This window comes from Rothia aerolata, assembly GCF_014635585.1.
Taxonomy (GTDB): Bacteria; Actinomycetota; Actinomycetes; order Actinomycetales; family Micrococcaceae; genus Rothia; species Rothia aerolata.
In genome coordinates this window covers 649,482-764,824 of sequence record NZ_BMDC01000001.1, presented here as the reverse complement: position 1 = coordinate 764,824, position 115,343 = coordinate 649,482, and the positions used below count along the sequence as shown (strand labels likewise).

Genomic DNA, 115,343 nt, shown 5'->3' with positions numbered 1-115,343 from the left:
ACTGGTTTCCCGCGTTATCGCCAATGCCCAGGGCCAGGTTGAGGCGCGGAACGCGGAACAGCGTAAGAACATTCTCAAGTATGACGACGTGCTCAACCGCCAGCGTGAGGCCATGTACAAGGACCGCAACGCGATTCTGCACGGAGACGACCTGAAGGAAAACATTCAGAAGTTCACCTCCGAGGTGCTTACCTCTATTGTGGATGCGCATGTGGCTGAGGGGCACCCCGAGGATTGGGACTTCGAGAAGCTGTGGTCAGCTCTGAAGACCGTCTACCCCATTGGTATCACCGTGGACGACGTGGCTGAGCTGGCCGGGGGAGAGAACAAGATTACCCGTGACCTGCTGGTCACCGAGGTGCTGGCTGATGCCCACGTGATTTACGAAGAGCGTGAGGAAGAGGTGGGCGAGGAAGCCATGCGCGAGATCGAGCGCCGCGTGGTGCTGTCGGTGATCGGTAAGCGCTGGCCTGAGCACCTCTATGAGATGGACTACCTCAAAGACGGTATTGGTCTGCGCGCTATGGCTCAGCGCGACCCCCTGGTGGAGTACCAGCGCGAAGGCTATGCCATGTACCAGGACATGATGGGTGCCGTGCGAGAAGAGACGGTCACCTACCTCTTCAACCTTGATCTTTCCAAGCAGCGCACCCGTTCCTCCAAGGTTAAGCTGGATATTCCGGCCCAGCCCAAGTTCCTACAGTACTCGGCACCGAGCGAAAGCGGTGGCACCGAAACCGAGACCCGTGAGTCTGAGGTCAGCGACGGTACCGGTGAGATTGAGATTGTTCCCGAAAAGAAGGCTAAGAAGGGGCTGGGCCTCAAGCGCGGTTCCCAGAAAGCCTAGCTTTCTTAGGCGATTTCAAGTGCCGTGATCTTCCAGGCGGTGAAGATTTTTTCTACCCGCAGGGCCATGGCGCGCACTCGCGAAAAGTCTTCCACAATGAGGGTGACTTCAAACTGGTTCTCTCCAACCCGCTGCGCCCTGGTGCGGCGGGTTTTGGGCAGTTGCAGCTGCTTGCGAAAGGGCGAGTGGTTGAGCGGAGTGTTGGCGTAGGTTCGGCGGAGGCTCTGCTTGGTGATACGGGAACGGTTGACCACCTTTTGATAGCAGTCTTGGCTGAGCCACTTTGCAAGGTGGGCTGCGGGGCGTCGTCCTGCAAAAACCTCGAGCAGAGCAACGCTGAGGCCGGCACACATCACCTCGATAGACCTGCATTCGGTATCGGTGGGAGCCAGCGCGATACCGGCTGAGCGAGTGCTGGTTTCACGGTCTAGGACTTTTTGCCTAAATTTTGCGTATTCTTCGGCTGAAACAGCCATGAAACGGTTGAATTCACGGGAGGGCTGAGGCTCTATCACGGTGGTCTCCTGGCGGGTCTCTTGTTGTCAATGTGCGAGGGTGGTTCTTTACTCAGCAGAAGGGAGCATGAGAATCTGCCCCGGATAAATCGTGGCGTCGGGGGACTCCAGTGTTGCTCGATTAGCCTGAAAGATGGCCGATACCGTTTCAAGAATTTGGGCGTCTGTGGCGTCGGGTTTTATCTCTTGGGCAATAGACCAGAGGGAGTCACCGGCAAGGACTACCCGCTGCCGCGGTGGGTCTTGCGAGCCCGGAGTATCGCAGGAAAGCGGGGCAGCAGCTGAGGCCGGTTCTGCCGGTGAGGCAAGTTGGAAAAAGGGAGTCAGCGGGGTGTGCTGACGGGGAACTTCTTCCTGCGAAACCACCAGGGTCATTGTCTCTGTGCCTGTCTGTGGTGCGGCCTCTTGCTCCTGGCTTTCGTTGAGATTGAAGAAGGGAGCAATGTCTTCTGAAACCTGAGTCTGCACCACAGCGGCAGGAGCTGTTGCGGCGTAGGCGGGGCTGGAGAGCGCTCCCAGACCCACCGCTGCAAAGACAGCATTGCGCATAAAACGGGGAATCCAGGGTGGCAGAGCCAGTGTGAAGCCTTGCTTTTTGGCTCGGGTTGCGGCGGTGAACAGATAGGCGACCGAGAGAAGCCACCAGAGTAGAATCGCTGCGCAGATTAGAAAGAGCGTTGCAAGCACGATGGTCTCGAAGCTCTTACCGCTCGAGGCAGAGGTGAGGAGCCTCCACCCCAAAGCGAGGCCGCAAGCGGATAAAAGCGGTATAGCTAGGGTGGATACGCTATCTCTTAGCTTATGAAGGGTCAATCCTGCCATGACTGAGTCCTAAAGGTTCAATTTGATGTGGTTTGGTTATCTACTATGAGTATTACCCCATTTTCTGGGCTTGTAAAGACTTCTATTGAAATCATTTCCATATTTATGACATCGGGCGGAATGAAACGAGGGGTTCTCAATCCTCTGGCTAGATTAGAGCTATGAACATGGAGAAGCTGTTTAGGGATTTTGAGGTTCAGATTAAAGCTGAACGGCAAAAAGAGATAGAGCTGGACGCGCGCGAGCTACAGCGGGCAGAGTATGCCCGGATTCAGCACCTTGACCGTCTGGCGGCTCAGCTGGGTCAGGAGCTGACGGTGGCCGTTGAGGGTGCGCAGGTTTATACCGGAGAGCTCCAAGCCCTGGGATCGGGTTGGATTCAGATGAGGTCTCAGACCGAGAACGTTTTGATTCCCCAGCACGCGCTGGTGTGGTGGGAGGGTGGAAGCCGTTTCTCTTCTGTGGATGCCGGTTCTGTTAAGCGCCAGCTGACTCTGGGCTATGCTTTGAGGGCTTTGAGTTCAGCCCGGCTGCCGGTGAGAATCTTTCACACCTCTGATTCGCTGACCACCGAGGGTACTATCGAGCGGGTGGGGCTGGATTTTATCGAGGTGGCGGTGCACGGTATTGAGGGGAATTTTAGGTCTAAACACATACTGGGATACCGAATGCTTTCGGTATCCCAGATAGGGGCGGTCTGTTCCGCCCTCTAGTGCTTCCTTGCGGGGACTTAGGCGTTTTCTTCTACATCGATGTGCTGAATGTTCTCAGCAGTGCGTTTGTAAGCGTTGGCGATGTATTCTTCAAGTTTGGTGATTTCAACGCGCCATTGGTTGCGGCCGCCGATTTGAATTGCTGCGAGATCTCCAGAGCGAACCAGGGCGCGGGTCTGGCTCAGGGAAATATTGAGGACTTCGCTCACCTCGGGGAGGGTGAGGAAACGCTGCTCGACCATTGCTAACTCCTTTGTGGTCAAAAATGGGGAGGGGAGCCCCGGTGCTGATTTCTACTACTAGCATAATGCCTAGTGAGAAAGTTATCCATAGAAAATGCTATCAGAAGGTAATAAACAGCTCCTTCTGCTGATAGTACCAGTCATATTGGGTCAAGAGACTAAAAACAGTTTCCCTTGCTGGTTTTGATGGGTACTATGTTGCACAGCACACACCACATATCACTCTTGAAACCACACGGAGAAACAAGTTGACACGCAAAACCACCACCACTGAACCGCTTGCCCAGCGTATGAGAAAACCGGGGATGAGGGATCCGAAGCTACTCATCGGACTTCTTCTGATTGCTGTTTCGGTTTTTGCAGTGGTGACTATCGTTCGGGTGGCCAACCGTACCGAAACCTTCTATGTTGCGGCCCACGATATTTCGGTGGGGGATCGGCTCACCGCAGCAGATCTGAAACCTGTTGACGTGAGACTGGCTGAATCGTCTAACCAGTATCTTGCAACAGATTCTGTGGACGCACAGTTTGCCATCGACAATATTGCCGCCGGGGAGCTGGTGAGTAAAAACGACCTGGCTAGCAGCGATCAGAGCGGCCGCCGCCTAGCCAGCATTGTTTTGGATTCAGCTATAGCTCAGGGTTTTTCAAGCGGCGATCGGGTAGATATCTGGGTCTCGAAAAAGGCGCAGAACGGTTCCGGCTATGAAGATCCAGAGACCATCGCGGCCGGGGCAGAGGTCTCCCGCATCGAATCTGAGGAGTCCGTGATCGGCGGCACCGGCAAGTCTGCCGTGCAGGTTTTGGTCGAGGAGGGCAACCTTGCTGACGTTCTCGCCGCGGTCAATAACGAAGACAAGATTAACCTGGTGCCCACCAACTTTGCCGGATCGGAGCGCTAGCAATGAGCATACCGGTGATTGTTTTTGGTGATGCAGCCGGCCGCTATATCTCTGCCATTGAGTCCCAGCGCGGACAGGTGAGCGTGGCCCGCCACGCCCAGGATTTTTCTGAGGTGCTGGGCTTTGCCCACACCGGTATCGCCCGGGCTGTGCTGATTGTCGGTGAGCACGAGGAGATCTCGCGCTCGCTTCTGGGCCAGCTGGCCGAGCAGGAGCTGGGCATCGTGATGGTGAGCGACCCAGGCTCTGAGGTTCGTTCCCTGCCCTATGCCCTGCACATCTCCACCCTGGATGAAGACTCCGCGGTGCTAGAGAGTATTGTGCGCTCGGTGGAGCAGGGGCAGGACGCCGCTGAGACAGCTGGCCCCGGTGGGCAGGTTAGCGCGGGGGAAGAGGTTCCAGCACAAAGCCTGCCTGGCCTCGCTGAGGGGCAGACCCACCCACAGGAAGACTTGGACTACCTCGTAGACAGTACCGACCAGAGTCCAACGGGGGAGGGAAGTCCCGAAAAGAAGCCGGGGCAGGCAGGTCGGGCCCCGGGGAAAATTGTGACGGTCTGGGGTGGAGCTGGCTCACCCGGTAGAAGCACCGTGGCGGTTAATTTGGCCGCCTTTGCCCTGGAGAAGAACCTTCGGGTCTGCCTGGTGGATGCTGACACCTACGCCCCCTCGGTTAGCGCCCTGCTGGGTATGCTCGAAGACTATTCGGGGCTGGCGCAAATGTGCCATGTGGCAGAACGGCAGACCGTTACAGCAGAGAATATTTCCGAGGCAGTCAGCACCATTAAGGTGGCGGGTTTCTTTCTCGATATTCTCACCGGTATTACCCGAACCAATCGCTGGGCGGAGTTGCGCAGTCGGGCGCTGGCCCAGGTTCTCGATGCGCTCCGGAGCCACTATGACCTGGTGGTGGTTGATACCGGTGCGCTGATTGAAGCAGACGAGGAACTGAGCTTTGACGGCCTCGCTCCCCAGCGCAATGCTGCCACCATCACTGCCCTAGAGAAGGCAGATGAGATTATCTTCCTGGGCAGCGGGGATGTTCTGGGGATTCCGCGGGCTATCCGCAGCTTTGAAGATCTCAGGAGCTTGCTAGCTACCGCAGAAGTCGCACCGGTTATTTCTGTCTGGATTAACAGGCTGCGGAAACAGGCGGTAGGTTCCTCTCCCGAAGAGAGCATCCGGGCAGCCTGGCAGCGCTTCGGCCCCCACCAGGAGATTCGGGGCTTTTTGCCCTACGCCAGAGAAACCATCGACCAGTCCTGGCTGGGTGGCAAAACCCTGCTGGAGTCGGCGCCGAAGTCCGAGCTATCCACCGCGCTGAGAGAGCTCCTGACCACCGCGCTGGAAGACTCGCCCCGCAATCAGGACCCAAGCCCGCGGCGTCCTTTCTCTGCCCTGGTGGTGCGCAGAACCGGAAGCAGTATCGAGAATCCCGAGAGCGCAGGCTCCAAGGGGCTGGCCCAGAAGCTAGCTCGGGGATTTTCGCGCAAATCCTAGAAGCGGGTAGGATTTTCCTGTATCCGGTGAAGGAGAAAAGAGTGCTTGGAGAATCCGTGCTAATCGATGAAAATCTTGGCCCCGGCGATACTGAATGGTTGCACCTGCTCATGGGTGACTGGCAGATTATTGCCGATACCGCCCACGGCGATTTAGTGCTCTGGCTGCCGGTTTTCGATTCTGCCGAGGCCATTGATTTTGGCCCGGTGGGCATTACTGAAAACACGGAATTCCGCAGCGTTGCCCAGGTGCGCCCCTCCACCGTGCACACCCTCTTCCACCGAGACATGGTGGAGCGGGGCATGGGTCGTAAAATGCAGACTCGTGCCTGGCTCGCCTGGTCGGGCCGCGAGATTGTGCGCTTCAAAGACGACGAGACAGACTCCGAGCTCACCATGAACACCGCGGTGATACCCCTGGTGCGCAATGGCCGAACCATCGCCCTGCTGACCCTGCATACCGAGCCCTTTGGCGAGCGCACCCCTCCTCGCATTGAGCTGGTCTACCGCAAGATTGCCGATGACCTGCTTCAGATGGTTACCCGCGGAGCCTGGCCGGAATTCTCCGCCCCCGTGGGCACCGCCCGCGGTAATCCGCGCGTGAGCGACGGCATTATGACCCTGGACGCCGAGGGGAAGGTGCTCTTCGCTTCGCCCAACGCCACCTCAATCTACAAGCGTTTGGGCTTTACCGGCGATCTTGAATCGCAGGTTCTCTCTGAAATTACGCGCTCGCTCCTGCCCAAGGACGATAAGGCAGATGAGACCTTGCCCCTGGTTCTGACCGGGCGCATGCCCTGGCGCGGCGAGGTGCGGGCTCGGCGCTACAGCGTTACTTTTCGTTCTATTCCCCTGCGCCGTATCACTACCCTGGGGGAGGAGCGCTACGGCGCTGTGCTGCTGTGCCGCGATGTGACGGAGCTGCGCCGCCGGGAGCTGGAACTGATGACCAAGGACGCCACGATTCGTGAAATCCACCACCGGGTCAAGAATAATTTGCAAACGGTCTCTGCCCTGCTGCGGCTCCAGTCCCGCCGAATGCAGACCGATGAGGCTAAGCAGGGCCTAGAACAGGCGATGCGGCGGGTTGCCACTATCGCTATGGTGCATGAGGCCCTCTCGCAGGGGCTGTCGCAGAACGTCGATTTTGACGATCTGATTCACCGCCAGTTTCATCTGGCGGCTGAGCTCGCTTCGCCGGGTCAGGAGGTGCGCACCGTACTGCGGGGTGAGTTTGGAAGCATGCCCAGCCAGTTTGCCACCCCGCTCGCTCTGGTTATCAATGAAATTGTGGCCAATGCCGTGGAGCACGGGCTCGACGGCGAAGCCGGTACCGTGACCATGACCGGCGAGCGCAGCCTTAGCTCCGAGGGTGAGCCGATGCTGACCGTGACGATTGAGGACGACGGCAAGGGGCTGGGCGACCGGGTGATAGAGGAGTCCGGGGTGGCTGCTTTCAGGCCCTCGCAGGGCTCTGAAGGTTTGGGCATGCAGATTGTGCGCACCCTGGTGGCCAGTGAGCTGGGTGGTTCGATTAAGTGGGGTCCCGCCGAGGGGCAGGGAACCCGGGTGGTGATTACCGCCCTGCTGGCTAGTCCTAAGAATTAGGGAAGATAATAAAGAGGTCGGTTTCAAAAGAAAACCGACCTCTTGTGCGAAACCAATTCGAGGGGGAATTAGGAAGCGCGACGTGCGCGGGCTGCGCGGCGCTTCATGGCGCGACGCTCGTCCTCACTCATACCGCCCCAAACACCTGAATCTTGACCGGTCTCAATAGCCCACTGCAAGCATGTGTCCATGACCGTGCAGCTACGGCATACGGCTTTTGCTTCTTCAATCTGAAGCAGGGCCGGCCCTGTGTTGCCTACGGGAAAAAACAGTTCCGGATCTTTCTCCAGGCAAGCAGCTCGGCTACGCCAATCCATCAGCACGTTCTCCTCTGTGAGGGGGTATTTCTACACTCGGCGCGCACTTGACTTAGAAGATAAGTGAAGGCGCTCTAACAAGAAATCAGGTCCCTTCATCAGGGACCTGAAACAACTTCAATAACTTTCCCACGTTACGAAAAAGTAAACAAGGGGTTGTGAGCCAATAATCACTAATCGTTCCTGAGTTATATATCACAGCCCTCTAGGATGGTGCTATGTTCAAAAATTCTTTACCTCCTCGTCCTGTGAAGCTGGCAGGGGTGCTGGGAACGGTGGAAGCTGTTCTCATTGCACTCTATGGCGTGATGCTCATGGTGGTGGGCGTGCTTCAGGAGCACCTGCCGGTGGCTAACTCTCTGATGCTCGGCGGGTTTTTTATCGTGATTGCGGCAACCTTGGTCTGGGCGGTGAGAATGCTGGTGCAGGGAAAGAGCTCGGGTCGTTCTTTGCTGCTGGTGTGGCAGCTCATGATTGTGATTGTGGGTGTTCAGGTGGTTGTGGGCGGCCGCTGGTTGATTGGCCTGGTGGCGCTGTTGCTGGCCGCCCCCACCCTCCTGCTGCTGTTCTCCCGGGACGCTTCTCAGTTCATTGTCGAGGAAACGGAACGGCGGCACGCTCAGCAGTAGCTTGGGGTATCTGCAGGGCGCGGGTGCGGGAATGTTCAATGATGACGCCGCGGCCGGCAGGTAGTTGCCCGCGGGTGAGTAGGTCTGCGGGAAGGTCATCGATCACGCTAAAGAAGTCCAGGTCCAGGGAGCTCGAGGGAGCCAGCACCACCCCCCGGCTGGTTCCGGTCAGTGCCGCCAGCAGGGGTGACTGCATCCAGCGGGCCCAGGGCGTATAGGTGGCGAAGGTATGCCGGAACCGGGGCAGCTGGGGCAGAAGAAAATTCTGCAGCTCGGCGGTCAGCAGGTGAAGGTTATCAATCTGAAGCACCGTGTTCTCGGGCTTCTCGACTTTCTTCAGGGCGGTTTTGAGGTTTTCAACCGTGTGGTTGCCCTCGCCGCGGATTACCAGGTAACCCCAGCCGGGATTGAGCTGGCGCATGGCTGTCAGAAGATTGGTTTTACCGGTGCCTGCCTGACCCCGAACCACGGTGGTTTGCCCGGCGGGGGCTTTGAGCCTGGCGGAAACACCCGCAGAGGTGATGCCGAGAAGAAAGTCGAGAGGGTCTTGCCCGGTGGCGGAAGAGGTGGCTTGGCCCGCCGCTAAGACCTCTTGGACAGAGATGGTCAGCGGCAGGGGCTCGATAGCGGGCACACCGTCCAGCCTGTCAGCGGTGAAGCCCTTAACCGGGTCTACCGGGGCCAGTACCAGGGCCTCGGGTAGGGGCAGGTCAAAAAGACCCTCAAGTATCATTCCCTCCGCTGCCCAGTGGCCCTTGTCAGGTACCGGGTAGGTGGAAGAAAGTTTCCGCAGCGGATCCTGGCTGACCGCTGAGGCAGAAAAGAGAAAGCTGTTGAAGACCTGAAGAAAGCGCCCGCGCAGGTTCTGCTCAGCCGTGGCAATCACTCTGAGGTTGGCCTGGTCTGCCTCGGTGAGGAAGGTAAAGAGTTCCTGCTCAGCCTGGGCCTGCCGCGCATTGGTCTCGAGCCAGCTATCCAGAGCATCGAAAATCAGAAGGGTTGGCCGGGTGCGGTGCAAGAAAGCCGGGCTGCGCAACTCTTTCAAGACGTGTCTGCTGAAGCTCTGGTCAAAGGGGCCCACCAGGCTGGCCAGAGCAGGGCGCAGGTGGTGCCGCTCAGCCCACCGATAGGCAGTCTGCGCCCCGGTGATGAGGCAGACCGTGTATCCCTGAGCCAGCGCCTGTTGGAGGAGTCCCTCCAGCAGGGTCCGCCGCTGCCACCAGGTTCCCACCGCCAGAATTTTCTCCTGGTCTTCTGACCAAATACAGTCCTTTTGCAGGCCGGCCTCGGGAAATTCAAGCCGACCCAGAAAGAGACCTGCTTCCGGCTGCCGCTGCTGCTTCCAGCCCAGGGCAGAGGGAAGCCGGGGCGGCACCGGCCGGTAGGTGGGAGCTGCCCAGCCGCGGTGGCGCCGTCCTAGTAAATCGAGATAGGCGGCAACGGTAGTGTTTTCCTGCTGGCCTTCGGCGGAGACATCGCCGAAGGTTTCTTCAAACTTCCTCCCGGTGCCCACCAGCTGCAAGCAAAAATAGCCGCTCTCTCCACCGCTGGGGTCGTCCAAGAGGGGAGCCTGGAAGGTCGAAAGGTCGCCCTCACCCCAGCGAATTACGCCGCGCCCGGGCGTCTGAGCGCTGATTTCTGCGGCATCGGTGACGCCCAGAACGTTGATGGAATCCTGGGCAGAGGCAACCCGCAGGCAGAGGGTAGTGGCGATATTGGCGCGAATGTCGGAGGAGACCGCGCCCTGGGGCCGCTGGGTAGCCAAAAGCAGGTGCAGCCCCAGGGACCGACCCACCGTAGCAATTTTCATCAGCTCGTTCATGGCCTCGGGCATAGACTCCACCAGCATTTTGAACTCGTCGACCACGATGACGAGTTCGGGAAAGTCGGGGCTCTGCCCCAGCTGTTTCTTGAGGGCGAGGAAGTCCCGATAGGAACTCACCCCGGCCTGTTTGAAGGTTTGTTCGCGACGGTTCAGGTCCGCCCGCAGAAAACGCAGGTTTCTCTGGACGTCGGCGGGTTCGAGGTTATCGAGCATCGAGACTGTGTGGGGGAGACCTTCCAGGGGCCCGAGCCCGGCCCCGCCCTTAAAATCAACCATCAGAAAGCTCAGCCGCTGGGGAGGGTAACCAAAGGCCAGCGAGAGAAGCAGGGAACGCAACAGGTGGGATTTGCCGGAACCGGTGGTGCCAGCTACCAGAAAATGGGGGCCGTGGGCCGAAAGCGAGAGACTGATCGGTCGCGCACTATCGCCTGCCAGCCCGCAGAGCATTCGAGCATCCTCGGCATAGAGGGTCTGGTTCCAGTCGTTTGAATCAGACTCTTTCGCCAGAGCATAGAGTCGGGAGAAGCGGTTGGTGGCACCGCGAGAATCTCGGGCCGAGGAGCTGTGGCGCAGCTGCCTCAGCAGAATCTCTTCAAACGCATCCTGCCCCATCGAGTCTTTGCGAAAAGTCAGGCTTCGTTGGCGCAGAGTACCCGGTACTTCGGTACAGCCCTCTTCAACGGTTAGTCTGCTCAGCCCCTCTTGCGCCGGGCTGATGCTACGCCAGGGGCCCGCCTGCGGTTCTGTCTCTGCCACCATTACCTCAAAGACCTCGCCAGCTTGGACACCCGGCAGGGTACCCTCGGTTGAACCGGCTTCCTGAGCCAGCATAAGGCGAATCGTCTTGAGAGCGGGCTGCCGTTGCGATGAATTATCTGTTGCAATAACCCCGGGTAGCGCCAGTAGCGGGGTAGCGATTCGGGGAAACCTCCGGCAAAAACCGGGGCTGAGCTCAAGGGCAAAGTCGGTGTGGCGGGCCAGCTGGAGCAGGGCGAGCCGCAGGGTGTCTTCCTCCGCCGGAAGGTAGAGGGGAAACTGCGCAGATAGCGGCAGCAGCAGGGGAAGATCCTCGAGGAGAGATAACTTTCGTTTCTTCAGATGGGTTCCGGTCACGTGCTGGGGCCTGTCGCCCAGACCGAGCACCAGACAGGGAATCTCCGCGGCGCCCGCGGGCTGAAACTTAGCCGCGTCGAGGGCAAAAGCCAGCGAACGCTCGTCCTCACCTGCCGCCGCGATTGCCCGGCGATCAGTGGCGGACTCACCGCGGTTGCTGAACCAGTGCAGGCCCATCAGCAGAGAGGTGGCGGATGACATAAGCAGGAAGAACCACATGCCGGTGGCCCAGGCGATAACACCGCCGATGAGTAGGGGCAGCACCAGCATGAGGAGCAGGTGCCACTGCTGCCGGGGCGTAGAGAGGTCTAGCTCGGCGGGGCTGAACTGCTGGCGGGTGAGCGGTGGGGCTAATGGGGCCGGGTACTCGGCGGAGGTAGTTAGCTCCAGCAGAGAGCGACCCAGCCGAAAGTGTTCACCCGGTACCAGCTCTACCCGCTGGGCGCCGTCGCTGAGCTGAACACCGGAGGGACTAACGGTGAGGGTTCCCCAGCGGCTAGCGAGGGCGGGGTCGTCGATACTCAGTCCCGCGCCGTCCCGACCCAACTCAAAGCTGCCACGAGAGAGGGGAAGCCGCCTGCCGGTATCGGGCCCGTGGAGCACCTCCAACTGAAGCGGAAAGGACGCCGCTGTCTTAGCTGAGGTGCTCAGATGGGCTAGGTCAGCCGTTGAGTTCTGGTCCAGGCTGGCAAGCTCTCTTCCATCGGCGTAAAGCTTCCCCAGGCGGGGGAGCAAACGATCAAAGGCAGACTGCAGGTAGGCGCCTGAGTACCCGCCTTCGGTAGTGAGCTCACACTGAAAACGGGTACCGTTGGCGCAGTCGTCAACGAAGATGTGGTTTTTCATGGCTCCCATTCAAGATCAGCCTCTCAGCCGGGGCAAGAAAAATTTTTTTACCCCTGTGGATAACTTCTATCTGAGGGTAAGAATCTAAGAAGTCTCCAAGAATCACAGCGTTAACTTGGTCTTTCAGTGTCGATTTCGGGTAGGTTTGTTGTTGAATATGTCTGCATATGAACTAGTCCTGAGAAACCTCTGAACGGTAGCAGCAGGGGATAGAGCATACCGGCATTCGATAGGCAACCAGTTTCCATCCGTGGAAACCGAAACGTAGGAGTTTATTGTGAACGCTGATCTAGTAATCGTAGGTTCGGGCTTGACCGGCCTGACTATCGCGGAGCGAGCCGCCGATGAGCTCGGTCTCAAGGTTGCTATCATCGACCGCCGTAGCCATATTGGTGGCAACGCATACAGCGAAAACGAAGAGCAGACCGGTATTGAGGTGCACCGCTACGGTGCCCACCTCTTCCACACCTCCAATGAGCGCGTGTGGGAATACGTTAACCGCTTTACCGAGTTCACCAACTACGTGCACCGGGTCTACACCCGCCACAACGAGATTGTCTACCCCATGCCCATCAACCTGGGCACCATCAACCAGTTCTTCAACGCCGCCTACACCCCCGCTGAGGCCAAGGCACTGATTCAGGAACAGGCTGGAGAGCTGGCAGGCACCAACCCCCAGAACCTCAACGACAAGGGTATCTCTCTGATTGGCCGCCCTCTCTACGAGGCTTTCATCAAGCACTACACCGCCAAGCAGTGGCAGACCGATCCTTCCGAGCTGCCGGCGTCCATCATCTCCCGCCTGCCCGTGCGCTACACCTACGACAACCGCTACTTCAACGACACCCACGAGGGTCTGCCCGTCAACGGCTACACCGCCTGGCTGGAGAACATGGTGGCTAACCCCAACATTGAGGTTCACCTCAACACCGACTTCTTTGAAGAGGGCCACGAGTTCTCCAAGTCCAAGGTGGTTGGTCAGGTGCCCGTGGTCTACACCGGCCCCATCGACCGCTACTTCGACTACGCAGAGGGCGACCTCTCCTGGCGCACCATCGACCTGGAAGAAGAAGTTCTGCCCATTGAGGATTTCCAGGGCACCTCGGTGATGAACTACGCCGATGAGAAGTACCCCTTCACTCGCATCCACGAGTTCCGCCACTTCCACCCCGAGCGCGATTACACCAAGGATGCCACCGTGATTCACCGCGAGTACTCGCGTTTTGCTGAGCGCGGCGATGAACCCTACTACCCGATTAACACCGCTGTTGACCGCGAGAAGATTCTCAAGTACCGCGAGCTGGCCAAGGGCGAGCCTGAAATGATTTTTGCCGGCCGCCTGGGCACCTACAAGTACTTTGACATGCATATGGCAATCGGCCAGGCCCTGTCTATCTTTGACAACAAGATCAAGCCTCACTTCTCCGGTGAAGAAAAGCTTGTATCGGGTGGAGACGAAGACTAAAGAATGGCAGTAGAAACTAATACTTTGAAGACCCTCCAGCGCGTTATTCTGCCGGATGCTGTGCAGACCGACGTCATTCCCCTCTACGTGGACGCCGGCGCTGCAACCGGCGTGCAGCTGCCCACCCGCGTGGACGGCGACGCCGCAGAGACCTTTGCCAAGGCAGCTGCCAACCAGGAACGCACCGTTTCTACCTCATCATCGGCAGATGCAGGCAACCTGCTGGGCCGCCGCTCTACCGTGGTTTCCCAGGGCAAGTCCCTGTCGTTTGGCACCTACTTCAACGCCTTCCCCGCCTCTTACTGGCGCCGCTGGACTGACCTGCGCAGCGTGACCCTGAGCGTCAAGACCGAGGGCGAGGGCATGGTGATTGTCTACAAGTCCAACGCCCGCGGCGTGATTCAGCGCGTTGATTCTGCGGTGGTCTCCGGTAGCCAGGAGGCAGTTTTTGAGCTGTCGCTCAAGCCCTTTGGCGACGGGGGCTGGTACTGGTTCGACCTCGATGCTAACCGCTCTGACCTGACCCTGGTTGAGGCCAACTGGCTGACCGATGCCGCCCCTCGTACCGAAAACGGTCAGGCAACCGTGCAGATTACCACCATGAACAAGGTGGACTACTGCATCGACAATATCCGCCTGCTCAGCCAGAACCTCGACATCTTCGATTCCGTCAAGGAACTGCTGATTGTTGACCAGGGTACCGACAAGGTGCAGGACCACCCCGATTTTGAAGAGGTTGTAGCCCCCTTGGCGGGCAAGTTCCGCATCATTAACCAGGGCAACCTGGGCGGTTCGGGCGGCTTTGCCCGCGGCATGTATGAGTCAGTTAAGACCGGCTCCGACTACGTGCTTTTGCTGGACGACGACGTGGTGGTAGAGCCCGAGTCGATTCTGCGCCTGGTAACCTTTGCCGACTACTGCAAGAACCCCACCATTGTGGGCGGCCACATGTTCGATATGTACGACCGCACGGTTCTGCACGCTTTCGGCGAGGTAGTCAACCCCTGGCGTACCTTCTACGACCGTCCGCACGAGGACATGAGCCTGGGCCACAACCTGGGTCACCAGAACCTGCGCAACACCCACTGGTTGCACCGCCGCGTGGATGTCGACTACAACGGCTGGTGGATGTGCCTGATTCCCACCGAGGTTATCAAGCAGATTGGCCTCTCCCTGCCCCTCTTCTTGAAGTGGGACGACGCCGAGTACGGTCTGCGCGCGAAGGAAGCCGGTATTCCCACCGTCTCCTTCCCCGGTGCTGGCCTCTGGCATGTGTCCTGGGTTGATAAGGACGACTCTGTGGGCTGGCAGGCCTACTTCCACGAGCGTAACCGCCTGATTACCGCGCTAATCCACTCACCCTTTGAAAAGGGTGGTTCGGTGATGCGCGAGTCCCTCTTCCTCGACGTCAAGCACGCTTTGAGCATGCAGTACTACACCGAAGAGGGCCGACTGATGGCTCTGGAAGATTTGCTCTCCGGCCCCGAGCACCTGCACGATTCCCTGAGCGAGCGTCTGCCGGTGATTCGTTCCCGCGCTGCCGACTACATCGATGCCCAGCTCAAGAGCGATATCGATGACTACCCGCAGCCCAAGACCAAGAAGCCTCCCTTCAAGGGTCGCAGGAACTTTACCCCGCCCAACTACAAGCAGCTCATTCCCTGGGCTGTGAAGACCGTTGGCCGGCAGGCTCTGGTACCCGTGAACGAGCAGGCTAAGGAGAATCCCCAGATTCAGCTGGCCTACCAGGAGAACCGCTGGTGGACCGTCTCCCGCTTTGACTCACTACTGGTGACCAACGCCGAGGGTACCGGTGTCTTCTGGTACAAGCGCGACCCCCAGCAGCTGCGCTCGAAACTGGCCAAAGCGGCGTCCTTACACGCCAAGCTCTTCAAGAACTGGGCGAGCCTGCGCGAGCGTTACCGCTCGGCAGCCGCTGACGTTGCCTCCTTTGAGGCATGGGAAAAGACTTTCAAAAAACATACGGAGTCAGAACTTACTCGATGAGTGATTTAGCAAATCGAGAGTTTTCAGCCCCCGGTCGCGGCCGGGGGCTGAAAGAAGCTCTCAAATATAGATACCTTCTAAAACTGCTGGTCGATAAAGAGATTCAGGTGCGCTACCGCGGCTCTGTGCTGGGTATCGTCTGGTCTTACATCAAGCCTGCGGTTCAGTTCCTGGTGTTTTACCTGGCACTGGGTATTTTCCTGGGCCTGGAGAAGGGCCTACAGAACTACTCTGTTTACCTTTTCTCGGGCATTATCGTGATCAACTTCTTCTCGGAGTGTTTCAGCAACGGCGCCCGAGCTTTCGTGGTCAACGGGGCGCTGATTAAAAAGATTTACCTGCCCCGCCAGCTCTTTTCGCTGTCTACTATCTGGGTGGGTATCATCCATTTTCTGCCGCAGATTCTGGTGCTGATTGTTGCCTGTTTTGCGGTGGGCTGGCACCCGGATCTCAAGCAGATTGCCGCCGCGATTGCCGGCATTGTGCTGATTATGCTCTTTGGCCTGGCGGCGGGCATGATTTTCGGTGTGGCCAACGTGTTCTTCCGCGACTCGGAGAACCTGGTGGATATGTTCTTGATGATGGCCACCTGGCTCTCGCCGGTTATGTACTCCTGGACTATGGTGGCCAGGGAGGTGCAGATTGCCAATATCGAAAAGATCTACATGACCAACCCGATTTCCGTGGCGGTAGAACTTTTCCACTACGCTTTCTGGCAGCCGACCCTGAGCATTGAACAGCAGCAGATGCTGGCGGAGCAGGGAAACTGGTACATGTTCCCCCACCTGCTCACGGTGTGGGTTCCCATTGCTCTGGTGATCTCTCTGCTTCTTTTGATGATTGCTAACTCCCTCTTCCGCAGGTTTGAGGGTAATTTCGCCCAGGAGCTCTAACTATGGAACTGGATATTTTTGATTTACCTCCGGTCTCACCCGATGCTCCCGACGTGATTCGAGTGGACCACCTGGTCAAGCGTTTCGTGCTGCGCCATACCCGCTCGATGAAAGAGGCTTTCATCTGGCTGATCAAGGGCCGCAAGGGGGACTTGAGCGAGAAGTTCAACGCCCTCAACGGGGTTTCTATGAACATCCGTGAGGGGGAGCGGGTGGCGTTACTGGGCTACAACGGATCGGGTAAGTCCACCATGCTTAAGTTGATTTCGGGCGTGATGCAGCCGGACGACGGCTCGGTGCTCACGCGCGGGCGTATCGCGGGTCTGATTGAGGTGGGAGCGGGCTTCCACCCGGATCTGACCGGCCGAGATAACGTCTACCTCAACGCCGCGATTTTGGGTATGTCTAAGGAGCAGACCGACGCTCTCTTTGACGAGATTGTAGCTTTCTCGGAGATTGGCGACTTCATCGACACCGAGGTGAAGTTCTATTCGTCGGGTATGTACCTGCGCCTGGCCTTTGCGGTGGCAATCCATACCGACCCCGAGATTTTCTTGGTAGACGAGATTCTGGCGGTGGGCGATGAGCCCTTCCAGAAGAAGTGTCTGAAGAAGATTAAGGAGCTGTGCGCTTCGGGCAAGACTCTGGTGGTGGTCAGTCACGACCTCGACCTAGTCTCGCAGATTTGCGACCGCGGCATTGTGCTGGAGAAGGGCAACGTGCGTTTTGATGGCGATGCTATGGAGGCGGTGGACGTGATGCGTGACCAGCCCCTGGGCACCACCAAGAAGCACCGGAATGAGGGTGACCTACTGGCCGCCCACCAGAAGCTAGAGACCCTGGCGAATAACAAGCGGGATCTTGAGGCCGCTATTTCTGCTGGCTCTTCGGAGCCGGTGGCGGTGGCGCTGCTGGGCATTGCCGAGGAAACCCAGGCGGAGCTGGATGCGCTGTCGAATCCAGAGAAGCTGGAGATTGTGAACTCTGAGATTGACCGTTTGACCAAGAAGAAGGCTCGTCTGGAGAAAGAGATAGCTCACTACCAGTAGTCAGTTTTTGTACTAGGGCAGGGCGTGAAACCGACCGTTCGGTTTCGCGCCCTGTTTTGTTTTATGACCGAATTATTACAGCTCCAACGGGGTTTGGGGCTATGTGCCAACGATAGAGGGGACAATCTGTCTGTTGTGGCTAGTCAGGTGTTCGTTACTGCCGGGTAAGTTTTGGGGTGGTTTGCCGAAACTTGTTGGTTATCCACAGGTTTTGGTGGCAGAGCCTTGATGTTCTTCTGTGGGACGTATTACATTTTTCTCTGAATTCAGAACGATCCACACGAACCATAGCTCTGAAGGTACAGCACATGACAACAACGGCAGTGTCTCGCACGGGGTTTGCCATTTTGATGGATGATGCGAGGGAAAATATCCGGCTTTCGGGTATTGACCCTCTGGTTGACCGTGCTCAGGCGGAGTCCATTATCGATGAGACTATCTTGAACTACGAGGCCCGCATGTTCCGCGGTACCCTGCCCCTGCTTGAAGATTCTGAACAGGCGCGGGACTACCTGGTGAATATGATCTGTGGCTTCGGTGAGCTCCAGCCCTTACTCGATGATCCAACCATTGAGGAGATTTGGCTCAACTCGCCCACCGAGGTTTTCGTGGCTCGTTCCGGAGAGTCTGAGCTGACCGGTATTTCTCTTGACCAGGATCAGGTGCGGCTTTTAGTCGAGCGGATGCTGAAAATTTCAGGCCGCCGTCTGGATTTGAGCAGCCCCTTTGTCGATGCCTCCCTACCCGATGGCTCGCGTCTCCACGTCGTCATTCCCGATGTCACCCGGCAGTTCTGGTCGGTGAATATCCGAAAGTTTGTTGCCCGTGCCCGTAGACTTCCCGATTTGGTCAAGCTGGGTTCGCTCACCCAGGAGGCTGCAATCTTTCTTGACGCCGCTGTTGCCTCCGGCCTCAATGTGCTGGTGAGTGGGGCTACCCAGGCGGGTAAAACCACCCTGCTGAACTGTCTTTCCGCCAGTATCGGCCCCCGCGAGCGCGTGATTACCTGCGAAGAAATTTTTGAACTCAAGGTACCCCTGCGCGATGTGGTGGGCATGCAGTGCAGGCAGGCCAACCTGGAGGGCGCGGGTGAGATTCCCCTGCGCAAGCTGGTCAAAGAAGCTTTGCGCATGAGACCCGACCGCCTGCTGATTGGAGAGGTGCGCGAGGCAGAGTCTCTCGATATGCTCATCGCCCTCAACTCAGGTTTGCCGGGGCTGTGCACCGTGCACGCTAACTCAGCCCGGGATGCTATTACCAAGATGTGCACGCTGCCGCTCCTGGCGGGCGAGAATATATCTTCTGCCTTCGTGGTACCAACCGTTGCATCCTGCTTTGATCTGGTAGTTCACTGTTCCCGCGATTTACGAGGACGCCGCCGGGTGAGTGAGATTGTTGCTTTGGGTAATCGCGTGGAGAACGGTGTGATTGAAACCAGCACGCTGTTTCGTAGGGACTCCGCCGGGGAGCTGCGTTGCCTGGCCGCAGAGGTTCCAGCCGCAGATAAGTTTCTTCGGGCGGGTTTTAAGCCGGAGACTCTGTTAAGCCCCTATACTGCCGAGGAACTGTCATGACTTTGGTTCCGGCTCTTCTGTGTGCTGCGGGCGTTTATCTGGTCTGGCTCTCTTTCTGGCCGTCGGAGAAGAAAGCGAGAAAACCCCGCGAGAATAAAACAGTAGCGATGCTCCGCCAGGCTGAGATTCAGAAGGTGAGCCCGCGGCTTTTTTACCTGCTTTCGGTTGTGATTGCCGGAGTAGGCGGGCTTCTGGTGCTTGCGCTGACCGGTCTGACTAATCTTGCCCTGATTCTTGCTGTATTCGGTTTCTTTCTGCCCCGGTTTCTGGTGGGGCAGAGGGCCAAGAAGCGCCAGGCTCAGGTCAGGGAACTCTGGCCCGATGCCGTGGACCACCTGAGATCAGCAATTCGGGCGGGTCTGTCTCTACCAGAAGCGTTAATGCAGCTACAGTATCGCGGCCCCGAGCAGCTCCGCCCTGCTTTTGAACAGTTCTCTGCCGATTATCGCTCTACCGGTGAGTTCGTTGCCTCTTTGAACAGGCTGAAGGCCCGCCTGGCTGACCCCACGGCAGATAACATTGTTGAAGCCCTTAAGGTGACCCGTGAGGTAGGCGGTACCGACCTGGGCCGTCTGTTGGGAACCCTCAGCGAATTCCTGCGAGAGAATGCCCGAACCCGCTCTGAGCTTGAAGCTCGCCAGTCTTGGACAGTCAATGCGGCAAAACTGGCAGTGGTAGCCCCCTGGGTGGTGCTGTGCCTCATGGCTTCCCAGCCTGGAACCGTTACCGCCTATAACAGCTTTGCCGGCCTCATGGTGATGGTGGGCGGGCTGGCCGTCTCTTTCATTGCCTACCGCATTATGCTCAGGGTGGGTGCCCTACCAGAAGAAAAGCGGGTGCTGGTATGAGCACTATCATTTTGGTGGGCCTGGTGTTGGCCAGCGGTCTGTGGCTGGTGGGGCTTTCCTGCTGGGAAAACCAGCACGTAGATTTTGCCGAACGCATTTCCCCTCAGATGAAGTCCCAGGAGATTCGACGCCGCGAATCTCCCGTAGAAGCAACCGACCTCTCCATGCTGGGCGGTTTTAAAGAACTGCTTGCTCCCTTCGCCAGCTCGGCCGCGGGAAAGGTCTTGCAAAAGACCGATACAAAATCTTTGGAGAAGCGCCTGGTGCAGAGCGGCACCGGCCTGACCGTCACCGACTTCCGTAGCGAGCAGGTTCTCTGGGCAATAGCGGCCCTGCTGGTCAGCGCATGTGTCTTGGGCCTGGGAGTAGTTCAGGGAAACGTTTCTCTGGCGGGAGCCCTGCTTTTGGTGCTTGCCGGCACCTGCTTCGGCTTCTTCGCCAGAGACTGGTGGCTGGGGCAGACCATTGCCAAGCGTGAAAAAGCCATGCTCATGGAGTTTCCTGCCCTGGCCGAACTCATGGCTTTATCGGTTACAGCGGGGGAGTCTGCGGTGGGTGCCCTCGAGAGGGTGTGCCGCTGCTCCGAGGGGGAGCTGGCCCAGGAGTTCCAGAAAATCCTTGCCCAGACTCGCTCGGGTGACAGCCTGGTGGCAGCTCTTCAGAGCTTTTCTCACAGGACGTCGGTGCCCTCACTGTCGCGCTTTGTCGATGGAATCGTGGTTGCCATTGAAAGGGGCACCCCGCTCTCCGACGTTCTCAGGGCCCAGGCCCAGGACGTACGCGATAACGCCAAACGCAACCTCATGGAAACCGCCGGCAAGAAAGAGATTGCCATGATGGCTCCCATTATTTTCTGCATCCTTCCCCTCACCGTGGTCTTCGCAATCTTCCCCGGCATTTCCCTCATCAACATGAATTTCTAGAAACAAGTGAAAGGTAATCCCATGAAACCACTTCTCCGCCTCCATCTGCTCTTCCTGGCGGCTATCACCTCTCTGCTGAGCTCCCAGGCCCCTTCCAAGGACGCCTCAGACCGTGGCGACGTGCCCGGTTGGGTCATGATTACCATGATGACCGCGATTCTGGTGGCGGCTCTGCTGGTGGTAGCCCAGGATGCCCTGGTCAACATGTTCAATCAGGCAATGTCGATGGTGAGTGGCTAATGAAGACCGAGCGGGGTTCTGAGAAAAAATTAGCTGGCAGGGACAGGCAGGACGACGGCAACGCCACTGCCGAGTTCGTGATGACCTCTGCGCTGGTTTTGCTGCTCTTTCTGGGCGTGCTTCAGTTGGCCTTCGCTATTTACGTGCGGAATATTATGACCGACGCCGCCTCCTCGGGAGCCCGCTACGGAACCCTGCTCGATCGCACCTACGCTGACGGTGTAGACCGCACCAGCGACATCATCGACCAATCACTCCCGCTGCCCTACGCCCACTCTGTTCAGGCACACGAGACCGTGGTGGATGGCGCTGCCGCACTAGAAATTACGGTGGAGGGAGACCTCCCGGTGGTCGGAACCTTCGGCTTCGACCGGGGCTTTTCGGTCTCGGGCCACGCACTGATTCAAAACCGAAGCGGTGAGTAAAGAGTGACCACGCGAGAAAACCAAGCCGAATCCTCTGAAACCGGCAGTGCCATGATCGAGTTTCTGGGGCTGGGACTCATGCTGATGATTCCCACCGTCTACTTTCTGCTGGCTATCTTTAGCCTGCAGTCGGGAGCTATGGCGGCCATCGCTGCCAGCCAGCAGGCTATCCAGGTCATCGAAAATTCGCCACGCAGCGCCATCAGCAATTCGAGCGTTCAGCGCTCAGCCGCCTTTGCCGCAGCCGACTACGGATTCGCCCCAGAGCAGGTAGCGGCCACCGTCTCCTGCACCGGGGACTGCACCGAGGAATCAGCGCTGAGAGTCGATGTTGCTATCTCGGTCAATATTCCGCTTATCCCCGGCATGAACAACCAAGAAATGGCAGAAATGACCTCCAGCGCAACCGCCTGGGGAGGTAAATACCGATGAGATATCCAGCCCACGACCGAGAACAGGGCAGCATTTCCCTCCTGCTGATTGGTCTCTGCGCCCTGCTCCTTCTCATCGCCTCGGTGACCATCGGTATCACCCAGGTCTACATCGAAAAGTCGAAGCTGCAGGCGCTCGCCGACCAGACGGCGTCCGCAGTAGCAAACTCGGTGGAGACCGTAGAACTCAACGGCGAAGCTCCCCAGGTGATCTTTACCGATAGCCAGGTTAGCGAAGCTACCCGAACCTTCCTCACCGACTCCGGCGCCTACGACCAGTTCAACCAGTTGGCCATAGGGCCAGCAACCGGGAGTTCAGACAACCGCAGCGCGAACGTAGAACTCACCAGCTACGCCCGGGTACCCATGGTCTCTCTGGTGCTACCGGAGGGAGTTCCTATCTCGGCTCAGAGCACCGCCCGTAGCCGCTTGCAACAGTGAATATCGCGCGGAAAATCACCATATACCTCTCATGCGTTGGGCTGAACAGCGCCCGAGCGCAGGCTTTATCCGTTAGGCTTAAGAGTCATGGCGTCCATAGACTTTTCCGCAGAGATTCAAGCACTACGAGTAACCCTGGCATCCATCAATGAGGTGAGCGATGTCGAGGGTCTCAAGCGCGCCATCGAAGAACTCTCCGAAGCTGCAGGCGCTCCCGATCTTTGGGACGACCCCGACCAAGCGCAGAAGGTCACTTCCTCCCTTTCCCACAAGCAGTCAGAGCTAGAGCGTTTGACCGAACTCGAGGAGCGTATCAACGACCTCGAGGCAATGGTTGAGCTGGCCGAGGAAGAGGGCGAGTCTGAGCTTTTGGACGACGCCGCCGAAGAACTCACTGCCCTGAAGAAAAAGCTGGCGGAGCTTGAGGTGGTTACCCTGATGTCGGGGGAGTACGACGAGCTGGACGCCGTCGTCACTATTCGTGCCGGCGCCGGCGGCGTCGATGCCTCCGACTTCGCCGAACGGCTCCAGCGCATGTATCTGCGCTGGGCGGAGCAGAACGGCTATGAGACCACCGTCATGGATACCTCCTATGCCGAAGAGGCCGGTATTAAATCCACCACCTTTGAGGTGAAAGCTCCCTTCTCTTTCGGGCGACTCTCCGTCGAGGCGGGAACCCACCGGCTGGTGCGCATCTCACCCTTTAACTCGCAGGGTAAGCGCATGACCTCCTTCGCCGCGGTTGAGGTGATTCCTCTCTTTGAGGGAACCGAGACCATCGATATTCCCGAAACCGACCTCAAGATTGATGTTTTCCGCAGCTCAGGCCCCGGTGGCCAGTCGGTGAACACCACCGACTCCGCTGTGCGCATGACCCACCTGCCCACCGGCATTGTGGTTTCCATGCAGAACGAAAAGTCCCAAATCCAAAACCGAGCGGCGGCACTGCGTGTGCTCCAGTCCCGCCTTCTCCTCCTCAAAAAAGAGGAGGAAAACGCCAAAAAGAAAGAACTGGCTGGCGATGTAAAAGCATCCTGGGGAGACCAGATGCGCTCTTATGTGCTCAACCCCTACCAGATGGTCAAAGACCTGCGCACCAACTACGAAGAAGGCAACCCCACCTCAGTCTTCGACGGCCACATCAACGGGTTTATCGACGCGGGAATTCGCTGGCGAGCATCTGGCAAAGCTGAAGAAGACTAGGAATAATGGCAACCAAGAAAAAGAAGAACGAAAAAGACCAAAACAACCACGTGGTGGCAACCAACCGCAAGGCCCGCCACAACTACAACATTGTTGATACCTACGAGGCTGGCCTGGCTCTGATGGGCACCGAGGTCAAATCCCTGCGAGACGGCGGCGCCTCAATTACCGACGGCTTCTGCCAGATGTACGGCAACGAACTCTGGCTTGAGGGCATCCATATTGCCGAATACGGCCACGGCTCCTGGACCAACCACGCCGCGCGGCGCCGTCGTAAACTCCTGCTCCACCGCAGCGAGATCAACAAGATTGAACAGAAGCTCAAGGAAACCGGCTACACCGTGGTGCCGCTCAAACTCTACTTCAGCAACGGACTGGCCAAGGTAGAAATAGCGCTGGCCACCGGTAAGCGGGACTACGACAAGCGCCAGGCCCTGCGCGAACGCCAAGATAATCTGGAGGCAGCCCGCGCCATGCGGTATAAGAACCTGGGCTAGTCCGCTAAACTAGAACACCAACCATCCCATAAACACCACGCTAGAGGAGAGTAGCAATGTCAGAAAACGGTAGCTGGAACAAGGGCTCAGGAAGCGTCCCCGAAAATTCTTCAGACACCTACGTTCCCGGCCAGTACAGCAATGACCAGCAGGGATCTTACCAGTATGATTCCAATCAGTATGGTTCAACCCAGTACAGCCAGCAGGGCAACGCTGACAACCAGTACCAGTCTCAGCCCTACCAGCAGCAGCCTGCTCCCTATAGCTCCTACAACCAGTACGGCCAGCCCGGCTACGTCAATGGCCAGAAGCCTGCCGGCCACGGTCTGGGCATCGCCTCGCTGGTTCTGGGTATCGTGGCAATTCTGACCTGCTGGTTATTGGGCTTGGGAACCCTGGCAGGTATTGTTGGCGCAATCCTGGGCATTATTGCTCTGGTTAAGCTGGGCAAGACTCCCGGCGCCAAGAAGGGTATGGCGATTACCGGCCTGGTACTGAGTATTATCGGTACCCTGCTCGGTGCGGCTTTCCTGCTCTTTACAATCTTCTTTGGTGGTCTTGCGATGGACGGTCTGCAGGAATGCGGTGACCTCATGAATGACCAGGCTGCCTACGAACAGTGCCTCGATGACTGGGCGAACAACGGTATTTTCTCTGAAGAAGAGAGCGGAGCCCGCAACGCTTAGCCGCTGATTTTATCGATCTACCGAGGTTTACTGATACACCCGCTTGGCAAAGCTTGCCAGGCGGGTGTATATTTAAGTGTTCAACTTTTGCATGGTCCTGTAGAACGCTTAGGTAAGTTCAAGCAGAAAACTTGTAGGGGTTGGCAAAGTTCTTTGACAAAAGAATATTGGGGATGATCGGTTTCGACGATGTGAGTTGAGACAGGTGAAGCGTGCCGAGGATGTAGCAGACACTCGTTAATACCTGCTGCAAAACAATAAGTGCAAAATCTAAGCGCACTGACTTCGCACTCGCTGCCTAAGCGCGAGTCCAGTCTGTCGGTCTGAGTTCGCCTTTGACTCAGTTACCGGCATCAGTTTAAAAGGCCACTGCTTCACTTCCTCGTCGTAGGGGAGTGAGGGACTTTTATACGAATAGGTTCGGCGGCATATGTGTTTACGCAAGTGCCGGAGCTGAAAACACCGTAGCGTAAACTGCGCACGGAGAAGCCCTGATGATTCCACATCGGACCGGGGTTCGATTCCCCGCATCTCCACCATGAGGACTACCTTTGTGATACTAATTCACGAAGGTAGTCCTTTTATGCTTCTTGCTGCAACGAGCTAGTCTCAAGCTAGTTGAGTTGCCGAAAGGCCATTTTTGTACCGGAAATCTGCGAAAAACGGTCTAAAAATGGCCTCTCGCGGGAGAGCCTGGTGGCAAATCTCCCAACCAAAGGCTACTTTTGAGGTCTTGCTCGGCAGGGCAGAACCAGGTATGATAGCTTCATCAAGACCGGTTCCGCTGCTCGTTGTAGCAGTCCAGGGCCGGTCCTCATTTTTCTTCGGCCTTTCCGAGGGGATTCATGTGTCGCAGCCGTCAAAAATCTTCCTGTCTCATGAACAACAAATCGATCTTCTGCAATCGCGCGGTATGCACATTGAAGATGAGGTTAGAGCCCGGCAGGTACTCGAACGCGTTAACTACTACCGGCTCTCTGGATACTGGTACTCCTATCGTGAACTTAATCCAAACAACGGTCAACGGCTCGACACGTTCGTCGATGGCGTTTCCTTCGAAGAAGTCCTTTCACTCTATAAATTCGATGAAAGGCTCCGGGTAGGCGTTTTTACCTGTCTAATCCCCATCGAGCTAGCGATTCGTTCAATGCTGGGATACGAGCTCGGACGTATTGACCCTCTGATTCATTTGAAGCCCGAACTTCTCGGTTCACCTGCCAGAGAGTCAGGGCCTGCTAACCAACCCTCTGCGACCTATCGGAAGTGGAAACATCTCTACGATAAGGAGTTTTCCCGGTCACGCGAAGACTTCGTTATCCACCACAAGAAGAAGTACTCAGGACAACTTCCCATATGGGCAGCCGTAGAGGTCATCGACTGGGGAGCATTATCCTACCTCTACCAACTCTCCCCGATAGACGTACGAGATTCCATCGCAGCTCGGATAAGGCTCACTGCTGCCCAGCTTGGCTCGTGGCTCAAAGCCCTAAATATTGTCCGGAACTACTCTGCGCATCATGCTCGGATGTTCAATAGGGTTTATGCACTAAAACCTAAACTGCCTACGGCGCAAGATGTGCCAGAGCTTGTATCTGCTGCAAAAGCACTCAATAGAACGTTCGGCCAGCTCACGCTTATCCAGTACATCTTGACCGAGCTTCATATCGGTGACACAACGGTCCTACCCACTGTGTTAACGACCTACCCCCACTCTAAGGTACTTCCCCTCAGCCATATGGGCGTCCCCGTAGGTTGGAACAGGTTACCACTGTGGATACACTGATTTTGAAGGACTCCCATCGGCGTCCACATGCTAACCTCGCTTGTACCTTAGATGACCCGGAAAGAAGAAACTTTCACCTTGTCAACACCGAGCTCCCGCGCGGGGCGAACACAAATTTGTCCTATAACCCAAACAAATAGCCCCTGAGCTAAAGCTCAGGGGCTATTTCTAAATCTTGGCTACCTTGCACGCTTAGAAGTCAGCGGAACCCTCGAGGATTTCGCCCTCAACCAGGGAAGCAACGGAGTTCTTACCGCGGGATTCGATGCCTACCAGGGAGAGCTTGCTGATCTTGGCGCCCTTGAGCACCTCGAAGCTCACCAGGTCATCAGCTTCGGTAATCACGTTACCGCCCACGGAGAGGCCTTCCAGCTCGCCGCCGGGCTTGATAGAAACGCCAATTGCCTTCAGAGTCATCTGAACACCCTTGACCAGGCTCAGACCCTCAGCACCGGTGGTGTGAACGTCCTCAACCACCTCAATGGTGCCCATGGGCTTGGAAACCTGAATACCGATAGCGCCGTCACCGTGGGTGGTGATGGACTGGAACTTAGCGGACTTCACGTAGCCGTCGTAGACGTTGAAGCCGCGAGCGCCCAGGCCGCTGGTGACCACGGGGGCGTTGATTTCCAGATTGCCCATGTCGCCGAAGTTCACAAAGCCGATACCGGAGGGGCCGGTAGAGGTAATGGGAGCGTTGGCAACCCAGCTTTCGGTCTTACCCCAGAGGTCCAGAACCATGTCGTTCTGGCCGTGGGTGGTCACGGGGCCGCTGTTGACAACCTTCTCAACAATTGCACCGCCCAGTACAAAGACGCCGCCGGAAATCTTATCGGGGGTGCCCGGGGCGATACCGCCGTCGGTAACGACAGTGCCGGTCTCAATCAGGTCAGCGGTGAACTTACCGCCGGTCAGCTTACCCTCGCGGTCGGTGTAGCCGTCAACGAAGAGGCCGGAACCACGTACCGGGCTTTCTTCGCTACCAATATTGATGCCCTTCAGGGTTGCGGTGAAGAGCGATTCGGGGTCGGAGTTGCGGTTCCAGAGAGTGAAGCCACCCTGGAGCACGTCTACGCCAAAGCCGTGGGGCTGCTCAACGCGGCCGCGTACGTCAGCTGCGGCAACGGTAACCTGGTCTGCCTCAACGCGGGCGGTCTTCAGGTTGCCCTCGGCAATAATGTAAATCTGACCAACGGTGGTGACATTGTTGAGGGTGAAGGTGCCGGCGTCGGTCAGCGAGGTGTCATTGTAGATAGCGACTTCGTAGTCGGTGGTCTTAATGACGACGTCGCGCAGGGTGTTGTTGGCGGTCAGGCGAACGCCCTTTGCGGTGAATTCCAAAGTACCGCCGCTGAGGGTTGCGCCTTCGGGAAGGGTAATCGAGGGGGAACCCTTAATGGTGCCTTCAATCTCAATGTTGAGTTCGCCGGAGTTGATTGCTTCTGCTAGTTCCTGAGCGTTTGTAACCTTCATGATTAACTCATTCCTTTCAAGTAATGGTTGCTTACATAGGTAAATGTACTCCTCTTTTTCTGAGTACAACCTGAAAGAAATTTGAGCCTTAGCTTAGTTCATAGACGCTCTGGCGAAAAACTGCCTTGCAAAGCCCTCAACAATCCATAAAACTGGTAGGAGAACACACAGGTGTTTGAGCAGTATCACTCTCTTGAGGCAGAAAACGAGGCGGTTTGCAATGATTAATTTTCCCCAGGCTCCGGTATCTGAGTTTGAGGTACCCCGCCAGCTCAGCCGGGGCTACGGTCAGCCGCTTACCGATGTACGAGGTCGCGGCTTCTACCTGGCGGTGGGATCGCTGGCAACCGGTCTTGCTTCCCTGGGCGTTACCGTCTTTCTCTTCAGCCTGGGAGGCCTGTCTATTCTGCCGGGCATGATGGCAATCTACCTGGGCATCATGGGACTCAAGGGCGCGAAAAAGCCCTACCCCACCCCTTTCTCGTCCAAAGCAACTCAGTACAGCATCTGGGGAATAGTCTGCGGCGCGCTGACTGTCTTGCTGACCCTGGGCGGAATCATTCTTCTGGCTACCATGTCCTCGGACTACTCGAGCCTCGCCGTCTAGTAGTTCAGCGAATTACAGCCGCCGATCGCTACCTAGGTAGCCCAGAGCGGCGTCATGCAGTAAACCGTTGGAGGCAAGCGCGTTACCGCCGTGGGGGCCGTCCTCACCGGCCAGGGAGGTAAATCGACCGCCGGCCTCAGTCACAATGGGAACCAGCGCCGCCATGTCGTAGAGGTTCAGCTCGGGTTCAGCCGCGATGTCCACCGAGCCCTCTGCCACCATGCAGTACGACCAGAAATCGCCGTAGGCGCGGGTACGCCACACGGTATCGGTGAGCTCTAGGAAACTTTCACGCACTCCCAGGTCTTTCCAGCCGGTCATAGAGGAGTAGGAGAAGGAAGCATCGGAGAGCGAGCTGACCTGGGAGACCTGAATCCTGCTTGCCTTGGCCAGGGAGCGGCCGGTGTAGGCGCCAGCGCCCGAAGCTGCCCACCAGCGGCGCTGAAGGGCAGGAGCAGAAACCAGGCCCACCACCGGCTTACCGTGCTCGACCAGGGCGATCAGGGTTGCCCACACAGGCACGCCGCGTACGAAGTTCTTAGTGCCGTCGATGGGGTCGATCACCCACTGGCGGGGAGAAGTGCCGCTTTCGCCAAACTCCTCACCCAGAACCGAATCGCGGGTGCGCACGCGGGAAAGCTGGGAGCGGATCAGCTGTTCTGCCTCGCAGTCTGCTTCGGTCACCGGGGTGAGGTCGGGCTTGGTCTCCACCGTAAAATCGTGGGCCTGGAACCTCGCTATCGTTTGGCGGTCTACCGAGTCAGCGAGAATGTGCGCCAAACGTAGGTCATCGGTGTAGGGGTTAGCACTCACGGTTTTAGTCTTTCTGTCGGTTCTGAAGGTGGGAATGCGCTTGAAGGAAGCCGCTGGGGCGGGTCTCTCTGCCCGGGGCTGGGGGAGTCCGCTAGTGGAGACTGCCCAGTTCCTTGGTGGAGTCGCCCTGGTTATCTTGGTCTACCCCCAGTAGCTTGCGTAGGGAGGCGAGCCGGGCTTCACCCGCTGCTCCGGCCCTGCCCTCTGCTACCCAGGCGGCAATTCCGCAGTCGGCCGAGGTTTCAGCGTGGAGGCAACCCTTGGGGCAGTCAGCAGAGCCGGGGGCCAGCTCGGTGAAGGCTGCCACGGTGTTCTCTTCTGAGATATGGGCCAGCCCGAAAGAACGAATGCCGGGGGTGTCGATAATCCAGGTGTGGGCCGAGGAATCCTTGGGGTGGAGCGCCAGCGCTGAGGAAGATGTATGGCGGCCACGGCCCGTTACGGCGTTGACGTGCCCGGTATCGCGCTGGGCTCCGGTCAGGGCGTTGACCAGGGTAGACTTGCCCACCCCGGAATGGCCGATGAGAACCGACACCTCGCCGTCCAACAACTCAGAGATTTTCTCCACCAGGTCGGGGCTTAACCCCGCGGAGTTTTCCTCGCTGGGGGCGGTGCCGTCTACCGACTTGGATAAAACGATGCGTAAGCCGGTGGCGGCGTAGTAGTCCAGCAGCTCCTGCGGATGCTTCACATCGGTTTTAGTGATGCAGAGAACCGGCTCAATACCGGCGTCAAAGGCGGCCACCAGCGAGCGGTCAATGAAGCCGGTGCGCGGCTCGGGATTGGCGGCTGCCACCACAATAATGAGCTGGCTGGCATTGGCAACCACTACCCGCTCATAGGGGTCGGTATCGTCAGCAGAACGGCGCAGCAGGGTGCTGCGTTCTTCAATGCGGATGAGCCGGGCCAGGCTACCCTCGGTGCCGCTGGTATCGCCTACCAGACCCACCAAGTCGCCCACCACCACCGGCTGGCGGCGCAGTTCTTTGGCGCGCACAGCGGTGACCACCCGCTCGGTTGCCTGCCCTTCATCGAGGACGGCGCGGTAGCGGCCCCGGTCTACGGTGATGATTCTGCCCACAAGGGCGTTCTCATAGGAGGGGCGGTCTTTGGTGCGGGGGCGGGAGCCCTTCTTGTTGGGGCGAATCCGAACATCCGACTCGTCCCAGTCTCGGCGGGCCACTAGCGACGACCTCCCGAGAACTGGGCCAGCATATCTTGCCACAGACCGGTGAAATTGGGCAGGGTCTTAGAGGTGGTTTCAACGTTTTCAACCACCACGCCCTCGATCACCAAACCGATAATGGCGGCGGCGGTTGCCATGCGGTGATCGGCGTAGGTGTGCATGAGCCCACCGTGGGAAACGGGGGAGAGGACGCAGATGCCGTCTTCGGTCTCCTCTGCCTCACCGCCCAAACGTTTGATTTCTGCGGTCAGCGCAGCCAGACGGTCTGTCTCATGCCCGCGCAGGTGGGCGATACCGCGCAGCCGGCTGGGCGAATCTGCCAGAGCACACAGGGCAGCAACGGTCGGTGCCAGCTCACCGGCTGCGGCCAAGTCTAGGTCGATGCCACCAAAGCCTGCCCGGGCTCCACCGGCTGGACCCGTTACCGTGAGGGAACCCTGAGCCAGTTCGACCGAAGCGCCAAACCGCGGCAGAATCTCTAGCCAGTGATTACCGCCCTGAGTCGTTTCTTTCGGCCAGTCGGGAATAGACACACTCTGGCCCAGCACCACCGCTGCCGCCAGAAAAGGCCCCGCGTTGGAAAGATCGGGCTCCACGGTAATCTCAAAGCCGGGAAAGCGGGTGGGCTCAACCCGCCAGGAATTCTCAGAGGGGCTAGACACCTCAACGCCCACCTGCCGAAGCACCTCAAGGGTCATTTCCACGTGGGGCATAGAGGGAATAGCGGGCCCCTCGTGCTTGAGGAGCAGACCGTTTTTAAAGCGGGCAGCCGCCAGCAGAAGAGCGGAAACAAACTGGGAGGAACCGGAGGCATCAATGCTCAGCTCATCGACCTCCACACCCCCGGCAGAGCTGACGGTGAAAGGCAGACTGCCCCGGGCGCCGTCCTCAACATCAACCCCCAGCGCTCGTAAACTCTCAATCACCGGGCCCATCGGGCGCACCCGGGCGTGGGGGTCGCCGTCAAAATGGGTAGACCCGGCCACCAGGGCAGCCACCGGCGGCACAAAGCGCATAACGGTACCCGCCAAACCCACGTCAATAGACCGCTGGTTAGCGGATAGCGAGTCAAAGGGAATAGGGCTAACCCGCAGGTCGGGGCCAAAGGGGGAGCCGGTCTCAAGCCGCTCAAATCGCGCCCCTAGCTGCTCGAGGGCGGCAATCATCAGCGCCGAATCCCGCGAATGCAGGGGAGCATGAATCACAGATTCCGAATCAGCCAAAGCCGCCAGAAGCAGGTAGCGGTTGGTCAAAGACTTAGACCCGGGAATACGCACGCTCGCAGAACCGCTCTGCTCAAAACTCACACAGGGGGCCGGCCAATCATACGAAGACGCTGGATTCTGCTGATTCAAATGAACTACTCACCATCTCGATTAAAATTTCGCGCTGGAACACCATTGTAGGCATAGAAGCAGGAATATCTTCTCTCACGGCAATGTTATGAAGCATGAAAACACAGCAAAACATCTAGGGTAGAGGTAAACCCATTGAGGGAGAAAACCCCAGATAGAAAAGAGCAGTACATGACCGCACCAGCATCGACAGCAGAGGTCGAGCGCTCTAGCGATCAGGCACCGGTAGACGTTGCCCAGGAAAGTGCCGCCCAACGCAAAGCTCGGTTTGAGCGCGACGCCATGCAGTATGTTGACCAGCTCTACGCCGCAGCCTTACGCATGGCACGCAACCAGGCAGACGCCGAGGACCTCGTGCAGGAGGCCTACACCAAGGCTTTCTCATCTTTTAGCCAGTACACCCCCGGCACCAACCTCAAGGCCTGGCTCTACCGTATTCTGACCAACACCTACATCAATCTCTACCGCAAGCGCCAGCGCGAGCCCCAGCAGGCCAACACCGAAAATGTTGAAGACTGGCAGCTGGCCCAGGCGAGCTCCCACGACTCTTCGGGCTTGCAGTCGGCAGAGATGGAGGCGCTGGACCGTCTGCCCGATGACAACGTCAAGCAAGCTCTACAAGACTTACCCGAAGATTTCCGCATGGCGGTCTATTACTCGGATGTAGAAGGCTTCTCCTATAAGGAAATCTCCGAAATTATGAACACCCCCATTGGCACCGTGATGTCCCGCCTGCACCGGGGCCGCAAACTGCTGCGAGACAAGCTCTCGGACTACGCTCGCGAGCGCGGTATCAAGACTGAAAAACGCAAGAAAGGATAAGGATATGACAGAGGCAACCGCATCGAAGGGAAAATGTTCAGAGCACCTAACTAGCATCTATGAGTACCTGGACGGCGCGCTTTCTTGCGACGATCTCCAAGAGCTTCAAGACCACCTGGCTCACTGTGAAACCTGCGCTAAAGAGTACGATCTTGAGTGCGTGATTCGTTCGGTGATGAAGCGCTCCTGCTGTGAGCCCGCCCCGGCTGATCTCAAAACCAGGATTCTGCAGCGAATTGATGATATTCGCGAAAGCGAGCACTCGGCGGTCTAGTTTTACTTAGGCGTCGATAAGAAAGTCGATAAGAAAACAGGCCCCCACACGTAACGTGTGGGGGCCTGAAGCCTATTCAAGGTACCTTATGCGTTGGGGCGCTTACCGTGGTTTGCGCTACCCTTACGACGGTCCTTGCGCTTACGACCGCGCTTGCTCATGAGAGCCTCCTTTGAAAAGTTATCAACGGTTCTTCGCAACATTTTCATGGAGGAAGAACTGTCTTCATCTGCCTCGGAACTGAGACAGGTCTCGATTCGAGACACTGCTTTCTATTCTGGCACAAAGAACCAGCCGATGCACGTTTAGTCGGGGGTGAGCTAGCTAGCTGCCCGGCTGAGATTAGACCGGCTCGGGTAGGTTCAGCCAGTTGTACCAGCCGCGGTGCAGAACCAGCCAGGCAATCAGGCCGTAGCCAGACTGGCCGGGGCGGCCGTCATTGGCAGCCAAATCATTGCGCCACTGCTCGTGGTGGAGCAGGGGGTTGAAGGTATCAACGTAGACGTGGTTACGGCGGGTGACCACATCGGCGTAGGCAGCATTGAGGTCGGCAATACGGCGGTTACGCTCGGTATCGAGGGTGGGGGGAGGGCCCACCACCAAAACCTTCACATTGTTTTGCGATGCCATATCCACCATGTTGGCCAGGTTCAGGCGGGAGCGGGCGCTGGTGATGTCCAGGTCGACGTCCAGGGTTGAGGGGGCAATGATAAGCCGGTTCTCAGTGCCCTGGCCGAAACGGCGGCTCGCCTCATCAAACCAGCGAGAATTAAGCAGCTCCGTTCCTTCACCCGGTGCCGCCAGGTTGTAAGCAGAAATGCTTGCTGAAGTTTGGGGAGTACGGGCCATGACGCGGCCAAACCAACCGAGTGCACGGGGGTCGCCCACACCGGCAAGAAGGTCATCGCCAACGGCTACGAGTCGAATATTTCGCTGATCCACAAGAATCTTTCTGTCTGGTCGAGATAATGTGCGGTACAACCGCTTTGTGCCTATTACCAAGAATAGACGGTTAGCGGAACTCATGCCCACTTTCTTCAACAACGATTTCCGCAGGTGGGCAAACTGTCTCTTTTGTTACCTAGACAAAGGGTGCCCCAGAAAAGCTCTGGGGCACCCTTTATTTGAGCGTTCAGGCTCAGAGATTAGTTGTCAAAAACCTCTGCTACCAGTGACTCGAGCTCGGCCGAGTGGCGCTTACCGGTACCGGCTGCCGGCGATGCGGCTGCCGGGCGCGATGCCAGGCGGAACTTGGTGTCCAGGTTCATGAAGAGGTTGACCACCAGGAAGGGCCACTGACCCTGGTTAGCGGGCTCATCCTGGGCCCAGACGAAATCGGTGGCGTTGCTGTACTTGGCAATCTGCTCCTTGATTTCTTCCTCGGGCAGCGGGTAGAGCTGCTCAACACGCACAATGGCGGTGGTGGTGTCGCCAGCCTTCTTGCGCTGGGCCTCCAGGTCGTAGTAGAGACGGCCGGAGACAAAGACCACGCGGGTTACCTCTGAGGGGTTGAGGTTGCCGGTGTCTTCCAGCACGGGCTGGAAGCTGCCCTGGGTGAAGTCTTCAACCGAGGACGACGCTGCCTTCAGGCGCAGCAGCTGCTTGGGGGTGAATACCACCAGCGGCTTGTGCGGGCGGGAGTGGGCGTGGCGGCGCAGCAGGTGGAAGTAGGACGCCGGGGTGGAGGGTACAGCCACGGTCATGTTGTTCTCGGCGCACAGCTGCAGGTAGCGCTCCTGGCGGGCCGAGGAGTGGTCAGGGCCCTGACCCTCGTAGCCGTGGGGGAGCAGCAGCACCAGCGAGGAACGCTGGGCCCACTTCTGTTCTGCCGAGGAGATGAACTCGTCAATCATGGTCTGGGCACCGTTGGCGAAGTCGCCGAACTGGGCTTCCCAGAGAACCAGCGAGTCGGGGCGCTCGACCGAGTAGCCGTACTCGAAGCCCATCACACCGTACTCGGAGAGCAGGGAGTTGTAGATGCTGAACTTGCCCTGGCTGTCGGAGAGGTGCTGCAGGGGGTTCCACTCGGCATCGGTGACGGCATCGTGCAGCACGGTGTGGCGCTGAACGAAGGTACCGCGCTGAACGTCCTGGCCAGACATGCGGACGTCCACGCCCTCCAGCAATAGGGAGCCGAAGGCTGCCAGCTCACCGAAGCCCCAGTTGATGTTACCCTCGGTTGACATCTGCTGGCGCTGCTTGAGCAGCTTGCCCAGCTTCTTGTGGGTGGTGAAGCCCTCGGGGGCATTGGTGAAGGCATCGCCAATCTGCTTCAGAGTGTCAGCAGAGATAGAGGTAGACTCGGGAATCTTGACCGAATCTTCACCCTGCTGGGCCAGGGGGCGCTCAATGTTGGAGACAGCCGCAGCATCGGCGGTGACCAACGGAGCCTTTGAAGACTGGGCCTCGTGGGTCTCGGTGAAAATCTGTTCCAGGCGCTGCTGGTAGTCCTTCAGAGCGCGCTCAGCTTCTTCCTGGGTGATGTCACCGCGGCCCACCAGGGACTCGGTGTAAATCTTGCGGGTGGAGCTGTGACCATCAATGATGCTGTACATAGCCGGCTGGGTCATCGAGGGATCATCCGCCTCGTTGTGGCCGCGACGGCGGTAGCAGAGCAGGTCGATGACGACGTCCTTATTGAACTTCTGGCGGTACTCGAAGGCCAGCTGACCCACGCGAACCACGGCCTCGGGGTCATCGGCATTGACGTGGAAGACCGGCGACTGAACCATGCGGGCCAGGTCGGTGGAGTAGGTGGAGGAGCGGCCGTCTGCCGGGGTGGTGGTGAAACCAACCTGGTTGTTGACCACGATGTGAACGGTACCGCCCACCTTGTAGCCCTCAAGCTGGGACATCTGCAGGGTCTCCATCACAACACCCTGGCCGGCGAAAGCGGCGTCACCGTGAACCAGAATAGGCAGAACCGGGTAGGAGGTTTCTACACCCTGGTCAGCCAGCAGATCCTGCTTGGCGCGCACGATACCCTCGAGCACGGTGTTCGCTGCCTCCAGGTGGGAGGGGTTAGCCGCCAGGTAGACCTGGGTCTGGTTGCCGTTATCCGAGGTGAAAACGCCCTCGGTACCCAGGTGGTACTTCACGTCGCCGGAGCCACCGGTAAGGCGGGGATCCATCTCGCCGTCGAACTCGCGGAAAATCTGAGCGTAGGACTTGCCGGCGATGTTGGTGAGAACGTTGAGGCGGCCGCGGTGAGCCATGCCGATACCCACACCGTTGAGATTGTGATCTGCTGCCTCGGAGATGATCGAATCCAGCAGCGGAATCAGGGACTCGCCACCCTCCAGGGAGAAGCGCTTCTGACCCAGGTACTTGGTCTGCAAGAAGGTCTCAAAGGCCTCAGCTGCATTGAGCTTGCCCATGATACGGAACTGCTCTTCGCGGGAGGGCTTGGTGTAGCCGTGCTCCAGACGATCCTGGAACCACTTGCGCTGGGCGGGATCTTCGATGTGCATGTACTCAATGCCGATGGTGCGGCAGTAGGCCTCATTCAGCAACTTGAGGATAGTGCGCAGGGAGAGGAAGTCCGCATCGCCAAAACCGCCGGTGGGCCAGTAGCGATCCAAATCCCAGAGGGTCAGACCGTAGTTCTCAATCCGCAGATCGGGGTGCGAGAGCATCTCGTAACCCAGGGGGTTGGTTTCAGCAATCAGGTGGCCGCGTACGCGGTAGGCATGAATCAGCTGCTGAATACGGGCAACCTTGGAGATTTCAGACTGGGGATCAACCTGGTTGTCCACTGCCCAGCGGATGGGCTCGAAGGGAATCCGCAAATCTTCAAAAATCTGATCGTAGAAGCCGTCGCCACCGAGCAGGTAGTGCTCGATCTGACGCAGGAACTCGCCGGAGCCGGCACCCTGGATCACGCGGTGGTCGTAGGTGGAGGTCAGGGTAATAATCTTGGAGATACCCTGGCGGGCAATGGTCTTCTCCGAGGCACCGCGGAACTCAGCGGGGTAGGTGAGGGCACCCACGCCCACGATGCAGGCCTGGCCCTTAGAGAGGCGGGGCACCGAGTGGATGGTGCCAATGCCGCCGGGGTTGGTCAGCGAGATGGTGGTGCCGCGGAAGTCTTCAACGGTCAGCTCGCCGCTGCGACCGCGCTTGACGATGTCATCGTAGGCGTTCCAGAACTCGGAGAAGGAGAGCTCTTCTGCGCCCTTGACGTTGGGAACCACCAGGTTGCGGGAACCGTCGGGGCGGGGCAGGTCGATAGCCAGACCGAAGTTGATGTGGGCCGGGTGAATGGCAACCGGCTTGCCCTTCTCGTTGGTGCCGTAGGTGACGTTCATCGACGGGATGGCGGCAGCTGCACGGATGACCGCGTAGCCGATGATGTGGGTGAAGGAGACCTTGCCACCGCGGGTACGCTGCAGGTACTCGTTAATGGCGGTGCGGTTATCAATCAGCAGCTTAGCCGGAACAGCACGCACGGTGGTTGCGGTGGGAACCTCCAGAGATTCCTCCATGGTGCTTGCTACTGCCTTGGCAGGCCCGCGCAGAGGTACTTCCTTGTCTTCTGCAGGTGCCTCGGTCTTCTCGGGATTGGGCTGAGGTGCCATCTTTGTCTCGTTTGCCTTCCGTGCAGGAGCCGGAGCTACGGTGTCTTGAACCGGAGCGGTCTTAGCGGTTGCCTGGGATGCAGGCTCGGGTGCGGGCTTCTTCTCCGCGGGAGTTTCTTTCTTTTCGGACGGCGCTGCAGCGGGTGCTTCGGTGGTGGAGGAACCCTCTTCTGCTGCCATCTTCTCGAAAATCGGCCACCACTTTTTCTCTACCGAATTTTTATCCTGCTGATACTGTTCGAACAGCTCTTCAACGAGCCACTCATTGCCAGTGAACTCTTCGGGTACGTGATGTTCTGGCTGATTGGGCACAGTCTCTACGCCTCTTCCATACGTGGATTACTAATACTTCAGCGCCTGGGTGAGGCAGCGGCATCAATGCCGGGGCTCCCGGGCGCGGTATCTTTCTCGGCATCGCCCCGCAGGGGTGAGATGTCGAACTCTTATGTTTAGTCTAGTAAGGTTTTTGGCTGATTATCCAGCCGCCGCCGATTAGTGACGCTAGATGAATAAAGTTTTGATGGAAACTAAGCGGGAATTCAGGTTTTTCAGACCTTATGGTTCCTCTCAGGGCTGACAGTGCTATCTCCAAAATGATGGAAAGAACACTTAGTTTTTCCTTTCTGTCCGGTTTTCTATCCTGGTAAAATTTCATGGCATGGATGACCCTTGTAGTTGTTTTCAACTCAGCACAATTTTTCAAACCACTGTCATGGAAAATCCCCAGTCCTACCTCATGCAGCTGGATGGAACTGTAGGCAGACAGGCGGTGAATGTATAGATGGAGTGGCTGCTCCTCGTTATTGGTTTTCTGCTCATTCTGGGCACCGGCTTCTTCGTGGCCGTGGAATTCTCTCTCGTGGCTCTCGATCAGTCCAGTGTTCAGCACGAGATAGATAAGGGCGATAAGGGTGGAGTCAAGGTGCTTCAGTGCCTGAAATCCCTCTCAACCCAGCTCTCCTCCTGCCAGATTGGCATTACCATCACCACCCTGCTGACCGGCTACACCCTGGACTACGCGATTCAGGATTTAGCGGTAGAGACCATCTCTAGCTGGGGCCTTCCTGAGAATGTTGCCAGTATCGTGACCCTGGTTTTTGCTATGGGTATTGCAACCTTCCTCTCGATGATTCTGGGTGAGCTGATTCCTAAGAACCTGGCCATCGCCGAGCCCTACCGGGTAGCCAAGTGGTTGGCTCCCTCTCAGCTACTTTTCACCAAGGTCATGGGCCCGATCGTGAAGCTCATGAACGGCTCCGCCAATAAGATTCTGCATCTGTTCGGTATGGAGGCAAAAGAAGAGCTCTCTGGCGCCCGCTCTGCCGAGGAGCTGTCCTCGATGGTTCGCCGCTCCGCTGAGCAGGGAACCCTCGATGAAGACACTGCACGGTTCGTGGATAAGACCCTCTCTTTTTCTGAGCTGACGGCCGCCGACGTGATGACTCCCCGCCGCAAGGTTGTGATGCTCGAAGACACCGCACCGGTCTCTGAAATTATTGAAGCTGCCCAATCAACCGGTTACTCCCGCTTCCCCCTTTACCGGGAAGACCAAGACAACGTGGTGGGCGCCGTCCACGTCAAAAAGGCCGTGAGCGTGCCGGCTGACGTGCGTCATACTCTCGAAGCGGGAACCCTGATGGAGGAGATCCTCCAGGTGCCCGAGACCGTGCACCTGGACTCCCTACTGATTCAGCTGCGCGAGGGCAACCTGCAGCTGGCTATGGTGTTGGATGAATACGGCGGCACCGCCGGTATGACGACCCTCGAAGATTTGGTGGAGGAAATCGTGGGTGAGGTGTCCGACGAGCACGAACTCGCCGGTGTAGAAGAGCGCCCGCTGATGCTGGGCTCGGGTGACTGGGTCTTCTCGGGCTTGCTCCGCCCCGATGAGGTTAGCGAATACATTGATGTTCTTGACGTGGAAGACGACCCTGCCTACGAGACCATGGGCGGCTTCATGATGGATCGGCTGGGCCGGGTCCCGGACGTCGGCGATACGGTTCCGGTGGACGGCGGCTTTTTGCGGGTGGAGCACATGGAGCACCGCCGCGTAGACCGTATTCGCTACCACGTTGAAGCAGCTGCTGAAAGCCAGAAGAAAGGTTCGGTGCGCGCATGAGTGATTGGACAGCAATAGCACTTCTGGTTGTACTGCTGATTGGTAACGCCTTTTTTGTGGCGGGTGAGTTCGCCATTATGTCCACCCGCCGCTCCCAGATTGAGCCGTTGGCGGATTCGGGCAACAAACGGGCCAAGATCACCCTCTACGCCATGGAGCACGTCTCGCTCATGCTGGCGACCTGCCAGTTGGGTATCACCGTTTGCTCCCTGCTCATTTTGAACGTCTCCGAGCCCGCCCTGCACCACCTGGTGGCCGGCCCCCTGGAACACTTCGGTATTCCTCTGGCGGTAGCGGATATTGTGGGCTTCTTGCTGGCACTGGTGGTGGTGACCTACCTGCACGTGATTTTCGGTGAGATGGTTCCTAAGAATGCCACCGTGTCTCTGGTGGGCCAGGGAATTGCGCTGTGGATTGCGCCTCCGCTGGTCTTTATCTCCCGTCTGCTCAAGCCCATTGTGGTAGCGCTGAACTGGTTGGCTGACCATACGCTACGCCTGATGAAGATCGAGCCCAAGTCTGAGGTTTCTTCAACCTTCACCCTGGATGAGCTACAGAACGTGGTGGCTGAGTCCACTGCCGAGGGTACTGTTGAGGACGATTCGGGTGTGCTCTCGGGTGCCCTGGAATTCTCCGAGAAGAAGGTTGAGGAGATCATGGTTGCCCGGGACTCCATCATGACCCTCAAGTTCCCCTGTACTCCCGCCGACGTGGAGAAGGCAGTGGCGCAGACCGGCTTCTCCCGCTTTGTGGTGGAAGACTCTAAGGATTCGACCTTTATGGGCTACCTGCACGTCAAGGACGTTCTGAGCTTCAGCGACGAGCGAATGCACCAGACCCTTCCCTGGAGCAAGCTGCGGCAGATGTCAATTGTTCGCCCCGAGGCGGATATTGACGATGCTCTGGCCACCATGCAGCGTAACCGCGCCCACGTTTCCCACGTGATGACTGCCCAGGGGGAGTCGGTGGGTGTGCTCTTCCTCGAGGACATCCTCGAACAGCTGGTGGGTGAAATTAAGGATAAGACCCAGGAGCACGTACGACGCCGCGAAGCGGCTTCGGTGCGGGCGGCGGGCTCCTAGCCTCCCGGCAGGCGCCTGCCCCGCGGCGTCCGAACTAAGAACAGTTCGGGCGCCGCTTTCCTGTGTGGCGGGAGGGTTATGCGAGAAATTGCGAATGATTCTCCGCAGTAGTAGCCTTATTGAGAATCGTTTTCATAGTTAGACTGGAGTTCTCCATGAAAAAGTCCCTGCAGACCGTAGCCGTGCTCTCCGTCGCGGCCCTGGGCCTGGCCGCCTGCGGTAGCGGCGATAACGCCTCAAATGCCTCATCTTCCGATGACACTGTTAAGGTTGTGACCACCACCGACGTTTACGCCGATATCGTCAAGCAGGTGGCGGGCGATACGGTAGAAGTCACCTCGATTATTGACTCCACTAGCCAGGATCCCCACTCCTACGAGGCAACCAGCCAAGACCGCCTGGCGGTGCAGGATGCCGATGTAGTAGTGCTTAACGGTGGTGGCTACGATGCCTTTATGGAGGATTTGGCGGGCTCCGATAATCCCGACCAGAAGGTTATTAACGCTGTGGAGGTCTCTGACCTCTTCTCTGATGAGGAAATGACCGAGCTGACCGAAGGCCACAGCCACGACGAAGGCTCTGAAGATGAACACGACCATGACCACGGCGAATTGAACGAACACGTTTGGTACAGCCTCGATGCCATGGAAAAACTCGCGGATCAGGTGGCAACCAGCCTGGGCGAAGTTTCCTCGGACAACAAAGACCGGTACGTGCAGGCGGCCGATGATTTCGGCACTCGGATTGACGACCTGGCAGCTCAGGCAGAGTCAGTGGGAGCAGAGGGAAAGCACTACGTTGCCACCGAGCCTGTTCCCGGCTACCTGTTGCAGACCGCAGGCTTTGAAGACTCCACTCCGGCCGATTTGACCTCTGCTGTGGAATCGGGAAATGATCTCGCGCCCCTGACCCTGCAGGAAATCAAGGACTCGCTGAAGAACGGGGAAACCGACTTCCTGGCCTACAACGAGCAGACTTCCACCGCCCAGACCGATGAGATTCTCAATGCAGCCCAGGAGAACGATGTGCCCAATACATCATTCACCGAAACCCTGCCCGAGGGAGAAGATTACGTAAGCTGGATGCAGACTAATATCGATAACATCAAGAACGCAGTAGCTTAGTATCTATGACACATTCGTCAACCAGCTCCGCCCCCGCAGCGCTTGAAGTCGTTGGGGGCGGGCTTTCCTTTGGTAATCGCCACCTCTGGGATGATCTGAATCTGACCATTAGGCAGGGCGAGTACTTTGCCGTGCTCGGGCCCAACGGCTCCGGCAAATCAACCTTTTTGAAGGTGGCCCTGGGGCTGACCCAGCTCAGCACCGGTAGTATTCGCGTGCTGGGTCAACCGGCCCGTCGCGGCAACCCCGGTATTGGTTATATTCCCCAGCAGCGGGGAATTCCGGTTAACACTCCCATGCGGGCAAAGGACATGGTGGGCCTTGGCATTGACGGCCACCGCTGGGGTATTCGGCTGGGCGGTAAAAAACACCGCGCTAAGGTAGACGAACTTCTTGAAGCGGTGGGCGCTCGCGACTATGCCAATGTTCCGGTGGGCCTGCTCTCCGGCGGTGAGCAGCAGCGGTTGAGGGTAGCCCAGGCGCTGGCCAACAACCCGAAAATTCTTTTTGCCGACGAGGCGCTACTGTCGCTGGATCTCAACCATCAGTACGCGGTCTCAGACCTCATTCACCGCTACAACAAAAGCGATGGTGGAACCGTGGTGTTTGTGACCCACGAAATTAACCCCATTATCGACCACGTTGACCGTGTGCTTTATTTGGCTAACGGCCGCTTTACCGTGGGTACGGTTGAAGAGGTCATGCGGTCAGAAATTCTCACCGACCTCTACCAGACCCCGGTCTCGGTAATCCGCAGCAACGGCCGCTACGTGGTTATTGGGGGAGAGGCCCACGGTGTTGGCTCTATGGACGCCGACTGCCACCACGACGACGAACTGGAGATTCGTTAATGCTCAATATTTTGATGGCGTTTTCCCTGACGGATTTCTGGAACCGCGTTTTTGTTTTCGAAAACTACGGCCGTCTCTTTGACATGCTCAGCCAGTCAATTCTTGCCGGTGCAGTTTTGGGTATTATCGGTGGCTTCGCTGGCACCTTCATTATGATGCGTGACCACGCTTTTGCCGTGCACGGAATTGCTGAAATGTCTTTTGCCGGTGCTGCCCTCTTCTTGCTCCTGGGCTACGACGTGGTGACCGGCTCGCTGGTGGGCTCCATTGCCTCTGCCGTGCTAATCGGCCTCATGGGAGTCAAGCATGATGAGTCTAACTCTGTGATTGGTGCACTCATGCCCTTTGGGCTGGGCCTGGGTATTCTTTTTCTTTCTCTCTACGAGGGGCGTTCGGCTAATAAGTTCTCTCTGCTCACCGGCCAGATTGTTTCGGTTGACTCGGCCCAGCTGACCGAGATGGTAGTGGGCGCTGTGATTGTGGTGCTGGCCCTATTGGCTATCTGGCGGCCTTTGACCTTTGCCTCGGTAGACCCCGAAGTAGCCCGCGCTAAGGGAGTTCCCATGCGGGGACTGTCGCTGACCTTCATGGTAATCGTTGGTATTGCCACCGCCCTCTCCGTTCAGGTGGTGGGCTCCCTGCTGGTACTCGCCCTGCTCATTACCCCCGCGGCAGCGGCACTGCAAATTACCGCCTCCCCGGTCAAGGCCCTGATCTGGTCGGTAATTTTTGCCGAGCTTGCGATTGTGGGCGGTATTCTTCTGGCGCTGGCAGGGTCACTGCCCATTAGCCCCTACGTCACCACGATTTCTTTCCTAATCTACATTATCTGCAAGATCATCGGTCTGGCGCGCCGTCGTTTTAGTTCCTCGGGGCGCCGGGAAGCTGTTACTGCTTAGCTTCGCCCTTTTTCTTTGGCGCGGCAGTTCGAGCAGATACCGGTCACCTCAATAACGTGTTGCACGTCGCTAAAGCCGAACTTGGCACCGATTTCCGAGGCCCACTCTTCAAGATCGGGAACCTCTAGTTCCTCGGCTGCACCGCAGGAACGGCAGAGCAGATGATGGTGGTGGTGCTCCACCTGGCACTTACGGTAGATTGCCTCACCATCGGCGGTCTTGAGCACATCAACCTCATTGTGCTCCGCCAGAGACTGCAAAATGCGGTAGGTGGTTGCCAGAGAAACCGACTCACCGCGGGAAAGCATGAGCTGGTGGAGGTCCTGGGCAGAGATGAAATCTTCCAGACCGTCTATAGTTGCCTTGACGGTGCGGCGCTGCTTGGTGTTGCGCACCTCAGGCTTTGCGCTAGTTTCAGCCACGACTAATCCTCACCTCGGGTTCAAAATTCTCCCCCATACTTTACACCAGCTCTTTCGCTGAACCAGGGCTCTTTTCGCTGGGCGGAACCCGACTCAATTTTGGGCGGGGATACTGGCTAGAGGTGGCGCGGGGCACTAGGGTGGAAGTATGAAACTGACTAAATTTACTCACTCCTGTGTCCGCATTGAAAAAGACGACCGGGTGCTGGTGCTTGACCCCGGTACCTTCTCCGAAGTTGAGACCGCCCTGGAGGGCGCAGATTTTCTTCTGGTGACCCACGCCCACCCCGACCACTTTGACGCCGAGCGTGTTAACGCTTACTTGGCGGAGCACCCCGAGGTCAAGGTCTATGCACCGGCTGCCGTTGCTGACCAGGTTCGCGAAGCTGCTCCCTCTGTTGAAGTAACCACGGTGGAGGGGGAAGAAGCCTTCTCGCTGGGTAACTTTGAGGTGAAGACTTTTGGTGGCCAGCACGCCCTGATCCATCCGCTCATTAAGACCATCGACAATGTGGCCTTTCTGATTGATGAGAATGTCTACCACCCAGGCGACTCCCTGGTGGTGCCCCACGGCCTGAAGGTCAAGACCCTGCTCGTGCCAATTCACGCCCCCTGGTCAAAGATTCAAGAGACTATTGACTTTGTAATCTCTGTGCGTGCTAAGGTTGCTTTCCCCATTCACAACGGTCTGATTAACAGCAACGGCCACGGCATTATGGAATCGCAGATTACCGACTTTGGAGCAAAGTACGGTACCGAGTACAAGCACCTGGAATCCGGCAAGAGCGTGGAGGTCTAAGCAAAGATGGCTAGCGTTTTTACCAAGATTATCGAGGGCGAATTTCCCGGCCGTTTCGTGTGGAAAGATGACCGGGTGGTGGTCTTTCTGACCATCGAGCCCCTGGCGCCCGGTCACGTACTGGTGGTTCCCCGCCAGGAAATTGAGCACTGGATTGATATGCCCGCAGACCTTTCCGCCCGGGTATTCGAGGTCGCCCAGACGGTGGGCAAGGCCATCGACTCGGTGTGGCACCCCGCCAAGGTGGGCGTTGAAATTGTTGGTCTGGACGTTCCCCACGTTCACGTTCACGTTTTCCCTGCCCAGGGTATTGAGACCTTCAATTTCGCCAACGTAGACCGCGACCCCAAGCCTGAAGACCTGGACGACGCCGCCGCTAAGATTCGGGCGGCTCTGACTGAGGCGGGCCACGGGGACTTTGTTCCCGAATCTTAACGGGTTCTCCCTGGGGTTAGTGCCGGTTCCCTGTCGATTTTCAGCAGGGAACCGGCACTAACCCCAGGGAGAAGTTTTTAATCTAGTCGGTCTGGTGTGAAAATATCTTCAATCGAGCAGTTGAACGTTCGTGCCAGGTCAAATGCCAGGGGGAGTGACGGGTCAAATTTGCCTTTCTCAATACTGATAATTGTCTGGCGAGAAACCCCTAATAGGTCAGCTAACTTCTGCTGAGAAAAACCCTGCTCTGCGCGTAATTCCTTGAGTTTATTCTGCACTGACTACCTGCCGGTTCTCTTATGGAACTGATAGCAAACAAAGAAAACAATGAAGCAAAGCATCGTTGCTGCGGTCAGAACCATATCTGTTTGAAACTCTAAGTCGAAGATAGCTGTGACGCCTGCTCCGATTCCAAGCACAGCAACAATTATGCAAAAACTAGACTCGGCAGCCTTGGAAAACCAACTATTTTCAATGGAATTTTCAGGGTTTTTCACAGCGCCTTTGATGGTGTTTCTATCTACAAAAATTGCCCAAATCGTGGCTGCGGTAACTGGATAGAGAGGTAGTGCCGCTAGTAGAATTCCCCACCAAGGAAGTTTGGAATCTTGCACAAGGTAAATTCCAAAAGCGAACAATAGAGCTAATAGGGCCCCGCTTACCAAACTAATAGTGATGAGTAGCGTAGAGCTCCCGCCGAACTTGGCTCGCCCAAATGTGCTGCGTTCTTGTGTGTTGTGCATGCCCACTCCTGTGTAAAGCTTGCTTGACTATCGAATGTAAAACTAACTTTACTTTTATGCTCAAAGAGGTGTCAAGCAAACTTTACTAAATTATTGAGACTGAAGGAGAGGCGGCTGGCCAGCTGCCTCTCCTTCAACCATTAAGAATTAGGAGTTCTTCAGCGCTTCCAGGGCCTCGCGCAGGGCCTTGCGGATTCGCTTCTCGGAAACCGTGTAGGCGGTGCCCAGCTCCTGAGCGAAGAAGGAGACCCGAAGTTCCTCAATCATCCAGCCCACCGCCTCAAGCTCGGCAGAGGGTGAGGTGCCAGCCGGTAGCTTCTTCACCGCTGAATCAAATTCGTCTTCCAAATCCTGCACGGTGAGCATCAGCTGGTTGTCTTTATTGACGTTGGGGCCCAGCTTTTCGATGCGCTTGGAGATTGCTGTCAGATAGCGGGGCAGGTGCACCAGCTGCGCATAGCCGGTCTCAGCCACAAAACCGGGATAAACCAGATTATCGAGCTGGGACTTAATATCGGTCATGGCATGAACCACGCTCAGCGAGGTTGATTTCTTCACCAGTTTCTTGACCTTGGCGGTCTCAGAGAGAATATCCGCCACCAGTTTGGTGACCTCAAAAACCGTATCAATGAGATCGGCCCGCACGGCGTTGAACAAACGGTCATAGTCAGCCCTGGTAAAGGGCACGGCGGCCGGAGTCAGCCGGTCGAGGGCTGCTACCGTGCAATCCTCAATCAGCGAGTCAATCGACCCGTGGGGGTTCTGAGTAAAGACAATCTTCTCTCGGTTGGAAAGGTGGTCAGAGACATACCGCACCGGTGAGGGAACCTGCAGCTGCAAAAGCCTAATGACTCCGGAGCGCTGGGCTTTTTCTGCCTCTGTCGCCTGCGGAAAAATCTTGACTCCCACCGAGGAGCCCTCATCGACCAGGGCGGGATAGCCGGCTACGGTCTGGGTGGCAATCGTCCGTTCAATCTTGCGGGGAAGGTCAGTTTCGGGCCAGCTGGTAAGACCAGATACCTCGCGCACGCCGTGCTGATGGGAAGCCTGGTTCCCGCGCTGAGACTTTCCTGCCCCGGCTCCACCTGACGCGGAGGCAGAAGCCGCACGGGCGGCGTCCTGACCTCGGCCCTGCCCAGAGCCCTTCACCCCGGCACCTGCCATAGCCGACATCGCGGCAAAGGTATCGGCGGAAGCACCCAAAGACGCCGCCAGGGCGGAGCGAATCTGATCGTGCAGGGCAGACTTGAGCTCGTCCAGGGACTTGCTTTCGCCCAGAATCTTGTTCTGCCGGTTGCGCACCTGGAAGGTGAAGCGCAGGTGATCGGGAACGGCATTCCAGTTGAAGACTGAAGGATCAACCACCACACCGCGCAGGCGGCGCAACACCAGTGCCAGCGACTCCTCGATAGAGTCGGTGGCGGGGGAGAAGTCCTCGTTCAGCTTTTGCACCGCTGCCCGGGCAACGTCGGGGGCAGGCACAAAGTTCTTGCGCACCGCCTTGGGCATGGACTTGATCAGGGCGGTCACCAGCTCTACTCTCTGGCCGGGAATCATCCACTCAAAAGGGGCCTGCTCTAGCTGGTTGAGAAAGAGAATGGGAACCTGCACCGCAATACCGTCTGCCTTGGTCTCCGAAGAGCGAACACCGCCGATGGAAACCGAGGGAGCAAACTCGTAGCGCAAATCCAGGGTGAGGTCGCCACCGGTAGTCGAGACAGTCCAGGTACGGGGGAACTCGGTTTCGTCGTAGTCGGCGGCCTCTTCGTCAATGAGATTCTCGGGATTGAAATCGAGCAGGTGCTCGTTCTTGCGGCGCTCTTCTTTCCACCACCGGTCAAAATGGCGCTCGGAGTAAATATCCTGGGGTAGGCGGGCGTCGTAGAAGTCAAAGAGGGTCTGGTCGTCCACGCGCAGGTCACGGCGCCGCAGGCGGGCCTCTAGCTCCTCGACCTCCGCCAGTGCTCGCTGGTTACGGGCGAAGAACTTATGGTTGGTCTTCCAGTCGCCTTCCACCAGGGCGGAGCGAATGAACATCTCGCGGGCTGCCTGCGGGTCAATACGCCAAAACTGAACACGGCGATCAGCGATTACAGGTACACCAAAGAGGGTGACTTTCTCGTGGGCCAGAACCGAGCCCTGGGCTGACGACCAGTGGGGCTCGGAGTACTGTTTTTTCACCAGGTGGGAGCCCACCTCTTCAACCCACTCCGGCTCAATCGCGGCATTGACCCGGGCCCAGAGCCGAGAGGTTTCCACTAACTCGGCAGAGACCAGCCACTCGGGATTCTTCTTGAAGAGCCCCGAGCCGGGGAAAATCTGAAAGCGGGTACCGCGGGCGCCCTGGTACTCGTGGCGGTTTCGCTCGTCTTTGAGGCCGATGTGGGAAAGTAGGCCCGAGAGCAGGGACTTGTGAATGTCGTCCTCGTGGGCAGCTGCATTAATCTCGCGCCCGCCCGACACACTAATCTTGGCGGAACGGCCAATCTCGCGCAGCTGCGCGAAGAGATCCTGCCACTCACGCACGCGCAGGAAGTTAATGTACTCGCGGTGGCAGAGCTTGCGGAACTGGCTGGAGGAAAGCTCTTTCTGCTTCTCGTTCAGATAGTTCCACAGCAGCAGATAGGAGGAAAAATCTGATTTTTCGTCCTTAAACCTGGCGTGCAGGGCATCTGCCTCGCCTCGATGTTCTGCCGGGCGCTCGCGGGGATCCTGAACGGTCAGGGCCGCCGCCAGCACCATCATTTCTTTGGCCACGCCGCGCTTGTTGGCCTCGACAATCATGCGCGCCAGCCGCGGGTCAACGGGCAGGGCCGCCATAGTGCGGCCCACCGCGGTGAGCGGGGAGTTCTTGCCTCCGTGCCGGTTGCCGCGGTGGCTGCGAGATTTTCCGGACGACGCCGCCCCGCCCTTCGCGCGAACTGCACCCAGCTCGCGGAGCAGGTTGACGCCGTCATTAATAGCCCGGGTCTCCGGCGGCTGAACGAAGGGGAACTTCTCGATGTCGGTGGCGGAGCGAACCACCCCGATGGCGGTCATCTGTAGGATCACCGCCGCCAAGTTGGTGCGCAGAATTTCGGGGTCGGTGAACTCGGGGCGGGCCTCGAAGTCCTCCTCGGAGTAGAGGCGGATGGCGATACCGTCTGAGACACGGCCACAGCGACCCGAGCGCTGGTTGGCCGAAGCCTGGGAGATACGTTCAATGGGCAGGCGCTGCACCTTGGTGCGGGCAGAATAGCGGGAGATACGGGCGGTGCCGGTATCGATGACATACTTGATGCCTGGCACGGTCAGCGAAGTCTCTGCCACGTTGGTTGCCAGCACAATACGGGGCCTGCCGGTTGGGCGGAAGACCCGGCTCTGCTCCTGCATCGACAGGCGGGCAAAGAGCGGCAGAACCTCATAGTTGGGCAGCCTGCGGGCGGCGCGGAGCATATCATTAATGGCGTCTTCGGCATCGCGGATTTCCCGCTCACCCGAGAAGAAAATCAGGATATCGCCGGGGTCTTCTGCTGCCAGCTCCCGGATAGCGTCGAGAATACCCTCGATGGGGTCGCGGTCGTCGTCCTCAAGACCGTCACCGGAGTCATCCTCATCTTCGCCGCCGTCGCCGGTCTTAGGGTCGGTCAGAGGCCGGTAGCGGATTTCCACCGGAAAGGTGCGGCCCGAGACCTCGATGATGGGCGGAGCATCGTCGGGCAGGGTTGTCTCGGCAATCTCCTTCTCTTCGGGGCTCAGGGTGTCGTCAACGATTCCCACCCCCGGCACGAAACTGGGGGAGAAGTGGCGGGCAAAGCGCTCGGGGTCAATGGTTGCCGAGGTGATGATAATCTTCAGATCCTGGCGCTGGGGCATAATGCGCTTGAGGTAGCCCAGAATGAAGTCGATGTTGAGCGAGCGCTCGTGGGCCTCATCGATGATGATGGTGGAGTACTTTTTCAGCAGGGGGTCGGTCTGAATCTCGGCGAGAAGAATACCGTCGGTCATCAGCTTAATGGCCGATTGCTCGCCCACCTCGGAGGTAAAGCGCACCTGATAGCCCACGGTCTGGCCGATCTCCTGACCTAGCTCTTCGGCGATGCGTTCGGCAACGGAGCGGGCTGCCAGGCGCCGCGGCTGGGTGTGGCCAATCAGGCCCTTTTCTCCCAGGCCCAGGTCAAGGCACATCTTGGGAATCTGGGTGGTTTTACCCGAGCCGGTCTCACCGGCGATGATAACCACCTGGTTCTCTTCAATGGCCTTCTTGATCTCATCGCGGTGTTCTGAGACCGGGAGTTGCTCGGGGTAGGTGATGGTTGCCGGAATAAACGGCCGATACTCGCGCTGGGGCCGGGGCTGGGGCTGGGACTGCTGGGGGCGCGAGCGGTTGCCGCGCTTCTTCTGTGACTGATCCTGAGACATATTGTTTTCTATTTTAGCCCGCGGATTTTGTACTGACGATCAAGATAAACGGCGGAAAGTAAGTAAGCGTAGCGTAGGTGATTTTAAACTAGTCGCCGCTATCTATCGTAGGTACCCGGCTGTCTGTAGATCTCCACCGGTCAGGTGCTGACCTACACTTCGTCCACCGCCCAGTTCTACCCCAGGTAAACAGGGGGGGATGGGCTAGTCTGTAGCCAGGCGCGAGTAGACCGCCAGGTCGTGAATCTTTCCGCGCAGCTGTTCGCCAGCGCGGGCTACGCCCTCGAAGGTAAAGCCGGCCTTTTCGGCGGTGGCTCGGGAGGGCTGATTGTGGACGGCGGCGCGCAGCTCTAGCCGGAAGACCCCTTGGGCAAAGGCTTGGGGAGCTGCCAGTTTGAGAGCTCGCGCTGCCAGGCCCTGCCCCCGGGCCCAGGGTGAGATGCTGTAGCCAACGCTGGCTATCCGGCTCTCTTCACTTTCTAGCCTGAACTCGATGTTGCCGCAGTAGCGGTTCTCCACCGTGATAGCCCAGCGCACTGCCTGCTGGTCGCTGAGAAAGCTCTCTGCCATGGCCTCGGTGTAGTTCTCTGGAACCTGGGTAAATTCCAGCATGAGGGTATCCTGTGAGCTCGCGGTGAGGTCGTGTACCACGCCGGGAATATCGCTGGTTCGGTTCCAGGGCACAAGCCTGAAATCCTGGTCGGCTAGGGGCTGCGGAGTAAAGGGCCAGGTGAGAATCATGCCTTTAGCCTAGCTCGAACTCATCGCTGAGGCAGGAGATGACGCACGGGTATCTACCGCAAAGGGATCATCCAGGGAATCTGTACGCACCGTTATTTCAGCAATCTGACAGATACGCTCGGCTTCACCTTCACCCCTGAGGTGTCGAATGAAAGCCGCCGCCATATCTATTCCGGCTGAAATGCCCGAGGAGGTCCAGCGGTTTCCGCTATGAACCCAGCGGGCACGGGAAAGCCAGGTGACGTCGCTACCGAAGGAAGTAGCCCAGTTGAAAGCGCGTTTGTTACTGGTTGCCCGGTGCCCCTCTAGGAGCCCGGCTGCGGCAAGTAGGGCAGACCCTGTGCAGACCGAAGCTACCCACCGCGCGTTTTCGCCGAGCTGACGCAGACGGGTGAGGAAAGCGTCGTCCTCAACAAGACCCCGCGTGCCCCGCCCGCCCGGAACCAAGAGCATGTCGGTTTCCTCTACCTCAGCCAAGGACTTTTCGGCGACCACACGGGCACTTTGGGAACTTCGCACCGGGCCGGGAACAAGAGCGAGATACTCGATTTCCCAGCCCTCCACAAAACTGAGAAGCTCCACGGGGCCAAAGACATCGAGAAGCTCAAAACCTTCAAAGAGGATCACCGATATTTTCACAACTTCATTCCTTGCTGCTCGGTAGGATTGAATCCTATACAGAAATTTTATGCGGTGAGGAGAAGGGTAGCTAAAGCGATGGAAGCGGTCAGTAGCTTTACACTTGAGGATTTCGCCGAGCTGAACTTTGGGCTGGGCGAGGGCAGAGAGGGCTGGGAGATTAGCCCTCACCGCGCCGCGGTGCTCATTCACGATACTATCCGCTATTACACCGAAAAACTGCCTTCACAGGTTCAGGCCCAACTGGCAGAAAACCTTGCTAGCTTGATGGGCTGGGCTGAAGAACACCGGGTTCCTGTGCTTGCTTCGGTGCCTCGGCCGGCTCACTCCGCGAACCAGCGGGGCATCGGCTATAAGCTCTGGGGCATAGGCCCCACCCTTGATCAAACCCGAGACTTTATTGCGGGCTCACTCCAAGAGCCTGGGGTGCCCCTTATCAGAAAACGCTCTCTGAGCGCTTTCTTTGCCACCGATCTTGAGACTGAGCTGCGCAGACTGGGACGGGACCAGCTGGTGATTGGCGGGGTCTTTACCGGTGGCGGTATTCTCGCTACAGGTTTTGACGCGCTCGCTCGGGACCTAGAATTTTTTGTGGTGGCCGATGCCAGTGCAGACCTGAACTCGGAGAAACACAGCCGAACCCTAACCCAAATCGGGGAAACCGTGGGTCAGGTTGTCTCGCTTGCTACCCTGGGAGCCTAGCCAGCGTTGTCTTCATGGCCACGGAAGCTGGCCAGAGAAGCTCGCTGGTGCCCCTGCGCATCAAAATTTTCCGGTGCCAGCCACTTTTCAAAGGACTCCCGCAGGTCTGCCCACTCCGAGTCGATGATGGAGAACCAGGCAGAGTCGCGGGTTCGTCCCTTATAAATGGTGGCGTTGCGGAAAATGCCCTCGAACTTGAAGCCCAGGCGTTTTGCTGCCCTACGCGAGGGCATATTCAGCGAGTCGCACTTCCACTGGTAGCGCCTATAACCCAGGTTATCGAACACGTACTTCATCAGTAGAAACTGCGCCTCTGTGGCGGCCACGGTGCGCTGGAGCAGGGGAGTGTAGGTTACCCAGCCCATCTCTACTACCCCCATCTCAGGATTGATATCGGCCAGCGAAACCGTGCCCACCGCCCGGCCCGATACATCAAGCACGGCAAAATGCAGCGGATCGGCTGAGGCCGAGCAACGAGCCAGGTAGTCGCGAAAAGCCGAGTCTGACTCAAAGGGGCCCACCGGCAGGTAGGTCCACATCTGCCCGCTGGGATCGAGTGCCGCCGCCTCAATGAGCGAATCAAAGTGTTGTGGCTCCAGGGGCTCAAGCGTGCAGTAGGCGCCTGTCAGCTTCACCCTCTCCGGTGCCGGGCGCCGTTGCCAGTTTTCAAGGGCTGCGCCAATGGGCTGGCCAAGCTCGTTATAGCGGGTCATCTCTCTACCTCCACCTGTAGCCTGCTAAGAAATCTGCTCCAGAACCCATGCCTTGAGCTTCTCCAGGTGCGGGTCTGCGTAGCAGCGAATATCGGCGTGTTCGGCGTCCTCCACCAAATCCAGGGAAGTAGGAATACCGCGGGCAGAAAGTTCCTCATACATGCGGGTTGATTGCACCGGGGGCACTACCGAGTCAGCGGTGCCGTGCAGGAAATAGGTGGGGGCGAAAGTTTGCGGGCTGGCAGAAAGCGCTAGGTCATAGGGGTGGGCCAGAGTCCAGTTCATCTCCGCCTGGCTACCCGGCTCGCCGGGTTTCTGCCCGCCGAGAAGCCGCACCTCGGCGTCCTCATCATCGGGGTGAACGCGGGGAAAGCCCTGCAACTCGCGGTCGTCATAGATGGTGCGTAGATCTGACACGCCGTAGATGCTCACGGCGGCGGCCAGGGCAGGGGAGGTCGCCGACTCCTCGCCGTCATAGTAGAGATCGCCCGCCCCACCGGTGGCCGCGGCCAGCTGGGTGAGGTGCCCGCCGGCTGAGCCACCCGCGAGGACGACGCGCGCCGGGTCAATCCCGAAGTTCACCGCGTGCTTCTTGAAGTGGCGGATCGCCGCCTTGACATCGTGAATTTGCGAGGGGAAAGTTGCCTCGTCAGAGAGCCGATAGTTGATAGAGGCACAGGCAAAACCGGCTTCGTGGAAGACCTCGCGCAGGCGGTGCACACCGTTCTCGCTGGCAAAGAGAGATTCCTTATCACCGTAGCGCCAGGCGCCCCCGTGCACATAAAGCAACAGCGGGGCGTTCTCAGACTCCGCCCGATAAAAGTCATAGCTCTGGGAGTCGGAATGGGCTCGGGTGTAAAAGCCGGTTTCTGGTTTCACTGTGGATCCTTGTCTCGGGAAATTGCTACTCTAAGTGTGGCAGGATTCACTAGTAGAACCAAAATATTTTGCAATGTGTAGATGCTTGCGGAGCGTTTTGGGTATAAAAAAGTGCCCCTGAAAGGATTCGAACCTTCGACCCCCAGTACCGGAAACTGGTGCTCTAATCCACTGAGCTACAGAGGCAAGTGTCACAGCCCTGCTGAAACAACACGTTTACTTTACCAGAGTTATGCCGATTTGGGTAAACTAGCCCTTATGACTCCCGAAGAACTCTCAGAAGCAATCTCCGCTGCTCTGGCGGCAACCCTAGAATCCGGCGAATTGACCCTGGTTGAGGGCGCAGAGCTCCCCGACGTTCGGGTTGAGCGACCCAAGAACCGCGACCACGGCGACTGGGCTACCAACGTGGCCCTGCAGATTTCCAAGAAGGTGGGTAAGAACCCCCGTGAGGTAGCGCAGGTTTTGGCTAGCAAGATTGAGAACCTGGCAGGCGTTGCCAAGGTTGATATTGCTGGCCCCGGCTTTTTGAATATTGTGCTGGACGCCGCTGCGGCGGGTGAGCTGGCGCAGACTATTGTTTCTGCGGGCGAGAAGTTCGGCACCAACGAAGACCTCGCGGGAAAGACCATTAACCTCGAGTTCGTTTCGGCAAACCCCACCGGCCCCATTCACTTGGGCGGTACCCGCTGGGCGGCTGTGGGTGACTCGCTGGCCCGTATTCTTGAAGCAACCGGCGCCAAGGTGGTGCGGGAGTACTACTTCAATGATCACGGCACCCAGATTGACCGTTTTGCCCGCTCCCTGCTGGCCCGCGCCAAGAATGAGCCCGCACCCGAAGACGGTTACGGTGGAGAGTACATCACCGATATTGCCAACCGCGTGACCGCCGAGCATCCCGAGATTCTTCAGGCGGAGGATCCCCAGGAGGAATTCCGCGCTGCCGGTGTTGAGTTCATGTTCGCTGATATCAAGGAGTCCCTGCACAATTTCAAGGTTGACTTTGATGTTTTCTTCCACGAGAACTCCCTCTTTGAGAACGGCAAGGTAGACGAACTACTGGAGGAGCTCAAGTCTTCGGAGAACCTCTACTTCAAGGACGGCGCCTGGTGGCTGAAGTCCACTGATTTCGGGGACGATAAAGACCGCGTGGTGATTAAGTCTGACGGCAACGCCGCCTACATCGCCGGTGACATCGCCTATTTCCAGGACAAGATTAACCGCCCTGAAAACCCCGCCGATACCGCTATCTACATGCTGGGTGCAGACCACCACGGCTATGTCGCCCGCCTTAAGGCTGCGGCTGCGGCGCTGGGGGATGACCCCGACCGGGTTGAGGTGATGATCGGCCAGATGGTGAACCTGGTCAAGGACGGCAAGCCGGTGCGCATGTCTAAGCGTGCGGGTACCATCGTGATTCTTGAGGATCTGGTGGACGCCGTGGGCGTAGACGCTGCCCGCTACACCCTGACCCGCTACTCGGTGGATTCAAACATCGATATCGACCTTGACTTGCTCTCCAAGCAGTCCAACGAGAACCCGGTCTTCTACGTGCAGTATGCCCACGCGCGCACCTGCGCTGTTGCCCGCAATGCTCAGGCCGCTGGCGTGGACGATTCCAGCATCGATACCTCGCTGCTGAATACCGAGTCAGACAACGAGCTTCTGGCGGTTCTGGCCCAGTACCCCAACATCGTCAAGGAAGCCGCTAACTTCCGCGAGCCCCACCGGGTTGCCCGCTACCTGGAAGCCCTTGCCTCTGCCTACCACTCCTGGTACGGCAACTCCCGCGTGGCTCCCCAGGCAGATGAAGAGGTCTCTGACCTGCACCGCACCCGCCTGCTCTTGAACAATGCAGCCCGCACCGTTCTGGCCAACGGCCTGGGACTGCTGGGCGTTACCGCACCGGAGAAGATGTAAATGGGTGCAGAAGCAGCCCTGCTCAAGCCTGACTGGCTGACCTACCCCGAGAACCCCGCTGAGCTCAACCGCACCATTTGGCTGGATAATTTCCAGCGGGATGAGAGCGGGGAACTCACCGTCGATGGTTGCCCGGTCACCGAGCTCACCGAAAAGTTCGGCACCCCCGAGTATGTGTTCTCGGAGTCTGCCTTCCGCGCTCGCGCAGGCGAGTTCCGAGATGCTTTTAGCCAGGCTTTCGAGGAGCACGGCGCTGAGGTTTCGGTCTACTACGCGGGCAAGTCCTTTCTGTCTACCGCTGTGGCCCACTGGGCTCACGAGGAGGGACTGAACCTCGATACTGCCTCCGGTGGTGAGCTGGCGGTGGCGATGCGTGCGGGTGTTCCCGGCGAAAAGATTGCCCTGCACGGCAACAACAAGTCTGTGGCGGAGATTCGCCGTGCCCTGGACTACGGGGTGGGCCGCATTGTCGCCGACTCGATTCCCGAGGTGCAGCTGATTGCTCAGATTGCTACCGAGATGGGTAAGATCGCCCCGGTCATGCTGCGGGTGACCCCCGGCGTCCACGCCTCCACCCACGACTTCATTGCCACCGCGCACGAGGACCAGAAGTTCGGCCAGTCAATGGCGGCGGGTACTGCCCGCCTGGCGGGCGTTTCGGCCGAGGAGCTGGAGAGCCTGGAGCTACGGGAGGACGACGCCTACGCAACGGTGGCTGTAGCGCTGGCCCTGCGTGCTGAGAGTATTGACCTGCGGGGTCTGCACTGCCACATTGGCTCGCAGATTTTCGAGGCGGAGGGCTTCTCCAAGGCCGCCGAGAAGGTGCTGGGCTATATGCAGGAGCTCAACCGGCGCTTTGAGGTGGAGCTACCCGAAATTGACCTGGGTGGCGGTTACGGCATTGGCTACATCGAGGGCGAGCAGCCCCGGGCCGCCGCCGATGTTGCCACCGAGCTGGCCGATTCGGTGTCAAAGACCTGTGCCAACCTGGGCATGGAGATTCCTCACCTTTCCTTTGAACCGGGTCGATCGATTTCTGGCCCCTCGGGCATCACCCTCTACACCGTGGGCACCATCAAGAACGTGGCGATTGAGGACGAGCACGGGGAAACCCGGGTGCGCCGCTACGTATCGGTGGACGGCGGTATGAGCGATAACGCTCGCCCGGTGCTGTATGACGCCGACTATACGGCGGTGCTGGCTAACCGGGCTCCGGCGGGGGAGCAGGTGCTCTCTCGAGTAGTGGGTAAGCACTGCGAGTCGGGCGATATTGTGGTGCGCTATACCTACCTGCCGGAAGATTTGAAGGCGGGCGACATCCTGGCTGTTCCTGCAACCGGCGCCTACTGCTATGCGCTGTCTTCCAACTACAACATGCTGACCAGGCCGCCGGTGGTAGCCACTAAGGCGCAGCAGGAGCCCCGCCTGATGATTCGCGGGGAGACCGAGGAAGACCTTCTGGCGAGGGACCAGGGTCTTCTCTAAACGGTGTCACGACCGCCAAGCGGGGTTCGGAAAGGCTCTGCCTGCGCGGGGTGCTGGCGCAACATTGTCACATGCCGGACACTCGGCGCGCACGGTGCATCCGGGGTCACTTTCTGAGACAATACAAGCGGACGCCGCATCGGTGTGCCCCAGACTTTAATCCATTGACTTCAATTCAGGAGTATTTCCATGGCTAATTCTCAGGTCATCAAGGTGGCTCTGCTCGGCGCGGGTAACGTGGGTTCCCAGGTTGCCCGAATTTTGACTGAGGAAGCGCCGATGCTCAGCGAGCGGGTGGGCACCGAGGTTGAGCTGATCGGTATTGCCGTGCGTGATACTTCTGCTAAGCGCCACTACGAGGTGGATTCTTCCCTCTACACCACCGATGCTGATGCCCTGATTGATGCCGCCGATGTGGTGATTGAGCTGACCGGCGGCATTGAGCCGGCCCGCACCCGGATTCTGCGGGCGCTGACCGCCGGTAAGTCGGTGGTCTCGGGCAATAAGGCCCTGTTGGCCAAGCACGGTTCTGAGCTGCAGGCCGCCGCTACCAAGTCGGGTGCCCAGCTCTCCTATGAGGCTGCGGTGGCCGGTGCGATTCCGATTCTGCGCCCCCTGCGGGATTCTCTGGCGGGCGATACGGTCACCCGCGTGCTGGGCATTATGAACGGCACCACCAACTACATTCTTGATCAGATGGACACCACCGGTGCCCAGTTTGAAGATGCCCTGGCCGAGGCGCAGCGCCTGGGCTACGCGGAGGCCGACCCCACCGCCGACGTCGAGGGCTATGACGCCGCTTCTAAGGCGGCTATCGTGGCCAACCTTGCCTTCCACTCGGAGTTCACTATCGATGACGTGCACTGCGAGGGTATTACCTCTATTACCGCCGACGACGTCGCTGCGGCTGCCACCGACGGCTACGTTATTAAGCTGCTGGCGATTTGTGAGCGGGACGGCGAGGGCGTGAACATTCGGGTTAACCCCACCCTGGTGGCGCGGGAGCACCCGCTGGCCTCGGTGCACGATGCCTACAATGCTGTGTTTGTGCAGGCGGAGAACGCCGGTGAGCTGATGTTCTACGGCCCCGGTGCCGGTGGCGCCCCCACCGCTTCGGCGGTGCTCGGCGACTTTGTGGCAATTGCTCGCCGCCTGGTGCTGGGTGGCTCCGGTGTGCCCGAGTACACCTACGCGCAGCTGGCTGCCACCCCCATGAACCGGGTGGTTTCCCGCTATTCGGTGGGTATCGAGGTGGACGATAAGCTGGGTGTTCTGGCCAATATCACCCGTATCTTTGCCGAACACGGTGTCTCCATTCAGACCATCCGCCAGACCAAGTCCAAGAATGCGTCGGGAGAGGGCGTCTCTTCTATCCGAATCGTGACCCACCGAGCCAGCGACGAGAACCTGCGCAAGACCATGGCCGTGATTGACTCCCTGGATACCGTGCGCGAGATTACCTCGGTAATCCGAGTCGAAGGCGAATAAGCGCCGTCCTACCCCCCCCAGCAAGCTCTCCACCCGCGAAAGATTCACCATGCCCCTTCCCATGATTGACGGTTCAGACGAAGCCCACTTCAGCCCCGATATTATCCCGGTAGGAACCCGGGTGACGGTGCAGGTTCCTGCCTCCAGCGCCAACCTGGGCCCGGGTTATGACTCGATGGGAGTTTCGCTGGCCTACTACGACGAGCTGGTGGTTACCCGCATTGAGTCGGGGTTGGAATTTGAGCTGGCGGGTGAGGGTGCCGACGAGGTTCCCCGCGATGAAAACCACCTGGTGGTCAAGGCCATGCATACCGCCTGGAAGGCCGTGGGCCTGTTTGAGCTGCCCGGCCTGCACATCCGGGCAACCAATAAGATTCCGCACTCGCGCGGTATGGGTTCGTCTGCCTCGGCGATTGTGGCTGGCGTGAGCGCCGCTAACGCCCTGCTCCCCGAAGAGGTGCGCCTGGACGACGACGCCGTGCTACAGATCTGCTCGGGCATGGAGGGCCACCCCGATAACGTTGCCCCCTCCCTCTATGGACGGCTGGTGATTTCCTACGGTGATGACTTCGGCTGGCACTCTCTGCCCGTTGACGTTCACCCCGAAATTCTGCCGGTGGTGGCGATTCCCGACTACGAGGTGCCCACCAAGGTGGCGCGCGGGCTGATTCCCGAGACCGTTCCCCACCGCGAGGCCGCCGCTAACTCCGGCCGCGCTGCGCTACTGGCTCAGGCGCTGTCTAACCACCCCGAGTTTATCTTTGCCGGCACCGCCGACTTGCTCCACCAGTCCTACCGCGCCACCGCCATGAAGCCCTCGGCGTCCTTGGTCACGGTGCTGCGTGGGCTTGGTTACGCCGCGGTGATTTCGGGCGCGGGCCCCACCGTGATGGTTTTTGCCCGCGGAGAAGAAGAACGGGCACGGATTATGCAGGTCATCGAGCATTCTGGCGACCACCCCACCGTGGGCCGTTATCAGGGGCGCGCCCTGAATTGGCGTGTACTACCTGTAGATATCGACACCAAAGGTGTTATGATTACACGAGAAGAAATCGAAAACTAAAAAGTTTTCTTTCTTCGCTTCACAATTCTCTCGCCGAGAAAACTCACCGCAGTTTGACCTCACCGCGAGGAATTCACCAGCTTTAACGCATAGCCGTGCATCAAGCTAATTAGGCAAACTCTCAGTAGCTCTATCCGGTTCAACCGTGCACTACCTACCGAGAAACAGCACTGTATTTCACTGAATCTGCTGTGGAATACCGGCACGTCTCGTGTGCCATCACGAAATATTTTTCGACATTTGACCGAGGGGAAGGAACCTTCGTGGCAGAATCCACCGACCGCACTGCGGGAACGGAAGAAACCAAATCGCCGTCTTTGAGCAGCCTCAAGCTCGCTCAGCTCCAGTCTTTGGCATCCCAGTTGGGCATTACCGGCGCTCGCCGCATGCGTAAGTCCGACCTGGTTGAGGCTATTACCAACCACCAGCGCGGCGGCGCTGCTCCCGCCTTAGAAGAGCAGGCTCCCGCCGAAGAGAAGCCCAAGCGCACCCGCAAGAAGGCGGCAGCGCCTGCTGAGGCAACTGAAGAGACCGTTCCGGCTCCCGCTGAAACCTCCGCCGAGGCAGCCGAGGGAGAGACCGAGAAGAAGGCGCCGGCACGCCGTCGTAACCGCCGCGCCATCTCGGCACCCGAGGCCGCAGAGTCCGCCGCACCCGCTGAACAGCAGGACGACGCCGCGGCAGCGGGCGAGCAGACCTCGGCTGAGACTGCGGAGAAGGGCGAGGGCGAAGAAAAGCCCAAGCGTACCCGCACCCGCAACAACCGCCGCAAGACCAAAGACTCCGGGCCCAAGGCCGAGGCAGAAAAGTCAGACGAGCAGGCTAGCTCCGAAGAGGCAGCCGAGAAGTCCGACAAGGCCGAAAACGAGGCTGACAAGGCAGAGAAATCTGAAAAGTCGGAGAAGAACGAGGAGCGCAACACCCGCAAGCGCACCCGTAACAACCGCAACGATCGCGGCGACCGCAACAACGAGAAGTCTGAGAACGAGGGCGAGAAGTCCGAGAAGTCAGACAAGAACGACCGCGGCGAGAGGAACAACCGCAACAACGGCCCCGACGACGACCGCCGTAGCCGTAACCGCAACCGCCGCGAGCGCCAGAACGAGCGCCGTCAGCGTAACCGCCGCAACAACAATGACTACGACGAGCCCGAGATTTCAGAGGACGACGTGCTGGTGCCCGTTGCCGGTATTCTCGACGTGCTCGATAACTACGCTTTCGTGCGCATCTCCGGCTACCTGCCCGGTGCCTCTGACGTTTATGTTTCCCTGAACCAGGTCAAGCGCTACGGCCTGCGCAAGGGCGATGCCGTGGTGGGCGCTATCCGCGCACCCCGCGAGAACGACAACAACAAGAACAACCAGCGCCAGAAGTTCAACGCTCTGGTTCAGCTGACCTCCATCAACGGTCTGGAACCCGAAGAGTCCAAGAACCGCCGCGACTTCTCCAAGCTCACCCCGCTCTACCCCAAGGAGCGCCTGCGCCTGGAAACCGAGCCCAAGAAGATTGGCACCCGCGTGGTGGACCTGGTGGCCCCCATTGGTAAGGGCCAGCGCGGTCTGATTGTCTCGCCTCCTAAGGCGGGTAAGACCCTGATGCTTCAGTCCATCGCCAACGCGATTACCACCAACAATCCCGAAGTTCACCTGATGATGGTTCTGGTGGACGAGCGCCCCGAAGAAGTCACCGACATGCAGCGCACCGTCAAGGGTGAGGTTATCGCTTCGACCTTTGACCGCCCCGCCGATGACCACACCACCGTGGCTGAGCTGGCGATTGAGCGCGCTAAGCGCCTGGTGGAGCAGGGCATGGACGTGGTGGTTCTGCTGGATTCGATGACCCGCCTGGGTCGCGCCTACAACCTGGCAGCTCCTGCCTCCGGTCGTATTCTCTCCGGCGGTGTTGACTCGGCAGCGCTCTACCCGCCCAAGAAGTTCTTTGGTGCAGCCCGCAACATCGAAGAGGGCGGCTCGCTGACCATTCTGGCCACCGCCCTGGTGGAGACCGGCTCCAAGATGGACGAAGTGATCTTCGAGGAGTTCAAGGGCACCGGCAACATGGAGCTGCGCCTGTCCCGCCAGCTGGCGGACAAGCGTATCTTCCCCGCGGTAGACGTGAACTCCTCCGGCACCCGCCGCGAAGAGAACCTGCTCTCTGCCGAAGAGGTCAAGATTATGTGGCGCCTGCGCCGCGTGCTGGCCGGTCTTGACCAGGAACAGGCACTGGGCGTGCTGACCTCCAAGCTACGCGATACCGGTTCCAACGTTGAATTCCTGCTCACCGTTCAGAAGTCCGGCCTGGGCACCAACCCCAACGACTAAAAAGTAAGAAGGCATCATGTACGAAATTCAGTCTCTGCTCGATGAGCACGCTGATCTTCAGAAACAGCTGGCTGACCCCGCGGTTCACGCTGACCAGGGCAAGGCGCGTAAGCTGGGCCGACGCTACGCTGAGCTCAACTCCATTGTTGAGGCCAACAACCGCGTCAATGCCCTTACCGATGACCTTGAAGCTGCCAAGGAAATGGCCGCAGAAGATCCTGACTTTGCCGCCGAGGTGGAGTCGATCGAGGCCCAGCTACCCGAGGCCCAGGAGCGCCTGCGCCGTCTGCTGATTCCCCGTGATCCCGACGACGGCCGCAACGTGATTCTTGAGGTCAAGGGTGGCGAAGGTGGCGACGAAGCGTCGCTCTTTGCCGGTGACCTGCTACGCATGTACACCCGCTACGCCGAGTCTAAGGGTTGGAAGACCGAGATTATCGAGTCCAACATGACCGAGGTGGGCGGCTACAAGGACGTTCAGGTGGCGATTAAGGGTAACTCCAACGATCCCGCCGAGGGCGTCTATGCCCACTTCAAGTACGAGGGCGGCGTGCACCGTGTGCAGCGCGTTCCCGCCACCGAGTCCCAGGGTCGTATTCACACCTCGGCTGCCGGCGTGCTGGTTTTCCCCGAGGTCGATGAGCCCGAGGAAATCGCCATTAACCAGAACGATCTGAAGATCGACGTCTATCGTTCCTCCGGCCCCGGTGGTCAGTCGGTGAACACCACCGACTCGGCCGTGCGTATTACCCACCTGCCCACCGGCATTGTGGTGGCTATGCAGAACGAGAAATCGCAGATTCAGAACCGTGAAGCTGCTATGCGCGTGCTCCGCGCCCGTCTGCTGGCCTGGCAGCAGGAGCAGATTGACGCTGAGAATGCCGAGAAGCGCCACTCTCAGGTGAAGACCATGGACCGGTCGGAACGCATCCGCACCTACAACTTCCCCGAGAACCGCATTGCTGACCACCGCACCGGCTACAAGGCCTACAACCTTGATGCTGTGCTGGACGGCGATTTGGAGCCGGTCATCCAGTCGGCTATCGAGATGGACGAGGCGGCCCGACTCGAACAGCTCGGCCAGGAAGAGAACTAATTCTTTGAGTGAAGAATTATCCGTGTTGCCCGGTGAAGACCTAGAGAAGGTTCTTCGCCGGGCTTCTGGCTACCTTGCCTCTGCCGGGGTGGAGTCTGCTTTAGCCGATGCCCAGCTGCTGGCCGCTTTTGTCTGGGAAAGGACGGCGGGGGAGCAGGTCTCCCGCGGGCGGGTGCAGGCGCTAGCGCTGATGGGCACCCAGGTTTCAGAGGATTTCGCCGCTCTCTATGAAGGGTTGGTGAGGGAGAGGGGTAGGCGAATCCCCCTCCAGCACCTGACCGGCCGGGCCTACTTCCGCTCATTGGAACTCGCGGTGGGCCCCGGAGTGTTTGTCCCCCGCCCCGAAACCGAAGAACTGGTGAGTCGCGTGCTCGAGCGGGTGAGCGCCGTCCGCACAGCAGAGAAAACCCAGCGCAGGCTGAAAATCGCTGACCTCTGCACCGGCTCGGCAGCAATCGCTGCTTCCCTGGCTGAGGAAGCCAGCGAGGTGGAGGTATCGGCCATTGAGCTGAGCGAGCTCGCCTACGCCTGGGCCTCAAAGAACCTTGAGGGCAGAGGAGTGCGCCTGGTCTTGGGTGACGCGAGAACAGCTTTCGAGGGTGAAGAAGGTAGCTTCGATATTGTGGCAGCAAACCCGCCCTATATCCCTCAGCAGGCGATTCCCAAAGACCCCGAGGTGCGCGACCACGACCCTGCCCTTGCCCTCTATGGCGGTAGCGATGACGGTCTGCTGATTCCTTCTCAGATCACCACCCGCGCCTATAGCCTGCTGGCCCCCGGCGGCTTTTTCATCTGTGAACACGCCGAAACCCAGGGCGAGGCTATGCGGCAGGTGCTTCAACTGGCAGGTTTTATCGAGATTGAATCGATCCGTGACCTCACCGGCAGGCCCCGGCACACCGCAGGAATTAAACCTAAAGAAGTGAGACAATAATGTCCGTGAACGCTCAAGTGTATTCAACCGAGACCGATGAAACCCGCGAAGAAGCAATCTCTGCGGCGCAGACCGCCCTGCGCGCGAAGAAGACGATTGTGATTCCCACAGACACCGTCTACGGAATTGCCGCCGATGCTTTCTCGCCCGAGGCAGTTGCTGCCCTGCTCTCTGCTAAGGGGCGCTCGCGCAAGATGCCCCCGCCGGTGCTGATTTTTGACGAGGCGGTGCTGCCCGGTCTGGCAGATGATGTTTCAGACGATGCCACTGCTCTGGCCCGCAAGTTCTGGCCCGGTGCGCTGACCCTGATTCTTTACAGCCAGCCCTCGCTGAATTGGGACCTCGGCGATGCCCAGGGTACCGTTGCTCTGCGCGTGCCCAATGACCCCCTGACCCTGAACCTGTTGCGCCAGGTGGGCCCTCTGGCGGTTTCTTCGGCGAATAAGACCGGCCGTATTGCCGCCACCTCTGCCCAGGAAGCGCTGGAACAGCTGGGTGAGGACGTCGAGCTGATTGTTGACGGCGGAACCCGCCCGATCTCGCGCGGTAAGCACCTGGACTCAGCGGATGTGCTTCCCTCCACCATCGTTGACTGCACCTCAGACCGGCTGGTAGTGGTGCGCGAGGGCGCTATTTCGCTGGAAGAGCTTCGCGAGGTTGTGCCCTCTATCGTGAGCAAGGCGGAGCTAGAAGAGCAGAACAATAAATCGTCGTTGCGTTCTGTCGATTCAGCGGCAACCACCGCGCCCTCGCAGAGGGGCGGAAGTGTTGCCGCTGACCTAGCCCAGACGAGGGTAGAAGACAATACCGCAGAGGAGTCAGAGAATCATGACGCCGCTGGGGCAGCCGGTTCTCGCGGTTTGGGTGAAGGCCCCCGGGCTGCTGCCCCTGCCGCTGGCACCTTTAATGCCGGTCTGGTGGGTTCTAGCTCTTCTCCCGCCGTGGACCAGATGCGTACCAAAGAAGCGCACCGCCAGGAGGCTTCGAAGGCGAACGGAGCCAACAAGACCAAGCCGGTTTCGGTTTCCGAGGCCCACGCCCTGGTTTTCTCTACTGCTGATCAGGACTCGGCCCAGCAGAACCTGGGCGGGTCCGTCACAGAAAGCTAGGCCTTAGTCGTACTTGCGGTCTGATTTCTTACCCAGTGCCAGGTGGGCGGTGCGCAGAACCTCCTGCACGCGGGGTTCAGGAATCAGACCGTGGGAGCGGGCCCAGGAATCGTCAATATCCTGGCCAAACCACATGACTTCCAGACGGCGCACGGCGCCCTGAAGGCGGCCCTGTAGCAGGGAGGAGACAGCGTAGCCGGTCGAGACTGCCGCCGCGCAGAGCGGGGCGGGCAGGTGAAGGGGGCGGCGTCGTCCCGCATCAATCAGAACCGACTCTGCGGTGGTGGACTCCCAGGGCTGAACCACGATTCGCGGCAGGCGGCCCTCAAACTGGCCCACCATCGAGACGAACTCTGCCAGACCGTAGGAGGATGACACCGGAGACTTACGCATCTTTCGACCCGCCACAGAGGCCAGGGGAGAAGAAGCAATCTTTGCAAAAGACTCGGTGGTTTTCCGGCCAGCCCCCTGAACGCTGGTGGCGCGCACAATGCACAGTTCCAGGGCGTGGTGGGGGGAGACGCTCACGGGCGCGCTCGAGGGCGCAGGCGGGAAAGAAGACTCGGTGGAACCGGGTGCCACGCCCGCCGCAGCGGTTTCTTCAACAAAATCTCCCAGACGAATCAGTACCTCCTCGCCCAGGGCCTTTGAGTAGGAGTAGGCGGAGAAGGGATCGGTGGCAGTCGAGTCGGTGAGGGTTCGAACCGGCCCCTGCACCGCTGCCGACGACATGTGAATCATACGCTTCACACCGGTGCGCTGGGCGGCAATAGCAATGACGGCCGGTAGCAGGGCATTGGCACCGAGCAGGGGGCGGAGTTCCTGCTGGTTGGGAGCTGCCAGGCCGGAGGCGTTGACTACGACCTCGGCACCTGCAAAAGAGTCAGCAAGCGAGTCGATGATTCCCTCAAGCTTTCGCGCCTCTTTGATAATCGCTGAAGGGTCGGTCTGCTTGGTGGCCAGACGGGGCGCTTCGATGGGAGAGGCCTCAATACCGTCTGCCCGCAACCTCGCCAAAATGGAGGAGCCCACGAATCCGCTTGCGCCGATAACTTTCCAGTCGGATGATGCCACAGCTGAACCTTTCCTTGGCTGTTCGCTTGTTTGAGCGTTACACAATAACTTTCGCATAGTTCGGCTGAAAATAAGTATTTGACACAGTATTCTTTCAGGTGCCTCGGGTTCTGCCGGGGTGAAGTGAACCTAAAACTTAAAGTAAACTAGCAACTAGTCTGTTTTTTGTGAAAGGGTAGCGGTCGGCTAACTTATGACCACTGATTTTAAGCCACTTAGCTCGGGGCAAGAGGAACCTAGGGTCACCGCGGTGGTGGTGACCTATAACCGTATGGATCTTCTGCCCAAGACTCTGGCGGGCCTTGCTGCGGGCCGGTTGCGGCCTGACCAGGTGGTCATTATCAATAACGCCTCTACCGATGGCACCGCTGATTATTTGGAATCCCTGAACTATGAGATTCCCCTGGACATTGTGCACCTGAGCAAGAACATGGGCGGGGCCGGGGGCTTTACCGTGGGTATCGACCGGGCGCTCTGCCGCCACCGCGCCGATTTGGTCTGGGTGATGGACGACGACACCGAGCCCACCGAATCTACCCTGGCTGAGAGCGTGCGCGCCTGGAAGGACTACTCGGCTTCAACAGGGCAGCGGCCTGCCTTTGTTGCCTCCCGCGTGCTGTGGACCGACGGCAAAGACCACCCCATGAACACCCCGCGCACCATGTTTGGGGCCTCTACTCGGCTGCACCGCCGCGCCGCCGCCGTGGGGGCGCGGCCCATTCGATCGGCGTCCTTCGTCTCGGTGATGATGGACGCCGCCGTGATGCGCCGGGTGGGCCTGCCCATCGCTGACTTCTTTATCTGGAATGACGACTTTGAGTACACCACCCGCCTGGGCCACCACCGGCGGGCGATTTCGGCCAACGAGTCGGTGGCCTACCATCACACCAAGCAGCGGGAAAACACCGATGCTAACCCCGGCCCCCGCTTCTACAATGACGTACGTAATAAGCTCTGGCTCTTCTGCCGGCGCCGCACGCTGACTCCGCTGGAGAAGTTCCTCTACGGCGGATCGACGGCGCGACTGTGGATATCGACCCTGCTTCGTACCGAGTATAAGAAGACCTATGCTGGTTATTTAGCCCGGGGAATCCGTGACGCTCTGGTGCCCTTCCGCCCCAACGATGAGGTGCTGGCGGGTGTCTACGAGCTTGAGTTTCCCCGGATTGCCGAGGGCATTCAGCCCCTGAGCGATTCACGTTTTTCGGTGTTGATGTCTACCTATGCCGGGGATACCCCCGAGTACCTGGAGCAGGCCCTGGCCTCAAATCTGGTGGAACAGAAGCTTACCCCCGATGAGATGGTGCTGGTCAAAGACGGCCCCCTACCTGCTGCCCTGGAAACCGTGATTGGCCGCTGGGCGCAGAAGTCTCAGGCGGGGGAAGTTCCCCCGCTGAAAATCGTGGAACTTGCAGCCAACACCGGCCTGGCCAACGCCCTGAACGAGGGACTTGCCCACTGTAGCTTTGAGCTGGTGACACGGGCAGATGCAGACGATATTTCCCTGCCAGAGCGTTTCGCTACCCAGATTCCGCAGATGGAGGGCAGCCGTACGGCGGTGCTGGGTGCTTCGATGTGGGAGATGTCTGCCGACGGCGCGCGGGTGGACTGCCAGCGTCGGGCAAAGGTGGGCGCAGACGAGATTTTCAGAACCCTGCCCCGGCGTAATCCCATCTTCCACCCCACGGTGGTCTTTAGAAAGTCGGCGGTGCTGGCGGTGGGGGGCTACGAGGAAACCCCCGGTGCCGAGGACTACTGGCTGTGGATTCGCCTGGCCCGGCTCGGTTTTATTCTGGAAAACTGCGAGCAAGCCCTGGTTAAATACCGTACCGGAGCCGGTGTTTACGCCCGCAGGGGAGGGTTCGACTCCTTTAAGAAAGACCTGGTGGTGCAGCAGACCCTCTACACTGCGGGGGCAACGGGTAAACTTCAACTGGCTCAGAACCTAGCCGTTCGCCTGGTCTACAGAATGGCCCCCCAGAACATGAGACAGCTGGCCTTTCGCCAGCTAATTGGTAAAGCGAAGAAGAAAAGGGAAGGTTAAGGCGTGCAGAATTCCCCCGTAACTCAGAGCCTTCCCGTAGTGTATTCGGGAAGTAGCGAGCGAAAGCCCTGGTGGCGTTTTGTGCAGATGCTCCTCGACGCCCTGGCCTGGCTGATTGCCCTTCCCATCGGCTTTTTTCTCCGCTACGGCGATGCCGACCTGATTAACCCCCTGGGCTTTACTATCGTGCTGGCGCTGGCAATTGTGATTCAACTGGTGCTGGGCTTTATCCTGGGCCTCTACCGTAACCGCTACTCCTACGGCTCCTTTGCCGAGGGAAAGATTCTCTTTCCGGTGGTAGTGGTAGACGTGGTGATTATCCAGGCGGCACTGCTACTCTTCGCCTGGCATATCGACGTTCCCCGCTCGGTGGTGATTATCGCCTTCCCCTTCGCTGTGATTGCCATGATGATTATGCGCTACGCCAAGCGCATTGTTGAAGACATTACCAACCGCCCCGACACCCTGCTCAGCGAGCCGGTGATTGTCTACGGCGGCGGTTTCGTGGGCCGCTCCCTGATTTCTTCCCTCATGTCTGACCCCGAAAGCAAGTACCGGCCGGTGGCGATTGTGGACGACGACCCGGCCCTGCGTAATGCTCGGATTCACTCGGTCAACGTTAAGGGAACCGGCTCTGACCTCGCCCAGCTGGTGCAGAAGCTCGGAGTGAAGAAGGTTTTCTTCGCGATGAGCAACCCCAACGATAAGCTCTATGAGCGCGTTGCCCTGAAAATGCGTGAACTTGAGGTTGAGGTTAATAAAATTACCGGCATGATTTCGGACGTGACGGGGGAGCACGATGCCGAGTCAGAAGATGCCAACCGCATGATTCTTGAGGGCGTACGCGGCAAGATTGACTACGACATTAACGACTCCGACATCTCCGCCTACATCACCGGCAAGCGCGTGCTGGTGACCGGTGCCGGCGGTTCTATCGGCTCTGAACTGTGCCGACAGATCGTCAAGTACAGCCCCGCTGAACTGCTCTTGCTAGACCACGATGAGACCCTGCTCATGGAGAGCAAGTACTCTCTAATGGGCTCAACTGCGCTAGATGATGATTGCATTATTCTCGCCGATATTCGCGACCGGGAGGCGCTGGCGGCGGTCTTTGACGAGCGTCGTCCTGAAGTAGTCTTCCATGCGGCGGCGCTTAAGCATGTATCTGCACTTGAGGCTTACCCCAAGGAAGCCTGGAAAACCAACACCCTGGGTAGTCGAAACGTGCTTGAAGCTGCATCTAAGGTAGACGTTGATGTTTTCGTCAATGTCTCCACCGACAAGGCGGCAGACCCCACCACCGCCCTGGGCCAGTCCAAGCGCACCGCAGAGATGCTCTGTAGCTGGTACGGAAAGAAGACGGGTAAGCGCTACGTTTCGGTGCGTTTCGGCAACGTCTTTGGCTCCCGAGGTTCGGTCAAGCCAATCTTCACCCAGCAGATTAAGGACGGCGGCCCCATTACCGTTACCCACCCCGAAGCAACCCGCTTCTTCATGCTGATTCCCGATGCCTGCCTGCTGGTGATGCTGGCCGGGGCCGTGGGAAATTCGGGAGATGTGATGGTGCTGGATATGGGTAAGCCGGTGCGGATTTATGACGTCGCTGAGAACCTGCGGCGTCTCTACGAACGTTATGACGTGGACATCGAGATTACCCAGATGCGCCCCGGCGAGAAGCTAGAAGAGGTGCTCTTCGGTAAAGATGAAGTCATGCAGCAGAGCGAGAAAAACCGCTTTATCTCGCACGCCCAGGCACCTGCCTTGGATCCGCTCTCGCTGGACTATGCAAGCTGGCACGAAAACTACCTGCGCCACCGCGGCTATGAGCGGGCAGAACATAAGGGGCAGAGTTCCTAATGAACAACTTAGTATCCGTTGCTCTGTTACCGGGCCTGGTGGCCTTCTGTCTGGGACTTACCCTGCCCCTGGCGGTGCGCCCCCTGCTCCACCGCTGGAACCTGGTGGATATTCCAACCCACCGTTCCTCCCATACCGAACCGACCTTCCGGGGCATGGGGTTGGCCACCGCCCTGGCTGCCAGCGCAGCTTTTGTGCTGGCCCTTCTAACGGGGTTGATTCCCACCGACCGCTCGGTTGCCCTAGCGGTACTCGGCGGAATGGTGCTTTCCGGAACCCTGGGATGGCTGGAAGATTTCCGCGGGGTCTCTATCAAGATTCGCTTTCTGAGCCAGCTGCTCATCGGCCTGCTAGTGACGGTCACTCTCACCGCCAGCCTTAACACCTCTATCTGGTGGATACCGGTGGGCGTATTCGCCGTAGCCGCCTACATCAACGTGGTTAATTTTATGGACGGCGTCAACGGCATCTCGGGCCTGCACGGCTTTGTGGTGGGCGGCTTCTACGCCTATGCCGGCTGGGTTAACCAGATGCCCTGGCTCATCGCTGGGGGAGTCGCTGTAGCCGGTGCCTACCTGGCTTTTCTGCCCTGGAACGTTCGTACCGGGAAGAATGTATTTTTGGGGGATGCGGGCTCCTACTTTCTGGGCGGTGCTATCGCCGCTATGGCGGTGGGCGCTTTCCTCTCCGGCGTCTATCTCGAATACCTGCTCTCACCGGTGATGGTCTACCTGGCAGATACCGGCTTCACTCTTCTCAGCCGCATTGCCAAGGGGGAGCAGTGGTATAAGCCCCACCGCTCCCACGTTTATCAGCGGCTAACCGACCGCGGCTTCAGCCACCTCGCCAGTGCCCTGACCGTAGCGGCTACCACCGTTCTCATCTCGGTAATTACCATCGTGGCTTTGCCCTATGAGACCCAGAATGCCCTGTGGGCTGGCATAGCTGTTATCGTGATTCTGCTTGTTTACCTCAGCCTGCCGAACATCCTCGCCAAGGCACAGAAGCATGCCTAAAAAGCGGAGTATGTGGGCGGGTACCGGGCCGGTGAAAGCCCTTCCCTGGAAAACTATTCTGGGCGCGGTGAGTAAAGTATACGTAATCGTTACATTAGCCGGTATGATGGTGTCTGCCGTCATTGCAGGGTTTTCTGGATTTCTTGGCTTTACCCTCGGTTCGGTCATCGTTTATCTCTGGTTTACACTGGACATAGTGGTTGCGGTTAAATCTGAGAAGGTCTCAATGGCAGAGAGCGCCCGGCGACTGATGGCAGTCTATGTACTCAAGGTTGTGCTGGGTCTGGTTTTGCTTCTGGTCGTACCGGTGCCGCAGAACCTGCTGAACGGCTGGTTGCTAACCGGCGCGATTCTGGGAGTTTCGCTGTGGCTTGCAACCCTCATGAAAGCCTTAACGGGGCTCAGAATTTTGTACTTTGACGACCATGATCAAGAAATCGCTAGGCGGGGTGAAAGATAGCCGTGGGTGAACCCAAAAAGAAATGGTGGGACGGCGATAAAGAGCTCCGCTCAGCAGGTGATTTAGTCTCTGGTGGGGGAACCGCAGGCGCGGTTATGACTATCCTCTACGTCATAATCGGCATAGCTTTCTGGAGTTTGGTAGGCTATGGGCTGGATCGCCTTTTCGGCACGTCTTGGATTGTGTGGATTGGGGCTTTGATTGGGGCTTTTGGTGGCTTCTATCTGGTCTATTACCACATGAGAAACAGCAAATAAGATAAAACGTAGAATCACGCATACACACTAAAGATGCAACAAAATTGCCCGGCAATTTTGACAGGGAGCAAGAAAGGACTTGCCTTGATCGTAGACGGTCTAGTGAACGCCGCTGGTGGATTCACTCCTCCTACCGTGGAGGACATGCACCTGCCCAATTTCTTTGAAATTGGCTCATTTGGGTTCGGCAAGCAGATGCTATTGGTGCTTCTGTCTGTAGTGATTGTGGCTGGCTTCTTCATGCTGGCAGGTCGCAAGCGGGCAATGGTTCCCGGCAAGGGCCAGTTTGTTGCTGAAATGGGCTACGGCTTTGTGCGTAACTCCCTGGGCAAGCAGCTCATCGGCGCCCACCACTTCAAGCCCTTTGTGCCCCTGCTGTTCACCTCTTTCTTCTTCATTCTGGTGAACAACCTCTACGGTTCAATTCCCTTCTTCCAGCTACCCACGCTCTCTCACGCAGGCTCCGCCTATGTGCTGGCAGCAATTGCCTGGCTAACCTGGGTTGGTGTGGGTATCAAGCGCAAGGGTCTGGGAGGTTTCTTCAAGGATCTCACCATGCCCTCGGGCGTTCCTCCGGTTCTCTACATCATTCTGATTCCGATTGAGTTCCTCTCCAACCTGCTGATTCGCCCGGTGACCCACGCACTGCGTCTCTTCGCCACCATGTTCGGCGGTCATATGGCAATGATGGTTGCTGCCGCTCTGATGAGCCACCTTGCTGTGACCGTCGGTGGTCTTGGCGGCTGGCTCGGTTCCCTGGCCCCTCTGGCTCTGGGTATCTTCCTCTTCTTCCTTGAGCTGATGATTCAGTGCATCCAGGCTTACATCTTCGCCCTGCTGCTGGCCGTTTACCTGCAGGGCTCGGTCTCAGAAGGCCACTAAAGTTTTCGCGATTACCTGCTCAACCAAGTTCAGGTAAGTCGTTGAATATAGCGACCCGCTCTTGCGGCGGGTAGTGACATAACCCCAAAGTAACTCTGCTCGTTTACACACACTTGAGACGCGAGCACTGTTGAAAGGAAAAAACATGGAAATCGCAGGTTCACTGAGCGTTATCGGTTACGGCCTTGCAGCTATCGGTGGCGGCATCGGCGTGGGTCTGATCTTCGCTGCTTACATGACCTCCGTTGCTCGCCAGCCCGAGTCCCAGCGCACCCTGCAGCCTATGCTGTTCATGGGCTTCGCAGTGGTTGAGGCACTGGCAATTCTTGGCCTGGTTCTCGCCTTCATTATGTAAGACTGGCGAAAGCCGTTTTTGACCAATCTATAGAACAGGAATTTCCCCTATGTCACTTTTGATGGCTGCTGAGGAGGGCGCTAACCCCCTCGTCCCGAACATCTGGGAAATAGTCATTACCGCCATTGGGTTCCTGATCCTCCTCTTCATCGTTGCCAAATACGTTATCCCGATGTTCGAAAAGATCTATCAGGATCGTAAGGAAGCGATTGAGGGCGGTCTTGCCAAGGCTGAGAAAGCTCAGGCTGAAGCTGCCGCAGCACGCGAAGAGTACAACCAGCAGCTCGAAAGCGCTCGTCTGGAAGCACAGCGAATTCGCGAAGAAGCACGCAACGAGGGCGAAGCAATTCTTGCAGAGTTCAAGGAGCGCGCAAATGTTGAGGCACAGCGCATTACCGACAACGCTCAGAAGACTATCGAAGCTGAACGTGCAGCTGCCATTGTCTCCCTCCGCTCTGAGGTAGGCTCACTGGCAACTACTCTGGCAGGTAAGATTGTGGGCGAATCCCTCAATGATGATGAGCGATCGGCCCGTGTGGTAGATCGTTTTCTTGCTGACCTTGAAGCCGAGAAGCAGAACGCAGGTGCAACTCGGTAATGGCAGGAGTATCTACTGAATCGCTGAAGAAGGTGGAGACGGCACTTACCGCAAACACTGCAGTAAGCCCTGATCATCTTGCTCAGGAACTTTTCGCTATCGCCGATGTTATTGACAATGACGGTAGCCTGCGTCGCGGTCTGGTTGACCCCGCTCGTTCTGAAGAAGCACGGGCGGGCATCGTCAAGTCAGTATTGGGCGGCAAGGTTTCAGAAGCAGCGGTAAACGTTGTTTCAACCGCAGCAGCAGCTCGCTGGTCCCACGAACGGGATCTGGCTGATGCTCTTGAAACCTCTGCAGTCAGCGCTCTTGCTATCTCCGCTGAACAGCGTGGGGGAGTAGAGGCACTGGAAACCGTAATCAACGAGCTTTTGACTTTTGTCAACTCCGTTAACGGTTCTGCAGAAGCTCAGTCAGCACTGACCGACGATCGCGCAACTGACGAAGCCAAGAAGAAGCTGGCCCTGGTACTGGCGGGTAACCCCGATTCCACCGAAGGCCGCATTCTGGTTGAACGTGCCAGCTCCACCCCCCGCGGTACCACCCCGGCCCGGTTGGCTGAATCGTTCGTTGAAACCATCGTGGAGCGTCAGCACCGTTCGATTGCGCGTGTGGAAACCGCTACACCGCTCACCGAAGCGCAGATTGAGAAGCTTCGCGCAGGTCTTTCAAAGGCTTACGGCAAAGAACTGAAGCTTGATATCACTGTTGAACCGGAACTCATCGGTGGTCTGCGAGTTCAGGTAGGCGACGAAATGATGGACGGCTCAGTCCAGACTCGTCTGAACGAACTCAACCGATCATTCAACTAGTTTCGGTCACCGTTCAACGGTGATTGAGCAGATACACGTGTACGGCCCCGTTCCCGTACACGCCCACTTGAGTGGACGGGAACGTTATCCGTATAAGCAAGTTTCGATCTTTGCAGAGGTCATCTCAGATGACCGGCAAAGATTACAAATAAGGAGAGCAGGGACACAAGATGGCCGATTTGACCATCAATGCCGATGATGTCCGTAATGCGCTGAACGAATTCGCGGCGTCTTACGAACCCGGCAACACAGAACGAGTAGAGGTGGGTCGCGTATCGTCTGCATCTGACGGTATTGCACGCATCGAGGGTCTTCCCTCTGCTATGGCTAACGAGCTGCTTCGCTTTGAAGACGGCACCCTTGGTCTAGCACAGAACCTCGATACCCGCGAAATTGGTGCAATCGTGCTCGGTGACTTCACCGGCATTGAAGAGGGCCAGGAAGTTCACCGTACCGGTGAGGTTCTTTCTGTTCCCGTAGGCGACGGCTACCTGGGTCGCGTCGTTGACCCCCTGGGTAACCCCATTGACGATCTTGGCGAAATCGCGTCAGAGGGTCGCCGTGCTCTGGAACTGCAGGCACCCGGCGTGACCATGCGTAAGTCAGTGCACGAGCCCCTGCAGACCGGTCTCAAGGCAATCGACGCCATGATTCCGATCGGCCGCGGCCAGCGCCAGCTGATTATTGGCGACCGCCAGACCGGTAAGACTGCAATCGCAGTTGACACCATTCTGAACCAGAAGGCTAACTGGGAATCCGGCGATCCCAACAAGCAGGTACGTTGCATCTACGTGGCTGTTGGTCAGAAGGCTTCTACCATTGCCTCTGTTCGCCAGACCCTCGAGAACAATGGTGCTCTTGAGTACACCACCATCGTTGCTTCTCCCGCATCCGATGCTGCTGGCTTCAAGTACCTGGCTCCCTACACCGGTTCTGCCATTGGCCAGCACTGGATGTACGGCGGCAAGCACGTTCTGATTATCTTCGATGATCTCTCAAAGCAGGCAGAAGCCTACCGTTCGGTTTCCCTTCTGCTACGCCGTCCTCCGGGACGCGAGGCCTACCCCGGCGACGTCTTCTACCTGCACTCCCGCCTGCTGGAGCGTTGCGCAAAGCTCTCCGACGAGCTGGGCGCAGGTTCCATGACCGGTTTCCCCATTATCGAAACCAAGGCAAACGACGTCTCTGCCTTCATTCCGACCAACGTTATCTCCATTACCGACGGTCAGATCTTCCTGCAGTCCGACCTCTTCAACGCAAACCAGCGCCCCGCAGTTGACGTGGGTATCTCGGTGTCTCGCGTGGGCGGTGCTGCACAGACCAAGGCAATGAAGAAGGTCTCCGGTACCCTCAAGCTGGATCTGGCTCAGTACCGTGCGATGGAAGCTTTCGCAATGTTCGCCTCCGATCTGGACGACGCCTCCAAGCAGCAGCTGACCCGCGGTGCTCGCCTGACCGAGCTTCTGCGCCAGCCCCAGTACACACCCTACGCAGTTGAGGAACAGGTTGCCTCCATCTGGGCGGGTACCAAGGGCTACCTGGATGACCTCGAGGTCTCCGATGTGCTCCGCTTTGAGAAGGAATACATCGACTACCTGCGCCGCAACAGCAACGTTCTGCAGAACATCGCTGAGACCGGCAAGCTCGAAGACGAATACGTCGCAGAGCTCAAGGCAAGCGTTGAGGCAGTCAAGCGTGATTTCCGTTCAGAGGGCACCAGCCACCTGGTCGATGCAGGTCACGAAGAGCACAAGCCCGTCAACGGTTCTGAAATCTCACAGGAAACTATTGGTTAGCGATTGATTCTTGGAGTCATGCCCCTACCCGCTTGAGTAGGGTAGGGGCAGAACCAAGAACTGAAAGGAAGCTCTATGGGAGCCCAAATTAGGGTTTACCGTCAAAAGATTGCTTCGACATCGTCTATGAAGAAAATCTTCAAGGCGATGGAGATGATCGCGACCTCTCGTATTAACAAGGCACGCAAGAGCGCCGACGCAGCCAGCCCCTACGCTGTTGCTTTGACCAAGGCGGTCTCTGCCATCGCAACCCAGCATTCAATCCAGCACCCGCTGATTGGTCAGAAAGACGCCCAGCACCGCCGTTCGGCAATTCTGGTGATGACTTCTGACCGCGGTCTGGCAGGTTCCTACTCTTCATCGATTCTGAAGAAGACCGAGGGCCTGATTGAGAAGCTCAAGGGCGAAGGTCGCGAAGTTCAGCTCTACCTCGTGGGTCGTAAAGCGAAGTCCTACTTCGATTTCCGTGAACGCCCCTACGAGCGTGCCTGGGAAGGCAACACCGACTCTCCCAACGTAGAGATGGCAGTGGAAATGCGCGATGCTCTGCTCGAAGCATTTACCCGCCCCTACGAAGAGGGTGGCGTTGATGACCTTCACGTTGTCTACACCGAGTTCGTTTCCATGGTTACTCAGGAGACAACCATTCTTCGCATGTTGCCCATCGCCGTGGCTGATGCCCGCAACATCGGTGAGGAAATTGTTCCCGGTGAGCGTCTTGAGGACGAGCAGTTCAAGCAGAACGCAGTGTTCGAGTTTGAGCCTTCTCCTCAGGAAGTTTTGGATGCACTTCTGCCCCGCTACATTGCATCGCGTCTGTACGCCTGCCTGCTGGAAGCAGCTGCTTCCGAGCTCGCTTCGCGTCAGCGGGCAATGAAGTCTGCCGGTGATAACGCAGACGAGCTCATCAAGAAGTACACCCGACTCATGAATAACGCTCGTCAGGCAGCGATTACTCAGGAGCTCTCTGAAATTGTTGGCGGCGCGGACGCCCTCGCCTCCTAAGACGACCAAACTACCCACTTTTACATTAGGTAAGTGAGAACAATGACTTCCACTCTGAATGAATCGGCAACCGCGCCGACTCAGGGCGCTACCGGCCGCATCGCGCGCGTCATCGGCCCTGTGGTCGACGTCGAGTTCCCGGCGGGCCAGGTTCCCGATATTTACAACGCTCTGCGTACCGAGCTCACCGTCAACGGTGAGACCACCTCCATCACCTTCGAGACCGCACAGCACCTGGGCGACTCCATCGTTCGCGCGATTTCGCTCAAGGGCACCGACGGTCTGGTGCGCGGCCAGTCGGTAGTTGATACCGGTGCCCCCATCTCCGTGCCCGTGGGCGACGGCGTCAAGGGCCACATCTTCAACGTGCTGGGCGAGGCCCTGGACGTAGACCAGTCTGAGATCAAGGCTGATGACCTCTGGGCTATTCACCGTAAGGCTCCTAGCTTCGCTGAACTTGAGGGTTCAACCGAGATGCTGGAGACCGGTATTAAGTCCATCGACCTGCTGACCCCCTACATCAAGGGCGGTAAGATTGGCCTCTTCGGTGGCGCGGGTGTGGGTAAGACCGTTCTGATTCAGGAAATGATTACCCGTGTGGCTCGTAACTTCGGTGGTACCTCGGTGTTCACCGGTGTTGGTGAGCGTACCCGTGAGGGTAACGACCTCTGGGTTGAAATGGAAGAGGCAGGTGTTCTAAAAGACACCGCACTCGTGTTCGGCCAGATGGATGAGCCCCCGGGAACTCGTCTGCGCGTTGCGCTGACCGGTCTGACCATGGCGGAGTACTTCCGCGATGTTCAGAACCAGGACGTGCTGCTCTTCATCGACAACATCTTCCGCTTCACCCAGGCAGGTTCTGAGGTTTCCACCCTGCTCGGCCGCATGCCTTCAGCTGTGGGCTACCAGCCCAACCTGGCTGACGAAATGGGTCTGTTGCAGGAGCGCATTACCTCAACCCGCGGTCACTCCATCACCTCCATGCAGGCAATTTACGTGCCTGCGGATGACTACACCGACCCGGCACCTGCAACCACCTTCGCTCACCTGGATGCAACCACCGAGCTCAACCGTGAAATCGCATCTCGTGGTCTGTACCCCGCGATTGACCCGCTGACTTCATCGTCACGTATTCTTGACCCCCAGTACATTGGTCAGGAACACTACGACACCGCGATTCAGGTCAAGGCAATCCTGCAGGAAAACAAGGAACTCCAGGACATCATTGCGATTCTTGGTGTTGACGAGCTTTCCGAAGAGCAGAAGGTTGTTGTTTCTCGTGCCCGCCGTATTGAGCAGTTCCTCTCTCAGAACACCTACACTGCTAAGCAGTTCACCGGTGTGGAGGGTTCAACTGTTCCGCTGAAGGACACCATTGAGTCCTTCCAGATGATCTGCCGTGGCGATGTTGACCACATTCCCGAGCAGGCCTTCTACAACATTGGTGGCATGGACGACGTCTTCCGCCAGTACGAGGAAATCAAGGCACAGACTGGAGCCAAGTAATCATGGCACTACAGGTCGAAGTAGTATCCCGCGAGCACAAGGTGTGGGAGGGCGAAGCAAAGTACGTGCGTGCGCGTACCGCCGATGGCGATATCGGTGTGCTGCCCGGCCACATTCCAACCATGGCCTTGTTGGCTGAGGACGGCGAGTTGCTGATTGAACCCGTTTCGGGCGAAAAGATTGTGACCCGCCTGCAGGAAGGTTTCTTGACCGTATCTAACGATCGGGTGACCATCGCTGCTAAGCACGCTCAGGTCTAAACAAAGAGAGCGCCCCTGCCTCATTAGGCAGGGGCGCTCTGCATTTTAAGCACTGCACGGGTTGCCGTGATTGCCAGTGGCCATTTTTAAACCGGTTTTCGCAGGTTTTCGGTATAAAAATGGCCTCTCGAGGAATCTCAGCTGGGGAAGGGTACAAGTTCTTCTTGCCGGGCTGGCGTAGGTACACCTGTATACCCTGGGTACACATCTAGACGTGTACCCAGGGAATACAGGTGTACCTTTGGTCTTTCAGCCGGGTTTTGCGTGTACTTTTGGCACCTCAGCGGGAATCTTTGTGTACCGGGAACTTGTTTCCGCGAAAAATCCACAAATGGCCCATATCGCTGGTGCTGGATTTTGGGGTGTTGGGGATGCACTTTTCTTCCTATAATCCTCAAGTGAAGAGAATCGCGGAGCCCGGCCTGATAACAGAGCTAGAAAATTCTGCGAGTATCCCAGCAGTGCTGGTGCCAGTGCCGGCGTTCTTCTACCGCCCGCTCCCTGCCGAAGAGGTGGTCTTCTTGCCAGACCACCAGGTGGGCAACACCCGGCGGAATGTTCCGGGAGCATTCGGGGCACTTGTAGGTTTTGACTGCGTTGACCGCCGGCATGTATTGAACGAACCAGTCGCCGTCTGCGGCGTGCTCCACCTTGGGCGCGGGGTCGAGAATGCGCGAGATGTCTCTGCCACCGCCGGGGGTTTTCTGCCACTTGCTGGGGGCGGGGCCGGAGTTTGAGCTTCTTTTGCGCGAGTGAGATCTACGAGCCATGCTTATATTCTGTCACAGCCTCCGCGGGCTAGAAGGTGAGCCTGCTTAGAAACCCAGCGGTCAAGCAAGCGGCGTGAATGTTAGAGTTATCTGCGTGCGTCTTGTTATAGCTGAATGTTCTGTAGATTATGAAGGCCGTCTCAACGCCCATCTGCCGCGCGCAACGCGGCTGGTGATGGTCAAAAATGACGGTTCCGTGCTGATTCACTCTGACGGTGGATCTTATAAACCCCTGAACTGGATGAGCCCTCCGGCCACCATGCATATTGCCGACCGTGAGGAGCTTGAGGACTCTTCAACTTTCGACCTCGCCGACGATCCCGACCTTCAGCAGCTCTGGCGGGTTCAGGCGGCTAAATCAGATGACCTGCTCAAGATTCGGGTTTATTCGGTGGTGGGGGAGCTCTCCCACGATTTGGGCGTTGACCCCGGGCTGATTAAGGACGGCGTGGAGGCGGATTTGCAGCGCCTGCTGGCCGAGCAGATTGAGCGGCTGGGGGCAGGCTACACCCTGGTTCGCCGCGAGTATCCCACCGCTATTGGGCCGGTAGACATTATGGCCAAGGACGCCAACGGGGTCTCCATCGCCGTGGAGCTCAAGCGGGTGGGCGATATTGACGGCGTGGAGCAGCTGACCCGCTACCTGGAACTGCTCAACCGCGACCCTCTTCTTGCCCCGGTCAAGGGAGTCTATGCTGCCCAGAAGATTAAACCCCAGGCTCGAACTCTGGCTGAAGACCGCGGAATCCGCTGTGTTTCTCTGGACTACGATGCCATGCGCGGGGTGGACGACGTCGAGGCCCGCCTCTTCTAGCGCGCCTCAGCCGCTCAGGCGGCGTCCTGCCTGGGCACGAGAACTTCCTTCACGAGAATCAGCAGGGAGGCAGCAATCGGAATGGCGATGAGCGCTCCCAAGACTCCCCAGAGCGCGCCACCGGCGGCAACGGCAATGATTGCTACGCCGCCGGGAACCGCCACCGCTTTAGACATAATGCGCGGTGAGATGAAGTAGGCCTCAATCTGTAGGTAGATGAAGTAGCAGATAGCGAAGATCACCGCGGTCTGCCAGCTGTTCATCAGGCAGATAAGCGAGACCAGGATTCCGGCGCTGACTCCGCCCACCAGCGGAATGAAGGCAAGAATTACCACGAAGAGGGTGAGCAGCTGGGGGAAAGGGGCGTCTACGATGAGCATGACGATCAGGGCAAAGGTGGCGTTGCAGACGGCCACGATAGCCTGCCCCATCACGTAGTAGCCCACCGAGGCGGTAATTTTTTCGGTGAGCGCGGCAACCCTTTCTCTGCGGCTGGCGGGGGTGAGTCGAACGAACCAGGCTTTCATCACCGGCAGGGAGGAGAGGAAGTAGAGGGAAAGAAAGAGCACAATCAGGGTGCCGGTGATAATGGTGGCAACGGTGGAGCCAGCATTGACCAGATTGTTGAGAAAGCCCGAAACCACATTGGTGTTGCCGGTCAGCTCGGTGAAGCCCGCCTGAACCTCGTTGTCTACCCAGGAGCGAACCTCAAACTGGTTATCGATGGTGATAAAGAAGTCTGAGATCAGAAAATCCTCGAACATGCCGGGAAAGCCGTTGACCAGCTGTACGGTCTGGTTGGCAATCTGGGGGATAACGTAGGAGAGAAGCCCCGTAAGAGCCAGGGTGATCAGGGCGAAAAGACTAATGACCCCGGCAATGCGGGGCATTCCCAGTTTTTCTAGACGGCGCACAGCGGGGTCAAGACCCAGCGCAATAAAGAGGGCACCCACCACCCAGCCAGCCAGGGCACCCACGTTGGTCATGGCCCACCAGCCCAGAAGGGCTAGGCCCACCCCGGTGGTAAACATGAAGCCCACCAAAACAGGGTTGACCACGCTGACCGGTTGTTCCTTGCGCTCTTCTTGAGTCGACTCAGCTACTGTACCCGTGGAAGGAGGCTCAAAACGCGGCCGCGGCTGGGCCCAGGGAATCGAGGGAATGGAGGGCCGAAAAGAGCGCTCGGTCTCGGTACTGGCCCTCTTCTGGTGGCGGGGCAGTACCCATCGCTTGAGCTTACTGCCGGAGGTCTTATCAGCCACGATCACGCTTTCCCTTCTTGCCCGCGGTTTCTCTCTAAGTCTAGTGCCCCACGGCTAACCAGCGGGGTTGCTTTTCAGCCTGTGGCGTGAAGCCCGAGCGGTTCATCTATAAATTTGGCAGGATAGAAAAGAGAAAATCGTGTGACCCCAAGGAGTGAACGATGACTGAAAATCCTGCTGAGAACATTCCGGCTTCGGTGCGCAACGCCCCCGATCTTTCGGCCCTGGCATCTCAGGCAAATGCCCAGCAGAGCCCCGAGCAGACGGCGGGGGAGCCCACCTGGCGTTTCGAGGTAGAAAGCACCGAGGACTTTCAGAAGTACGTGCAGATGTCATCGCAGGGCGCGGTGATTTTTGCCCTCTACGCTGGCCATTCCCCGGCATCGCTGGGGACCGTAGACCACCTGGAGAAGTTCATTAACTCGGCCGGCGGTAACATGCTTCTGGCAAGCGTGGATATTACTAAGCTGCCCGAGGTTGCCCAGGCCTTTCAGGTACAGGGAGTTCCGGCGGCGATTGCCGTGCTGGCGGGCCAGCCTGCCCCCATGTTCAACTCGCAGGTGACTCCGCAGCAGATGGGCGATGTGCTCCAGCAGGTGCTACAGATTGCCGCCCAGCAGCAGCTGCCCGGCGGCTTTGCCCCCAACACCGCGGGCGAAGCCGAGGAAAAGCCCCTGCCGCCCCTGCACCAGGAGGCCCTGGATGCTATCGACCGCGGAGACTATGACGCCGCCCGGGCCGCCTACACCAAGGCCCTCAACGAGAACCCCGGCGATCACGACGCCAAGATTGGTCTGGCCCAGGTGGGTCTGCTCGACCGCGTGAAAGACCTCAAGCTGGACGACGCGCGGGCGGCCGCCGCGTCAAACCCCACCGACGTGCAGGCGGCGCTGAACATCGCTGATCTGGACATCACCGGTGGCCACGTTGAAGATGCCTTCAACCGGCTCATTCGGCTCTTCCCCCAGGTGGATTCCGACCAGCAGAACGTCATCCGAGAGCGCCTGCTGGAACTGTTTGAGGTGGTGGGAGCAGCTGACCCCCGCGTGAAGAAGGCGCGGTCGGCACTGATGATGGCACTTTTCTAGGTCAAGAGATTTGCCTTGCCCAGTCGCTCGGTGGTGGCGCCAGCTGACCCTCTCGCGTCTCGCGCGGGGCGCTCGTCGCGATTCACGCCAGCCCCAGCCAGCTGGCGCCACCACCGACCGGCCTGGTCAGAGGGCGACTCATCGTTCTTAAGAATGAGGAATTCACGCTATGTATCACGTAGGGTAGTGATATGACCCATGAATCACCCACTCCTTGGAACAACCCTGCCGATACCAGCACAGCCGCCGTGCCCGCCCAGCAGCCACCCGTCGTCCCGAATACACCCGCGGCAGAGCGGCGTCAGCCCGCCCTGGACATTCAGGGGCTGGTCAAGGTCTTCCGCGATAAGGTGGCGGTAGACGGCATCAACCTGACCGTGCCCCGGGGCTCTTTCTACGGGCTGGTGGGTCGCAACGGCGCGGGTAAAACCACCACCCTGTCTATGTCAACCGGCATGCTGCGGCCAACCCAGGGGCAGGTATTTATCGACGGCACCGATGTGTGGCTCCAGCCTCGTGAGGCGAAGAAAAAGGTGGGGGTGCTGCCCGACGGCGTCTATCTCTTTGACAAGCTCACCGGCGAGCAGCTGATTACCTATGCAGGCCGGTTGCACGGGCTAGATAAGGCAACCGTTGCCGAACGCACCGCTGACCTGCTGACGGCGATGGATTTGCAGGAGGCCGCTGGACGCCGCGTGAGCGACTACTCGGCGGGTATGACCAAGAAGGTTGCCCTGGCCGTGGCGATGATCCATGCGCCCTCTCTGCTGGTGTTGGACGAGCCTTTTGAAGCGGTTGACCCGGTTTCTGCTTCTAATATTCAGGATATTCTCAAGGCCTATGTGGCCGGCGGCGGTACCGTGATTCTTTCCTCCCACGTGATGGATTTGGTGCAGCGGCTCTGCGACCACGTTGCCATTATGAACCAGGGCAGGATTGTGGCAGCCGGTAGCCTGGACGAGGTTCGGGCCGGTTCCAGTCTCGAAGAGCGCTTTGTTGATCTGGTGGGCGGTCGAGTGAAGTCGGAGGGTATCTCATGGCTCTCACACTCCTAAGCCTCAAATGGCGTTACTTTCTTGCTTCTTTTAAGGGCAACGTCTGGGTAATTGTTGGTTTTATTCTTGGTGGCCTTTACGGGCTGGGTATTGTGTCTTCCTGGACCTTTGCCTCCCTCATGCTGGGGTTTGAGGAAACCGAGCCGCAGACGATCACTCTCTGGCTGGTTGGCTTTGGAACCGTACTTTCCCTTGCCTGGTGGCTGGTGCCCCTCTTTACCTCGGGTACAGATGCCACCCTGGATCCCGACCATCTGGCTCCCTACCCCCTCAGACCGCGCGAAATTATGGTCGGTCAGCTTCTGGGCGGGTTCGTTGGGCTGACAGGTTTTCTCACCCTGCTGGCGGTTCTGGGAACCGGGCTGGCAACGTTGAGCAAGCCGCTGGTTTTTATCTTCTACCTTGTGGTGGCAGCTCTGGGACTGGTGCTGATGATTTCTGTCTCCCGCATCTTCTCTCTCATCGCCATTGAGCTGAATTCAATTCCGGTGGTGCGCCAGGTTCTTTTGATTCTCGGCTTTCTTTTGCTGCTGGGAGCAGGGCCTCTGATCGTGGCATCTGCCTTTACCCTCCAGACCTTTTACGACTCCCTGCCGGTGATCGCGGAGGTTGCGGGATGGACGCCGCTGGCCTCGGCTTTTTCTGCGGTAGCTGCGGCCTACGAGGGCGCCTGGGGCATGGTGCTTCTTAAGCTGGCTCTGACCTGTATCTACGCGGTGCTTGCCTGGTTGCTCTGGAAGAAGCTCTTGGTCAGGGCTATGGAACGCATCGGTACCCTGCGCGGAGACCCGGTAGCTAAAACGGTTGAGGCGGGCAAGCTGGGAATTTTCGATCGCTTTCCTGCTACACCTACCGGAGCTATTGCCGCCCGCACGGTCCACTCGCTCATCAAAGACCCCCGCATGAACATGAACCTGGTAATGGTTCCAGGCTTCTACCTGCTTTTTTCCCTCTTTGGCAGAATCAGCTTTAGCGACGGTGGAGACAAAGTTGGCTTCAACACCAACTGGTTCATGCTGGTTTTCATTCCCATCATGGCCGGTTACGTTTATGCCTATCTTGTCTCCTACGATAACTCCGCCTTCAGCATGCATGTTCTGGCAGGAGTCAGCGGCAAGGCTGACCGCTGGGGCAGAGCCTGGGGCTTACTGATCATCATGCTGCCCCTGGTGGCGGCCGGTACGATCTTCATGACTTTTATGGGAGGAAACCTGCATCTGCTGGCACCGCTACTGGGCCTAAGCCTCGGTCTGGTGCTCTCGGGCGTAGGAGTTTCAGCGGTGGCGGATATGAATATCTCTATACCTGCGCCACCGCCCGGTGCCAGCCCCTTCAAAACCCAGAGACAGTCAGACGGTTTCGCTAAGGGCCTGTTGCGTATGCTGGTCATGCTCATCATCCTCATCTGCGGGGTACCGGGGCTGATTCTGCTGGTGCTAGCTACCGGCTCAGACTCCCAGACCTTGGGCTGGGCATCAGCCGCCGTCTCGCTGGTAGTGGGAGTCGTCGTCCTCGTCGTGGGAATACATCTGGGTGCCCGCTCCTTTGAGAAGAATGCACCCGAAACCCTGCAGCGCGTGAGCGCTTTCTACTAGACTGGAGAAAACCAAAGTTCTAAGGAGGCTTGCATGTCATCCATTCCGGGAATTGACGATCCCTTTGCACCCGATACCCAGGGCGGCACCGCCCTGCTCGAGCGGGAAGAAACCCAGCTCTCTGAGCCCGGCGACCACGAACGGTTCAGCCACTACGTGCGCAAAGAAAAGATCATGGAGTCAGCCCTGACCGGCAACCCCGTGCGCGCCCTCTGCGGAAAAATCTGGACCCCCGGCCGCGACCCTGAAAAGTTCCCCGTCTGCCCCCAGTGCCAGGAAATCTACGACGGTTTGGCACCCGGCAAAGACAATGAGGGCGATCAGTAAAAGGATCGTGTGAGAAAGAGAAAGCACACCGATAACCGGTGTGCTTTCTCTTTGGTACTAGAATCGATAAGTCGTGCAAAAGTTCGGCCCGTGCCGCAGCCTGCGGCCGATAGAACAGGGGAGTGGAAGAGTATGAGCGAGCAGCCGTCACTATTCGATGCAGCACCGGCACCCAATCCCAACATTTCACCGGCCTACCCTAACAAGGCAGCCTGGGGCACCAAAACCAAGCTGCGTGCCTGGCAGGCCGAGGCCATGCACAAGTACTTTACCGAGAACCCCCGGGACTTCATGGCGGTGGCAACCCCCGGCGCAGGTAAAACCACCTTCGCGCTGACCGTGGCCAAGGAGCTCTTTGACCGCGGCGTCGTCAACCGCTTAACCGTGGTGGCGCCCACCGACCACCTGAAGAAGCAGTGGGCAGACGCCGCCGCACGGGTGGGCATTTCGATTGACCCCAACTTCAAAAACGCAGACGGCTCCCACGGTCGGGGCTTCCAGGGGGTGGCGCTCACCTACTCGCAGGTGGCGAACAAGCCCATGCTCCACCGAGCCCGCACCGAGAACGCCCGCACCTTGGTGATCATGGACGAGATCCACCACGCCGGCGACGCCCTTTCCTGGGGCGACGGCCTGCGGGAGGCATTTGAGCCGGCCACCCGCCGTCTTGCACTGACCGGAACCCCCTTCCGTTCCGACGACTCGCAGATTCCCTTTGTGACCTATGAAGAGGGAAACGACGGTATCTTCCGTTCAAAGTCAGACTATTCCTACGGCTACGGCCCGGCCCTGAAAGACCACGTGGTGCGCCCGGTAATCTTTATGGCGTATTCGGGGCAGATGCGCTGGCGCACCTCCGCCGGTGAGGAAATGGCGGCCAACCTGGGAGAGGGCTTTACCAAGGACGTCACCGCCCAAGCCTGGCGCACCGCGCTGAACCCGGACGGCGAGTGGATTCCTACCGTGCTACGGGCAGCGGATAAGCGGCTGACCGAGGTGCGGCGCACTGTGCCGGACGCCGGTGCCCTGGTGATTGCCACCGACCACACCGATGCGCGCGCCTATGCCTCCCAGCTGCAACGCATTACCGGAGAAAAACCCACCGTGGTGCTCTCCGACGATAAGACGGCGTCAAAGAAAATTGATGATTTTTCTTCAGGCAACCAGCGCTGGATGGTAGCGGTTCGCATGGTGTCTGAGGGCGTGGACGTGCCCCGCCTGGCGGTGGGAGTTTATGCAACCTCTACCTCGACCCCGCTCTTCTTTGCCCAGGCTATCGGGCGTTTTGTGCGTGCCCGTAAACGCGGTGAAACCGCCTCGGTCTTTCTACCCTCGGTGCCCCAGCTGATGATGTTGGCTAACGAGATGGAAACCGAACGAGACCATGCCCTGGAACGCAAGGCCCCCGCTGAAGAAGCCCCCATTGACCCTATGGTGGAAGGGCTAGACGACCACCTGATTGAAGAGGCCAACCGGGAAGAAGGAGCCTCCAATGCGCTGGCGCGCGGTAAATTTGAGGCGATCGGCTCCCAGGCTGCCTTTCACGGGGTGCTCTACGACGGCTCTGAGTACGATGCCTCCGCGTTTGAAATTGGCTCGGACGAAGACGCTGATTTTCTGGGTATTCCCGGGCTGCTCGACGCTGAGCAGGTGGGTACACTCCTGAAGGCACGCCACGAACAGCACGCCGCTAAAAACCCCGGAAAGCCAGCCCCCAAGGTGGTGGACCACCGCCAGCTCAAAGACCTCCGCAACAAGCTGGCTAAGAATGTTTCAGCTTACGCTATTCGCTCGGGCAAGCCCCACGGCTCGATTCACAACGAGCTCCGCCGGGTCTGTGGTGGGCCGCCGGTGGCCCAGGCCTCTGCCGAGCAGATTCAGGCCCGCCTGGATAAGCTGGCGGACTGGTTTATTGGGCGGAAGTAGGTGTGCTGCGGACCCTCGCGCAAATAGTGCACTTTGGTTGATTGTGTGCAAACTAGTCTGCACACAATCAACCAAAGTGCACTATTGAGAAAATCGGAGCTCGGCTAGATCGTGGCATCTGCCTCTTCTTGGAGCGTAAGACCCCGGCGAAGGGCACCCTCGATGAAGTACACCACTGAAATTGCCACCACTATTCCTAGCTCGAACCAATCTGATGAGTATCTAGACACCGATACGCGATCATGCCCAGCGAAATAATTTTGAACCAGCGTATCCAAAACCATTTGGTCGATTAGATAGATGATAAGTCCAATACTCAGAATCCAACGCACCTGTTTGAAGATCCTAATGGCGTGAAAAGAAAAATTTTCACGTCGATTAAAAGCACTGCTCACTCGTACCATCTGAATACAAAACATTGTGACAATAGCGGTGGGCAAAAAATGTTTGACCCAGGCAAAGGCGAGAATATGGATAGGCAACTCCGCTGTCTCCAAAGTATGTGCTTGACCAGAATTAATGTCATATGCTGATATCCATATTGGTTCAGTTGAGGGATAAGGCCAGTAAAGAATTAGTGTCAATGGTATGAGAAATGATAGTGCAATAAAGCTGACAAAAGCAGTGTTGAATGAATTTTGGGCTTCTAGCTTTTCTGTCTGAGTTTCTTTCGCTTCCAGGCCGAAAAATGCTTTGATTTTTCCCATGATTACTCTTCCTCGTCGAGGGTAAAAAGTTCGCCAGGCGTGCAATCCAGCGCTTCGCAAAGAGCCGTGAGAGTTGCGAAGCGAACAGCTTTAGCACGGTTATTTTTAAGAATGGACAGGTTGGCAACGGTAATTTCTACCTTGTGGGAAAGCTCCACCAAGGTCATGCCCCGTCGCTCAAGTATTTCATCTAGATGACACACAATTCTGTGGTCTTCAACAGGCGGCAAGCCATTGCCTCCTCTCTGCCCCAAACATATTGTTTTTCGATATGACCTCATTAAAGCATATCGTTTTTCAATATGGCAATAGCTTCAGCATATGCAAAAACGCGAGTGGTGGATTTTCGGCTTAAAAACCAAGTTTTAAGCCGAAAATCCACCACTCGCGGGGCGGAGAAACAAAAGCTACCGAACCACAGCCACCCCGGCGTCGTCCAGCTCATCCAGAGCGTTCTCAAAACCCTCGTCGCTGACAGGGGCGGTCAGCTCCGCCAGTACCCGGGTCTCGTAACCGGCGTCCACGGAATCCAGGGCGGTGGCCTTCACGCAGAAGTCGGTGGCAATACCCACCACGTCTACGTCGGTAATCTCGTGCTCCTGCAGCCAGTCATCGAGAGAGACCTTGGGACCCTCGTCTACCACGGCGGTGGCGTGAGCATCGCGCTCGCCGGTCATCACGGTATCTTCGGGAGCCAGCACGCCCTCGAAGCCCGAGTAGGCGGCCTCGAACTCGCCCTTGCGGAAGTAGGCCTCAATGTAGTCGGTATCAAGCTCGGGGTGTAGCTCGGCACCCTCGGTCTCTGCCTTGCAGTGAACAGGCCAAGAAGTTTTAAAGTCCGGGGTCTCGGAGAAATGAGAACCCGGATCCACATGCCAGTCCTGGGTGGCAACAATGGCGTCGTAGTCGGTGTGGTGGTCTTCTACATACTCGCTAATGGCTGCGGCTACCGCTGCACCGTTTTCGGTGGCCAGGGTGCCGCCGGGGCAGAAGTCGTTCTGTACGTCAACGATAATGAGCGCTTTGGGCACGTTTATTCCTTCGCTTGGGGGTTAGACAAATTCAGTGGGAATCACGGGGTCGCCGGCAGAGAGGCGGGACGCCGCCCGGGGGAGTTCAGCGATGGACGCCGCGTGGCGGGCCGCCGCTTTTTCTACGCCTTCTGCACCGGTAAAGCCGGGAATGACCTCGCCGTGATCAACCAGATCAACCATGAGCGGGCGGTCGTTGCAGTCGGCGGGAGCCTCAATGTCTACCCCGATGATTTCGTGGGTTGCAATTCCGGCTGAATTGAGGCGACGCACCGCGGTCTTGCGGCCGCCGTGGGAGGCCTTGCCTGAGGACGCCTTGGCCACCGGTTCCATCTCACCGCGGCTGTTCTCGCGGGCCACCACCTTATAGACCATCGAGGAGGTCGGGGCACCGGAGCCGGTCACCAGCCTGGTGCCTACCCCGTAGGAGTCAACCGGCACCGCGGCCAGCGAGGCAATGGCGTATTCGTCGAGGTCGGAGGTTACGGTGATTTTGGTCTGGGTGTTGCCCAGAGAGTCGAGAAGCTCGCGCACCCACCGTGCCTGGGTTACGAGGTCGCCAGAGTCCAGGCGCACCCCGCCCAGCTCCGGCCCGGCAAGCTCTACGGCCTTGCGCGCCGCAGCTTCGACGTCATAGGTATCAACCAGCAGGGTGGTGTTCTTGCCCAGCGAAGCTAGCTGGGCGCGGAAAGCTGCTTCTTCATCGTCGTGCATGAGGGTGAAGGCGTGGGCCGAGGTTCCAATGGTTTTCAGGCCGTAGCGGCGGCCTGCCTCAAGGTTGGAGGTTCCGCTGAACCCTGCAATGACGGCGGCGCGGGCGGCGGCAACGGCTGCCTCCTCGTGCGCGCGGCGGCTGCCCATTTCTAGGCAGGGGCGGTCACCGGCTGCCCCGGTCATTCGTGAAGCGGCGGAGGCAACAGCCGAATCATAGTTGAAGATGGAAAGCAGGTAGGTTTCAAGCACGCAGGCCTCAGCGAAGGTGCCCTCAACCTGCAAGACCGGCGAGTTGGGAAAGAAGACCTCGCCCTCGGCGTAGCCGGAAATCGAGCCGCTGAAGCGGAAGTTTTCAAGAAATTCCAGGGTGGAGTCGTCGACTACCCGATGGTCTGCCAAAAAATCGAGCTCTGCCTTCTCGAAGCGGAACTGAGCGAGCCCCTCAAGAAAGCGGCCGGTGCCGGCGAGCACGCCGTAGCGTCGCCCTGCAGGAAGACGACGGGTAAAAACCTCAAAGACGCTTCTCCGGTGGGCAGCACCAGACTTGAGCGCTGCCTGAATCATGGTCAGTTCATAGGTATCTGTGAAAAGTGCGGTAGAAAAAGACACGGGTACAACTTTACTCGTCACAGAATACTTACGCGAGAGTGCTGAGGGCTAAATCGCTGGGTAAACGATGGGGGAGTGGGTAAAATAGTAGGCAGTTTGCTGACTAAGTGTCTGCAACAAACCGACTCGGCATCGCCCTGGTTGCGGTGCCCGTTCGGTCATACACATCGCCGCGCAGAGAACGGTTAGACGCCGAGGAGATGAACAGCATGTCAGTTGCCCCCGATGAGGCGCTGGATCTACGAGAAGAAACAGATACGCTTCAGGCACCCGATACACCCTGGCAGGTGATTGTATGGAACGATCCGGTGAACCTCATGAGCTATGTGACCTACGTTTTCCGCACCTACTTTGGTTTTGGCCAGGAGAAGGCACAGAAGCTGATGATGGCGGTGCATACCGAGGGCAAGGCCGTGGTCTTTACCGGCTCCCGCGAAGAAGCCGAGACCCACACCAACGCCATGCACGGCTGGGGCCTGTGGGCAACTTTTGAAAGGGCTGAATAAGATGGCTCAGGGTTTTAAATCTACCCGTAAGGGCATTACTGCCTCTTTTACTCCCGAAGAGGCTGAGCTGATGATTAAGCTCTTCAACGATGTAGCCCTGGCGCTGGAACCGGAGCAGGGCGACGACGAAGACCCCCTGGCTGCCCTGGTGGGTATTAAGGAAAATACCGAGGCCCCTACCGATCCGGCACTGGCGCGTATGCTGCCGGTGGCAAGTGATGACCCCGAGGTAGCTGACGAGTTCCGCCGCTACACCGAAATCAACCTGCGTCAGCAGAAAATTGCCCACCTGAAGATGGCCGCGATGGACCTTCAGACCGGTCACCTGACCCTAGACGCAGAGCATGCCAGTGCCTGGGCCAAGGCGCTCAACGATGTGCGCTTGACCTTAGGGGCACGTTTGAACATCACATCGGAGGCAGATGCCGCCCAGGTGGGAGAAAAAGTAGACTGGAAGCAGATTGACAGCGTTGAAGACTACATGGCTTTTGTCTACAACTTTGTCTCCTGGGTGCAAGACACCCTGATGGAAGCTATGCTCTCAGAGATCGAAACCGATCGCTAGGCGGGGCCGGAAAGACCGATCATGACAGAAGACTCAGCAGCGTCGCCTGAGGGCGATACAGTACAGACTCCCTGGGGTTCTCAGATTCTTGCAAAGCCTACCCCAAGCGCCCCCATCGGGGTGTTTGACTCGGGGGTGGGCGGACTGACCGTAGCCCGCGCCGTCATGGACCAGCTACCCCACGAGAACATCATTTACGTGGGAGACACCGCTAACGGCCCCTACGGCCCCCTGAGCATTGCTACGGTGCGGGCCAACGCCCTTCGTATCATGGATGAGCTGGTGGATTCCGGCGTTAAAATGCTGGTCATCGCCTGTAACACTGCCTCGGCTGCTGTGCTCAGAGACGCTCGCGAACGCTACACCCGCAAGTACGGAATTCCGGTGGTTGAGGTCATTCAGCCCGCTGCCCGCCGGGCCGTGGCGGCCACCCGCAACGGCAAGATTGGTGTGATTGCCACCGAGGCAACCGTTACCTCTCGCGCCTATGACGATACTTTTGCGGTGAGCGGCTACGACATTTACTCGGTGGCCTGCCCCCGTTTTGTAGAGTTTGTGGAGCGGGGAATCACCTCGGGGCCCGAACTCTTAGCTACCGCTGAGGAGTACCTGGCACCGCTGAAAGCTGCCGGGGTTGATACCCTGGTGCTGGGTTGCACCCACTACCCTCTGTTGACCGGTGTGATTTCTTACATTATGGGTGAGGGCGTGACCCTGGTATCCTCAAGCGAAGAATCTGCTAAGGATGTCTACCGGGCGCTGGTCAAGCACGGCATGGAACGGGTGGGGGATCTTCCCACCCAGCACGAGTTTCTGGCAACGGGGCAGACCGATACCTTTGAAAAGCTGGCTCGCCGCTTCTTGGGGCCCGAGGTGGCGCACGTTCGTCATACGGATTCGGTGGCGCAGCAGTTCCCCACGGGGTCCCTGGCTTTGATTACGCCGGAGACCCTCTCTGCTGCGAGAACCTCCATCGACCCCTCTTTATAAATTTCATCAGAGTACTAAGGATTTTCACGCATGCGTTTGACCGTTATTGGGTGTTCTGGGTCTTTTCCCAGTTCTACCTCTCCGGCTTCGTGCTACCTGCTCTCGGCCACCGATCCGGCTGGGCGGGTCTGGCGTATTTTGGTTGATATGGGCAATGGCGCCCTGGGCAACCTACAGCAGCACGTGAAGCTGTCGGATATTGACGCAATTTTGATTAGCCACCTGCACCCAGACCACTGCATTGATCTCTCCGGTGTTCATGTTGCAGTGAAGTGGGATCCGCGGGGCTGGCCCAAGGGCCCGATTCCGCTCTACGGACCGCAGGATATTCACGAGTACATTTTGCACACCCAGGGTCTGACGATGGAAACTGGTATGCACACCGAGTTCGACTTTCACGAGTGGTCTCACCACGAGAAGGTGCAGATTGGCCCCTTTACCGTGGAGCCCTTTGAGGTGGTGCACCCCGTTAAAGACCCCTACGCCCTGCGGATTGAGTGCAACTCTATTACCGGGCGCACCGTGCTGACCTATTCGGGTGATACCGACTCCTGCCAGGGACTGGTGGACGCCGCTCGCGGGGCCGATCTTTTTCTGTGCGAGGCCGCCTACAGGGAGGGCCGCGATGACCACCTGCGAGGTATCCACCTGACCGGTAAGCGCGCTGCCGAGGCAGCCAAAGAGGCGGGGGCTAGGAATCTCATGCTGACCCACTTGCCGGTCTGGAATGACCCCGATGAGATTCGCGCCGAGGCCGAGGCTGTGTTTGACGGCGGCATCGGGCTGGCAGAGACGGGGGCAACCTACCTGGTACACCCCCGCCCGGTAGCCCTTGAAGATACCACCTACCCGGCCACGACCACGCTGAAAGTTATTGATAAGCACCTGTAAACCGGGTGTATGAGGCTAGCAAGATAAAAACGAGGAGATCCCTAACTATGAGCACCGATTCCACCCGAATTGTGCGAGCCGACGGCCGCGAGGTCAACGAGCTGCGCCCCATCACCATTACCCGCGGCTGGTCTAAAAATGCTGAGGGCTCAGCTTTGATTGAGTTCGGTAATACCCGGGTGCTGTGCACCGCCTCCTTCACCGAGGGCGTGCCCCGCTGGCTCAAAGGCGAGGGTAAGGGCTGGGTAACTGCCGAGTACGCTATGCTGCCTCGCGCCACCAACACCCGCTCCTCCCGCGAGTCGGTCAAGGGCAAAATCGGTGGCCGCACCCACGAGATTTCCCGCCTGATCGGCCGCTCGCTCCGCGCCGTCATCGATACCAAGGAACTGGGCGAGAACACCATTGTGCTCGACTGCGACGTGCTACAGGCAGACGGCGGAACCCGCACCGCCGCCATTACCGGTGCCTTTGTGGCGCTGGCAGAGGCCATCAACTGGGCCAAGTCCGAGAAGATTTTGCCCGCCCGTTCCAAGCCGCTGACCGGCTCTGTCTCGGCGGTGTCGGTGGGAATTATCGACGGCGTGCCCATGCTGGATCTGCCCTATGTTGAGGACGTACGCGCTGAGACCGACATGAACGTTGTGGTCACCGGCGACGGCAAGTTTGTTGAGGTTCAGGGCACCGCCGAGGGCGCTCCTTTTGACCGCGACGAGCTCAACAGCCTGCTCGACCTCGCTCTGGTGGGCACCGAACAGCTGGCGCAGATTCAGCGCGAGACCCTGGGGGAGTAGACATGGCTAAGGTGGTTCTTGCCTCCCACAACCAGGGAAAGCTCCGCGAGCTCCGCGAGATTTTGCGCGACCAGATTCCCGGTCTCGACGTCGATCACGATGTGGTGGACGCCGCGGCGGTGGGTGCTCCCGATGTGGTGGAGGACGGCGTGACCTTCGCCGAAAACTCGCTGAAGAAGGCCCACACGGTAGCGGCTGCTAGCGGGCTGATTGCTGTGGCTGACGACTCAGGCCTAGCGGTGGATGTGCTGGGAGGCGCCCCCGGCATCTTCTCGGCCCGGTGGGCAGGCAAGCACGGGGACGACGCCGCCAACCTCAACCTGCTTCTGGCCCAGCTCGCCGATATTGCAGACCAGCACCGGGGCGCAAAATTCTGCTGTGCGGCCTCAATGGCCACCCCCGATGGCGCCGAGGCCGTTGAGTTTGGCGAGCTCCCCGGAACCCTGGTGCGGGAGCCCCGCGGCGAGAAAGGTTTTGGTTATGACCCGATTCTCGCTCCCACAGAACTCACCGGCGAGTATGCTGGTAAGACATGCGCTGAGATTCCAGCCGAAGTAAAGAACTCCATGAGCCACAGGGCTCGGGCGTTCATCGCTCTCATCCCTCACTTGCGAGCGGCTTTGGCCTAACCTAAGTAGGTAGGACGACGATGTCACCGAATAGAGCTCATCTGGAACAGGCTAAATACCTGCCCGTGGTGAGAACCGTGATGACCCAGGCGGGCCTCAACGTGGCCGAAGACCGCTGGGATATTCGAACCAGCGGCTCGGCCCACATCGTGATAAACATGGGCAACCAGCTCAGTATTCGTGTGGCAAAAACACCCGAGGTGGGGGCAAGCGTGGCCCGGCGTACGGAGATTCTGCGGATTCTTCCCACCATGCCCTTTGAGATACCGCGCCCCATCACCCGAACCATCACCCGCAACGGCTACACGGCAGTGGGGGTCACCTGGATCAAGGGTGAACCCCGCAAGCCGGGGCCGGTGAATCCCAAGCAGATGGTTTCCCTGCTGAAAGCGATCCACGCGGTAGACCCGGAGCCCCTGTTGCCCTACCTAGACCACCCCCACCAGCACTGGGGTGGCACCAACTGGGCGCAGACCCTCAGGGAAAAGGTCAAGCCCCTGCTGCTGCGCTCCAACCGCAAAGTTGCCGATGCAATAGTCGATGCGGTACTGGAACTGGAGCCCCAGCCCACCACCTTTATTCACAATGATCTGGCGGGGCACAACATCCTCTGGAACGGCGAGCGCCTGACCGGCGTGATTGACTGGGACCACGCCACGATCTCAGACCCCGCTTTTGACTATGCCGCCCTGGGCAACTGGTACGGTTGGGACTCTCTGAAGAAAGCCCTCAGTGCTGAGCAGATCCACCGCGCGCAAATCTTCTCCAACCTGCTGGCGCTACAGGCGGTGGCCTACGGTATCAAGAACGGCAAGGGCGGGGCGATTGTGCGCCTGGCGGTGGAGCGGGCAGACAACTGGCTGATGGATCACAGGTCGGATTTCTTCAGCATCTAGATTCCCAGCTGCCTCAGCCAGTTCTCTTCCACATGTGCGATGACCGGCAGCAGGTCAATCTTTTCTACCAGCTCAGCCGGTAGCACCTTGCTCCCGCCGACGGCACCCACGAGCGCCCCGGTGATGGCGGCAATGCTGTCTGAGTCCCCGTCAACCGCGCTCGCCGCCGCCAGGGCGGGGAGTGCCGACTCCGCGCCGTCCTGCTCCCAGGCAAGCGCCACCGCAACCGCCTGCCCCAGCACCGCAGGCGCCAGCCAGCCGTTCTCGCCGAAGTGTTCCTTCAGGCTCGCCTGGTCGAGGGGAAAGCCCTTCAGCTTCGAGGACGCCGCCCGCGCCGCTTTCAACGCGGCCAGGGTGCGCCCGGTGGGCTCGGGCAGCGAGGGCACCGGGAGGGTGTCCAGCCAGGCAATCACGGAGTCCACCGCAGAAGCCAGGGGAGCCTGACCACCGCGGGCGCTCAGGCAGGCCCGCATCAGCAGGGCTGCCGCGCAGGCAGAAATGATTGCTTCGGGGTGGCCGTGGGTCAGCGCAGCAGAGCGACTCGCCAGACCCACCACAGTGGCAACATCCTCAACGGGCAGAAAACCCACAACCAGCGAGCGCACCAGGGCGCCGGTGCCCAGGGCCTCGGGGTTGATGTTCTTCTCCATCATCTGCATCTCACCGCTGGCTAAGGCCCGCAGGGTTGCTTTGCCGGGGCCGCAGCGGTGCTTCAGTTCCGTGAATGAGTCAATCTCGCGGTCCAGCGAGTAGGGGGCGTTCTCCGGCTGGGGATTGCCCGTGGTGCGGTACCAGCGCAGCAGGGCTAGCCACATGCAGGCCAGCTCATCAGCGGCGCTTCCGGCATTGTTCCACTCGAGCACCTCGTTGAGAGCGTCGAGCAGGTAGAGGGAAAGCTGGGTATCGTCTGAGGCAATCACCCCCGAGGCCAGAACTTTCCGAGCAAAATCTTCCTGGTCAAAGGGGTAAGCCTCGGTGATTTCTCGCTGGGAAAGCAGTTCGAGAGGGTAGCCCAGGGCATCTCCCAGGGCTAGGCCGCGCAGGGCAGCGCGGATTGAATCGGGGTAGCGGGGGCTTGCCGCATCGGGAGGCAGAATAGCGGATGAACTCATGGTCTCCATTCTAAATTGGTAGATTAGACTCATGCGTATCTTGCACACCTCCGACTGGCATTTGGGTAGGTCTTTTCACGGGCTTTCGCTGCACGATATCACCGAGGATTTGCTGGCAGAACTGATCGAGACGGTCAAAGAAGAAGAGATTGATGTTCTGCTGGTCAGCGGCGATGTCTATGACCAGGCGCAGCCGCGTACCGAGACGGTCTCCCTACTCTCGAAGACCCTCGAAGAGCTGGGAGAGCTGGGCGTAAGAGTGGTGCTCTCCAGCGGTAACCATGATTCGGCGATTCGCTTAGGTTTTGCCGCCCAGCTGCTGGCACGCTCGGGGGTGTACCTGGCAACCAGTCCGCAGAATTTCACCGAGCCGGTTCTGCTGGAGAAGGACGGCGTGCGGGTTTCAGTCTACGCCCTGCCCTACCTGGAACCCCGCGCCCGCGCGGCGGAGTTTGGGGTGGCTGCCAGCCACGCGGCGGTGCTGGGCTACGCCACCGAGCAGGTGCGGGCTGACCTGCACAAGCGGACTGTGGATGCTTCAATCGTCATGGCCCACTGCTTCGTTTCCGGTGCTGCGAACTCTGACTCCGAACGCGATATTAACGTCGGCGGCATTGAGACAGTGGGGGCAGAGGTTTTTGAGGGCTTTGACTATGCCGCCCTGGGCCACCTGCACGGGCGGCAGAAAGTCACCGAGACCGTTCGCTACTCGGGCTCCCTGCTGGCCTATTCTTTCTCCGAGGAAAACCACCGCAAGGGCGGTTGGATTCTTGAGGTCGATTCTTCGGGCGTGCGGTCAGTGACCGAACATAGCTGGAAGACCGGGCTCCACCTGAAAACCCTGCGGGGTAAGCTCAGTGACCTGGTGACCGAGCCCGCCTATGAGCGCTTTCGAGATTCTATCTGCCGTATCTATCTCACCGACCCCGTGCGCCCCCTGGGCGCCCTCGAAAAGTTACGCGAACGCTTTTCAACGGTGGCTGAGCTGTACTTTGAGCCCGAGCGAAGCGAGCGGGCTGAGAACAAAAACTATAGCGAGAGACTTAAAGAGGCAAAAAGCCCCCTTGAGGTCAGCCGGGACTTCTATGAGCACGTGCGCGGTGCGGCTCTGACCGAAAAGGAATCTGACTTTATCGAGGGTGTTGTTGACCGGGCACGGGCAGACGAGGTGAGCGCATGAGAATCCACCGGCTGAAACTTCAGGCATACGGGCCCTTTCCCGGCACCGTTGACCTAGATTTTGAGGAGCTCAACCGGACGGGAATCTTTCTGCTCAACGGCCCCACCGGCTCGGGTAAATCCTCTATTCTTGACGCTATCTGCTTTGCCCTCTACGGCGTGACCTCTCTGGGGCGGCCCGACCTCAAAAGCCACTTTGCTCCGGCAGAGAGAGCACCCAGGGTGGAGCTGGACTGCACGGTGGGCCAGACCCGCCTGCACATCGAGCGCAGCCCCAAGTGGGAGCGGCCCAAAAAGCGCGGTAGCGGAACCATTACCGAGCAGGCGAGCGTGCTGGTGCAGCGCCAGTCCCGAGATAACCCCGGGGTCTGGGAAGATAAGGCAACCCGCAATGACGAGGCCGGTACCTACATCACCTCGCTTCTGGGGCTGACCCGCGAGCAGTTCACCCAGGTGATGCTGCTGCCCCAGGGCCAGTTCGCCCGTTTTCTCAACGCCCGCTCCACCGAGCGCGAGGATCTGCTCAAGAAGCTTTTTCCCACCCAGACCTTCGAGCGGATTCAGGAGATTTTGCAGGAGAAGGCCCGCGAGGCGGCCGCGCGCGCAGAGCAGGCCGAGGCGCGCCTGCTCCGCCTTGAGGACGCCGCCCGGGCGGCCGCCGCCCGCGTGGAGGCAGACCTGCCGGTTGAGCAGGGCGAAGAGGCCGCTGACGGCGAGCCCGCCTTTGACGTTTGGATTACCTCTGCCCGGCAGCAGGTGGGGGAGGCTCAGCAGCTACAGCAGAAGAAGCGCTCGCAGACCCTAGCCGCCCTCGAGAAGGCCCGCGCCGCCTATCAGCAACTACAGAATCTGGTGAAGTCCTGGCAGACCTATGAGTCTCTCACCCGCCAGTTGGCCGAACTCGAAGAGAAAAAACCCGAGAACACTGCCAGGGCAAAAATTCTGGCGGAGGCTCGAGCAGCTGCGCCGGTGATTCCCGCCCAGCGCGGTCTCAAGCGGGCTCTGGCAGACCTAGAGACCGTTCAAGATGCCCTGGCTAAGCAGCGGAAGCGGTTAACCGAGCAGGTTGTACATCACCCCCTGGCAGAAAGTGAGAGCCTAGAAAGCCAGGTGCTTGAGACCCTCAGCCGCCTGACCGCCAGCGGAGACGCTACCGATTCAGACAGCCGGGAGGCAGCGCTAGACCAGCTGAGTTCCGCCCAGCAGAAGCTGCGGGAGCTGATCAGCCAGACCGGTCAACTAGAGACCGAGAAAAAGGCCTTGCAAGAGCTGGATCGAGAGCTGGACAAGCTGGGGTCCGCCCAAAAAGCCTCGGCTAGCGCCCTGGCAGATCTGAGCGAGCAGGCAGAGCAACTGAAAGACCAGCGGAGCCAGCTTCAGCAGGAGCTTTCACCCCTGGAACTTCACCAGCAGGAGCTCACCGCCGCCCAGCAGAAGCTTGACCACAGTCGCCAACTGCACCGGGTAGAAGAAGAACTTGCCCGGGCCTCCCGCCGGGCTAGCGAAACGGAGAAGACAAGGCTAGAAGCTACCCATCATAGCGAGGCCCTTCAGCGTACCCGCTATGCTCAGGCAGCCCTCTTTCTGGCCTCAGAACTTGAGCCCGCTGCCCCCTGCCCGGTCTGCGGTTCGATCGAGCATCCCGCCCCCGCGCAGGGGGAAACCGGCCAGGAACTGGTGGAGGCCCAGCAGGTGGATGACGCCCTGGCGGCCCGCGACCGTGCCGAAACTGCCGCCCGCCAGGCACAGGAAAAGGTGACCTCCTTAGCTGCCCAGGCAGAGGCCCTAAGAGCCCAGGGAGCCCAGGACGTAGAAGTAGCCCAGGCTCAGCTGGAGACAGCCCGCACAAACCTGGCAGCTGCGGAGCAGAGCCACCGCAGACTCGCCGAGCTTCAAGCCCGGTCTGAAAAAATCGCCGAACAGATCAGCCAGCAGACCCAGCAGGACCAGCGGTTAGAGGTTCAGCAGGCCACCCTGGGCGACCGGCGCCGCGAGGCCGGCCTGCGCGTGGAGAAGCTGGAGGACGCCGTCCTACCGCACCTACGGCCGGAAGCAGACTTCTCCCGGCGGGAAAAGCTTCTGCGCGCTGCCGCTGAAACCCTGCAGGCCGTGCAGCAGAGCGAGCGCGACCTCACCCACGCCGTCCGGGCACAGGAGCGCTCCCAGCAGGAGTTAGACCGGGCGCTTGAAGAATCGGGCATTGAATCCCTAGAGCAAGCGCAGGAAAACTTTCGCTCCCGCGAAGACATCGCCTGGCTAGAAGAGACTATCCATGCCTTTGAAACGGCCCTGACCAAAACCCAGACCCAGCTGGAAGAAGACGCTCTGCTAGACATCAGAGACCGGCAGGAAGCGGGGGAGAAGCCTCCCACAGACGAGGCCCTGGCCACCGCCCGGCAGGCCCTGAACGCTCAGGAAGAAGCCCGCGATGCCCTCACCGCCTCGCTCACCCGCCTGGCCGGGGCAGCAGAAGAACTCTCCGAGATCTCTGCTACCTACACCCGCCACTCAGCCAGGTTCGCCGGTGAAGTAGAAGAGTATCGAATGCGCAAGGCGCTGGCAGACCAGGCCGCCGGAAACTCCGGAGACAACACCCTGGCCATGTCACTGACCACCTACGTACTCGCCGCCCAGCTCGAAGAAGTCACCCGGGCAGCCACCGGCCACCTGGAAACCATGACCCACGGCCGCTATCAGCTGCGCTACACCGACGAAAAACAGAACCGCGGCAAGTCGGGGCTGGGTATCGCCGTCCACGACACCTGGCACGCTACCAACCGGCTCCCGGCCACCCTCTCGGGCGGAGAAACCTTCATGGCATCGCTGGCCCTGGCCCTCGGCCTAGCCGACGTGGTGCAGGCCCGCAACGGCGGAATAGAAATTGATACCCTATTCGTTGACGAAGGTTTCGGCTCCCTCGACGACTCCACCCTCGAAGAAGTCATGTCAACCCTCGACGCGCTGAGAGAACGCGGCAGAGTCATCGGTCTGATCTCCCACGTCAGCGAACTCAAAAACCGCATACCCCACCACGTTCAAATCCGCACCTCGCCCGAAGGATCCTTCCTTGACCCAGCACCGCACCGAGCAGACTAAACCAGCTCGAAAGAACGAACGCCGGAGCAACCCCTGGCTCACCCGGCGTCGCTACGCGCTACGCTACGGGCGCTCGCGGCTCAACTACCTGATTTCGATGGTGGGTATCGAGTTCTTTCTTTACTCCTTCCTCATGCGCTTACCCAACTGGATGATTTCGCTGGCCACCCTGGTAATCATGACCACCCGAACCGGTGAAGTCTCCCTGGGAACCTATGGGGCGGGAATTATCGCCCTGGCCTCGGCCATGAGCCACCGCACCTACCGGCGGCTCTCGCTCATCTTTTCCAAGAGAGTGGTTATCTTCATCTCCGCCACCCTCAATATTCCGGCGGTCGCTTTTCTGCTGGTGCAAATGCTCAGTTTCGGCCCCAACCGGGTGGGCGGAGACATCATGACCTTCCTGATAGCGGCAGCCCTGGCGGGCGTGACCACCTCGCCCCTGGGCGCCGTCATGAGGTCCTCCTGGGGCCAGCGCTACCTGGAGAACCACGACCGTCGTATGCTCAACGCCGCCACCGCCTTTGAATCCTTGCTCGACCTCGTGGCTCTGCCCCTGGCGGCCTTTCTGGTGGGAATCATCGCAATCTTCGGTGACCTCAACGCCCCCCTCTACGCGGTGATTATCATAGACCTGCTGGGCATTCTCTACGTGCTTTTCCGCCACAACACTATTCAGCCGGTGGGCACCCTTATTCGAGATCTCTATATCGCCCAGTCCCACAACCACGGAACCCACCGACTTGCCTGGATTCCTATGCTGGGTATCGCCTGCCTGGGTGTCTGCCTGGGCTCCACCCAGACCATGCTGGCGCTGCGGTCTATTTCCCAAGACAGCGTGCTCAACGTGGGCTTCTACCTGGCGGCGATGGGTAGCGCCGGTACCGTCACCTGTATCATGATGAACCTGTCGCGGGCCCGGGTGAGCACCTGGCAGGGGTGGCTGGTGCTGGGTGTTCTGCTCACGCTCTCCTCCCTGCTTCTCTCGGTGCCCGGCGATAGCTTCTGGCTGCTGGTGACCCTGGCCATCTACGGTGCGGTGATCGGTGGCGGGCTCATGGCCATTGAGTCCATCATTACCATGCTTACCGCCCACACCAATATCGACCTGGCCCAGTCCACCGCCCAGGCAACCTACATCGCCGGCCTTGCCCTGGGCTATGTGTGGGGCGGGGTCTTCGGTAGCCGCTTCGGCTTTCAGTCAGCCCTGCTGGTTCCGGTGATTGCCTCGGCGGCCTACTTCATCTTCGCCCACCTCTTTGGCTACCGCTGGAGGATCCTTTACGAGGAACGCCTCAAGCCCCTGCCTGAGGAATTGACCCTTAAAGGCTAGCGCCCGGGGCAGACGCCAAAGCTGAACGCCTACCCCGGGCACTAACACCTAGATGTGACTAGTAGCCCCGCTTAATCCAGTTTTCTAGTTCCGGTGCTTCCAAGCCAATACCGGTGGTCTCACCGTGGCCGGTGAGCACCGCCGTTGACTCGGGTAAGGTCAGCAGCTTTTCCCGAATGGACTCAATGATGGTGGGGAAGTCGCTAAAAGACCGGCCGGTTGCTCCCGGGCCACCGTTGAAGAGGGTATCGCCCGAGAACACTACGCCGTCTGAATTATCCCAGGAAAGCTCCGGGGCGTAGAAGCAGACAGAACCGGGGGAGTGGCCGGGGGTCTCAAGCACCCGCAGCTCGGTGTCGCCAATCCTGATGCTTTCACCCTCGGCGAGTTCCTCATCAAAGCTGTAGCTGGGGTAGACCATCTCCCACAGCTGCCTATCTGCCGGGTTGAGGTAGAGGGGCGCGCCGAACCGCTCGGCGGCCTCCTTGGCAGAGCCAATGTGGTCATCGTGGGCGTGGGTGAGCAGAATCTTCTCCACGGTGCGACCGGCAACCTTGGCGGAAATCTTGTCAACGTCGTGGGCCGGGTCAATAATCACCACCGAGGTATCATTGCCGATAATCCACACGTTGTTATCGACCTCCCAGGTACCGCCGTCCAGGGAAAAAGTTCCCGAGGTAACTACCCGATCGATTCGTTCAGTCATCGTGCCTCCTTAGAGCTCTACGACAGAGCGCAGAACCTTGCCGGTCTTCATGGTTTCAAAGGCCTCATTGACGTCTTCGAGCTTAATGCGCTCGGTCACAAAGGCGTCCAGGGGTAGGCGGCCCAGCTTGTACTGGTCTACAAACATGGGGAAGTCGCGGGAGGGCAGGGTGTCGCCGTACCAGGCAGACTTGATGGAGCCGCCGCGGCCAAAGACCTCGTCGAGGGGGATATCCCAGGAGGTGCCGGGGGCGGGTACGCCAACGAGGACGACGCGGCCTGCCAGATCGCGGGCGTAGAAGGCCTGCTGGAAGGTGTCTTTGATGCCCACGGCGTCAATCACCAGGTCTGCACCGAAGCCGCCGGTCAGCTCGCGGATTGCCTCGATGGGGTCTTGATCCTTGGAGTTGACGGTGTGGGTTGCGCCCAGTTCCTTGGCGCGGGAGAGCTTATCGTTGTCGATGTCCACAGCGATGATGGTGGTTGCCCCGCCCAGCTTGGCACCGGCGATGGCAGCAACGCCCACGCCGCCGCAACCGATCACAGCCACGGACTCGCCGCGCTTGAGCTCGCCGGTGTTGAGCACAGCACCCAGACCGGCGGTGACTCCGCAGCCCAGCAGACCCACGGCGGCGTACTGGTCTTCGCTCAGCTCGGCCTCAATCTTGGTGCACTGGCCGGCGGCAACCAGGGTCTTTTCGGCAAAGGAGCCAATGCCCAGGGCGGCTTCCAGCTCGGTGCCGTCTTCCAGGGTCATCTTCTGGCTGGCGTTGTGGGTGTTGAAGCAGTACTTGAGGTCGCCCCTCTTACATGCGCGGCATTCACCGCAAACCGCGCGCCAGTTGAGAATCACCAGGTCGCCGGGGGCAACGTTGGTGACGTCCTCGCCAACAGCCTCAACCATGCCGGTAGATTCGTGGCCCAGCAGGTAGGGGAAGTTATCGCCAACTCCACCCTCAATATAGTGGTGGTCGGTCTGGCAGACACCGCAGGTGAGAACCTTCACCAGGGCTTCGCCCTTGCCGGGGTCGGGAACGTTGATGGTGGTAACAACTGCCGGCTCATTCTTAGCCATGGCAACGAGTGCTTTAACCTGCTGAGTCATCTTCTCATGTCTTTCTGTGTTTGGTTTCCCCGAGTAATTCAGGGGCTGTTGTCTAGGCTACCGCTTTGGCCGGGGTCAAAGAAACTAACCCTGCTGATGTTGCTGAATCCAGGCGATTGTTTCGCGTTTGAAGACCCCACTGGTGAGCGCATTGACGTGGTCTCGGTTGGTCAGTTCCAGCCAGCGGTACTCTAGCCCGTGGGCTTTCAAGGCCCGCAGCAGCCAGCCCGGATCACCGGCAATCGTATCGGCCGTGCCGCTGACTACCAGGGTGGGTGCCTGGGGCAGGTGCTGGTCGGGGTCGAACTCGAAGCCCACCGGGTGCGAGACGAACCGCGCCAGCGCCTCTCGGGTGAGAACCGACTGGTCAATGATGGGGGCAAAGGCGGGGTTCAGATCCCCTGCCGCTTTATCGGGGGAGGACGACGCCGGGTTGAGGTAGGCGTTGAGCTGCACTAGGTCGCTGTGCTGGGGCAGCCCTCCCACCGTCAGCGAGCGAACTAAGCCGCCGTCTTCGGTGGCGACCTCGTAGGCAATCCGTGCCCCGGCGGAGAAGCCCACCAGGTGCACCGGGGTATCCAGCTCTTCAATGTAGCCGGCGATAGCCGCCGCAATCGAACTGAAAAATTCGCGACCGACCACCTCCACGCCGTCCTCAACATCGCCCTGCCTCAGCGAATCCGGGGCTGAATCCTTCAGGTAGTCAACCCCGTGATATGGCAGATCAACCAGAAGCACCGGAATACCCGCCGCCAGAAGTCGCTTGGTCCAGCCGGTCATCTGCCACTGCTGAAGCCCCGTGGTTGCAAAACCGTGCAGGAGCATCGCCGGTGCTGACTGCGGCTGGGGCGGATCAAAACTGCGGAAACATAGCCGGTCAAAAGAAGTCATATATACAAAGATAGCGGGTAGAAACCCATCAGGTTTCTACCCGCTATCCTCAGAGTCAAATGACCGCTTGGTTACTTAGCTGCCTTGGACGAGGTATTCTCTTTCTCATCTGCCATGGCCGAAAAGTCCACGCCGTTGTTCTTCAGGCGCAGGTCGCGGCCCTCGTCTACCAGCTTCTCCTTCTTCTCCAGCACCTTCTGGGTCTGAGCATCGGAACGGGGAGGTAGCTGAATGTCTTCCTCAGCCTTAATACCCGCCTGCAGCTCGCGGGAGCGTTCCAGCTCGGCATCAATCTCTGCGCCGAAGAGCAGAACATTGTTCATAATCCAGAGGAAGAGCAGACCCACGATCGCACCACCGATAGCGCCGTAGGTGGCGTTGTAGTTGCCGAAGTTAGCCACGTAGAAGCTGAAGCCCATACCGGCAATACCCATGGTAATCAGGGCAATCAGGGCACCGGGGGAAATCCAGCGCAGCTTGGGCTGCTTGATATTGGGGGTGCCGTAGTAGAGCAGGGCGATGAGAATAACCGCCAGCACCAGAATCACGGGGTAGCGCAGCCAGGCCCAGACAGCGGCAAAGCCAGAGAGGTCAAGGCCGGGAACAAGACCGGAGATAAAGTTGATCACTCCCTCAGACATCACCAACACGGCCATCATCAGAACAACCACCAGCACCAGCACCGCGGTGACCAGCAGCATCAGGGGGCGCAGAACCCAGATGGGACGACCCTCTGCCACATTGTAGATGCGGTTCAGGGCGCGGCCAAAGGCACCAACATAACCGGAGGCGGTCCACAGCGAACCGAGAAGACCGGTTACCAGAGCCAAACCGGCTGCCGAAGAGCTGGTGAGCTGGGTAATGGGCTCTTCAATCAGAGACATCACATCGGCGGGCGCGAAGCCTGCCAGCAGATCAAGAATTGCCTGGGCAGTTTGCTCACCCTGGCCGAAAACACCCAGCAGAGAAACAATCGCCAGCAGGCCGGGGAAGATGGAGAGCACAGCAAAATAGGTCAGCGCTGCCGCCAGGTCCATGCAGCCGTCTGAGAGGAACTCAGAAATTGCGCGTTTGAAGGCGTATTTCCAATTGGGCTTGTTAACCTGGGTAACCTTGCTGGGCTTCTGCGACTCGTCGAGCTCTTTTTCGCGCTGAGCTCGCTCGATCGTCTGCTCTTCGAGAGATGACATAGGAATCTCCTGGTGGGTGACTGCGAACGATTTTGAATACTAAGCTAGCTTACCCCAGGAGACTTCTTTATTGGGCGGGCACCGCCGCTTCACAAGCAAGTTTGCTGAGCAAATGTGAGCGGCAAAAAGGGGCGGAACCTGCTGGTAGGCGCCGCCCCTTTAGACCATATCAGGGCCTAGTTGATACCCAGAACCTGTGCGGTGTGGGAGGTAATCTCATCGGCCAACTCGGGGTTGTCGTTGAGCTTCACGCCGAAGGCGGGAACCAGTTCCTTGATCCGGGATTCCCAGCCCGCAAAACGGTCGGGGAAGCAACGCTGAACCAGGTTGAGCATAATCGGAACGGCGGTGGAAGCACCGGGAGAAGCACCCAGCAGAGCCGCAATCGAGCCGTCTGCCGAGGAAACCAGCTCGGTGCCGAACTGGAGCACGCCACCCTTCTTGGGGTCTTCCTTCATCACCTGCACGCGCTGGCCAGCGGTAATCATCTCCCACTCGTCGGCGCGGGCTTCGGGGTAGTAGGTGCGCAGCAAATCCAGCTGCTGTTCGCGGCTCTTGAAGAGCTCGCCAACCAGGTACTTGGTCAAATCCAGGTTGGCCAGGCCAGCCCGCGCCATGGGGTAGATGTTGTTGAAGCGCAGGGACTTGGGCAAATCAAGCAGCGAGCCCTGCTTGAGGAAGTTGGTCTTGAAGCCGGCGTAGGGGCCAAAGAGCAGGGAACGCTTGCCGCCCACGTAGCGGGTATCCAGGTGGGGAACCGACATGGGGGGAGCACCCACCGAAGCCTGGCCGTAAATCTTCGCGTTGTGCTGGGCTGCGGTTGCCTCGTTGGTGTTGCGCAGGAAGAGACCCGAGACGGGGAAGCCGCCGAAACCCTTGCCCTCCTTAATACCGGACTTCTGCAGCAGGTGCAGAGCGCCGCCACCGGCACCCAAGAAGACGAACTTAGCCCGAATCACGCCGTCCTCAAAAGAGTTCAGGCGGTTCTTGACCTTGACAGTCCAGGTCTTATCGGTTTCCTGGGTAACATCGGTGACCTGCTGACCGTAGCGAACCTCAACACCCTTGGACTGCAGGTAGCTCACCATCTGCTGGGTAAGGTTGCCGAAGTCAACGTCGGTACCCTCGGGGGAGTAGTTAGCGGCAATCGGCTGGTTGCCCTGGCGGCCGTTGATAGCAAGCGGTGCCCACTGCGCAATCTGATTGGGATCGGTGGTGAACTCCATGCGCTCAAAGAGCTTCTCGCGGCGGAAGGCCTCATAGCGGTTGGTCAGGTACTTGCTGTGGTCTTCACCAAAGACCAAAGACATATGCGGCACCGGGTTGATAAAGCTGTTGTTGGCCAGCTTGCCCTCGGAGACCAGGCTTGCCCAGAACTGGCGAGAAATCTGGAACTGCTCGTTAATACCCAGAGCCTTAGCGGTAGACACCGTGCCGTCGGGGCCAGCGGGAGCGTAGTTGAGTTCGCACAGGGCAGAGTGGCCGGTACCGGCGTTGTTCCAGGGGTTTGAGGATTCCTGGGCGACTTTGTCCAGGCGTTCCAGCAGAGTGATGTTCCAGGTGGGTTCGAGCTCTTTCAACAAAACGCCCAGGGTGGCGCTCATGATACCGCCACCAACCAGCACGACGTCGGTAGATTCCGTCTTTGCCACGGTTACTCTCCAATTAGGGTAGGAAATTCTGGCCGCACTCCATTGGCGGCCACTGATGTGCGCGATAGCACGCTTAAATTTAGACTAACCCTTTCTGAACGTCTGACCTAATACTGGAAAGTTAGCAACGAAAAATTAAGTTATTTATTGAGCTGGAAAGTAACCGCCGGGCTGTTAGCGTAGCTCTACCTCGCTAAAGTTGCTGATTCCCGTGGCAGAGAGTGGAAAGTAGCCGGTGTTCTTGCCCAGCACCACCGAGGAGACAGGGTAGGCAAGCGGCACTGCCGGCATGAGCTGGGCTACCTGAAGGTTAATCTTTTGGTAGGCCTCGCGGCGCTCATCGATGGAGGTCAGCTGGTCTGCCTCACGGATTTTATCGAGAATCTGCTGGTAGGTGACGGTGGGTTCAGCCTGAGACGATGACGGCGCCGAGGGGCTGGGTTGCACTTCTTCTGGGTCGGCGTCTGCCTCCACCGGTTCGTCCTGGGCAGCAACAATGGCATCGGAAAGCGATGAGATGACCTCTGAGGTAGTTGCCAGCACCCGCGAGTAAAAGGCGTTAGGGTCTCTATAGGAGCCCACAAATCCGTTGAGGGCAAGCCCCCTCTTGGCATCGGGGGAGGTGATTTTATCGAGGTAGCCCTCGTTCCACTCGATAGGTTTGGGCACAATGTTGAAGCCTACCTTCACCAGGTCGGCTGCTATGGCCGCGTAGATTGCTTCTGGCTGGGGCAGGGCCGCCAGAGAAACATCGGTGGGGTAGTAGAATTCCACCGGCTCATTCTTGTAGCCGGCGGCCTTGAGTAGTTCTTTGGCCTGGTCGGTTTTCTGCGAGTAGAAGGTGGAGGTCTGATCTTCCTTCATCATAAAGAGGGAGGGGAGAAAATCATTGGCCACCTGGGAGCCCTGGGGGTAGAGGTTACGAACGATCGCCCCGCGGCTCAGAGCGAAGGCAACCGCCTGTCGCATGCGCACGTCCTTAAAAATCTCGTTCTCCCCGTTAATACTGATGAAGCTGATCGCGTAGGGGTCGCGCGGCTGAATGAGGTTGCCCGCCTTGGCCAGGTCTACATAGTGGTTGAGCCCCACCAGGTCGTAGACATCGGTTTGGTCATTCATCAGTCTGAAGTAGCGCTTGGTTTCGTTGGGCTCGGCGTAGAAGGTGATCTTGGTGATGCGGGGTAGCTCGGCCCAGTACTGCTCATGGCGCTCTAATTCGGCGTGGGTCTGATCCCAGCTTTTGAGTACGTAGGCGCCGGTGCCCACCGGCGAGTCGATGAAGTGGCCCTCGCTATCGAGGGAGTTGGGGGCTGCGATTCCGTAGGCGGGCTGAGTGAGGGCTCGAATGAAGGACGACGAGGGGCGGGAGAGCGTAAAGACTACAGTGTTGCCCTCTGCGGTGCAGTCGGTGACCAGGGGAGTCTTTCCGTCTTCGGAACCCAGGCCGCTAAAAAGCTGAAGGTAGGCAACGTGAGCATTAGAGGTATCGTCTGCCGCCGCTTTCTTCCAGCGCTCAACGTTGGTGACCACCGCTGCGGCGTCAAAGGGCGAACCGTTCTGGAACTCAATACCCTCGCGCAGAGTAAAGGTGACTTTCTTCTTGTCATCACTGAGCGACCAGTCCGTTGCCAGTCCGGCCTGGGGTTCGCCGGTATTAATGTCTGCAATCACCAGCGGTTCGAGAATCTGGGCCGAGATACGGGCTGTCTCAATGGTGCCGCTCAGGGCCACGTCAAGGGACGAAACCTTGGCTGCATTGGTAAAGCGGAACTCAACGACCTGCTGCTCCGCTTCTTCCGTCTCAGCGGAGGATGAGCAGGCACTCAGCGCCAGTCCGGCAGAGAGCACAGCTGATAAAGACAGAACCTCACGGCGAGACAGTTTATTCGTGCCCACAAAAGCCCCTCTACCCAACAACCTGCGAAGTTTAGCGATAAACCGGTATGAGATATAAAGAAAGCCCAGAGAACCTGGGCTTTCGTCAAAGTGCGCAAGGAGGGACTTGAACCCTCACGCCATAAGGCACAGGAACCTAAATCCTGCGTGTCTGCCAATTTCACCACTCGCGCGGGAATCCTCGAGAATCGACGCTATCTCTCACTCGGGAACGCTAGCGATACTACCTCAAAAGCGAAAGAGACACAAATGGGAGTGGCGTAGTGGCTTGGGGCCATTACCTGGGGTCGATACCCAAATCCTTGCGGAGCTTTGCCACGTGACCCTTGGCTCGCACGTTGTACTGGGCCAGGGCAACCTTGCCCTCTTCATCTACCACCACGGTGGAGCGAATCAAACCCACGTAGGTTTTACCGTAGTTCTTCTTCTCGCCCCAGGCGCCGTAGGCCTCGGCTACCGCGTGGTCTTCGTCTGAGAGTAGGGGGAAGTTGAGCTCCTGCTTCTCGGTGAACTTCTCGAGTGCCGAAACGGGGTCGGGGGAGATGCCCACTACCTGGTAGCCGTGGGAACTCAGTGACTCAATGTTGTCGCGGAAATCGCAGGCCTGGGTGGTGCACCCCGGAGTAGAAGCCTTGGGGTAGAAATAGACCACCACCTTCTTACTCGCAAAGTCGCTGAGCGAGACTTGCTGCCCCGCGGCGTCCTGCAAAGAAAAATCCGGAGCGGAATCTCCCACGCTGAGTCGATCTGCCATACCTCACCATTCCTCATCGTTGGGCCCGGCGCCCGTTAAAAACGCTCACAAAACAACACCGAGCAAAAAATTTGTAAACCTACTTGTCAGAGTAACTGTGACCTATGCCGAAGAAAACCCTGCTTACTTACCATTCTAACTATTTCGTGGCTATACTAAGAGGCATGCCTGAAATTGGTAATTGGTCAATTAACCGCCTGCTCTCTACAGCAGCGCGAATGCTGGAACACAGCTGGAATAATCAACTTAAAGAGCTCGGTCTCACCCATGCCGGTGTGACCGCCCTTGGCGTTATCGCCCGTGAGGGAACTATTTCCCAGGTGCGGGTGGCTTCAATCGTCGGCGTGCAGGCCCAGACGATGGGTAAAACCCTGGCCCGCCTTGAAGCTCACGGTCACGTTTTTAGAACCCGGAATACCGTGGATCGCCGCAGCTATCTGCTCGGTGTTACCCCGCGGGGTAAAGAGGTGCTGGCCCAGGCAGAGCAGATTGATCGCAATCTTGCCTCTACCGGTGAGCTGGCTAAACCCGAATTCCGAGAGATGCTCATTCATATTGTGCGGGAGCTTTCTGAGCAAGAGGGTAATGATGCCGTTTTGCGTGGCTCCCATGAAGAGCATCGGGCAGGGCTCGGCTTTGCCCAGCCTGCCGATGGCTCTGCGCAAGCTGCTCAGGGTGCCCCCATTAAGACGGAGAGCTCTGGGCCTATCACCGCAGTCATGGGAACTCTGACTCCCGAGATGATCGAGGAAGCCCGCGTGAATTCTCAAAAAGAACAGTAAATTGTGGGCTTGGCAACAGAGCTCGGTTTCAAGTTGCCAAGCCCAAGATAATCTCGTAAAGTAGTAACTCGTTGCGAGGGCAACTCAAAAGCCTAGTAAGCGCCTCTAGCTCAATTGGCAGAGCAATTGACTCTTAATCAATGGGTTCAGGGTTCAAGTCCCTGGGGGCGCACAGTTGTGAGGACAACTCAAACACCTACCAAGCGCCTCTAGCTCAATTGGCAGAGCAATTGACTCTTAATCAATGGGTTCAGGGTTCAAGTCCCTGGGGGCGCACCATTCTAAATCCCGCTGGCTAAAAGGCTGGCGGGATTTTTGTTTGGCTTTTGACGGGCAGTTTTGTACAGGTTTCTCTTGGGTATACAGAGATATCTCTGTATGTCAGAGATAAACCTGTACGAAACCTGGTTATGGGACAAATCTGTGGTGAAACTGGGCAACTGCCCGGGTTACCATGATTGCCGAGTGGCCAATTTTTGACCTTTTTTCTCCGATTTTCGGTATAAAAGTGGCCTCTTGGGAAAACTTGGTGGTGGTAAGGTGCAAGTTTCTTCTTGCAGGGCTACCTAGGGTACAAGCGGGGTTCCCGAGTACAAGTATTGTCTTGTACCTGGGGACTTCACTTGTACCCTAGGGAGTGTGCTTGTACCTGTGGCACTTCAGCGGGAATCTAGGTGTACCGAGAGTTTGTTTCAGCGCAAAATTCAGGAATGCCCCCCCCGTGTCTCCTCTGTGGTAGGTGCTGAAACCTCGGGTTGTACAGGGTTGTCTCTTCTGTACAGCGGTACCTCTGTACGTTGGTGGTAACCCTGTACAAAACCGGGGTTAAAGAGCTTCTTCTAGCCAGCTATCGACCAGGAACTGCAAGAAATCCTCCACGTCGTGCTCCTGATCCAGCTCTCCCGTGCCGAGTTCGGTCTCAACCTGAATCTGATTTTTAAGGGTCAGAATAAAAGATGAGCCATTGGTGGACTCAATGCCAAAAGTCTCGCTGTTGAGAGCGTAGGCGCGAAGGGCATTGGTGTTATCGATGGAGGTGGGCTGACCGGCAGCAAGCACCTGGGGTAAAGCGAGGGGAGCAACCACCAGCTCGCGGGGACTCTCCCGGTAACCCAGCAGAAAATACTGCTGCCCCTCCTGCTGGGTTTCTGCAATATCGGGGTTGCGGTAGATGGAGGAACCGGTTGCAAACACCAGATTGTAGGCACCGTAGTTCATAATCTGCTGATCAAAAACAGGGTGCAAGATCTCTGTAATATCGGTGTTTGACAAGCGGTGCTGAGTCATAGCTAACAGTCTAAGTTCTGAGAGCGATAGTTTCTAACTATTAAGACAGGCTGAATATCTGGCGATACCTTGCTCAACAAACGGTCATAAACCGCAATGTATTTCTAGAGGTTCGGTGCTAACCGTACTGTAAAAGTACGTTGATGGCTAGGAAGACTGTTTTGTATTGTGAGACGCTTTTGACACTCTCTCGTGCAGAAGGTCACTATAAAGGTATGCAAACGCAGTCTACTTCACAGCAGATTATTAGCCTTCTAGTGGTTCTGATTTAGAACCGTCTAGCCAAGGCAAATTCCGCGTGTGCAGTAACATCAACCCTTCGCTAGAGACACTGCGAGGGGTTTTTTCATAGCCGCACCACCAAAGAATCGGCAAGGTTGGAACCGCCACCGCAGTTCTCCAGCATCGACTGACGACAGAAGATTCATTCAAGAGGAAAACGAGATGACAACTGGACCATCGATAACTCCCGCGGCAGTTGCGCAGAAAATCGGTACCCAGGCCTCAGCAGGAAATTCTGCTGCTAAGACCTCTCAACCCGAGCGCATGACAGGCTCTCAGGCCATTGTGCGTTCGCTGGAAATGCTGGGGGTGACCGACGTCTTCGGTTTGCCCGGCGGCGCTATCCTCCCCACCTATGATCCCCTCTTTGATTCTGAGCAGATTAACCACATTCTGGTTCGCCACGAGCAGGGTGCGGGTCACGCCGCCCAGGGGTACGCTCTCTCCACCGGCAAGGTGGGCGTGTGCATTGCGACCTCGGGCCCCGGTGCCACCAATCTGCTGACCCCTCTGGCAGATGCCAATATGGACTCTGTGCCCGTGGTGGCGATTACCGGTCAGGTTTCTTCTAAGGTGCTGGGCACCGATGCCTTTCAGGAGGCTGACATTGTGGGTATGACCATGCCCATCACCAAGCACTCCTTCATGGTTCGAGACGCTCAGGAAATTCCCCGCTGTATTGCCACCGCCTTCCGCCTGGCAAGCACCGGCCGTCCCGGCCCTGTGCTGGTGGACATCACCAAGGACGCGCAGCAGGGCATGATGGACTTCTCCTGGCCGCCCACCACCGAAGTGCGCGGTTACTCGGTGGTTACCCGCGGCCATTCCAAGCAGATTCGTGAGGCTACCAAGCTGATTTCGGAAGCTCAGCGCCCGGTACTCTACGTGGGTGGTGGCATGATTCGGGCCGAAGCCACCGAGGAGCTCAAGGCGCTGGTCGAGGCCACCGGAGCACCCGTCGTCACCACTCTGACCGCCCGCGGCGCCTTCCCCGATTCCGACCCCCACAACCTGGGCATGCCCGGTATGCACGGTACCGTTCCCGCCGTCACCGCCATGCAGAAGTCAGACCTGCTGGTGGCCCTGGGCAGCCGTTTTGACGACCGCGTGACCGGCGTGGTGTCCTCCTTTGCCCCCGAGGCCAAGGTGGTTCACGTTGATATTGACCCGGCCGAAATCTCTAAGATTCGCTATGCCGATGTTCCCATCGTGGGCGACCTCAAGTACGTTTTGCCCGAGCTGACCCAGATTCTCACCGAGGAGTTTGAGCACAAGCCTGACCTCGGCCCCTGGTGGAACACCCTCAACAACCTCAAGAAGAACTTCCCGCTGGGCTACACCTCTACCGAGGATGGGTTGGGTCAGCCCCAGTATGTTCTCGAGCGTATCTCGGAGCTGACCGGCCCCGACGCTTTCTACGTGGCGGGCGTGGGCCAGCACCAGATGTGGTCTGCGCAGTTCATCAAGCACGAACGCCCCCGCCACTGGATCAATTCGGCGGGCCTGGGCACCATGGGCTACTCGGTTCCCGCCGCGATGGGCGTGCAAGTGGCCAACCCAGATTCGGTGGTGTG

At 58.5% G+C, this 115,343-nt stretch carries 107 protein-coding genes, 4 tRNA genes and 1 other RNA gene (2 of these 112 cut by a window edge); 74 read left to right on the top strand and 38 right to left on the bottom strand.

Annotation, left to right across the window (positions count from 1 at the left end):
• Positions 1-847: the end of a preprotein translocase subunit SecA gene (gene secA, locus IEV00_RS03430; RefSeq protein WP_188358902.1), read on the top strand. Its footprint begins 1,847 nt before the window's first position; the window shows 847 of its 2,694 coding nt (coding positions 1,848-2,694); its start codon lies beyond the left edge, outside the window; the stop codon is at positions 845-847.
• A gap of 5 nt (positions 848-852) precedes the next feature.
• Here secA and IEV00_RS03425 read toward each other — a convergent pair whose 3' ends face one another.
• Both IEV00_RS03425 and IEV00_RS03420 read right to left on the bottom strand, forming a co-directional pair.
• Entirely contained in the window at positions 853-1,362 is a 510-nt protein-coding gene (locus IEV00_RS03425; protein WP_188358901.1) for an Rv3235 family protein, read from the bottom strand.
• Between the two features lie 48 nt (positions 1,363-1,410).
• Positions 1,411-2,049, bottom strand: a complete 639-nt coding sequence (locus IEV00_RS03420) for a LysM peptidoglycan-binding domain-containing protein (protein ID WP_188358900.1) — start codon at positions 2,047-2,049, stop codon at positions 1,411-1,413.
• 302 nt (positions 2,050-2,351) lie between these two features.
• Between IEV00_RS03420 and IEV00_RS03415 the strand changes: the two genes are divergently transcribed.
• A complete protein-coding gene (locus tag IEV00_RS03415; RefSeq protein WP_188358899.1) occupies positions 2,352-2,897 on the top strand; it encodes a hypothetical protein in 546 nt (181 codons plus the stop codon).
• A 17-nt stretch (positions 2,898-2,914) separates the two neighbouring features.
• Here IEV00_RS03415 and IEV00_RS03410 read toward each other — a convergent pair whose 3' ends face one another.
• The gene (locus tag IEV00_RS03410) at positions 2,915-3,139 is read right to left on the bottom strand and encodes a helix-turn-helix domain-containing protein (RefSeq protein WP_188358898.1); all 225 of its coding nucleotides are present in this window, start codon (positions 3,137-3,139) and stop codon (positions 2,915-2,917) included.
• 305 nt (positions 3,140-3,444) lie between these two features.
• Here IEV00_RS03410 and IEV00_RS03405 point away from each other — a divergent pair, with 305 nt between their 5' ends.
• From IEV00_RS03405 to IEV00_RS03395, 3 genes are read left to right on the top strand one after another with little or no spacing between them, the layout of a single operon-like run.
• Positions 3,445-4,041 (top strand): SAF domain-containing protein, encoded by a 597-nt coding sequence (locus tag IEV00_RS03405; protein ID WP_188358897.1) that lies wholly within the window; start codon positions 3,445-3,447, stop codon positions 4,039-4,041.
• A 2-nt stretch (positions 4,042-4,043) separates the two neighbouring features.
• A complete protein-coding gene (locus IEV00_RS03400; RefSeq protein WP_188358896.1) occupies positions 4,044-5,540 on the top strand; it encodes a CpaE/TadZ family protein in 1,497 nt (498 codons plus the stop codon).
• Positions 5,541-5,581: 41 nt separating this feature from the next.
• Entirely contained in the window at positions 5,582-7,147 is a 1,566-nt protein-coding gene (locus IEV00_RS03395) for a sensor histidine kinase (protein WP_268234165.1), read from the top strand.
• A gap of 68 nt (positions 7,148-7,215) precedes the next feature.
• On the opposite strand, the gene IEV00_RS03390 is transcribed toward IEV00_RS03395, so the two are convergent.
• Positions 7,216-7,464, bottom strand: coding sequence for a WhiB family transcriptional regulator (locus IEV00_RS03390; RefSeq protein ID WP_188359437.1), 249 nt, complete (start codon positions 7,462-7,464; stop codon positions 7,216-7,218).
• A 218-nt stretch (positions 7,465-7,682) separates the two neighbouring features.
• Here IEV00_RS03390 and IEV00_RS03385 point away from each other — a divergent pair, with 218 nt between their 5' ends.
• Positions 7,683-8,093: a hypothetical protein gene (locus tag IEV00_RS03385; protein WP_188358895.1), complete on the top strand. Its 411-nt coding sequence runs from the start codon at positions 7,683-7,685 to the stop codon at positions 8,091-8,093.
• Here IEV00_RS03385 and IEV00_RS03380 read toward each other — a convergent pair.
• The gene (locus IEV00_RS03380) at positions 8,053-11,877 is read right to left on the bottom strand and encodes an FtsK/SpoIIIE domain-containing protein (protein WP_188358894.1); all 3,825 of its coding nucleotides are present in this window, start codon (positions 11,875-11,877) and stop codon (positions 8,053-8,055) included. The two genes, IEV00_RS03385 and IEV00_RS03380, sit on opposite strands and share 41 nt — an antisense overlap.
• A 277-nt stretch (positions 11,878-12,154) precedes the next feature.
• Between IEV00_RS03380 and glf the strand changes: the two genes are divergently transcribed.
• The 16 genes from glf to IEV00_RS03300 all read left to right on the top strand — a co-directional run bounded on the left by glf (position 12,155) and on the right by IEV00_RS03300 (position 26,342).
• A complete protein-coding gene (gene glf / locus IEV00_RS03375; RefSeq protein WP_188358893.1) occupies positions 12,155-13,342 on the top strand; it encodes a UDP-galactopyranose mutase in 1,188 nt (395 codons plus the stop codon).
• Positions 13,343-13,345: 3 nt separating this feature from the next.
• Positions 13,346-15,349, top strand: coding sequence for a glycosyltransferase (locus IEV00_RS03370; RefSeq protein ID WP_188358892.1), 2,004 nt, complete (start codon positions 13,346-13,348; stop codon positions 15,347-15,349).
• Positions 15,346-16,242, top strand: coding sequence for an ABC transporter permease (locus IEV00_RS03365; RefSeq protein WP_188358891.1), 897 nt, complete (start codon positions 15,346-15,348; stop codon positions 16,240-16,242). The genes IEV00_RS03370 and IEV00_RS03365 overlap by 4 nt, the downstream gene beginning before the upstream one ends.
• Before the next feature lie 2 nt (positions 16,243-16,244).
• Positions 16,245-17,291, top strand: coding sequence for an ABC transporter ATP-binding protein (locus IEV00_RS03360; RefSeq protein WP_229723041.1), 1,047 nt, complete (start codon positions 16,245-16,247; stop codon positions 17,289-17,291).
• Positions 17,292-17,599: 308 nt separating this feature from the next.
• Positions 17,600-18,865 (top strand): TadA family conjugal transfer-associated ATPase, encoded by a 1,266-nt coding sequence (locus IEV00_RS03355; RefSeq protein ID WP_188358890.1) that lies wholly within the window; start codon positions 17,600-17,602, stop codon positions 18,863-18,865.
• The gene (locus IEV00_RS03350; RefSeq protein WP_188358889.1) at positions 18,862-19,713 is read left to right on the top strand and encodes a type II secretion system F family protein; all 852 of its coding nucleotides are present in this window, start codon (positions 18,862-18,864) and stop codon (positions 19,711-19,713) included. The genes IEV00_RS03355 and IEV00_RS03350 overlap by 4 nt, the downstream gene beginning before the upstream one ends.
• Positions 19,710-20,636 (top strand): type II secretion system F family protein, encoded by a 927-nt coding sequence (locus tag IEV00_RS03345; protein WP_188358888.1) that lies wholly within the window; start codon positions 19,710-19,712, stop codon positions 20,634-20,636. Before IEV00_RS03350 ends, IEV00_RS03345 begins: the two co-directional genes overlap by 4 nt.
• A 21-nt stretch (positions 20,637-20,657) precedes the next feature.
• Positions 20,658-20,876: a hypothetical protein gene (locus IEV00_RS03340; protein ID WP_188358887.1), complete on the top strand. Its 219-nt coding sequence runs from the start codon at positions 20,658-20,660 to the stop codon at positions 20,874-20,876.
• Entirely contained in the window at positions 20,876-21,301 is a 426-nt protein-coding gene (locus tag IEV00_RS03335; RefSeq protein WP_188358886.1) for a TadE/TadG family type IV pilus assembly protein, read from the top strand. The genes IEV00_RS03340 and IEV00_RS03335 overlap by 1 nt, the downstream gene beginning before the upstream one ends.
• A 3-nt stretch (positions 21,302-21,304) precedes the next feature.
• A complete protein-coding gene (locus tag IEV00_RS03330; protein ID WP_188358885.1) occupies positions 21,305-21,733 on the top strand; it encodes a hypothetical protein in 429 nt (142 codons plus the stop codon).
• Positions 21,730-22,173, top strand: coding sequence for a pilus assembly protein TadG-related protein (locus IEV00_RS03325; protein ID WP_188358884.1), 444 nt, complete (start codon positions 21,730-21,732; stop codon positions 22,171-22,173). The genes IEV00_RS03330 and IEV00_RS03325 overlap by 4 nt, the downstream gene beginning before the upstream one ends.
• Before the next feature lie 87 nt (positions 22,174-22,260).
• A complete protein-coding gene (prfB, locus tag IEV00_RS03320; RefSeq protein WP_188358883.1) occupies positions 22,261-23,376 on the top strand; it encodes a peptide chain release factor 2 in 1,116 nt (371 codons plus the stop codon).
• A 5-nt stretch (positions 23,377-23,381) separates the two neighbouring features.
• Positions 23,382-23,873, top strand: a complete 492-nt coding sequence (smpB, locus tag IEV00_RS03315) for an SsrA-binding protein SmpB (protein ID WP_188358882.1) — start codon at positions 23,382-23,384, stop codon at positions 23,871-23,873.
• Between the two features lie 56 nt (positions 23,874-23,929).
• Positions 23,930-24,559 (top strand): DUF4190 domain-containing protein, encoded by a 630-nt coding sequence (locus tag IEV00_RS03310; protein WP_188358881.1) that lies wholly within the window; start codon positions 23,930-23,932, stop codon positions 24,557-24,559.
• Between the two features lie 169 nt (positions 24,560-24,728).
• Positions 24,729-25,098, top strand: a transfer-messenger RNA (tmRNA) gene (gene ssrA, locus IEV00_RS03305).
• A 218-nt stretch (positions 25,099-25,316) separates the two neighbouring features.
• On the top strand, positions 25,317-26,342 hold the full coding sequence (locus IEV00_RS03300; RefSeq protein WP_188358880.1) for an Abi family protein: 1,026 nt from the start codon (positions 25,317-25,319) through the stop codon (positions 26,340-26,342).
• Positions 26,343-26,534: 192 nt separating this feature from the next.
• Here the strand turns inward: IEV00_RS03300 and IEV00_RS03295 are convergent, their stop codons facing one another.
• Complete coding sequence (locus IEV00_RS03295) at positions 26,535-27,815, bottom strand: hypothetical protein (RefSeq protein ID WP_188358879.1); 1,281 nt, start codon at positions 27,813-27,815, stop codon at positions 26,535-26,537.
• Positions 27,816-28,035: 220 nt separating this feature from the next.
• On the opposite strand from IEV00_RS03295, the gene IEV00_RS03290 reads away from it, so the two are divergent.
• Entirely contained in the window at positions 28,036-28,422 is a 387-nt protein-coding gene (locus IEV00_RS03290) for a hypothetical protein (RefSeq protein WP_188358878.1), read from the top strand.
• Between the two features lie 12 nt (positions 28,423-28,434).
• On the opposite strand, the gene hisN is transcribed toward IEV00_RS03290, so the two are convergent.
• The 3 genes from hisN to aroA form a co-directional block, all read right to left on the bottom strand.
• Positions 28,435-29,235: a histidinol-phosphatase gene (gene hisN / locus IEV00_RS03285; RefSeq protein ID WP_188358877.1), complete on the bottom strand. Its 801-nt coding sequence runs from the start codon at positions 29,233-29,235 to the stop codon at positions 28,435-28,437.
• Between the two features lie 91 nt (positions 29,236-29,326).
• Positions 29,327-30,418 (bottom strand): ribosome small subunit-dependent GTPase A, encoded by a 1,092-nt coding sequence (gene rsgA, locus IEV00_RS03280; RefSeq protein ID WP_188358876.1) that lies wholly within the window; start codon positions 30,416-30,418, stop codon positions 29,327-29,329.
• The gene (gene aroA, locus IEV00_RS03275; protein ID WP_188358875.1) at positions 30,418-31,698 is read right to left on the bottom strand and encodes a 3-phosphoshikimate 1-carboxyvinyltransferase; all 1,281 of its coding nucleotides are present in this window, start codon (positions 31,696-31,698) and stop codon (positions 30,418-30,420) included. Before aroA ends, rsgA begins: the two co-directional genes overlap by 1 nt.
• Positions 31,699-31,947: 249 nt before the next feature.
• Here aroA and IEV00_RS03270 point away from each other — a divergent pair, with 249 nt between their 5' ends.
• Together IEV00_RS03270 and rsrA are read left to right on the top strand one after the other, a co-directional pair.
• Entirely contained in the window at positions 31,948-32,598 is a 651-nt protein-coding gene (locus IEV00_RS03270) for a sigma-70 family RNA polymerase sigma factor (RefSeq protein WP_188358874.1), read from the top strand.
• Between the two features lie 4 nt (positions 32,599-32,602).
• Positions 32,603-32,872 (top strand): mycothiol system anti-sigma-R factor, encoded by a 270-nt coding sequence (gene rsrA / locus IEV00_RS03265; RefSeq protein ID WP_188358873.1) that lies wholly within the window; start codon positions 32,603-32,605, stop codon positions 32,870-32,872.
• 86 nt (positions 32,873-32,958) lie between these two features.
• On the opposite strand, the gene IEV00_RS11240 is transcribed toward rsrA, so the two are convergent.
• The 3 genes from IEV00_RS11240 to IEV00_RS03250 form a co-directional block, all read right to left on the bottom strand.
• Positions 32,959-33,033 (bottom strand): 50S ribosomal protein bL37, encoded by a 75-nt coding sequence (locus IEV00_RS11240; RefSeq protein ID WP_373868229.1) that lies wholly within the window; start codon positions 33,031-33,033, stop codon positions 32,959-32,961.
• A 181-nt stretch (positions 33,034-33,214) separates the two neighbouring features.
• A complete protein-coding gene (locus tag IEV00_RS03255) occupies positions 33,215-33,814 on the bottom strand; it encodes a GDSL-type esterase/lipase family protein (protein WP_188358872.1) in 600 nt (199 codons plus the stop codon).
• Positions 33,815-34,017: 203 nt separating this feature from the next.
• Positions 34,018-37,761, bottom strand: coding sequence for a multifunctional oxoglutarate decarboxylase/oxoglutarate dehydrogenase thiamine pyrophosphate-binding subunit/dihydrolipoyllysine-residue succinyltransferase subunit (locus IEV00_RS03250; protein WP_188358871.1), 3,744 nt, complete (start codon positions 37,759-37,761; stop codon positions 34,018-34,020).
• Between the two features lie 469 nt (positions 37,762-38,230).
• Here IEV00_RS03250 and IEV00_RS03245 point away from each other — a divergent pair, with 469 nt between their 5' ends.
• From IEV00_RS03245 to IEV00_RS03225, 5 genes are all read left to right on the top strand, one after another.
• Positions 38,231-39,568 (top strand): hemolysin family protein, encoded by a 1,338-nt coding sequence (locus IEV00_RS03245; RefSeq protein ID WP_188358870.1) that lies wholly within the window; start codon positions 38,231-38,233, stop codon positions 39,566-39,568.
• Positions 39,565-40,650: a hemolysin family protein gene (locus IEV00_RS03240; RefSeq protein ID WP_188358869.1), complete on the top strand. Its 1,086-nt coding sequence runs from the start codon at positions 39,565-39,567 to the stop codon at positions 40,648-40,650. The genes IEV00_RS03245 and IEV00_RS03240 overlap by 4 nt, the downstream gene beginning before the upstream one ends.
• A 155-nt stretch (positions 40,651-40,805) precedes the next feature.
• Entirely contained in the window at positions 40,806-41,774 is a 969-nt protein-coding gene (locus tag IEV00_RS03235; RefSeq protein ID WP_188358868.1) for a metal ABC transporter solute-binding protein, Zn/Mn family, read from the top strand.
• Between the two features lie 5 nt (positions 41,775-41,779).
• Entirely contained in the window at positions 41,780-42,625 is an 846-nt protein-coding gene (locus tag IEV00_RS03230) for a metal ABC transporter ATP-binding protein (protein ID WP_188358867.1), read from the top strand.
• Positions 42,625-43,524 (top strand): metal ABC transporter permease, encoded by a 900-nt coding sequence (locus IEV00_RS03225; protein WP_229723039.1) that lies wholly within the window; start codon positions 42,625-42,627, stop codon positions 43,522-43,524. The genes IEV00_RS03230 and IEV00_RS03225 overlap by 1 nt, the downstream gene beginning before the upstream one ends.
• Here IEV00_RS03225 and IEV00_RS03220 read toward each other — a convergent pair.
• Positions 43,521-43,946: a Fur family transcriptional regulator gene (locus tag IEV00_RS03220; protein WP_188358866.1), complete on the bottom strand. Its 426-nt coding sequence runs from the start codon at positions 43,944-43,946 to the stop codon at positions 43,521-43,523. The two genes, IEV00_RS03225 and IEV00_RS03220, sit on opposite strands and share 4 nt — an antisense overlap.
• 148 nt (positions 43,947-44,094) lie before the next feature.
• Between IEV00_RS03220 and IEV00_RS03215 the strand changes: the two genes are divergently transcribed.
• Both IEV00_RS03215 and IEV00_RS03210 read left to right on the top strand, forming a co-directional pair.
• Complete coding sequence (locus tag IEV00_RS03215) at positions 44,095-44,745, top strand: MBL fold metallo-hydrolase (RefSeq protein WP_188358865.1); 651 nt, start codon at positions 44,095-44,097, stop codon at positions 44,743-44,745.
• A 6-nt stretch (positions 44,746-44,751) separates the two neighbouring features.
• Positions 44,752-45,180: an HIT family protein gene (locus tag IEV00_RS03210; protein ID WP_188358864.1), complete on the top strand. Its 429-nt coding sequence runs from the start codon at positions 44,752-44,754 to the stop codon at positions 45,178-45,180.
• Between the two features lie 77 nt (positions 45,181-45,257).
• On the opposite strand, the gene IEV00_RS03205 is transcribed toward IEV00_RS03210, so the two are convergent.
• The 5 genes from IEV00_RS03205 to IEV00_RS03185 form a co-directional block, all read right to left on the bottom strand.
• The gene (locus IEV00_RS03205) at positions 45,258-45,458 is read right to left on the bottom strand and encodes a helix-turn-helix transcriptional regulator (RefSeq protein WP_188358863.1); all 201 of its coding nucleotides are present in this window, start codon (positions 45,456-45,458) and stop codon (positions 45,258-45,260) included.
• Positions 45,459-45,461: 3 nt separating this feature from the next.
• Entirely contained in the window at positions 45,462-45,923 is a 462-nt protein-coding gene (locus IEV00_RS03200) for a hypothetical protein (protein ID WP_188358862.1), read from the bottom strand.
• Positions 45,924-46,070: 147 nt separating this feature from the next.
• Positions 46,071-50,324 carry an ATP-dependent RNA helicase HrpA gene (gene hrpA / locus IEV00_RS03195; RefSeq protein WP_188358861.1) on the bottom strand — a complete coding sequence of 1,418 codons (4,254 nt, stop codon included), beginning with the start codon at positions 50,322-50,324 and terminating at the stop codon, positions 46,071-46,073.
• 204 nt (positions 50,325-50,528) lie between these two features.
• Positions 50,529-51,065 (bottom strand): GNAT family N-acetyltransferase, encoded by a 537-nt coding sequence (locus IEV00_RS03190; RefSeq protein WP_188358860.1) that lies wholly within the window; start codon positions 51,063-51,065, stop codon positions 50,529-50,531.
• Between the two features lie 9 nt (positions 51,066-51,074).
• The gene (locus IEV00_RS03185; RefSeq protein WP_229723038.1) at positions 51,075-51,704 is read right to left on the bottom strand and encodes a DJ-1/PfpI family protein; all 630 of its coding nucleotides are present in this window, start codon (positions 51,702-51,704) and stop codon (positions 51,075-51,077) included.
• Between the two features lie 78 nt (positions 51,705-51,782).
• Here IEV00_RS03185 and IEV00_RS03180 point away from each other — a divergent pair, with 78 nt between their 5' ends.
• The gene (locus IEV00_RS03180; protein WP_229723037.1) at positions 51,783-52,406 is read left to right on the top strand and encodes an isochorismatase family protein; all 624 of its coding nucleotides are present in this window, start codon (positions 51,783-51,785) and stop codon (positions 52,404-52,406) included.
• On the opposite strand, the gene IEV00_RS03175 is transcribed toward IEV00_RS03180, so the two are convergent.
• From IEV00_RS03175 to IEV00_RS03165, 3 genes are all read right to left on the bottom strand, one after another.
• Entirely contained in the window at positions 52,403-53,119 is a 717-nt protein-coding gene (locus IEV00_RS03175) for a GNAT family N-acetyltransferase (protein WP_188358858.1), read from the bottom strand. The two genes, IEV00_RS03180 and IEV00_RS03175, sit on opposite strands and share 4 nt — an antisense overlap.
• A 24-nt stretch (positions 53,120-53,143) precedes the next feature.
• Complete coding sequence (locus IEV00_RS03170) at positions 53,144-53,998, bottom strand: alpha/beta hydrolase (protein WP_188358857.1); 855 nt, start codon at positions 53,996-53,998, stop codon at positions 53,144-53,146.
• Positions 53,999-54,110: 112 nt separating this feature from the next.
• Positions 54,111-54,184 (bottom strand) — tRNA-Arg (locus tag IEV00_RS03165).
• A gap of 72 nt (positions 54,185-54,256) precedes the next feature.
• On the opposite strand from IEV00_RS03165, the gene argS reads away from it, so the two are divergent.
• From argS to IEV00_RS03125, 8 genes are all read left to right on the top strand, one after another.
• Positions 54,257-55,918, top strand: coding sequence for an arginine--tRNA ligase (argS, locus tag IEV00_RS03160; RefSeq protein ID WP_188358856.1), 1,662 nt, complete (start codon positions 54,257-54,259; stop codon positions 55,916-55,918).
• Positions 55,919-57,403, top strand: a complete 1,485-nt coding sequence (gene lysA, locus IEV00_RS03155) for a diaminopimelate decarboxylase (RefSeq protein WP_188358855.1) — start codon at positions 55,919-55,921, stop codon at positions 57,401-57,403.
• Positions 57,404-57,592: 189 nt separating this feature from the next.
• Positions 57,593-58,891, top strand: a complete 1,299-nt coding sequence (locus IEV00_RS03150) for a homoserine dehydrogenase (RefSeq protein WP_188358854.1) — start codon at positions 57,593-57,595, stop codon at positions 58,889-58,891.
• A 49-nt stretch (positions 58,892-58,940) separates the two neighbouring features.
• Positions 58,941-59,954, top strand: coding sequence for a homoserine kinase (gene thrB, locus IEV00_RS03145; protein WP_229723036.1), 1,014 nt, complete (start codon positions 58,941-58,943; stop codon positions 59,952-59,954).
• Positions 59,955-60,217: 263 nt separating this feature from the next.
• A complete protein-coding gene (gene rho / locus IEV00_RS03140) occupies positions 60,218-62,275 on the top strand; it encodes a transcription termination factor Rho (protein WP_188358853.1) in 2,058 nt (685 codons plus the stop codon).
• 16 nt (positions 62,276-62,291) lie between these two features.
• On the top strand, positions 62,292-63,371 hold the full coding sequence (prfA, locus tag IEV00_RS03135; RefSeq protein ID WP_188358852.1) for a peptide chain release factor 1: 1,080 nt from the start codon (positions 62,292-62,294) through the stop codon (positions 63,369-63,371).
• A 4-nt stretch (positions 63,372-63,375) separates the two neighbouring features.
• Complete coding sequence (gene prmC, locus IEV00_RS03130) at positions 63,376-64,305, top strand: peptide chain release factor N(5)-glutamine methyltransferase (protein WP_229723035.1); 930 nt, start codon at positions 63,376-63,378, stop codon at positions 64,303-64,305.
• Positions 64,305-65,414: an L-threonylcarbamoyladenylate synthase gene (locus tag IEV00_RS03125; RefSeq protein WP_188358850.1), complete on the top strand. Its 1,110-nt coding sequence runs from the start codon at positions 64,305-64,307 to the stop codon at positions 65,412-65,414. The genes prmC and IEV00_RS03125 overlap by 1 nt, the downstream gene beginning before the upstream one ends.
• 3 nt (positions 65,415-65,417) lie before the next feature.
• Here IEV00_RS03125 and IEV00_RS03120 read toward each other — a convergent pair whose 3' ends face one another.
• A complete protein-coding gene (locus tag IEV00_RS03120) occupies positions 65,418-66,488 on the bottom strand; it encodes an NAD-dependent epimerase/dehydratase family protein (RefSeq protein WP_188358849.1) in 1,071 nt (356 codons plus the stop codon).
• 193 nt (positions 66,489-66,681) lie between these two features.
• On the opposite strand from IEV00_RS03120, the gene IEV00_RS03115 reads away from it, so the two are divergent.
• The 13 genes from IEV00_RS03115 to IEV00_RS03055 all read left to right on the top strand — a co-directional run bounded on the left by IEV00_RS03115 (position 66,682) and on the right by IEV00_RS03055 (position 79,336).
• Positions 66,682-68,532: a glycosyltransferase family 2 protein gene (locus tag IEV00_RS03115; RefSeq protein ID WP_188358848.1), complete on the top strand. Its 1,851-nt coding sequence runs from the start codon at positions 66,682-66,684 to the stop codon at positions 68,530-68,532.
• Between the two features lie 3 nt (positions 68,533-68,535).
• Positions 68,536-70,389, top strand: a complete 1,854-nt coding sequence (locus tag IEV00_RS03110; protein ID WP_188358847.1) for a nucleoside-diphosphate sugar epimerase/dehydratase — start codon at positions 68,536-68,538, stop codon at positions 70,387-70,389.
• Complete coding sequence (locus IEV00_RS03105) at positions 70,389-71,405, top strand: MraY family glycosyltransferase (protein ID WP_188358846.1); 1,017 nt, start codon at positions 70,389-70,391, stop codon at positions 71,403-71,405. The genes IEV00_RS03110 and IEV00_RS03105 overlap by 1 nt, the downstream gene beginning before the upstream one ends.
• A 10-nt stretch (positions 71,406-71,415) precedes the next feature.
• Positions 71,416-71,865, top strand: a complete 450-nt coding sequence (locus tag IEV00_RS03100) for a hypothetical protein (RefSeq protein ID WP_188358845.1) — start codon at positions 71,416-71,418, stop codon at positions 71,863-71,865.
• 2 nt (positions 71,866-71,867) lie between these two features.
• Positions 71,868-72,122 (top strand): AtpZ/AtpI family protein, encoded by a 255-nt coding sequence (locus IEV00_RS03095; protein ID WP_188358844.1) that lies wholly within the window; start codon positions 71,868-71,870, stop codon positions 72,120-72,122.
• A gap of 144 nt (positions 72,123-72,266) precedes the next feature.
• Positions 72,267-73,004 (top strand): F0F1 ATP synthase subunit A, encoded by a 738-nt coding sequence (atpB, locus tag IEV00_RS03090; protein WP_373868228.1) that lies wholly within the window; start codon positions 72,267-72,269, stop codon positions 73,002-73,004.
• Positions 73,005-73,149: 145 nt separating this feature from the next.
• Positions 73,150-73,359 (top strand): ATP synthase F0 subunit C, encoded by a 210-nt coding sequence (gene atpE, locus IEV00_RS03085; protein WP_188358842.1) that lies wholly within the window; start codon positions 73,150-73,152, stop codon positions 73,357-73,359.
• Positions 73,360-73,408: 49 nt separating this feature from the next.
• A complete protein-coding gene (locus IEV00_RS03080) occupies positions 73,409-73,957 on the top strand; it encodes a F0F1 ATP synthase subunit B (RefSeq protein WP_188358841.1) in 549 nt (182 codons plus the stop codon).
• Complete coding sequence (locus tag IEV00_RS03075; RefSeq protein WP_188358840.1) at positions 73,957-74,769, top strand: F0F1 ATP synthase subunit delta; 813 nt, start codon at positions 73,957-73,959, stop codon at positions 74,767-74,769. Before IEV00_RS03080 ends, IEV00_RS03075 begins: the two co-directional genes overlap by 1 nt.
• A gap of 170 nt (positions 74,770-74,939) precedes the next feature.
• Entirely contained in the window at positions 74,940-76,565 is a 1,626-nt protein-coding gene (atpA, locus tag IEV00_RS03070; protein ID WP_188358839.1) for a F0F1 ATP synthase subunit alpha, read from the top strand.
• A 75-nt stretch (positions 76,566-76,640) separates the two neighbouring features.
• Entirely contained in the window at positions 76,641-77,570 is a 930-nt protein-coding gene (locus IEV00_RS03065; protein WP_188358838.1) for a F0F1 ATP synthase subunit gamma, read from the top strand.
• 42 nt (positions 77,571-77,612) lie between these two features.
• Positions 77,613-79,076: a F0F1 ATP synthase subunit beta gene (gene atpD / locus IEV00_RS03060; RefSeq protein ID WP_188358837.1), complete on the top strand. Its 1,464-nt coding sequence runs from the start codon at positions 77,613-77,615 to the stop codon at positions 79,074-79,076.
• A gap of 2 nt (positions 79,077-79,078) precedes the next feature.
• Positions 79,079-79,336, top strand: a complete 258-nt coding sequence (locus tag IEV00_RS03055) for a F0F1 ATP synthase subunit epsilon (protein ID WP_188358836.1) — start codon at positions 79,079-79,081, stop codon at positions 79,334-79,336.
• Positions 79,337-79,770: 434 nt separating this feature from the next.
• On the opposite strand, the gene IEV00_RS03050 is transcribed toward IEV00_RS03055, so the two are convergent.
• A complete protein-coding gene (locus tag IEV00_RS03050) occupies positions 79,771-80,106 on the bottom strand; it encodes an Rv1322 family protein (protein ID WP_188358835.1) in 336 nt (111 codons plus the stop codon).
• 73 nt (positions 80,107-80,179) lie between these two features.
• On the opposite strand from IEV00_RS03050, the gene nucS reads away from it, so the two are divergent.
• The gene (gene nucS / locus IEV00_RS03045) at positions 80,180-80,920 is read left to right on the top strand and encodes an endonuclease NucS (RefSeq protein ID WP_373868215.1); all 741 of its coding nucleotides are present in this window, start codon (positions 80,180-80,182) and stop codon (positions 80,918-80,920) included.
• Positions 80,921-80,934: 14 nt separating this feature from the next.
• Here the strand turns inward: nucS and IEV00_RS03040 are convergent, their stop codons facing one another.
• Positions 80,935-82,182: an AI-2E family transporter gene (locus tag IEV00_RS03040; RefSeq protein WP_229723033.1), complete on the bottom strand. Its 1,248-nt coding sequence runs from the start codon at positions 82,180-82,182 to the stop codon at positions 80,935-80,937.
• A gap of 161 nt (positions 82,183-82,343) precedes the next feature.
• On the opposite strand from IEV00_RS03040, the gene IEV00_RS03035 reads away from it, so the two are divergent.
• From IEV00_RS03035 to IEV00_RS03015, 5 genes are all read left to right on the top strand, one after another.
• Positions 82,344-83,270, top strand: a complete 927-nt coding sequence (locus IEV00_RS03035) for a co-chaperone YbbN (protein WP_188358833.1) — start codon at positions 82,344-82,346, stop codon at positions 83,268-83,270.
• A 191-nt stretch (positions 83,271-83,461) separates the two neighbouring features.
• Entirely contained in the window at positions 83,462-84,325 is an 864-nt protein-coding gene (locus tag IEV00_RS03030) for an ABC transporter ATP-binding protein (RefSeq protein WP_188358832.1), read from the top strand.
• Positions 84,307-85,920 carry a hypothetical protein gene (locus tag IEV00_RS03025; protein ID WP_188358831.1) on the top strand — a complete coding sequence of 538 codons (1,614 nt, stop codon included), beginning with the start codon at positions 84,307-84,309 and terminating at the stop codon, positions 85,918-85,920. The genes IEV00_RS03030 and IEV00_RS03025 overlap by 19 nt, the downstream gene beginning before the upstream one ends.
• A gap of 33 nt (positions 85,921-85,953) precedes the next feature.
• The gene (locus IEV00_RS03020; protein WP_188358830.1) at positions 85,954-86,247 is read left to right on the top strand and encodes a DUF3039 domain-containing protein; all 294 of its coding nucleotides are present in this window, start codon (positions 85,954-85,956) and stop codon (positions 86,245-86,247) included.
• A gap of 132 nt (positions 86,248-86,379) precedes the next feature.
• Positions 86,380-88,173 (top strand): DEAD/DEAH box helicase, encoded by a 1,794-nt coding sequence (locus IEV00_RS03015; protein ID WP_188358829.1) that lies wholly within the window; start codon positions 86,380-86,382, stop codon positions 88,171-88,173.
• 104 nt (positions 88,174-88,277) lie between these two features.
• Here the strand turns inward: IEV00_RS03015 and IEV00_RS03010 are convergent, their stop codons facing one another.
• The 4 genes from IEV00_RS03010 to IEV00_RS02995 form a co-directional block, all read right to left on the bottom strand.
• The gene (locus tag IEV00_RS03010) at positions 88,278-88,880 is read right to left on the bottom strand and encodes a DUF2975 domain-containing protein (RefSeq protein ID WP_188358828.1); all 603 of its coding nucleotides are present in this window, start codon (positions 88,878-88,880) and stop codon (positions 88,278-88,280) included.
• A gap of 2 nt (positions 88,881-88,882) precedes the next feature.
• Positions 88,883-89,110, bottom strand: coding sequence for a helix-turn-helix domain-containing protein (locus tag IEV00_RS03005; protein ID WP_229723032.1), 228 nt, complete (start codon positions 89,108-89,110; stop codon positions 88,883-88,885).
• Between the two features lie 177 nt (positions 89,111-89,287).
• On the bottom strand, positions 89,288-89,911 hold the full coding sequence (locus tag IEV00_RS03000) for an isochorismatase family protein (RefSeq protein WP_188358826.1): 624 nt from the start codon (positions 89,909-89,911) through the stop codon (positions 89,288-89,290).
• A 21-nt stretch (positions 89,912-89,932) separates the two neighbouring features.
• Positions 89,933-91,234 carry a nicotinate phosphoribosyltransferase gene (locus tag IEV00_RS02995; RefSeq protein WP_268234164.1) on the bottom strand — a complete coding sequence of 434 codons (1,302 nt, stop codon included), beginning with the start codon at positions 91,232-91,234 and terminating at the stop codon, positions 89,933-89,935.
• 209 nt (positions 91,235-91,443) lie between these two features.
• Between IEV00_RS02995 and clpS the strand changes: the two genes are divergently transcribed.
• From clpS to IEV00_RS02960, 7 genes are read left to right on the top strand one after another with little or no spacing between them, the layout of a single operon-like run.
• Positions 91,444-91,740 (top strand): ATP-dependent Clp protease adapter ClpS, encoded by a 297-nt coding sequence (gene clpS / locus IEV00_RS02990; RefSeq protein WP_229723031.1) that lies wholly within the window; start codon positions 91,444-91,446, stop codon positions 91,738-91,740.
• Position 91,741: 1 nt separating this feature from the next.
• A complete protein-coding gene (locus IEV00_RS02985) occupies positions 91,742-92,305 on the top strand; it encodes a DUF2017 domain-containing protein (RefSeq protein ID WP_188358823.1) in 564 nt (187 codons plus the stop codon).
• Positions 92,306-92,326: 21 nt separating this feature from the next.
• Positions 92,327-93,295 (top strand): glutamate racemase, encoded by a 969-nt coding sequence (gene murI, locus IEV00_RS02980; RefSeq protein WP_188358822.1) that lies wholly within the window; start codon positions 92,327-92,329, stop codon positions 93,293-93,295.
• 30 nt (positions 93,296-93,325) lie between these two features.
• Positions 93,326-94,186: an MBL fold metallo-hydrolase gene (locus IEV00_RS02975; RefSeq protein WP_188358821.1), complete on the top strand. Its 861-nt coding sequence runs from the start codon at positions 93,326-93,328 to the stop codon at positions 94,184-94,186.
• A 47-nt stretch (positions 94,187-94,233) separates the two neighbouring features.
• The gene (gene rph / locus IEV00_RS02970) at positions 94,234-94,980 is read left to right on the top strand and encodes a ribonuclease PH (protein WP_308936396.1); all 747 of its coding nucleotides are present in this window, start codon (positions 94,234-94,236) and stop codon (positions 94,978-94,980) included.
• 2 nt (positions 94,981-94,982) lie between these two features.
• Positions 94,983-95,609 (top strand): non-canonical purine NTP pyrophosphatase, encoded by a 627-nt coding sequence (locus IEV00_RS02965; protein ID WP_188358820.1) that lies wholly within the window; start codon positions 94,983-94,985, stop codon positions 95,607-95,609.
• Between the two features lie 20 nt (positions 95,610-95,629).
• Complete coding sequence (locus tag IEV00_RS02960) at positions 95,630-96,505, top strand: phosphotransferase family protein (RefSeq protein ID WP_188358819.1); 876 nt, start codon at positions 95,630-95,632, stop codon at positions 96,503-96,505.
• Here the strand turns inward: IEV00_RS02960 and IEV00_RS02955 are convergent.
• The gene (locus tag IEV00_RS02955) at positions 96,502-97,617 is read right to left on the bottom strand and encodes an ADP-ribosylglycohydrolase family protein (protein ID WP_188358818.1); all 1,116 of its coding nucleotides are present in this window, start codon (positions 97,615-97,617) and stop codon (positions 96,502-96,504) included. The two genes, IEV00_RS02960 and IEV00_RS02955, sit on opposite strands and share 4 nt — an antisense overlap.
• A gap of 31 nt (positions 97,618-97,648) precedes the next feature.
• Between IEV00_RS02955 and IEV00_RS02950 the strand changes: the two genes are divergently transcribed.
• Genes IEV00_RS02950 through IEV00_RS02940 form a run of 3 tightly spaced genes read left to right on the top strand, consistent with a single transcriptional unit; the run spans position 97,649 to position 103,225 of the window.
• Positions 97,649-98,797, top strand: a complete 1,149-nt coding sequence (locus IEV00_RS02950; RefSeq protein ID WP_188358817.1) for an exonuclease SbcCD subunit D — start codon at positions 97,649-97,651, stop codon at positions 98,795-98,797.
• Positions 98,794-101,892, top strand: a complete 3,099-nt coding sequence (locus IEV00_RS02945) for an AAA family ATPase (RefSeq protein ID WP_188358816.1) — start codon at positions 98,794-98,796, stop codon at positions 101,890-101,892. The genes IEV00_RS02950 and IEV00_RS02945 overlap by 4 nt, the downstream gene beginning before the upstream one ends.
• Positions 101,864-103,225, top strand: coding sequence for an MFS transporter (locus tag IEV00_RS02940; protein WP_188358815.1), 1,362 nt, complete (start codon positions 101,864-101,866; stop codon positions 103,223-103,225). Before IEV00_RS02945 ends, IEV00_RS02940 begins: the two co-directional genes overlap by 29 nt.
• Positions 103,226-103,283: 58 nt before the next feature.
• On the opposite strand, the gene IEV00_RS02935 is transcribed toward IEV00_RS02940, so the two are convergent.
• The 8 genes from IEV00_RS02935 to bcp form a co-directional block, all read right to left on the bottom strand.
• A complete protein-coding gene (locus tag IEV00_RS02935) occupies positions 103,284-103,931 on the bottom strand; it encodes an MBL fold metallo-hydrolase (RefSeq protein ID WP_188358814.1) in 648 nt (215 codons plus the stop codon).
• Between the two features lie 9 nt (positions 103,932-103,940).
• Complete coding sequence (locus tag IEV00_RS02930; protein WP_188358813.1) at positions 103,941-105,035, bottom strand: S-(hydroxymethyl)mycothiol dehydrogenase; 1,095 nt, start codon at positions 105,033-105,035, stop codon at positions 103,941-103,943.
• An 84-nt stretch (positions 105,036-105,119) separates the two neighbouring features.
• On the bottom strand, positions 105,120-105,926 hold the full coding sequence (locus IEV00_RS02925) for an alpha/beta hydrolase (RefSeq protein WP_188358812.1): 807 nt from the start codon (positions 105,924-105,926) through the stop codon (positions 105,120-105,122).
• A 71-nt stretch (positions 105,927-105,997) separates the two neighbouring features.
• A complete protein-coding gene (locus IEV00_RS02920; protein WP_188358811.1) occupies positions 105,998-107,116 on the bottom strand; it encodes a YihY/virulence factor BrkB family protein in 1,119 nt (372 codons plus the stop codon).
• Between the two features lie 176 nt (positions 107,117-107,292).
• The gene (locus IEV00_RS02915; protein WP_188358810.1) at positions 107,293-108,768 is read right to left on the bottom strand and encodes a malate:quinone oxidoreductase; all 1,476 of its coding nucleotides are present in this window, start codon (positions 108,766-108,768) and stop codon (positions 107,293-107,295) included.
• A 174-nt stretch (positions 108,769-108,942) separates the two neighbouring features.
• Positions 108,943-110,664, bottom strand: coding sequence for an ABC transporter substrate-binding protein (locus IEV00_RS02910; protein ID WP_188358809.1), 1,722 nt, complete (start codon positions 110,662-110,664; stop codon positions 108,943-108,945).
• Between the two features lie 91 nt (positions 110,665-110,755).
• Positions 110,756-110,837, bottom strand: a tRNA-Leu gene (locus IEV00_RS02905).
• Positions 110,838-110,941: 104 nt separating this feature from the next.
• Complete coding sequence (gene bcp, locus IEV00_RS02900; RefSeq protein WP_188358808.1) at positions 110,942-111,418, bottom strand: thioredoxin-dependent thiol peroxidase; 477 nt, start codon at positions 111,416-111,418, stop codon at positions 110,942-110,944.
• Between the two features lie 164 nt (positions 111,419-111,582).
• Between bcp and IEV00_RS02895 the strand changes: the two genes are divergently transcribed.
• The 3 genes from IEV00_RS02895 (at position 111,583) to IEV00_RS02885 (ending at position 112,479) form a co-directional block, all read left to right on the top strand.
• Positions 111,583-112,200 carry a MarR family winged helix-turn-helix transcriptional regulator gene (locus IEV00_RS02895; protein WP_188358807.1) on the top strand — a complete coding sequence of 206 codons (618 nt, stop codon included), beginning with the start codon at positions 111,583-111,585 and terminating at the stop codon, positions 112,198-112,200.
• Positions 112,201-112,299: 99 nt separating this feature from the next.
• Positions 112,300-112,372: transfer RNA gene (locus tag IEV00_RS02890), tRNA-Lys, on the top strand.
• Between the two features lie 31 nt (positions 112,373-112,403).
• A tRNA-Lys gene (locus IEV00_RS02885) sits at positions 112,404-112,479 on the top strand.
• A 546-nt stretch (positions 112,480-113,025) separates the two neighbouring features.
• Here IEV00_RS02885 and IEV00_RS02880 read toward each other — a convergent pair.
• Positions 113,026-113,487 (bottom strand): hypothetical protein, encoded by a 462-nt coding sequence (locus tag IEV00_RS02880; protein WP_188358806.1) that lies wholly within the window; start codon positions 113,485-113,487, stop codon positions 113,026-113,028.
• A gap of 444 nt (positions 113,488-113,931) precedes the next feature.
• Between IEV00_RS02880 and IEV00_RS02875 the strand changes: the two genes are divergently transcribed.
• Positions 113,932-115,343: the 5' portion of an acetolactate synthase large subunit gene (locus IEV00_RS02875; protein WP_188358805.1), read on the top strand. Its footprint extends 427 nt past the window's final position; 1,412 of the gene's 1,839 nt are visible here — the first part of the coding sequence; the start codon lies at positions 113,932-113,934; the stop codon falls past the right edge of the window.

Bases quoted from the DNA above. Each gene is read 5' to 3' on its own strand.
- IEV00_RS03415 (WP_188358899.1), top strand. From the start codon at position 2,352: ATGGAGAAGCTGTTTAGGGATTTTGAGGTTCAGATTAAAGCTGAACGG.
- IEV00_RS03410 (WP_188358898.1), bottom strand. From the start codon at position 3,139: ATGGTCGAGCAGCGTTTCCTCACCCTCCCCGAGGTGAGCGAAGTCCTC.
- IEV00_RS03405 (WP_188358897.1), top strand. From the start codon at position 3,445: ATGAGGGATCCGAAGCTACTCATCGGACTTCTTCTGATTGCTGTTTCG.
- IEV00_RS03400 (WP_188358896.1), top strand. From the start codon at position 4,044: ATGAGCATACCGGTGATTGTTTTTGGTGATGCAGCCGGCCGCTATATC.
- IEV00_RS03390 (WP_188359437.1), bottom strand. From the start codon at position 7,464: ATGGATTGGCGTAGCCGAGCTGCTTGCCTGGAGAAAGATCCGGAACTG.
- IEV00_RS03385 (WP_188358895.1), top strand. From the start codon at position 7,683: ATGTTCAAAAATTCTTTACCTCCTCGTCCTGTGAAGCTGGCAGGGGTG.
- IEV00_RS03380 (WP_188358894.1), bottom strand. From the start codon at position 11,877: ATGAAAAACCACATCTTCGTTGACGACTGCGCCAACGGTACCCGTTTT.
- IEV00_RS03370 (WP_188358892.1), top strand. From the start codon at position 13,346: ATGGCAGTAGAAACTAATACTTTGAAGACCCTCCAGCGCGTTATTCTG.
- IEV00_RS03365 (WP_188358891.1), top strand. From the start codon at position 15,346: ATGAGTGATTTAGCAAATCGAGAGTTTTCAGCCCCCGGTCGCGGCCGG.
- IEV00_RS03360 (WP_229723041.1), top strand. From the start codon at position 16,245: ATGGAACTGGATATTTTTGATTTACCTCCGGTCTCACCCGATGCTCCC.
- IEV00_RS03355 (WP_188358890.1), top strand. From the start codon at position 17,600: ATGACAACAACGGCAGTGTCTCGCACGGGGTTTGCCATTTTGATGGAT.
- IEV00_RS03350 (WP_188358889.1), top strand. From the start codon at position 18,862: ATGACTTTGGTTCCGGCTCTTCTGTGTGCTGCGGGCGTTTATCTGGTC.
- IEV00_RS03345 (WP_188358888.1), top strand. From the start codon at position 19,710: ATGAGCACTATCATTTTGGTGGGCCTGGTGTTGGCCAGCGGTCTGTGG.
- IEV00_RS03340 (WP_188358887.1), top strand. From the start codon at position 20,658: ATGAAACCACTTCTCCGCCTCCATCTGCTCTTCCTGGCGGCTATCACC.
- IEV00_RS03335 (WP_188358886.1), top strand. From the start codon at position 20,876: ATGAAGACCGAGCGGGGTTCTGAGAAAAAATTAGCTGGCAGGGACAGG.
- IEV00_RS03325 (WP_188358884.1), top strand. From the start codon at position 21,730: ATGAGATATCCAGCCCACGACCGAGAACAGGGCAGCATTTCCCTCCTG.
- prfB (WP_188358883.1), top strand. From the start codon at position 22,261: ATGGCGTCCATAGACTTTTCCGCAGAGATTCAAGCACTACGAGTAACC.
- smpB (WP_188358882.1), top strand. From the start codon at position 23,382: ATGGCAACCAAGAAAAAGAAGAACGAAAAAGACCAAAACAACCACGTG.
- IEV00_RS03310 (WP_188358881.1), top strand. From the start codon at position 23,930: ATGTCAGAAAACGGTAGCTGGAACAAGGGCTCAGGAAGCGTCCCCGAA.
- IEV00_RS03300 (WP_188358880.1), top strand. From the start codon at position 25,317: ATGATAGCTTCATCAAGACCGGTTCCGCTGCTCGTTGTAGCAGTCCAG.
- IEV00_RS03295 (WP_188358879.1), bottom strand. From the start codon at position 27,815: ATGAAGGTTACAAACGCTCAGGAACTAGCAGAAGCAATCAACTCCGGC.
- IEV00_RS03290 (WP_188358878.1), top strand. From the start codon at position 28,036: ATGATTAATTTTCCCCAGGCTCCGGTATCTGAGTTTGAGGTACCCCGC.
- IEV00_RS03270 (WP_188358874.1), top strand. From the start codon at position 31,948: ATGACCGCACCAGCATCGACAGCAGAGGTCGAGCGCTCTAGCGATCAG.
- rsrA (WP_188358873.1), top strand. From the start codon at position 32,603: ATGACAGAGGCAACCGCATCGAAGGGAAAATGTTCAGAGCACCTAACT.
- IEV00_RS03245 (WP_188358870.1), top strand. From the start codon at position 38,231: ATGGAGTGGCTGCTCCTCGTTATTGGTTTTCTGCTCATTCTGGGCACC.
- IEV00_RS03240 (WP_188358869.1), top strand. From the start codon at position 39,565: ATGAGTGATTGGACAGCAATAGCACTTCTGGTTGTACTGCTGATTGGT.
- IEV00_RS03235 (WP_188358868.1), top strand. From the start codon at position 40,806: ATGAAAAAGTCCCTGCAGACCGTAGCCGTGCTCTCCGTCGCGGCCCTG.
- IEV00_RS03230 (WP_188358867.1), top strand. From the start codon at position 41,780: ATGACACATTCGTCAACCAGCTCCGCCCCCGCAGCGCTTGAAGTCGTT.
- IEV00_RS03225 (WP_229723039.1), top strand. From the start codon at position 42,625: ATGCTCAATATTTTGATGGCGTTTTCCCTGACGGATTTCTGGAACCGC.
- IEV00_RS03215 (WP_188358865.1), top strand. From the start codon at position 44,095: ATGAAACTGACTAAATTTACTCACTCCTGTGTCCGCATTGAAAAAGAC.
- IEV00_RS03210 (WP_188358864.1), top strand. From the start codon at position 44,752: ATGGCTAGCGTTTTTACCAAGATTATCGAGGGCGAATTTCCCGGCCGT.
- IEV00_RS03200 (WP_188358862.1), bottom strand. From the start codon at position 45,923: ATGCACAACACACAAGAACGCAGCACATTTGGGCGAGCCAAGTTCGGC.
- hrpA (WP_188358861.1), bottom strand. From the start codon at position 50,324: ATGTCTCAGGATCAGTCACAGAAGAAGCGCGGCAACCGCTCGCGCCCC.
- IEV00_RS03190 (WP_188358860.1), bottom strand. From the start codon at position 51,065: ATGATTCTCACCTGGCCCTTTACTCCGCAGCCCCTAGCCGACCAGGAT.
- IEV00_RS03180 (WP_229723037.1), top strand. From the start codon at position 51,783: ATGGAAGCGGTCAGTAGCTTTACACTTGAGGATTTCGCCGAGCTGAAC.
- IEV00_RS03175 (WP_188358858.1), bottom strand. From the start codon at position 53,119: ATGACCCGCTATAACGAGCTTGGCCAGCCCATTGGCGCAGCCCTTGAA.
- argS (WP_188358856.1), top strand. From the start codon at position 54,257: ATGACTCCCGAAGAACTCTCAGAAGCAATCTCCGCTGCTCTGGCGGCA.
- lysA (WP_188358855.1), top strand. From the start codon at position 55,919: ATGGGTGCAGAAGCAGCCCTGCTCAAGCCTGACTGGCTGACCTACCCC.
- IEV00_RS03150 (WP_188358854.1), top strand. From the start codon at position 57,593: ATGGCTAATTCTCAGGTCATCAAGGTGGCTCTGCTCGGCGCGGGTAAC.
- thrB (WP_229723036.1), top strand. From the start codon at position 58,941: ATGCCCCTTCCCATGATTGACGGTTCAGACGAAGCCCACTTCAGCCCC.
- prfA (WP_188358852.1), top strand. From the start codon at position 62,292: ATGTACGAAATTCAGTCTCTGCTCGATGAGCACGCTGATCTTCAGAAA.
- IEV00_RS03125 (WP_188358850.1), top strand. From the start codon at position 64,305: ATGTCCGTGAACGCTCAAGTGTATTCAACCGAGACCGATGAAACCCGC.
- IEV00_RS03115 (WP_188358848.1), top strand. From the start codon at position 66,682: ATGACCACTGATTTTAAGCCACTTAGCTCGGGGCAAGAGGAACCTAGG.
- IEV00_RS03105 (WP_188358846.1), top strand. From the start codon at position 70,389: ATGAACAACTTAGTATCCGTTGCTCTGTTACCGGGCCTGGTGGCCTTC.
- IEV00_RS03100 (WP_188358845.1), top strand. From the start codon at position 71,416: ATGTGGGCGGGTACCGGGCCGGTGAAAGCCCTTCCCTGGAAAACTATT.
- atpB (WP_373868228.1), top strand. From the start codon at position 72,267: ATGCACCTGCCCAATTTCTTTGAAATTGGCTCATTTGGGTTCGGCAAG.
- atpE (WP_188358842.1), top strand. From the start codon at position 73,150: ATGGAAATCGCAGGTTCACTGAGCGTTATCGGTTACGGCCTTGCAGCT.
- IEV00_RS03080 (WP_188358841.1), top strand. From the start codon at position 73,409: ATGTCACTTTTGATGGCTGCTGAGGAGGGCGCTAACCCCCTCGTCCCG.
- IEV00_RS03075 (WP_188358840.1), top strand. From the start codon at position 73,957: ATGGCAGGAGTATCTACTGAATCGCTGAAGAAGGTGGAGACGGCACTT.
- atpA (WP_188358839.1), top strand. From the start codon at position 74,940: ATGGCCGATTTGACCATCAATGCCGATGATGTCCGTAATGCGCTGAAC.
- IEV00_RS03065 (WP_188358838.1), top strand. From the start codon at position 76,641: ATGGGAGCCCAAATTAGGGTTTACCGTCAAAAGATTGCTTCGACATCG.
- atpD (WP_188358837.1), top strand. From the start codon at position 77,613: ATGACTTCCACTCTGAATGAATCGGCAACCGCGCCGACTCAGGGCGCT.
- IEV00_RS03055 (WP_188358836.1), top strand. From the start codon at position 79,079: ATGGCACTACAGGTCGAAGTAGTATCCCGCGAGCACAAGGTGTGGGAG.
- IEV00_RS03050 (WP_188358835.1), bottom strand. From the start codon at position 80,106: ATGGCTCGTAGATCTCACTCGCGCAAAAGAAGCTCAAACTCCGGCCCC.
- IEV00_RS03035 (WP_188358833.1), top strand. From the start codon at position 82,344: ATGACTGAAAATCCTGCTGAGAACATTCCGGCTTCGGTGCGCAACGCC.
- IEV00_RS03030 (WP_188358832.1), top strand. From the start codon at position 83,462: ATGACCCATGAATCACCCACTCCTTGGAACAACCCTGCCGATACCAGC.
- IEV00_RS03025 (WP_188358831.1), top strand. From the start codon at position 84,307: ATGGCTCTCACACTCCTAAGCCTCAAATGGCGTTACTTTCTTGCTTCT.
- IEV00_RS03020 (WP_188358830.1), top strand. From the start codon at position 85,954: ATGTCATCCATTCCGGGAATTGACGATCCCTTTGCACCCGATACCCAG.
- IEV00_RS03015 (WP_188358829.1), top strand. From the start codon at position 86,380: ATGAGCGAGCAGCCGTCACTATTCGATGCAGCACCGGCACCCAATCCC.
- IEV00_RS03010 (WP_188358828.1), bottom strand. From the start codon at position 88,880: ATGGGAAAAATCAAAGCATTTTTCGGCCTGGAAGCGAAAGAAACTCAG.
- clpS (WP_229723031.1), top strand. From the start codon at position 91,444: ATGTCAGTTGCCCCCGATGAGGCGCTGGATCTACGAGAAGAAACAGAT.
- IEV00_RS02985 (WP_188358823.1), top strand. From the start codon at position 91,742: ATGGCTCAGGGTTTTAAATCTACCCGTAAGGGCATTACTGCCTCTTTT.
- murI (WP_188358822.1), top strand. From the start codon at position 92,327: ATGACAGAAGACTCAGCAGCGTCGCCTGAGGGCGATACAGTACAGACT.
- IEV00_RS02975 (WP_188358821.1), top strand. From the start codon at position 93,326: ATGCGTTTGACCGTTATTGGGTGTTCTGGGTCTTTTCCCAGTTCTACC.
- rph (WP_308936396.1), top strand. From the start codon at position 94,234: ATGAGCACCGATTCCACCCGAATTGTGCGAGCCGACGGCCGCGAGGTC.
- IEV00_RS02965 (WP_188358820.1), top strand. From the start codon at position 94,983: ATGGCTAAGGTGGTTCTTGCCTCCCACAACCAGGGAAAGCTCCGCGAG.
- IEV00_RS02960 (WP_188358819.1), top strand. From the start codon at position 95,630: ATGTCACCGAATAGAGCTCATCTGGAACAGGCTAAATACCTGCCCGTG.
- IEV00_RS02955 (WP_188358818.1), bottom strand. From the start codon at position 97,617: ATGAGTTCATCCGCTATTCTGCCTCCCGATGCGGCAAGCCCCCGCTAC.
- IEV00_RS02950 (WP_188358817.1), top strand. From the start codon at position 97,649: ATGCGTATCTTGCACACCTCCGACTGGCATTTGGGTAGGTCTTTTCAC.
- IEV00_RS02945 (WP_188358816.1), top strand. From the start codon at position 98,794: ATGAGAATCCACCGGCTGAAACTTCAGGCATACGGGCCCTTTCCCGGC.
- IEV00_RS02935 (WP_188358814.1), bottom strand. From the start codon at position 103,931: ATGACTGAACGAATCGATCGGGTAGTTACCTCGGGAACTTTTTCCCTG.
- IEV00_RS02930 (WP_188358813.1), bottom strand. From the start codon at position 105,035: ATGACTCAGCAGGTTAAAGCACTCGTTGCCATGGCTAAGAATGAGCCG.
- IEV00_RS02925 (WP_188358812.1), bottom strand. From the start codon at position 105,926: ATGACTTCTTTTGACCGGCTATGTTTCCGCAGTTTTGATCCGCCCCAG.
- IEV00_RS02920 (WP_188358811.1), bottom strand. From the start codon at position 107,116: ATGTCATCTCTCGAAGAGCAGACGATCGAGCGAGCTCAGCGCGAAAAA.
- bcp (WP_188358808.1), bottom strand. From the start codon at position 111,418: ATGGCAGATCGACTCAGCGTGGGAGATTCCGCTCCGGATTTTTCTTTG.
- IEV00_RS02895 (WP_188358807.1), top strand. From the start codon at position 111,583: ATGCCTGAAATTGGTAATTGGTCAATTAACCGCCTGCTCTCTACAGCA.
- IEV00_RS02880 (WP_188358806.1), bottom strand. From the start codon at position 113,487: ATGACTCAGCACCGCTTGTCAAACACCGATATTACAGAGATCTTGCAC.